General features: G+C 73.6%; 104 protein-coding genes (2 of these 104 cut by a window edge). 44 read left to right on the forward strand and 60 right to left on the reverse strand.

Going from position 1 to position 115343, the window contains the following annotated elements:
- Window positions 1-1533 carry the final stretch of a DEAD/DEAH box helicase family protein gene (locus ACOACO_RS12690; protein ID WP_420296631.1) on the forward strand. The gene continues 1755 nt to the left of window position 1, outside the view, so only the last 1533 of its 3288 coding nucleotides appear in the window; its start codon lies beyond the left edge, outside the window; the stop codon is at window positions 1531-1533.
- A 3-nt stretch (window positions 1534-1536) separates the two neighbouring features.
- Window positions 1537-2577, forward strand: a complete 1041-nt coding sequence (locus tag ACOACO_RS12695; protein ID WP_420296632.1) for an Eco57I restriction-modification methylase domain-containing protein — start codon at window positions 1537-1539, stop codon at window positions 2575-2577.
- Window positions 2578-3618: 1041 nt separating this feature from the next.
- Here ACOACO_RS12695 and ACOACO_RS12700 read toward each other — a convergent pair.
- Together ACOACO_RS12700 and ACOACO_RS12705 are read right to left on the reverse strand one after the other, a co-directional pair.
- Window positions 3619-4689: a helix-turn-helix domain-containing protein gene (locus tag ACOACO_RS12700; RefSeq protein WP_420296633.1), complete on the reverse strand. Its 1071-nt coding sequence runs from the start codon at window positions 4687-4689 to the stop codon at window positions 3619-3621.
- A 16-nt stretch (window positions 4690-4705) separates the two neighbouring features.
- Window positions 4706-5038, reverse strand: coding sequence for a plasmid maintenance system killer protein (locus tag ACOACO_RS12705; protein ID WP_420296634.1), 333 nt, complete (start codon window positions 5036-5038; stop codon window positions 4706-4708).
- Window positions 5039-5990: 952 nt separating this feature from the next.
- On the opposite strand from ACOACO_RS12705, the gene ACOACO_RS12710 reads away from it, so the two are divergent.
- Window positions 5991-6503, forward strand: coding sequence for a hypothetical protein (locus ACOACO_RS12710; RefSeq protein WP_420296635.1), 513 nt, complete (start codon window positions 5991-5993; stop codon window positions 6501-6503).
- A gap of 54 nt (window positions 6504-6557) precedes the next feature.
- Here the strand turns inward: ACOACO_RS12710 and ACOACO_RS12715 are convergent, their stop codons facing one another.
- On the reverse strand, window positions 6558-6839 hold the full coding sequence (locus ACOACO_RS12715) for a hypothetical protein (RefSeq protein WP_420296636.1): 282 nt from the start codon (window positions 6837-6839) through the stop codon (window positions 6558-6560).
- 113 nt (window positions 6840-6952) lie between these two features.
- Here ACOACO_RS12715 and ACOACO_RS12720 point away from each other — a divergent pair, with 113 nt between their 5' ends.
- Both ACOACO_RS12720 and ACOACO_RS12725 read left to right on the forward strand, forming a co-directional pair.
- Window positions 6953-7159, forward strand: a complete 207-nt coding sequence (locus ACOACO_RS12720; protein ID WP_420296637.1) for a hypothetical protein — start codon at window positions 6953-6955, stop codon at window positions 7157-7159.
- A gap of 212 nt (window positions 7160-7371) precedes the next feature.
- Window positions 7372-7911: a hypothetical protein gene (locus ACOACO_RS12725; protein ID WP_420296638.1), complete on the forward strand. Its 540-nt coding sequence runs from the start codon at window positions 7372-7374 to the stop codon at window positions 7909-7911.
- Between the two features lie 15 nt (window positions 7912-7926).
- On the opposite strand, the gene ACOACO_RS12730 is transcribed toward ACOACO_RS12725, so the two are convergent.
- The 5 genes from ACOACO_RS12730 to ACOACO_RS12750 all read right to left on the reverse strand — a co-directional run bounded on the left by ACOACO_RS12730 (window position 7927) and on the right by ACOACO_RS12750 (window position 13967).
- A complete protein-coding gene (locus ACOACO_RS12730; RefSeq protein ID WP_420296639.1) occupies window positions 7927-9972 on the reverse strand; it encodes a sensor histidine kinase in 2046 nt (681 codons plus the stop codon).
- Window positions 9973-9982: 10 nt separating this feature from the next.
- Window positions 9983-11074, reverse strand: a complete 1092-nt coding sequence (locus ACOACO_RS12735) for a potassium channel family protein (protein WP_420296640.1) — start codon at window positions 11072-11074, stop codon at window positions 9983-9985.
- A 9-nt stretch (window positions 11075-11083) separates the two neighbouring features.
- A complete protein-coding gene (locus ACOACO_RS12740) occupies window positions 11084-11455 on the reverse strand; it encodes a hypothetical protein (protein WP_420296641.1) in 372 nt (123 codons plus the stop codon).
- Window positions 11456-11460: 5 nt separating this feature from the next.
- A complete protein-coding gene (locus tag ACOACO_RS12745; RefSeq protein ID WP_420296642.1) occupies window positions 11461-12417 on the reverse strand; it encodes a YihY/virulence factor BrkB family protein in 957 nt (318 codons plus the stop codon).
- A gap of 116 nt (window positions 12418-12533) precedes the next feature.
- Window positions 12534-13967: a cation:dicarboxylate symporter family transporter gene (locus ACOACO_RS12750; RefSeq protein WP_420296643.1), complete on the reverse strand. Its 1434-nt coding sequence runs from the start codon at window positions 13965-13967 to the stop codon at window positions 12534-12536.
- 121 nt (window positions 13968-14088) lie between these two features.
- On the opposite strand from ACOACO_RS12750, the gene ACOACO_RS12755 reads away from it, so the two are divergent.
- A complete protein-coding gene (locus ACOACO_RS12755) occupies window positions 14089-15729 on the forward strand; it encodes an ATP-binding protein (RefSeq protein WP_420296644.1) in 1641 nt (546 codons plus the stop codon).
- Window positions 15726-16400, forward strand: a complete 675-nt coding sequence (locus ACOACO_RS12760; RefSeq protein ID WP_420296645.1) for a response regulator — start codon at window positions 15726-15728, stop codon at window positions 16398-16400. The genes ACOACO_RS12755 and ACOACO_RS12760 overlap by 4 nt, the downstream gene beginning before the upstream one ends.
- 90 nt (window positions 16401-16490) lie before the next feature.
- Here ACOACO_RS12760 and ACOACO_RS12765 read toward each other — a convergent pair whose 3' ends face one another.
- Complete coding sequence (locus ACOACO_RS12765) at window positions 16491-17927, reverse strand: glycine hydroxymethyltransferase (protein WP_420296646.1); 1437 nt, start codon at window positions 17925-17927, stop codon at window positions 16491-16493.
- 414 nt (window positions 17928-18341) lie between these two features.
- On the opposite strand from ACOACO_RS12765, the gene ACOACO_RS12770 reads away from it, so the two are divergent.
- The 3 genes from ACOACO_RS12770 to ACOACO_RS12780 all read left to right on the forward strand — a co-directional run bounded on the left by ACOACO_RS12770 (window position 18342) and on the right by ACOACO_RS12780 (window position 21867).
- Entirely contained in the window at window positions 18342-20066 is a 1725-nt protein-coding gene (locus ACOACO_RS12770) for a nitrite/sulfite reductase (RefSeq protein ID WP_420296647.1), read from the forward strand.
- A gap of 192 nt (window positions 20067-20258) precedes the next feature.
- Complete coding sequence (locus ACOACO_RS12775; RefSeq protein ID WP_420296648.1) at window positions 20259-20999, forward strand: phosphoadenylyl-sulfate reductase; 741 nt, start codon at window positions 20259-20261, stop codon at window positions 20997-20999.
- Between the two features lie 124 nt (window positions 21000-21123).
- Entirely contained in the window at window positions 21124-21867 is a 744-nt protein-coding gene (locus tag ACOACO_RS12780) for a sirohydrochlorin chelatase (RefSeq protein WP_420296649.1), read from the forward strand.
- A 13-nt stretch (window positions 21868-21880) separates the two neighbouring features.
- Here ACOACO_RS12780 and ACOACO_RS12785 read toward each other — a convergent pair whose 3' ends face one another.
- The 7 genes from ACOACO_RS12785 to ACOACO_RS12815 form a co-directional block, all read right to left on the reverse strand.
- Window positions 21881-22264 (reverse strand): DUF3037 domain-containing protein, encoded by a 384-nt coding sequence (locus ACOACO_RS12785; protein ID WP_420296650.1) that lies wholly within the window; start codon window positions 22262-22264, stop codon window positions 21881-21883.
- On the reverse strand, window positions 22261-23025 hold the full coding sequence (locus ACOACO_RS12790; RefSeq protein WP_420296651.1) for a HipA family kinase: 765 nt from the start codon (window positions 23023-23025) through the stop codon (window positions 22261-22263). Before ACOACO_RS12790 ends, ACOACO_RS12785 begins: the two co-directional genes overlap by 4 nt.
- Window positions 23022-23867, reverse strand: a complete 846-nt coding sequence (locus ACOACO_RS12795; RefSeq protein ID WP_420296652.1) for a PPK2 family polyphosphate kinase — start codon at window positions 23865-23867, stop codon at window positions 23022-23024. The genes ACOACO_RS12790 and ACOACO_RS12795 overlap by 4 nt, the downstream gene beginning before the upstream one ends.
- A gap of 38 nt (window positions 23868-23905) precedes the next feature.
- Window positions 23906-24490 (reverse strand): regulatory protein RecX, encoded by a 585-nt coding sequence (locus ACOACO_RS12800; RefSeq protein ID WP_420296653.1) that lies wholly within the window; start codon window positions 24488-24490, stop codon window positions 23906-23908.
- Window positions 24480-25526, reverse strand: a complete 1047-nt coding sequence (recA, locus tag ACOACO_RS12805; protein WP_420296654.1) for a recombinase RecA — start codon at window positions 25524-25526, stop codon at window positions 24480-24482. Before recA ends, ACOACO_RS12800 begins: the two co-directional genes overlap by 11 nt.
- A 254-nt stretch (window positions 25527-25780) precedes the next feature.
- Window positions 25781-25975: a DUF3046 domain-containing protein gene (locus ACOACO_RS12810; protein ID WP_420296655.1), complete on the reverse strand. Its 195-nt coding sequence runs from the start codon at window positions 25973-25975 to the stop codon at window positions 25781-25783.
- The gene (locus ACOACO_RS12815; RefSeq protein ID WP_420296656.1) at window positions 25972-26601 is read right to left on the reverse strand and encodes a DinB family protein; all 630 of its coding nucleotides are present in this window, start codon (window positions 26599-26601) and stop codon (window positions 25972-25974) included. Before ACOACO_RS12815 ends, ACOACO_RS12810 begins: the two co-directional genes overlap by 4 nt.
- A 41-nt stretch (window positions 26602-26642) precedes the next feature.
- On the opposite strand from ACOACO_RS12815, the gene ACOACO_RS12820 reads away from it, so the two are divergent.
- The 3 genes from ACOACO_RS12820 (at window position 26643) to ACOACO_RS12830 (ending at window position 32810) form a co-directional block, all read left to right on the forward strand.
- Window positions 26643-27173, forward strand: a complete 531-nt coding sequence (locus tag ACOACO_RS12820) for a GNAT family N-acetyltransferase (protein WP_420296657.1) — start codon at window positions 26643-26645, stop codon at window positions 27171-27173.
- Window positions 27174-27235: 62 nt separating this feature from the next.
- A complete protein-coding gene (locus ACOACO_RS12825) occupies window positions 27236-32017 on the forward strand; it encodes an ATP-dependent helicase (protein ID WP_420296658.1) in 4782 nt (1593 codons plus the stop codon).
- Window positions 32004-32810: a DNA-formamidopyrimidine glycosylase family protein gene (locus tag ACOACO_RS12830; protein WP_420296659.1), complete on the forward strand. Its 807-nt coding sequence runs from the start codon at window positions 32004-32006 to the stop codon at window positions 32808-32810. Before ACOACO_RS12825 ends, ACOACO_RS12830 begins: the two co-directional genes overlap by 14 nt.
- 77 nt (window positions 32811-32887) lie before the next feature.
- On the opposite strand, the gene ACOACO_RS12835 is transcribed toward ACOACO_RS12830, so the two are convergent.
- The 9 genes from ACOACO_RS12835 to ACOACO_RS12875 form a co-directional block, all read right to left on the reverse strand.
- Entirely contained in the window at window positions 32888-33202 is a 315-nt protein-coding gene (locus ACOACO_RS12835) for a helix-turn-helix domain-containing protein (RefSeq protein WP_420296660.1), read from the reverse strand.
- A 41-nt stretch (window positions 33203-33243) separates the two neighbouring features.
- A complete protein-coding gene (locus ACOACO_RS12840) occupies window positions 33244-33750 on the reverse strand; it encodes a CinA family protein (RefSeq protein ID WP_420296661.1) in 507 nt (168 codons plus the stop codon).
- 22 nt (window positions 33751-33772) lie between these two features.
- Window positions 33773-36892, reverse strand: a complete 3120-nt coding sequence (locus ACOACO_RS12845) for an ExeM/NucH family extracellular endonuclease (RefSeq protein ID WP_420296662.1) — start codon at window positions 36890-36892, stop codon at window positions 33773-33775.
- 188 nt (window positions 36893-37080) lie between these two features.
- The gene (pgsA, locus tag ACOACO_RS12850; protein ID WP_420296663.1) at window positions 37081-37695 is read right to left on the reverse strand and encodes a CDP-diacylglycerol--glycerol-3-phosphate 3-phosphatidyltransferase; all 615 of its coding nucleotides are present in this window, start codon (window positions 37693-37695) and stop codon (window positions 37081-37083) included.
- Window positions 37692-39221 carry a 30S ribosomal protein S12 methylthiotransferase RimO gene (gene rimO, locus ACOACO_RS12855; RefSeq protein WP_420296664.1) on the reverse strand — a complete coding sequence of 510 codons (1530 nt, stop codon included), beginning with the start codon at window positions 39219-39221 and terminating at the stop codon, window positions 37692-37694. The genes pgsA and rimO overlap by 4 nt, the downstream gene beginning before the upstream one ends.
- Before the next feature lie 67 nt (window positions 39222-39288).
- Window positions 39289-41298 carry a RodZ domain-containing protein gene (locus ACOACO_RS12860; RefSeq protein WP_420296665.1) on the reverse strand — a complete coding sequence of 670 codons (2010 nt, stop codon included), beginning with the start codon at window positions 41296-41298 and terminating at the stop codon, window positions 39289-39291.
- On the reverse strand, window positions 41295-44024 hold the full coding sequence (locus ACOACO_RS12865; RefSeq protein WP_420296666.1) for a DNA translocase FtsK: 2730 nt from the start codon (window positions 44022-44024) through the stop codon (window positions 41295-41297). The genes ACOACO_RS12860 and ACOACO_RS12865 overlap by 4 nt, the downstream gene beginning before the upstream one ends.
- A gap of 134 nt (window positions 44025-44158) precedes the next feature.
- The gene (locus ACOACO_RS12870; RefSeq protein ID WP_420296667.1) at window positions 44159-45058 is read right to left on the reverse strand and encodes a M56 family metallopeptidase; all 900 of its coding nucleotides are present in this window, start codon (window positions 45056-45058) and stop codon (window positions 44159-44161) included.
- Between the two features lie 5 nt (window positions 45059-45063).
- Complete coding sequence (locus tag ACOACO_RS12875) at window positions 45064-45510, reverse strand: BlaI/MecI/CopY family transcriptional regulator (protein ID WP_420296668.1); 447 nt, start codon at window positions 45508-45510, stop codon at window positions 45064-45066.
- Window positions 45511-45625: 115 nt separating this feature from the next.
- On the opposite strand from ACOACO_RS12875, the gene ACOACO_RS12880 reads away from it, so the two are divergent.
- The 5 genes from ACOACO_RS12880 to ACOACO_RS12900 are packed head-to-tail and all read left to right on the forward strand — an operon-like array spanning window position 45626 to window position 53457.
- Entirely contained in the window at window positions 45626-47143 is a 1518-nt protein-coding gene (locus ACOACO_RS12880; protein ID WP_420296669.1) for a cytochrome ubiquinol oxidase subunit I, read from the forward strand.
- A 33-nt stretch (window positions 47144-47176) separates the two neighbouring features.
- Complete coding sequence (gene cydB, locus ACOACO_RS12885) at window positions 47177-48205, forward strand: cytochrome d ubiquinol oxidase subunit II (RefSeq protein ID WP_420296670.1); 1029 nt, start codon at window positions 47177-47179, stop codon at window positions 48203-48205.
- A gap of 14 nt (window positions 48206-48219) precedes the next feature.
- Window positions 48220-51672, forward strand: coding sequence for a thiol reductant ABC exporter subunit CydD (cydD, locus tag ACOACO_RS12890; RefSeq protein WP_420296671.1), 3453 nt, complete (start codon window positions 48220-48222; stop codon window positions 51670-51672).
- Window positions 51673-51689: 17 nt separating this feature from the next.
- Entirely contained in the window at window positions 51690-52364 is a 675-nt protein-coding gene (locus ACOACO_RS12895; protein ID WP_420296672.1) for a lysoplasmalogenase, read from the forward strand.
- A 10-nt stretch (window positions 52365-52374) separates the two neighbouring features.
- Window positions 52375-53457 (forward strand): VOC family protein, encoded by a 1083-nt coding sequence (locus ACOACO_RS12900; RefSeq protein ID WP_420296673.1) that lies wholly within the window; start codon window positions 52375-52377, stop codon window positions 53455-53457.
- A gap of 96 nt (window positions 53458-53553) precedes the next feature.
- Here the strand turns inward: ACOACO_RS12900 and ACOACO_RS12905 are convergent, their stop codons facing one another.
- Together ACOACO_RS12905 and dapA are read right to left on the reverse strand one after the other, a co-directional pair.
- Window positions 53554-55245 carry a ribonuclease J gene (locus ACOACO_RS12905; protein WP_420296674.1) on the reverse strand — a complete coding sequence of 564 codons (1692 nt, stop codon included), beginning with the start codon at window positions 55243-55245 and terminating at the stop codon, window positions 53554-53556.
- Between the two features lie 8 nt (window positions 55246-55253).
- The gene (dapA, locus tag ACOACO_RS12910; RefSeq protein ID WP_420296675.1) at window positions 55254-56156 is read right to left on the reverse strand and encodes a 4-hydroxy-tetrahydrodipicolinate synthase; all 903 of its coding nucleotides are present in this window, start codon (window positions 56154-56156) and stop codon (window positions 55254-55256) included.
- Window positions 56157-56235: 79 nt separating this feature from the next.
- Here dapA and ACOACO_RS12915 point away from each other — a divergent pair, with 79 nt between their 5' ends.
- On the forward strand, window positions 56236-56757 hold the full coding sequence (locus tag ACOACO_RS12915) for a DUF6985 domain-containing protein (protein WP_420296676.1): 522 nt from the start codon (window positions 56236-56238) through the stop codon (window positions 56755-56757).
- A 4-nt stretch (window positions 56758-56761) separates the two neighbouring features.
- On the opposite strand, the gene ACOACO_RS12920 is transcribed toward ACOACO_RS12915, so the two are convergent.
- A complete protein-coding gene (locus tag ACOACO_RS12920) occupies window positions 56762-57685 on the reverse strand; it encodes an LLM class F420-dependent oxidoreductase (protein WP_420296677.1) in 924 nt (307 codons plus the stop codon).
- Between the two features lie 40 nt (window positions 57686-57725).
- Here ACOACO_RS12920 and ACOACO_RS12925 point away from each other — a divergent pair, with 40 nt between their 5' ends.
- Entirely contained in the window at window positions 57726-58580 is an 855-nt protein-coding gene (locus ACOACO_RS12925; protein WP_420296678.1) for a YwqG family protein, read from the forward strand.
- 24 nt (window positions 58581-58604) lie between these two features.
- Here ACOACO_RS12925 and ACOACO_RS12930 read toward each other — a convergent pair whose 3' ends face one another.
- The 3 genes from ACOACO_RS12930 to ACOACO_RS12940 all read right to left on the reverse strand — a co-directional run bounded on the left by ACOACO_RS12930 (window position 58605) and on the right by ACOACO_RS12940 (window position 60244).
- Window positions 58605-59099, reverse strand: a complete 495-nt coding sequence (locus tag ACOACO_RS12930) for a dihydrofolate reductase (protein WP_420296679.1) — start codon at window positions 59097-59099, stop codon at window positions 58605-58607.
- The gene (locus tag ACOACO_RS12935; protein WP_420296680.1) at window positions 59096-59908 is read right to left on the reverse strand and encodes a thymidylate synthase; all 813 of its coding nucleotides are present in this window, start codon (window positions 59906-59908) and stop codon (window positions 59096-59098) included. The genes ACOACO_RS12930 and ACOACO_RS12935 overlap by 4 nt, the downstream gene beginning before the upstream one ends.
- Before the next feature lie 78 nt (window positions 59909-59986).
- On the reverse strand, window positions 59987-60244 hold the full coding sequence (locus ACOACO_RS12940; RefSeq protein WP_420296681.1) for a hypothetical protein: 258 nt from the start codon (window positions 60242-60244) through the stop codon (window positions 59987-59989).
- A 50-nt stretch (window positions 60245-60294) separates the two neighbouring features.
- Between ACOACO_RS12940 and ACOACO_RS12945 the strand changes: the two genes are divergently transcribed.
- Complete coding sequence (locus tag ACOACO_RS12945) at window positions 60295-61671, forward strand: bifunctional adenosylcobinamide kinase/adenosylcobinamide-phosphate guanylyltransferase (protein ID WP_420296682.1); 1377 nt, start codon at window positions 60295-60297, stop codon at window positions 61669-61671.
- Complete coding sequence (locus ACOACO_RS12950) at window positions 61668-62474, forward strand: adenosylcobinamide-GDP ribazoletransferase (RefSeq protein ID WP_420296683.1); 807 nt, start codon at window positions 61668-61670, stop codon at window positions 62472-62474. The genes ACOACO_RS12945 and ACOACO_RS12950 overlap by 4 nt, the downstream gene beginning before the upstream one ends.
- A 6-nt stretch (window positions 62475-62480) precedes the next feature.
- Here ACOACO_RS12950 and gcvT read toward each other — a convergent pair whose 3' ends face one another.
- Window positions 62481-63602, reverse strand: coding sequence for a glycine cleavage system aminomethyltransferase GcvT (gene gcvT / locus ACOACO_RS12955; protein WP_420296684.1), 1122 nt, complete (start codon window positions 63600-63602; stop codon window positions 62481-62483).
- A gap of 77 nt (window positions 63603-63679) precedes the next feature.
- On the opposite strand from gcvT, the gene ACOACO_RS12960 reads away from it, so the two are divergent.
- Window positions 63680-65239, forward strand: coding sequence for a leucyl aminopeptidase (locus ACOACO_RS12960; protein ID WP_420296685.1), 1560 nt, complete (start codon window positions 63680-63682; stop codon window positions 65237-65239).
- Window position 65240: 1 nt separating this feature from the next.
- On the opposite strand, the gene ACOACO_RS12965 is transcribed toward ACOACO_RS12960, so the two are convergent.
- A complete protein-coding gene (locus ACOACO_RS12965; protein ID WP_420296686.1) occupies window positions 65241-65603 on the reverse strand; it encodes a hypothetical protein in 363 nt (120 codons plus the stop codon).
- A 456-nt stretch (window positions 65604-66059) separates the two neighbouring features.
- Here ACOACO_RS12965 and sucB point away from each other — a divergent pair, with 456 nt between their 5' ends.
- Entirely contained in the window at window positions 66060-67880 is a 1821-nt protein-coding gene (gene sucB / locus ACOACO_RS12970) for a 2-oxoglutarate dehydrogenase, E2 component, dihydrolipoamide succinyltransferase (protein ID WP_420296687.1), read from the forward strand.
- A 103-nt stretch (window positions 67881-67983) separates the two neighbouring features.
- Entirely contained in the window at window positions 67984-68889 is a 906-nt protein-coding gene (locus ACOACO_RS12975) for a TIGR01777 family oxidoreductase (protein WP_420296688.1), read from the forward strand.
- 26 nt (window positions 68890-68915) lie between these two features.
- Here the strand turns inward: ACOACO_RS12975 and ACOACO_RS12980 are convergent, their stop codons facing one another.
- Window positions 68916-69542, reverse strand: a complete 627-nt coding sequence (locus ACOACO_RS12980) for a hypothetical protein (RefSeq protein ID WP_420296689.1) — start codon at window positions 69540-69542, stop codon at window positions 68916-68918.
- A gap of 81 nt (window positions 69543-69623) precedes the next feature.
- Here ACOACO_RS12980 and lipB point away from each other — a divergent pair, with 81 nt between their 5' ends.
- Window positions 69624-70373, forward strand: coding sequence for a lipoyl(octanoyl) transferase LipB (gene lipB, locus ACOACO_RS12985; RefSeq protein ID WP_420296690.1), 750 nt, complete (start codon window positions 69624-69626; stop codon window positions 70371-70373).
- Here lipB and ACOACO_RS12990 read toward each other — a convergent pair.
- Together ACOACO_RS12990 and ACOACO_RS12995 are read right to left on the reverse strand one after the other, a co-directional pair.
- Window positions 70345-71214, reverse strand: a complete 870-nt coding sequence (locus ACOACO_RS12990) for a cytochrome c oxidase assembly protein (RefSeq protein WP_420296691.1) — start codon at window positions 71212-71214, stop codon at window positions 70345-70347. The two genes, lipB and ACOACO_RS12990, sit on opposite strands and share 29 nt — an antisense overlap.
- A gap of 5 nt (window positions 71215-71219) precedes the next feature.
- Entirely contained in the window at window positions 71220-71702 is a 483-nt protein-coding gene (locus ACOACO_RS12995) for a DUF2243 domain-containing protein (protein WP_420296692.1), read from the reverse strand.
- A 129-nt stretch (window positions 71703-71831) separates the two neighbouring features.
- Between ACOACO_RS12995 and lipA the strand changes: the two genes are divergently transcribed.
- Window positions 71832-72803 (forward strand): lipoyl synthase, encoded by a 972-nt coding sequence (gene lipA, locus ACOACO_RS13000; RefSeq protein WP_420296693.1) that lies wholly within the window; start codon window positions 71832-71834, stop codon window positions 72801-72803.
- A 73-nt stretch (window positions 72804-72876) separates the two neighbouring features.
- Complete coding sequence (locus ACOACO_RS13005; protein WP_420296694.1) at window positions 72877-73578, forward strand: DUF4191 domain-containing protein; 702 nt, start codon at window positions 72877-72879, stop codon at window positions 73576-73578.
- 99 nt (window positions 73579-73677) lie between these two features.
- Here the strand turns inward: ACOACO_RS13005 and ACOACO_RS13010 are convergent, their stop codons facing one another.
- Together ACOACO_RS13010 and ACOACO_RS13015 are read right to left on the reverse strand one after the other, a co-directional pair.
- Window positions 73678-74598, reverse strand: coding sequence for a hypothetical protein (locus tag ACOACO_RS13010; protein ID WP_420296695.1), 921 nt, complete (start codon window positions 74596-74598; stop codon window positions 73678-73680).
- A 103-nt stretch (window positions 74599-74701) separates the two neighbouring features.
- Window positions 74702-75115, reverse strand: coding sequence for an RDD family protein (locus ACOACO_RS13015; protein WP_420296696.1), 414 nt, complete (start codon window positions 75113-75115; stop codon window positions 74702-74704).
- Between the two features lie 194 nt (window positions 75116-75309).
- On the opposite strand from ACOACO_RS13015, the gene glnA reads away from it, so the two are divergent.
- The 6 genes from glnA to ACOACO_RS13045 all read left to right on the forward strand — a co-directional run bounded on the left by glnA (window position 75310) and on the right by ACOACO_RS13045 (window position 82725).
- The gene (gene glnA, locus ACOACO_RS13020) at window positions 75310-76728 is read left to right on the forward strand and encodes a type I glutamate--ammonia ligase (RefSeq protein ID WP_420296697.1); all 1419 of its coding nucleotides are present in this window, start codon (window positions 75310-75312) and stop codon (window positions 76726-76728) included.
- Window positions 76729-77033: 305 nt separating this feature from the next.
- Window positions 77034-77546 (forward strand): hypothetical protein, encoded by a 513-nt coding sequence (locus ACOACO_RS13025; protein WP_420296698.1) that lies wholly within the window; start codon window positions 77034-77036, stop codon window positions 77544-77546.
- A gap of 153 nt (window positions 77547-77699) precedes the next feature.
- Complete coding sequence (locus ACOACO_RS13030) at window positions 77700-78314, forward strand: TetR/AcrR family transcriptional regulator (RefSeq protein ID WP_420296699.1); 615 nt, start codon at window positions 77700-77702, stop codon at window positions 78312-78314.
- 326 nt (window positions 78315-78640) lie between these two features.
- Window positions 78641-80290: an MFS transporter gene (locus ACOACO_RS13035; RefSeq protein ID WP_420296700.1), complete on the forward strand. Its 1650-nt coding sequence runs from the start codon at window positions 78641-78643 to the stop codon at window positions 80288-80290.
- Window positions 80287-81639 carry an NtaA/DmoA family FMN-dependent monooxygenase gene (locus ACOACO_RS13040; RefSeq protein WP_420296701.1) on the forward strand — a complete coding sequence of 451 codons (1353 nt, stop codon included), beginning with the start codon at window positions 80287-80289 and terminating at the stop codon, window positions 81637-81639. Before ACOACO_RS13035 ends, ACOACO_RS13040 begins: the two co-directional genes overlap by 4 nt.
- Before the next feature lie 84 nt (window positions 81640-81723).
- Entirely contained in the window at window positions 81724-82725 is a 1002-nt protein-coding gene (locus ACOACO_RS13045; RefSeq protein ID WP_420296702.1) for a 5'-3' exonuclease, read from the forward strand.
- Between the two features lie 6 nt (window positions 82726-82731).
- Here the strand turns inward: ACOACO_RS13045 and ACOACO_RS13050 are convergent, their stop codons facing one another.
- Window positions 82732-83103 (reverse strand): DUF427 domain-containing protein, encoded by a 372-nt coding sequence (locus tag ACOACO_RS13050; protein ID WP_420296703.1) that lies wholly within the window; start codon window positions 83101-83103, stop codon window positions 82732-82734.
- Window positions 83104-83259: 156 nt separating this feature from the next.
- On the opposite strand from ACOACO_RS13050, the gene ACOACO_RS13055 reads away from it, so the two are divergent.
- The 6 genes from ACOACO_RS13055 to ACOACO_RS13080 all read left to right on the forward strand — a co-directional run bounded on the left by ACOACO_RS13055 (window position 83260) and on the right by ACOACO_RS13080 (window position 88184).
- Window positions 83260-84453, forward strand: coding sequence for a TRAFAC clade GTPase domain-containing protein (locus ACOACO_RS13055; protein WP_420296704.1), 1194 nt, complete (start codon window positions 83260-83262; stop codon window positions 84451-84453).
- Entirely contained in the window at window positions 84450-84854 is a 405-nt protein-coding gene (locus tag ACOACO_RS13060; protein ID WP_420296705.1) for a hypothetical protein, read from the forward strand. Before ACOACO_RS13055 ends, ACOACO_RS13060 begins: the two co-directional genes overlap by 4 nt.
- 138 nt (window positions 84855-84992) lie before the next feature.
- Complete coding sequence (locus ACOACO_RS13065) at window positions 84993-85559, forward strand: hypothetical protein (RefSeq protein ID WP_420296706.1); 567 nt, start codon at window positions 84993-84995, stop codon at window positions 85557-85559.
- Between the two features lie 75 nt (window positions 85560-85634).
- Complete coding sequence (locus ACOACO_RS13070; protein ID WP_420296707.1) at window positions 85635-87020, forward strand: MFS transporter; 1386 nt, start codon at window positions 85635-85637, stop codon at window positions 87018-87020.
- Window positions 87017-87628 carry a hypothetical protein gene (locus ACOACO_RS13075; protein WP_420296708.1) on the forward strand — a complete coding sequence of 204 codons (612 nt, stop codon included), beginning with the start codon at window positions 87017-87019 and terminating at the stop codon, window positions 87626-87628. Before ACOACO_RS13070 ends, ACOACO_RS13075 begins: the two co-directional genes overlap by 4 nt.
- Window positions 87629-87713: 85 nt before the next feature.
- Complete coding sequence (locus ACOACO_RS13080; protein ID WP_420296709.1) at window positions 87714-88184, forward strand: hypothetical protein; 471 nt, start codon at window positions 87714-87716, stop codon at window positions 88182-88184.
- A gap of 30 nt (window positions 88185-88214) precedes the next feature.
- Here the strand turns inward: ACOACO_RS13080 and ACOACO_RS13085 are convergent, their stop codons facing one another.
- The 10 genes from ACOACO_RS13085 to map form a co-directional block, all read right to left on the reverse strand.
- Window positions 88215-89435, reverse strand: a complete 1221-nt coding sequence (locus ACOACO_RS13085; protein WP_420296710.1) for an MFS transporter — start codon at window positions 89433-89435, stop codon at window positions 88215-88217.
- Between the two features lie 23 nt (window positions 89436-89458).
- Window positions 89459-90202, reverse strand: coding sequence for a respiratory nitrate reductase subunit gamma (narI, locus tag ACOACO_RS13090; protein ID WP_420296711.1), 744 nt, complete (start codon window positions 90200-90202; stop codon window positions 89459-89461).
- Window positions 90199-90843, reverse strand: coding sequence for a nitrate reductase molybdenum cofactor assembly chaperone (narJ, locus tag ACOACO_RS13095; protein ID WP_420296712.1), 645 nt, complete (start codon window positions 90841-90843; stop codon window positions 90199-90201). Before narJ ends, narI begins: the two co-directional genes overlap by 4 nt.
- Window positions 90840-92519 (reverse strand): nitrate reductase subunit beta, encoded by a 1680-nt coding sequence (gene narH, locus ACOACO_RS13100; protein WP_420296713.1) that lies wholly within the window; start codon window positions 92517-92519, stop codon window positions 90840-90842. Before narH ends, narJ begins: the two co-directional genes overlap by 4 nt.
- Window positions 92519-96304, reverse strand: a complete 3786-nt coding sequence (locus ACOACO_RS13105; protein ID WP_420296714.1) for a nitrate reductase subunit alpha — start codon at window positions 96302-96304, stop codon at window positions 92519-92521. Before ACOACO_RS13105 ends, narH begins: the two co-directional genes overlap by 1 nt.
- A gap of 135 nt (window positions 96305-96439) precedes the next feature.
- Window positions 96440-97069, reverse strand: coding sequence for a DedA family protein (locus tag ACOACO_RS13110; protein ID WP_420296715.1), 630 nt, complete (start codon window positions 97067-97069; stop codon window positions 96440-96442).
- A gap of 74 nt (window positions 97070-97143) precedes the next feature.
- Window positions 97144-98232, reverse strand: a complete 1089-nt coding sequence (locus ACOACO_RS13115) for an alpha/beta hydrolase family protein (protein ID WP_420296716.1) — start codon at window positions 98230-98232, stop codon at window positions 97144-97146.
- Window position 98233: 1 nt separating this feature from the next.
- Entirely contained in the window at window positions 98234-98926 is a 693-nt protein-coding gene (locus tag ACOACO_RS13120; protein WP_420296717.1) for a SanA/YdcF family protein, read from the reverse strand.
- Complete coding sequence (locus ACOACO_RS13125) at window positions 98923-99897, reverse strand: SDR family oxidoreductase (protein ID WP_420296718.1); 975 nt, start codon at window positions 99895-99897, stop codon at window positions 98923-98925. Before ACOACO_RS13125 ends, ACOACO_RS13120 begins: the two co-directional genes overlap by 4 nt.
- A gap of 336 nt (window positions 99898-100233) precedes the next feature.
- On the reverse strand, window positions 100234-101010 hold the full coding sequence (gene map / locus ACOACO_RS13130) for a type I methionyl aminopeptidase (RefSeq protein ID WP_420296719.1): 777 nt from the start codon (window positions 101008-101010) through the stop codon (window positions 100234-100236).
- Window positions 101011-101076: 66 nt separating this feature from the next.
- Here map and ACOACO_RS13135 point away from each other — a divergent pair, with 66 nt between their 5' ends.
- Both ACOACO_RS13135 and gdhA read left to right on the forward strand, forming a co-directional pair.
- Window positions 101077-101382, forward strand: a complete 306-nt coding sequence (locus ACOACO_RS13135) for a helix-turn-helix transcriptional regulator (protein ID WP_420296720.1) — start codon at window positions 101077-101079, stop codon at window positions 101380-101382.
- 111 nt (window positions 101383-101493) lie between these two features.
- On the forward strand, window positions 101494-102840 hold the full coding sequence (gdhA, locus tag ACOACO_RS13140; RefSeq protein WP_420296721.1) for an NADP-specific glutamate dehydrogenase: 1347 nt from the start codon (window positions 101494-101496) through the stop codon (window positions 102838-102840).
- 52 nt (window positions 102841-102892) lie between these two features.
- Here the strand turns inward: gdhA and ACOACO_RS13145 are convergent, their stop codons facing one another.
- The 3 genes from ACOACO_RS13145 to ACOACO_RS13155 form a co-directional block, all read right to left on the reverse strand.
- Window positions 102893-103558: a potassium channel family protein gene (locus ACOACO_RS13145; RefSeq protein ID WP_420296722.1), complete on the reverse strand. Its 666-nt coding sequence runs from the start codon at window positions 103556-103558 to the stop codon at window positions 102893-102895.
- Window positions 103551-104918, reverse strand: a complete 1368-nt coding sequence (locus tag ACOACO_RS13150) for a TrkH family potassium uptake protein (RefSeq protein ID WP_420296723.1) — start codon at window positions 104916-104918, stop codon at window positions 103551-103553. Before ACOACO_RS13150 ends, ACOACO_RS13145 begins: the two co-directional genes overlap by 8 nt.
- 88 nt (window positions 104919-105006) lie before the next feature.
- Window positions 105007-105918, reverse strand: coding sequence for a LysR family transcriptional regulator (locus tag ACOACO_RS13155; protein ID WP_420296724.1), 912 nt, complete (start codon window positions 105916-105918; stop codon window positions 105007-105009).
- An 80-nt stretch (window positions 105919-105998) separates the two neighbouring features.
- On the opposite strand from ACOACO_RS13155, the gene ACOACO_RS13160 reads away from it, so the two are divergent.
- Window positions 105999-106715 carry an aspartate/glutamate racemase family protein gene (locus tag ACOACO_RS13160; RefSeq protein WP_420296725.1) on the forward strand — a complete coding sequence of 239 codons (717 nt, stop codon included), beginning with the start codon at window positions 105999-106001 and terminating at the stop codon, window positions 106713-106715.
- Between the two features lie 3 nt (window positions 106716-106718).
- Here the strand turns inward: ACOACO_RS13160 and ACOACO_RS13165 are convergent, their stop codons facing one another.
- The 7 genes from ACOACO_RS13165 to ACOACO_RS13195 form a co-directional block, all read right to left on the reverse strand.
- A complete protein-coding gene (locus tag ACOACO_RS13165) occupies window positions 106719-107222 on the reverse strand; it encodes a hypothetical protein (RefSeq protein WP_420296726.1) in 504 nt (167 codons plus the stop codon).
- Between the two features lie 89 nt (window positions 107223-107311).
- Window positions 107312-107986 carry a TetR family transcriptional regulator gene (locus ACOACO_RS13170; RefSeq protein WP_420296727.1) on the reverse strand — a complete coding sequence of 225 codons (675 nt, stop codon included), beginning with the start codon at window positions 107984-107986 and terminating at the stop codon, window positions 107312-107314.
- Entirely contained in the window at window positions 107952-108419 is a 468-nt protein-coding gene (locus ACOACO_RS13175; protein WP_420296728.1) for a thiol-disulfide oxidoreductase DCC family protein, read from the reverse strand. Before ACOACO_RS13175 ends, ACOACO_RS13170 begins: the two co-directional genes overlap by 35 nt.
- A 6-nt stretch (window positions 108420-108425) precedes the next feature.
- A complete protein-coding gene (locus ACOACO_RS13180) occupies window positions 108426-108905 on the reverse strand; it encodes a hypothetical protein (protein ID WP_420296729.1) in 480 nt (159 codons plus the stop codon).
- Window positions 108906-109006: 101 nt separating this feature from the next.
- Window positions 109007-109774, reverse strand: a complete 768-nt coding sequence (locus tag ACOACO_RS13185) for a hypothetical protein (protein ID WP_420296730.1) — start codon at window positions 109772-109774, stop codon at window positions 109007-109009.
- A 91-nt stretch (window positions 109775-109865) separates the two neighbouring features.
- The gene (gene helR / locus ACOACO_RS13190) at window positions 109866-112058 is read right to left on the reverse strand and encodes an RNA polymerase recycling motor ATPase HelR (RefSeq protein ID WP_420296731.1); all 2193 of its coding nucleotides are present in this window, start codon (window positions 112056-112058) and stop codon (window positions 109866-109868) included.
- A gap of 133 nt (window positions 112059-112191) precedes the next feature.
- Window positions 112192-112764 carry a helix-turn-helix domain-containing protein gene (locus tag ACOACO_RS13195; RefSeq protein WP_420296732.1) on the reverse strand — a complete coding sequence of 191 codons (573 nt, stop codon included), beginning with the start codon at window positions 112762-112764 and terminating at the stop codon, window positions 112192-112194.
- A 122-nt stretch (window positions 112765-112886) separates the two neighbouring features.
- Between ACOACO_RS13195 and ACOACO_RS13200 the strand changes: the two genes are divergently transcribed.
- Window positions 112887-113573, forward strand: a complete 687-nt coding sequence (locus tag ACOACO_RS13200; RefSeq protein WP_420296733.1) for a class I SAM-dependent methyltransferase — start codon at window positions 112887-112889, stop codon at window positions 113571-113573.
- A gap of 105 nt (window positions 113574-113678) precedes the next feature.
- Here the strand turns inward: ACOACO_RS13200 and ACOACO_RS13205 are convergent, their stop codons facing one another.
- Window positions 113679-115343, reverse strand: the 3' portion of a protein-coding gene (locus ACOACO_RS13205) for a TerD family protein (protein WP_420296734.1). Its footprint extends 507 nt past the window's final position; only the last 1665 of its 2172 coding nucleotides appear in the window; the start codon falls outside the window, past its right edge; its stop codon occupies window positions 113679-113681.

Here is a 115343-nt window from a genome sequence, read left to right on the forward strand (position 1 = left end):
GCCGTTCGGCAGGAGAACATCCGCACGCTGCTGAACTTCTTCCCAGTCCTCGGCGAGGACGCCGAGGGGCGCATGATCGAGCTCGACGCCTCGCAGGTCCTGACGTTCCCGCAGGTGTTCAAGGCTCGCGAGGTCGTGCGCCGAGGGTTCCTGTCGAACCTGCTATTCGCCAACGTCGCAGGCATCTTCCGCTACTCCGAGCACGTCAAAGAGATCCTGGACAAGCTTCCAACCGCAAAGCAGGGCAAGGTCAGGACGGGGGATCCCATAGAGATCCCGCAGCCCCCGCCCGTCACCGACCCGGACGGCAACGTGCAGGTCGACCTCGAGACCGTCATCAACCCGAAGGTAGACGAGCTCGGCAAGCCGATCTACCGGCTCGAGGACATCCCGACACCCAACCCTGACGCGCCAGCGTCCACTGCAGCGGCGGCAATCGCGAAGGCGGTGACCGAGCAGAGTCGCGCCAAGCGCGAAGAGCTCAAGGAAGAGTACGGGCTCACCGCGGCGCAAGTGGATCGCGATCTGAAGCGCACCGAGCAGGTCGTGAAGAGCCAGGTCGAGCGCGCTTATGCCGAGCACAACATCGCCAGCAAGCACCTTGACGACGAACTCAAGAACGCAGCCACCGAGGCCGAGGCCGAGGTCATCCAGACCAACAAGGCAGAGCAGGAGCAGGCGTTCAAGGCGAACATCCTGACCATCGTCGAGAGCACGATGGACTCGATCGTCCCCGAGGTAGTCACGCGCGAGGAGACCAAGAAGGAGCAGAAGCGCGCGAACCAGACGATGGACGACGCCCGGTCGCACCTCCGAGGCTTCGCGCGAACGATCCCGATGTTTCTCATGGCCTACGGCGACCGCGGTCTCCGCCTGTCGAACTTCGACGACTACACACCGGACGACGTGTTCGAGGAAATCACCGGGATCACCGAGGAGGAGTTCCGGCTCTTGCGCGACGGCCAAGAGGTCGTGGAGAAGGACGGCACCGTCACGAAGATCCCGGGCCTGTTCGACGAAGCCGTCTTCGACCAAGCCGTGCAGGAATTCTTGGACAAGAAGGACGCACTCGCCGACTACTTCAACGATGCGCAGACCGAGAACATCTTCGCCTACATTCCGCAGCAGAAGACGTCCCTAGTCTTCACCCCCCAGTCCGTGGTCAAGCTCATGGTCGAGGCCCTCGAGGACGAGAATCCGGGGATCTTCACCGACGCGGATAAGACCTTCGCGGACCTCTTCTCGACCGCAGGGCTGTTCCTGATGGAGCTGGTGCGCCGCCTCGACACGGGCCTTGTCGACGTCTTCCCCGACCAGAACGAGCGGCTCCGGCACATCCTGACGTCACAGATCTTCGAGATGAGTCACAACGAGATCCTGCACCACATCACCCTGGAGGCAGTCTCCGGCGGCGTCGCGGAACGTAAGGCCTGGCTCAAGGAGTCCGGGCACTTCAAGATCGGAAATCTCGCACGCATGACCCCAGGGGAGCGCGTGGCAATGGTCGACCAGATGCTGAAGGAAGGCAACTGACTCATGATCAAGAAGTTCGACGTCGTCATCGGCAACCCGCCGTACCAGGACGACCTGATCGGCGACAACGAGGCGAAGTCTCCGCCGATCTACCACCTGTTCATGGACGCGGCTTTTGAGGTCTCCGAACGGACCGTGCTGGTCACCCCGGCTCGATTCCTGTCAAACGCCGGGCAGACCCCGAAGTCCTGGAATCAGAAGACGCTTGCCGACGAGCACCTGAGCGTTGCAATCTTCGAACCCTCCTCGTCCACAATCTTCCCCGGTACGGCCATTGATGGCGGGATTGTCGTGACCTATCGCGACGCGACGCGTGTTATCGGCCCCATCGGGAGCCAGTCCTACTTGTCGGACATCGCGAAGTCGCTGGTCGATGCGGTGGAGTCGCGCTCGAGCCTGTCCCTCGCCTCGACGATCACCGAGCACCCTTGCTCGTGGAACGAGCAGGTCTTCGTCGACCATCCGGAGCTGCGTGAGCGCATCCCAGTCTCCAGCGGCCTCCGCATGAAGACGAACACGTTCGAGCGCATGGACGAGGTCTGCCTGCAGTCCGACCCTATGGACGGTCACGAGCACGTTCGAATCCTGGGTCTCGCGAATCGGAAGCGTGCGGAACGATGGGTGCGCAAGGAATACGTGGTCGCTCCCGAGGTCGTCGACAACTACAAGGTCATCATCGCCAGCGCCGATGGCGCTGCCGTGAAGTCGGGCAGGGTGGTCGGCATGCCGACCGTAGCCGTGCCCGGCACCGGCTTCACTCAGACGTTCATGTCCATCGGCAAGTTCGACTCCGAGGCAGAGGCTGAGACGTGCGCCACCTACGTGAGGACGAAGTTCGCGAGGGCGATGCTCGGAATCCTTAAGACGACGCAGCACAACTCGGCCATCAAGTGGAAGCATGTCCCACTGCAGGACTTCACCTCGGGGTCAGACATCGACTGGTCGAAGCCGATCCCTCAGATCGACGAGCAGTTGTACGCCAAGTACGGGCTCGACGCCGAGGAGATCGCCTTCATCGAGAGCAACGTCAAGCCGATGGAGTAGCCGGGGTGCGAGCGCACGCGCGATGGTCGACTGCGGTCTTGATTGCCACGATGGGGCGGTTGACCATCCTCGCCACATTCCAGCCGGGACCGGTGCTAAGGCGTGCGCCCGCCAAGAGGCGACGGCGGTTGATAATTTGAGCAGGTGCCGCGACGAACGACACCGCCGACTAGTGTCTCGTGGTCGCCACCACGGAACGACTTGCGTTCCGACGCTGGGAAGGCCCCAGCCTCGGTAATGTGCGGCTATGACCGCCACGTATCTTCTCGTGATCGGCGAGCGTGAGGCACTCGCTTGGATTCTCCGAGAGGAGCGAATGGCCTTCCCGTCCTGGCGCACTCCGTAGAGCGACTTGCGATTGGTGACAGGCTCCTACTGCTCACGACACGAGGGTGCTATCACAATCCGGGGCGTGACGCGACGCTAGTCATGGGCCGGGCAGAGGTGACGTCTTCGCCCGTCACGCTCGACAACCCCGTTATGGTGGCGGGCCGCACATTCCCCGTCGGCTGCGACATCGACCTTCAGACCCTCGCGCCCATGCATGAGGGGGTCGCCTTAGCGCCACTGGTCGAACGGCTCGAAGTGTTTCCGCATAAGCACGCCTGGCCGGCGACAATTCGCCGCGCCTTGGTGCCGCTGGGGAGCGCAGACGCGACCCTTATCGACTCGCTTCTCTCAGACGTTACGAAACCGCCCGGCGTCCACCGTGCCCGATACATCCAAACCATCAAGCCGGTGGCATCCTCAGGACCAGGTTGATGTTGAGCCAGACAGGCTAATGATCCGGCAGTCGAACAGCGGTCGCCACTCCATGCTCGGATATGGACGATCACGCGGCGGAGGTGTGCCCACGGTTCGCTGCTGGGCGTTTCTTTCGTGATATGCTGGTAGCGCTGGTAGGAAATTGCTCTCGATCGTCACGCGCAAGTGCTCCACCTTCTGTCGGCGTCGAGGGGCTCTCGTACGACACGACCGACGAGGAGGGCGTAGCCCTGGCAGGCCCCGCAGCGCACTAGACCTAGACGACCTACGCAACCTTCACTCGTCGACGACGACCAGCGACTGCTTGAGACCGTTGCCACGCTCCCAGCCCCACAACTGGTCATGCTGGAGTCGTCCCACAACGATGCCGGGTGCGATGCCAAGGCTAGCTGCGAACTGATGCACGTCCTCCAGCGATTGGAGGCCGACCAGCTCGGCCTCACGGCTCGGCGGAATGAGCGTGGTCGAGGCGAACTGATCGGCCTCGATCTCCCACTTGTCTCGGTCTCCATCTCCGACTGCGATGAAGGTCTTGTTCTTGTGGTGAGGGAGGTGGTGAACGACGTGGCCGAGCTCATGAAAGAGCGTGAACCAGAACGTATCGTCGCCTCGGCGTCTTAGCGACAGCTGGACAAGCGGGTGTCCGCGGAACCAGCGCGACGCGCCGTAAGTCTTAGTACGCGGGAAGTCGGATACATAGACCAGCCTGACGCCTGCGTCCTTGAGCCGATCGACCAACGTGCTTCCAAAGTGCGACGGAGGGTGCACGCTCAGTTCCCGCAGGCCGTCCATAAGGGGAATCACGTTCTCGGGTCTGAACCGGCGACGAACCTCGATGGCCTCAGCACACACCTCGCCAATCTGAAGCCAGCTCAGCACAGCACCGCTGTCGGCGTCATCCCCCTGACGAAAGGACACGGCAGGAGCCGACTCCATCCGTTCGACCAAAGCATCGAGCGACCCGACACGGAAGAATGCCAACAGCTCCAGAATGCAGTGGCCGGGCTTCCTGCGGTCATGCTCGATGAAGCCGCGCTTACGCAACTCGGGGACGGGAAGGGCCTTGAGAATGGCCTTCGCGGATGCGCTGTCCGCTTCAAACGCCAGCCGCTCCAACTCTCGCCGGTAGTGAGCCTCAAGTTGAAGCCACCTAGCCCCCGGCACTCCCGTCACGAGCTCAAGGCGGTTCGCGACGTCAGTTCCGAGCGCACTGCCACGGATGAGCATGCTGACGTGCTTGGGCGAGTACCCCAGGCGACGCGCGAGCTCAGCTTGGCTGAGTTCGTTCTCCTCCAGCCACTCGGCGATGTACTCCCCCGGTGGCACTGCATAGTCCAGGTCAACCATTGGTTTCACCTCCCCCTCAGTGGTAATCCACGATCTCGATGACTTCGACATCGGTCGCTGCCCGTATGAGAGCCATCTGATCCTCACCCTCCAGCGCGTCGCGACAGGCGACTTCGACGATCAGCCGATCGTTCGGGCTGAGCCGACCCGAGATCTGGCCGTCTCGATCCCCGGTGAGCACTTCCCACCGTCCCGGTCCGTCCAAGACGTCGCCCATGTTGTCCGCCGACATCAGTTCGTTGACTCGTCGACCTAGGCTGCCTGCCACCGCCCGGTCGAAAGCCTTGCGCTTTTCCTTCTCTTGGGTGCACTGCTTCTCCAACCGTCGGTTGGAGTACGTGACCTTCATCGCCCCTGTCCATTACCTGCAAGGTAACGCTGTCGTCCGACAGAATGTTCCACAACACACCCCCGAAGGCAACTCAAGCACCCTGAACTCTCAACGCGGTCGCTCGCTTTGTAGCACGAGTCACACCAGCCACTGCGCCGATCTGAACGTTCAGAGGCCATCAATCGACTTGCGGAGGTGCTCCCACGGGGCACCGCCGACCGGCCGATTCACGGCAGCCCAGGCTGGGAGCGCCGGCGGGAAGTCGCCGTGAGCATCGAGCGCAAACGCTTCGCCTTCTGCGGCGATGAGTGGGCCCAAGTACGACACGACCGCCCGAGCACGAGCGCGCCAGCCGACTCCCCCCACTTCGTCTATCGCTGCCGTCCGCAGTCCGGACACACGTGACCCTCAATGCGCTCCGGTCTAGGCGTTCCGCCGAGGGACGTCCGGTCAACGAGCACTGCCCGCCACGTCGCCAGCCGGGTTGCCCCGACGCTCCCACGCCGCGACACCTCGATCGCCGACCGGGTGATTGTCGCTATCCCGCACATCAAACACGCGGTGGAGGGACAGTCGATGACCACCGGCTCCGCCCGCAGTGCGAGGCGGTCACGAAGGGCTGCACCGAAAGCGGCACGCAGAGCGGCGCGCTCGGAGAGTCCTACGTGGGCCCACGCGTAGGGCGAGCACTCGCGCCGCGCTCGTCCGGTTGAGGTGCGGAAGTCGACCTTCTGGCCAAACATGTAGAGCCGCGGGGTCTTCCTCGTTGTCGGACTTCCTCGTGCGCTCGACGTGCGACTCGTGCCCCACCAGCGCAGCGATCTCGTGCGGCGGTCGCGGCGGCGAGCACGCGCACCGCCCACCGCCCACCGCACGGAGCGCCCCCGCCCTCGTCATCCCCCACGCAGAGGTGGCGGGGCCCTTCGTCGTTCCCGGGACGCGACACTTCCCACCGTGCGATCGTGCCTCCGTGACCCCGACGCCGTCCCGCCGCACCGTCCTCCGCGCCACCACCTGGACGGCACCCGTCGTCGCCGTGGCCGTCGCCGCTCCCGCGTTCGCCGCGAGCGTGGCCGCCACCTTCGAGCCGTACACGGAATACCTGGCGGACGGGCACGCGCGCATCGGTGTCGTCAACCTGTCGTCCACCGAAGCCGTCACCGTCTCGGCGATCGTTCCGATGGACGCCCTCTCGACGACCTCGCATTGGGGCACCATCAACCTCCAGGGTTGGCAGTACGGCTCCTCCGACACGCACCACGTCTTCACCACGACGGTCGCGCCGGGCGCCCGGGGCCCCGCCATCACCGTCACGTGGGACTTCGTGTCCGAGGACGGACGGTTCGAGATGACGCTGACCGCCCCGGGGCAGCCGCCCGTCGCCGTCGTGGTCCCGTGGGCGATGCCGGCCGGGGTCGTCGCCCGGCGGGTGGCTCCCCAGCTGTCGCCGGACACCACCGTGTACGCGTCGCCCCCGGCCTGAGCCTGGTTCGACACCCCGGTCGTCGTCGCCGGTGCCGATCGGGCCCCACCCGGCTCACGGCGGCGTGATCGCCCCCTCCTGCGCCGGCCACTGGTCGAGGGTGCGCACGAGGCGGGAGTCGACCCACGCCTGCTCCATGCGGGCGTCGGGCCTCTGGTCGGTCCCCGGCTCGAGCCACACCACCCAGGCGTCCCACCCGAACCGCTTCCCCCGCCGCTGGCGCCACATCATGACGACGCCGGGCCGCGGCTGCTCCCACTGCCCCGTGATGTCCACCCACACGTGCTGGACCCGGGCGGCGTACATCGGGCCCAGGTCGACGGAGGTGACACGCATGGGTGCAGAATAGAACGTATGTTCGATCGCGTCGCACCGGTGCCGCTCCCACCCCGCCGCCCCGCCCGGTCCCCCGCCCTCCCGGCGGGCCGCCCCGCGGGGAGGTCCTGAGCGTGCGTGCGTCGCGTTGGGTCGCCACGTGGAGCGACGACGGCCGGTCGGTCACCTACCACCCCCGCGAGGCGCGGGAGCGGGAGCCGCGGCCCTTCGGGGAGTGGGCGCGCTCCCCGCACGGCGACGTCACCGACCGGCGCGCCTTCGAGGCCCACATGGACACCGTCGGCGAGGACGACCAGAGCCTCCCGGACGCCGACACCTGACCGGCCGCCCGTCGCGTCCCCACCGTCGCGCGGTCGGCGACTACGGTGGGTGACGTAGCCGACCCCGCGAGGTCGGCGCACCGAGGAACCCCGGTCTCCCTCACGCAGGGCGGCGGGGGTTCCTTGCCGCACGGGCGATCGTCCGGGACCGCCTGCACGCCGGACCCGCCCCGGTCGAGGTGGCCCCCCGGTCGGCGATAGGTTCCCCACCCATGAAGCGCATCGTTCTCGTGGCCGGCGTGCTCGCCGGGATGTCCAGCCTCACCGCCTGCAGCTCGGAGACCGGCGACGACGCGGGGCCGGAGGCCGGCCCCGACGGGGTCCCCACCCGCAGCTCCACCGAGGTCGCCGTCGGGGACGCGCTCGAGCTCGTCGACGGCGTGCTCGTCACCGTCTCGTCGCTCGAGGTCGGCGGTGACAGCGGCGGTCCCTGGGTGACGGCGTCGGTCGTGGTCGAGAACCCCACGGACCGGGAGACCGCCGTGCCCAGCTTCGGCATCGTGTGCGGCGACGAGCCGGCCGTCGGCGAGTACGTCGCGGGCTCGACGCTGCTCATCGGTGACCCGCTCGCCGCGGGCACCTCGGCCGAGGGGACGCTCAATCTGCTCCTGCCCGGCGACACCCGCACGGGCACCGTCCCGGAGTGCACCACCCCGGCGTACGTCGAGGTGTCGGCCGTCGGGTCCATCGACCCCGACGCGACCAGCGCGCGCTTCCCGCTGCCCGACGACGTGCTGGCCGAGCTCGGCTGAGCCCGACGGGCGGCGTCAGGGGGTCGTGCCGCCCGGACCGGGTCGCGGGGCGGGGCTGGTGCCGGCTGCCGGGAGCAGCACCTCGATCCGGGTGCCCCGGCCCGCGGGGTTGTCGCGCACGGTGATGGTGCCGCCGTGGCGGTCGACGATGCGGCGGCAGATGGCGAGACCCAGCCCGGTCCCGGAGTACACCGAGCCGGCGTGGGCCCGGTAGAACTGCTGGAAGACGAGGTCCTTGCTCTCGTCGGGGATCCCCACGCCGTTGTCCGTGACGCGCACGGTGACCATGCCGTCACCGGCGGCCTCTCCGTCGACCCGCACGTGGGCGGGCTCGCCGGGCACGACGTACTTCAACGCGTTGCCGACCAGGTTCTCCAGCAGCTGGCGCAACATGGCGGCGTCGCCGTGCACGTGGGGCACGGGGCCGACCTCGACGCGGTCGGAGGCGTCGCGGCCCGCGACCACCTCGGCGGCGAGCGTCGCGACGTCCACGTCGTCGAGGTCGAGCGCCGCGTCGCGGCTCGTGGCGTGCTGCAGGAGGTGGCGGATGAGGCTCTGCATCCGCCCCGAGGCGGTACGCACCTTGTCCACCGTCTGCTCGACCGTGCGGCGCGACGGCACCTCGCCGTCCTCCAGCTCGTCGCCCAGCACCTCGATCCAGCCGTCGACGACGGCGAGCGGGTTCTTCAGGTCGTGGGCGACCACGCCGGCGAACGCGGTGAGCTCGCGACGCTGCAGCTCCTGCTGCGTCACGTCACGGACCACCAGCACCGCCCGTGGGGGCAGGTCGGTCGACCGCGGGAGCGGGGTGGCAGCCACCTCGATGAAGAGGTCGGCCTCCTCGGCGGGCGGACGCAGCACGTAGCTGCCGCGCACGTCCTCGCCCTCGAGCGCCCGTCGGTAGGGCATCTGGTCGACGGGCAGCACCCGGCCGGCGGCGTCGCGGACCGAGAAGGCCTCGTCCCCGGGCCGCAGGGTGCCGGCGGCGGGGTTGCGCAGCACCACCTCGCCGTCACCCTCGACCACCAGGACGCCCTCGTGCATCGTGTCGATGATCGTGCGGAGCAGGTCGGTCTGCTCGACGGCGGCCGCCTCCGCGCGCTGCACGTCGAGCAGCAGCGTGCGGCGCTCGTCCCGCCCGACCCCCAGCGTCAGCCCCGAGACGATGACGACGCAGACGAACAGCTGCGCGAGCAGCGCGCCCGCACGCGGGTCGAGGTCGCCGGCGAACGGCCCGTGGTCGGCCAGGGTCACCAGGACCACCGCCATCCCCGCCACGACCCCGTGCGCGGCCGCGACGGCCGTGGAGAACCGCAGCGCGGCCCACGCGGTGACGACGAGGAGCGGGAACGCCAGCGGCACGCCCTCGGGCAGGAACGCGGCGACGTAGAGCAACGCCGTGGTCACCACCAGCGCGAGGAGCTCGGCCCGCCCGCCCTCGTCGGTGGCGTGCGGCGCCCGCACGGCCAGCGCCCGGCCGATGACGAGCAGCGGGGGTACGACGAAGATGCCGCCGGCGAGCCCGCGCCCGAGCAGGAGCCCGAGCCCGACGAGGTCCGGGGCGTCGCCCAGAAGCGCCAGGCCCAGGGCGGAGGTGGCGCCGCCGACGATGCCGCCGACCACCACCGCGCCGACCACGCGGGCCATCGCGGCGACCGTGCCGATCGGCGCCCTGCCGCCCGCGACCCCCCACGTGCGAGGGCTCCAGCGGCGCAGCAGCACCACGCTGAGCACGACCTGCACCACCGCCCCCGCCACGAGCGCGGCCGCCGGCGCCCAGGACAGGCCGGTCACCGTCGACACGACCCCGAGGCAGACGAGCAGCAGGACCCAGTCGGGGCTGCGCCAGCCGGCGCCCCGGGAGAGCATCCACAGCACCGCGAACCCCGTCGACGGCACGACGAGGGAGGGCGCACCGGGCTCGACGGCCGTGAGGCGACCCACCAGGGTGAGGCCGGTGACGACGGCGGCCCAGCCGAGGGCCCACGGCCACGGCAGCGGCCACGAAGGCGGCGAGCTCGGCCCCGACCGGGCGGCCGGGGTGGTCGCCCCGCCCTTCACGACTCCCCCATCAGGTGTCCGTCGACGCGGCTTCGCCATGGGTGCCGGGGCGGGGGGCCCACGGCAGCTCCTGGGCGGGCCGGACCACGATGAGGTGGTCGCCGCGCGCCAGCTGCGTCACGACGGGGTCGAAGTAGCGGTAGACGCGCTCGTCGCGGACGACCGCGAGGACCTGGTCGGGCAGCGACTGCGGCTGCTTGCCGACCTCGGTGACGAGCAGCTCGCGCTCGGCGACCTCGAGCCCGTCGCCGTACGTCAGGAGGTCCTCCATCACGCTGCCGAGGGCCGGCGAGAGGGAGGAGAGGCCCAGCAGGCGGCCCACGGCGTCGGAGGAGGTGATCACGGAGTCGGCGCCGCTCTGCTTCATGAGCGGCACGTTCTCCTGCTCGCGGACCGCGGTGACGATGAACGCCTCGGGGTTGAGCTGGCGCACGGTGAGGGTCGCGAGCACGTTGGTGTCGTCCCGGTCGGTGGTGATGACGACCTGTGAGGCCTCGGCGACCCGGGCGCGGCGCAGCACCTCGCGGCGCGTGGCGTCGCCGACGACGATCGCCAGCCCGTCGGCGTGCGCGTCGTCCATCGCCACCTGGCGCGGGTCGACGACGACCACCTGCTCGCGCGACCAGCCGTTGCGCACGAGCGTGTCCACCGCCCGACGCCCCTTCGTGCCGTAGCCGACGACCACCACGTGCTCAGCCATGCGCTTCCTCCAACGGTTGACCCGGAACATCTCGCGGCCCTGGGACGCGAGCACCTCCAGGGTGGTGCCGATGAGGAGCACCAGGAACCCGACGCGTGCCGGGGTGATGACGATGGCGTTCACCAGGCGGGCGCCCGTGCTGACCGGCGCGATGTCGCCGTAGCCGGTGGTGCTGAGCGTGACCGTCGTGTAGTAGAAGGCGTCGATGAACCCGACCCGCTTGGTCGGGTCGTTGTTGTCGACGTAGCCCTCGCGGTCCAGGTAGACGAGCAGCACCGTGCCCACGAGGATCGCCGCGGCGGCGCCGAGGCGCTTCGACAGCTCGAACCAGGGAGAACGCTGCCGGTCCGGGAGTGCGACCCGACCGCGGGAGGCGCCCTCGGGCTGCTGAGGGTCGCTCACCGCTCCAACCTAGTCGACCACGTCGCCGTAGATGAGCACGTTGGCCGCGCCGCGCTCACCCGAGGGCGGGTCGTCGGTGGCCTGCACCCAGAACCGGAACGTGGTGCCCTCGGCGGGGTCCTGCGCGTCGGGCGGCCGCATCCACTGCCCGCACAGCTCGGCGTCCTCGCCGTCGCCCTCGACGTCGTCGGCCGCCTCCGTGCCCACCAGCGCCTCGCCGCGCAGGCAGAGCTCGCTGGACGACGGGGTGAACGAGACCACCTCGGCGGTGCCGACCTCGGGGTCCTCGGCCGTCACGACGACGCCGAGGAGGTAGCCGCCGGCGACGCAGAGCACGGCGCCGAGCCAGACCACGGGCTTCGGCATGTTCACGTTGGCCACGGGCGTCAGTCTCCCACGGGGGGTCCTGGCTGCCGTCGCGGGCGCAGCACCCGGGCGAGCTCGCGGCGTGCGGCGGCCGTGGTGCTCTGCGGGACGAGGCGGTCCAGCGCCGCGTTGAGCGCGGCGCCGATCAGCACGGCGATCGCCAGCAGGTAGAGCCACAGGAGCACGTAGATCGGCGCGGCGAGCGGACCGAAGATCGAGCGCGAGTCGGCGGCGGTGACCGTGAGCCCCCAGCGCAGCAGGCCCGATCCCAGGATCCAGAAGGCGAGCGTCAGGACCGCGCCCGGGAGGTTCATCCGCCACCGGGTGCGGACGGGGACGGCGACGTGGTGCAGGGTCGCGAGGAAGCAGGTGCCGAGCACCAGCACGGTGGGCCAGTAGAACCCCAGGAGCACCTCGAGCCGGGACGGCGTCACGGACGCCAGGAACGTCGGGCCCGCCACGACCAGCGGGATCGTCACCGCCCCGATCACGAGGCCCAGCAGGTAGAGCCCGAACGACAGCGCGCGGGTCGCGACGATCCCCCGGCGCCCGCCCAGGCCGTGCATGATCGTGATGGTGTCCACGAAGACGTGGAGGGCGCGGGAGCCCGACCACAGCGCGAGCACGAAGCCCACGGACACCACGTCGAAGCGGCCACCCTCGAGCACGTCGTCGATGGTCGGCACGACGACGCGCTCGACCGCGGTGTCGGTCAGCGCCCGGGACGCCAGCTCGACGACGAAGTCGCGCACCTGGCCGACCTCGCCGGCCGAGAGGTTCTCGGAGACGTAGCCGATGGAGCCCGTGAGGGCGAACACCAGGGGCGGCACCGACAGCAGCGCGAAGAACGCCGCCTCGGCCGCGAGGCCCGTCACCCGGAACCGCAGGCAGGACGCCGCCGTCTCGCGCACCACGCGCCCCAGCAGCCGCAGGGCCCGACGGGTCACCGCCCGGAGGGAGGCGGGCGGCGGCGTCACCGCGCCACCGTAACGACCGGCGACCGCGCGGCCCCGGGGACACGCGAGGCCCGGACCGCGGGTGGGCGGTCCGGGCCTGTACGGCGACCCGCGGGGTGGGCGGGTCGTGCCGGTCGTCAGCGCGCGGCGAGCCGCTCGTCGGTGGCGGCGTCCTTCGACAGGGCGACCTGGTGGTCGGCCTTGGCGTTGGCGGCGACGGCCTCGTCGTGGTCGGCGGCCCCGTGGCCGTGGTCGTCGTCGAGCATCGTCTCCTCGTCGAACGGCAGGCGGCCGGAGACGGCGGCGTCGAACTTCTCGCGGTCGAAGCCGCCGGTCCAGTGGCCGATGAGGACGGTGGCCACGGCGTTGCCGGCGAAGTTCGTCACGGCGCGGGCCTCGGACATGAAGCGGTCGATGCCGACGATGAGGCCGACGCCGTCCACCATCTCCGGGCGGTGCGAGCTGAGGCCGCCGGCCAGGGTCGCCAGGCCGGCGCCCGTGACGCCCGCGGCGCCCTTCGAGGCGATCATCATGAAGAGCAGCAGGGAGACCTGCTCGCCGATGCTCAGCGGGTCGCCGAGCGCGGAGGCGATGAAGAGCGACGCCATCGTCAGGTAGATGGCGGTGCCGTCGAGGTTGAAGGAGTAGCCGGTCGGCACGACGACGCCCACGGTCGGCTTGTCGACGCCGGCGTGCTCCATCTTGGCGATCAGGCGGGGCAGGGCCGACTCGGACGACGAGGTCGACACGATGAGCAGGAACTCCCGGCCCAGGTACTTGAGCAGCGTGAAGATGTTGATGCCGGTGGTGACCTTGAGCAGCGTGCCCAGCACGACGAACACGAAGATGGCGCAGGTGGCGTAGAAGCCGAGCATGAGCACCGCGAGGCTCTTGAGGGCACCGGCGCCGGTGGCGCCCACGACGGCGGCGATCGCGGCGAAGGCGCCGATCGGGGCGGCCCACATGATCATGGCGAGCACGCGGAAGACGAGGCGCTGCACGTGGCCGACGCCGGTGAGGATCGGCTCGCCCGCGCGGCCCATGGCCTGCAGCGCGAAGCCCACGAGGAGGGCGACGAAGAGGGTCTGCAGCACCGAGCCCGAGGTCAGCGAGGAGACCAGCGAGGTCGGGATGATGCTGAGCAGGAAGTCGGCGGTGGTCGCGTGGCCGGCCTTCTCGGCGTACTCGGCGCCCGACGCGGCGACGGAGTCGTTGACCCGCAGGCCCTCGCCCGGGTGCACCAGGTTGCCGACGACCAGGCCGATGCCCAGCGCGAAGGTCGACATGGTGATGAAGTACGCGAGCGCGAGGCCGCCGACCTTGCCCACCTGCGCGGCGCTGCGGATGGAGCCCACGCCCAGCACGATCGTGCAGAAGATGACCGGCTGGATCATCATCTTGATGAGCGCCACGAACGCCTTGCCGATCGGCTCCAGCTCGACGGCGAAGCTCGGGGCGAGGATGCCCACCGCGATGCCGAGGGCGACCGCGATGATCACCGCGATGTAGAGGAAGTGGGTGCGCGCCTTGCGGCGCACGGGCGCCTGGCCCGCCGTCGTGCTGCTGCTCATCAACTGCTCCTAGTGCTCGGGTCCCGCTGCGCCGGGGGACGACCGTCACACTCTGGGGCGCGCTGTGAGCCGGGTCACCGTTGTGGTCGTTGTGTTCGCGACCACAGCCCGGCGGTGCGGCATGATCGTCCCCGTGGTACGACCTGGTGAGCGACGCGAGTGGTCCGTCGCGGGCCAGGTGCTGACGCTGCAGGTGGTTCTCGTGCTGGTGCTCGTCGCCACCGCGGTGACCCTGGCGCTGGTCGACGCCCGCGCCGACACCCGCGACGACGCGGCCGACCGGGCCCTGGCCGTGGCCGAGTCCCTGGCCGACTCCCCCGCGCTCTCCGCGGCGGTGGCGGGCCCCGACCCGGCGCCCGCCCTGCAGCCGTGGGCCAGCGAGGTCGAGGAGGACACCGACGTCGACTTCGTCGTCGTGATGGACACCGACCGCACCCGCTTCACCCACCCCGACCCCGAGCAGGTGGGCCGGCCCTTCGTCGGCGACATCGAGCCCGCACTGGCCGGCCGGCCCTTCACACAGGAGTACGTCGGCACGCTCGGCCCGTCGGTGCGCGCGGTCGTGCCGGTGTTCGCGGCGGGCGGCGCGGGCCCCGTCGTGGCCCTGGTCTCGGTCGGCGTGAGCATCGACCGCATCTCCGACGCCGTCCGGGCCGCCCTCGTCCGGGTGACCGTGGCGGCCGCCGTCGTGCTGCTGGTCGGGGTGGCGGGGGCCGCACTGGTGGCGCGCCGCCTGCGTCGTCAGACCCACGGGCTGGGCGAGCGCGAGATGACCCGCATGTACGAGTACTACGCCGCCGTCCTGGGCGCCGTGCGCGAGGGCCTCCTGCTGGTCGACGTCGCGGGCCGGGTCACCCTCGTCAACGACGAGGCCCGCCGCCTGCTCGACCTGCCGGCCGACGGGGTGGTCGGCACCCCGTTGCGCGACCTCGGGCTGCCGCCGGGGCTCGTCGCGGCCGTCGCCGAGGGGCGGGCGAGCAGCGACGACCTCTACGTCACCGGTGACAAGGTGCTCGTCGTGAGCTCCTCCCCCGCCTCGTGGGCCGACGCCGCCGTCGGCGCCGTCGTCACGCTGCGCGACCGCACCGACCTGCAGGCCGTCACCGGCGAGCTCGACGTCGTGCGCGCGCTGGGCGACTCCCTGCGCGCCCAGAACCACGAGGCCGCCAACCGCCTCCACACGGTCGTGTCGCTGGTCGAGATGGGGCGCGTCGAGGAGGCGGTGGACTTCGCCACCGAGGAGCTGCAGGTGGCGCAGCTGCTGACCGACCGCGTCGTGGCGGCCACCGGGGACCCCGTCCTGGCCGCGCTGCTGCTCGGCAAGACGGCGGAGGCCGCCGAGCGCGGCATCGACCTGCGCATCGAGGGCGACGTGCCGACCGACGTGCTCGTGCCGCACCGCGACATCGTCACCGTGGTCGGCAACCTCGTCGACAACGCGCTCGACGCCGTCGCGACGAGCGGGGTGCGCACGGTGCGCGTGACCTTCTCCCCCGGCCCCGGCCGCCTGCGCGTCCTCGTCGAGGACGCCGGCCCCGGCCTCGACCCCGCGGACGCCGCCCGTGCCTTCGAGCGCGGCTGGACCACGAAGGCCACCGCCGACGGCACCGGCGGGCGCGGCATCGGGCTGGCGCTGGTGGCCCAGGTGGCCCGCCGCCACGGCGGCGACGTCGTCGTCGGCTCCTCCGACCTCGGCGGCGCCGCGTTCACCGTCGACCTGCGGGCCGACGCGCGGGCCGACGCACGCGAGGTGACGCCGTGAGCGTGCGGGTGCTCGTCGTCGAGGACGAGGCCACGGCGGCGCAGGCGCACGCGTCGTACGTCGGGCGGGTACCCGGCTTCGAGGTGGTGGGTGTGGCCCGCTCGGCGGGCGAGGCGGCGCGGACGCTGTCGCGGGAGCCGGTCGACCTCGTGCTGCTCGACATGCACCTCCCCGACGGGCACGGCCTCGGGCTGGTGCGCAGCATGCGGGCCGCCGGCCACCTCTGCGACGTCATCGCGGTGACGTCGGCCCGCGACGTCGAGGTCGTGCGCCAGGCGGTGGCCCACGGCGTGGTGCTCTACCTGCTGAAGCCGTTCACGTTCCCGACCTTCCGGGCCAAGCTCGAGCAGTACGCCGCGTACCGCGCCAGCCTGCTGGACTCGGCCGAGATCGCGCAGGAGGAGGTCGACGGCCTGCTCGGCTCCCTGCGGGCCCCCACCGCCGGCAGCGTCCCGAAGGGGATGAGCGCCGAGACCCTGCGCGAGGTGACCCAGGCGGTGCGCGGCGCCGCCCGCGGCGTGTCCGCCACCGAGGTCGCCGAGGTCGTCGGTGCCTCCCGCGTCACCGTGCGCCGCTACCTCGAGCACCTCGCCGACGCGGGGCGCCTCGAGCGGGCGCCGCGGTACGGCGGCACGGGGCGCCCCGAGGTCGAGTACCGCTGGCGCGCCTGAGCGGCCGGCTCCTCCCCGTACGACGCCGCCCCCGCCCCGCGGGTGCGGGACGGGGGCGGCGGGCGGCGCGAGCGCAGCGGCGCGCGGGGCTCAGGACAGCTCGAGGCCCGGGTAGAGCGGGAACTTGTCGAGCATCTCGGCGGAGGCGGCCTTCGTGCGGTCCGCGACGCCGTCCTCGGTGACGTAGGTGGCCTTCGATGGGCCGCCGGCCTTGGTGGTGCCGGGCTGCGTGCTGCTGAGCACGTCGACGACGAGCTCGGCGACGCGGTCGAACTCGTCGTGGCCGAACCCGCGGGTGGTCAGCGCGGGCGTGCCGAACCGGATGCCGGAGGTGTACCAGGCGCCGTTGGGGTCGCCGGGCACCGAGTTGCGGTTCGTCACGACGCCGGCGTCGAGCAGCGCCGACTCGGCCTGGCGGCCGGTGAGCCCGAAGCCCGTGACGTCGAGCAGCACGAGGTGGTTGTCGGTGCCGCCCGTGACGAGCTTCGCGCCGCGGCTCAGGAAGCCCTCGGCGAGGGACTGCGCGTTGTCGGCCACCTGCTGGGCGTAGGTGGCGAACTCGGGGCGACGCGCCTCGGCCAGCGCCACGGCCTTGGCGGCCATCACGTGCGACAGCGGGCCGCCGAGCACCATCGGGCAGCCGCGGTCGACGCTCGGGGCGTACTCCTCCGTGGCCAGCACCATGCCGCCGCGGGGGCCGCGCAGCGACTTGTGGGTCGTGGTGGTCACGACGTGGGCGTGGGGCACGGGGTTCTCGTCGCCCGTGAACACCTTGCCGGCGACGAGACCGGCGAAGTGCGCCATGTCGACCATGAGGGTGGCGCCGACCTCGTCGGCGATCTCGCGCATCTTCGCGAAGTTCACGCGCCGCGGGTACGCCGAGTAGCCGGCGACGAGCACGAGCGGCTTGAACTCCTTGGCGCGGGCGCGGACCACGTCGTAGTCGAGCAGGCCCGTCTCCGGGTCGGTGCCGTACTGCTGCTGGTGGAACATCTTGCCGGAGATGTTCGGCCGGAAGCCGTGCGTGAGGTGACCACCGGCGTCCAGGCTCATGCCGAGCAGGCGCTGGTTGCCCAGCTCGTTGCGCAGGCGCTCCCAGTCGGCCTCGGTGAGGTCGTTGACGTTCTTCGCGCCGGCCTTCTCGAGCCACGGGCCCTCGACGCGGTGGGCGAGGATCGACCAGAAGGCGACGAGGTTGGCGTCGATGCCGGAGTGCGGCTGCGCGTAGGCGTACTCGGCGCCGAACAGCTCCCGGGCGTGCTCGGCCGCGAGGGACTCGACGGTGTCGACGTTCTGGCAGCCGGCGTAGAAGCGGTGACCGACCGTGCCCTCGGCGTACTTGTCGCTCAGCCAGGTGCCCATCGTGAGCAGGACGGCGGGCGACGCGTAGTTCTCGGAGGCGATGAGCTTGAGCGAGCCGCGCTGGTCGGCGAGCTCGGCGCGGGTCGCGTCCGCGATGCGGGGCTCCACCGAGGCGATGACCTCGAGAGCCTGGGAGTACGCACTGCTGATGAGGGCATCGGTCATGGACGCCAATGTAGTGAGGCCGCGCCGCAGCCGTCGATTTCGCGTCGTACGACGGACGCCCCGCTGTGACCTGCGCCTCAGGGGCGGCCGATCCGCCCTGGTGGAGCGGGGGTCTGTTCATATCGTGGACGCCGTTCTCACATCATGAGATTCGCGCTTGTGGGACGACGTCCGCCAGTTGAGACTCCTGTCCATGGTCACTGCTGCGACGCACGCGTACCTCGTGGTTCGACGCCACGTGGACCTCATGCGCACGCGCAGCATGATGTGTTGGCCGTCCTGACGTCCCCATCCGTCGGCCCCGCCGACGACGCACCGACCCGACCAACGTCGAGGTCGCAGGACATGGCGATCGACCGTCCCCCGACGGTGACCTGACCCCTGCGATCCCGCATCCCGCGAAGGATCCTGGCTGTGAGCACCCCGGCAACCCCCGCCCAGCGCCGCCCCGCCGCCCCCCGCCGCAAGCGCGGTGAGGGCCAGTGGGCGCTCGGCTACACGGAGCCGCTCAACAAGAACGAGCAGTCCAAGAAGGACGACAACCCGCTCAACGTGCGGGCGCGCATCATCAACATCTACTCCAAGCGCGGCTTCGACTCGATCGACCCGGCCGACCTGCGCGGCCGCTTCCGCTGGATGGGTCTCTACACCCAGCGCGCCCCGGGCTTCGACGGCGGCAAGACCGCCACGCTCGAGGAGGAGGAGCTCGACGACCGCTACTTCATGATGCGCGTGCGCTCCGACGGTGCGCTGCTCACCGCCGACGCCCTGCGGGCGCTCGGCCGGGTGGGCACCGAGTTCGCCCGGGACACCGCGGACATCACCGACCGCGAGAACATCCAGTACCACTGGATCCGCATCGAGGACGTCCCCACGATCTGGGAGATCCTCGACGAGGCCGGCCTCGACACGACCGAGGCGTGCGGCGACTCCCCGCGCCCCTTCCTCGGCTCCCCCGTCGCGGGCGTCGCCGCCGACGAGATCATCGACGGCACGTCGGCGCTGGAGGAGATCAAGCGGCGCTACATCGGCGACCCCGAGTTCTCGAACTTCCCCCGCAAGTTCAAGACGGCCCTGACCGGCCACCCCAGCCACGACACGTGCCCCGAGACCAACGACGTCTCGTTCGTCGGCACCGTCCACCCCGAGCACGGCCCCGGGTTCGACCTCTGGGTCGGCGGCGGGCTCTCCACCAACCCGATGTTCGCGCACAAGCTCGGTGTCTGGGTCGCGCTCGAGGACGTCCCCGACGTGTGGGCCGGCGTCGCGGGGATCTTCCGCGACTACGGCTACCGCCGGCTGCGCTCCAAGGCGCGCCTGAAGTACCTGCTCGCCGACTGGGGCCCGGAGAAGTTCCGCGAGGTGCTCGAGACGGAGTACCTGCACCGCGCGCTCGTCGACTGCCCCTCGCCCGAGGCGCCGGTGCGCCAGAGCGACCACATCGGCGTGCACGAGCAGAAGGACGGCAACTTCTACGTGGGGCTCGCCCCGACGGTCGGCCGCATCTCCGGCACGGTGCTGACGGCGCTCGGCGACGTCGTCGAGGCGCACGGCGCGTCGGGGGCCCGGCTCACGGCGTACCAGAAGGTGGTCGTGCTCGGCGTCGCGCCCGAGCAGGTCGAGTCCCTGGTCGCGGCCGCGGAGGCCATCGGGCTCAGCGCGCGGCCGTCGAACTGGCGGCGCAACACGATGGCCTGCACGGGCATCGAGTACTGCAAGCTCGCGATCGTCGACACGAAGGACCGCAGCCGCGACCTCATCGCCTCGCTCGAGCAGCGGGTGCCCGACCTCGACGTGCCGATCACGGTCAACGTCAACGGGTGCCCCAACGCCTGCGCCCGCACCCAGGTCGCCGACTTCGGCCTCAAGGGCCAGCTCGTCATGGACGAGGACGGCCGGCAGGTCGAGGGCTTCCAGGTGCACCTGGGCGGGGCCACCGGCCTCAACGCGAACTTCGGGCGCAAGCTGCGGGCCCACAAGGTCACCAGCGCCGGCCTCGACGACTACATCACGGCCGTCGTCCGGAGCTACCTCGGCGACCGCGCCGAGGGCGAGAGCTTCGCCGACTGGGTCGTGCGCGCCGACGAGGCGCTGCTGCGCGGGGAGCCGGCCCGGGAGCCGGAGGTGGCCGGTGTCTGAGCGAGCCGCGCCCTACCACTGCCCCTACTGCGCGGAGGAGGACCTCCGACCGCACGAGACGACCGACCCCGCGACCGGTGAGGTGTCCTCCCCCGCCGGCGCATGGGAATGCCGCAGCTGCCTGCGCGCCTTCTCGTTGCGGATGATCGGGCGCCTGCCGCGCCCGGCCGGGATCACGAAGGGAGCATCCGCATGATCGCCACCCAGGTCGCCCGCGCGAACCGCGGGAGCCAGACCGAGGGACGCTCGTCGGAGGAGCTCCGCGAGATCGTCCAGCACGTCGGCGCAGAGCTCGAGCTCGCCCCGGCCGAGAACATCATCGAGTGGGCGTTCGCGACGTTCGGCGAGCGCTTCTGCCTCACCTCCTCGATGGGCGACGCCGTCCTGGCCCACCTCGCGGCCAAGGTCGCGCCGGGCATCGACGTCGTGTTCCTCGACACCGGCTACCACTTCGCGGAGACCATCGGCACCCGCGACGCGGTCGCGGCGACGATGGACGTCAACGTCATCACGATCGGCCCCACGCGCACCGTCGCCGAGCAGGACGCGGAGCACGGGCCGGAGCTCTACAAGCGCGACCCCGACCTGTGCTGCGCCCTGCGCAAGGTGGAGCCCCTGCGCTCGTCGCTGGACGGGTACGACGCGTGGGCCACGGGCCTGCGTCGCGCCGAGACGAGCAACCGCGTCATCGCCCCCGTCGTGGGGTGGGACGCCAAGAAGAAGAAGGTGAAGGTCTCCCCGATCGCGCGCTGGAGCGACGACGACGTCGAGCGCTACATCGAGGAGAACGGTGTGCTGGTGAACCCGCTGGCCTACGACGGCTACCCGTCCATCGGGTGCTGGCCGTGCACCCGACGGGTGGCCCCCGGCGACGACCCCCGGAGCGGTCGCTGGGCGGGCACCAACAAGACGGAGTGCGGCATCCACATGTGATGCCGGCCCACCGGCCGAGCACCCCACCGCGACCACCACGGCGCGCCCCCGGGCACGGAGCGCGCCCCACCCCGCACCACCCCGCCCCCGGCCACCCCGGCCGGACCTCAGGAAGGAGGCCGTCATGGCCGCTCCTGCACTCATCGCCCTCGCCCACGGCAGCCGCGATCCCCGCTCCGCCGCCACCGTCCGCGCCCTCGTCGCCGAGGTGCGCGCGCAGCGCCCCGACCTCACCGTCGAGCCCGCGTTCCTGGAGCTCGCCCGTCCGGGCTTCCAGGACGTCGTCGACGACTTGGTGCGCGCGGGTCACGACGAGATCGTCGTCGTCCCCCTGCTCCTCTCCGACGCCTACCACGCGAAGGTCGACGTCCCCGCCGCGATCGCGGAGGCGTCCGCACGTCACGAGGGCCTGGGCATCCGCGCGTCGGCCATCCTCGGCCTTGAGGCCGCGTTCCTGCAGGTGCTCGACGAGCGTCTGCGCGCCGCCCTGCGCTCGGCGCGGGTGCGCGAGCTCGACGCCCTCGTGCTCGCGGCCGCCGGGTCCAGCGACGCGCTCGCCAACCAGGCGGTGGCCCGCCTGGCTCGCGTGTGGGGCGCCCGCCACAAGCTGCCGGTCAGCGCGGCGTTCGCCTCGACCGCTCCCCCGGCGACCGGCGAGGCCGTGCGGGCGTTCCGCGGCGAGGGCCGCCGCCACATCGCGGTCGCCTCGTTGTTCCTCGCGCCCGGGATGCTGCCGGACCGCGCGGCCGAGCTGGCCCTGGAGGCCGGCGCCGTCGCCGTCTCCGAGCCGCTCGGCGCCCACCCCGAGGTCGCCCGCGTCGTGCTGGCGCGCTACGCGGTCGGCGCCGTGGAGCTCGTGCCCGTCTGAGCGGTCCGAGCCCTCACACCAGGAGGTCCCGCAGCCGGGCGAGCTCGGCCGCGGGATCGGTGGTGAGGCCGCCGTGCACGGGTCCCGGCTGCACGACCGTGCTGCGCGGCGCCTTGAGGAACCCGAAGCGCACACCGATCGGGTGCGTCGCCGCCGATCCCGCCCGCTCGTCGGCCGCGCAGACCCCGTCGACGAAGTCGAGCGCCCGGCACAGGGTGGCGAGGTCGAGGGCGGGGAACGCCGCGGCGAGACGCTGCTCGTCGACGCGCCACGCCACCGCCAGGAACCGGCTGGCCTCGCAGTAGAGCACCACGCCGACGTTGAGGAACTCCTCGCGGTCCACGCGCGGCACGCAGCGGAGCACGACGTACTGGTACGGCGACCGTTCCCCGCTCACGCGCCACCTCCCGGCAGCCAGGCGCGGGAGTCCAGGCGGGCGGTGAGGAAGCGGACGTACGCCGCGCGCAGCTCCTCGGGCGTCGCGGCGCCCGGCACGGGCTCGAGCCACTCGTCCGGCACCTCGGCCACCACCTCGGTGAGGACGTCGGGGGTGAGCAGGGCGCGGCCGTCGGCGTCCACCGCGGCGAGGTCGCCGGTGCGGTCGGCGAACACGTGGTCGCTGGCGTCCCAGCGCTGGGCCGCGAAGCGCGCGGGGTCGGTGACGCCGCCGCTCCAGGCGTGGTGGAAGTAGAGCGAGGCGCCGTGGTCGATCGCCCAGGTGCGGCCGTGCCACCGCAGGAGGTTGGGGTTGCGCCACGACCGGTCGACGTTGGCCGTGAGGGCGTCGAGCCACAGGATGCGGGGGGCGACCTCCGTGTCCTCCTCGACCGAGCGGTCGAACCCGAAGGCCCCGGGCAGGAAGTCGACGCCGAGGTTGACCCCGACGCTGGCCCGCAGCAGGTCCTGCACCTCCTCGTCGGCCTCGTAGCGGGCGAGGTCGGCGTGCAGCTCGAGGGCGACGAGCCGCGGCGTCGGGATGTCGAGGCGGCGGGCCAGGCCGCTCACCACGACCTCGGCGACGAGGACCCGCAGGCCCTGGCCGGCGCCGCGGAACTTGCACACGTAGGTGCCGAGGTCGTCGGCCTCCACGAGGCCGGGCAGGCTCCCGCCCTCCCGCAGGGGCGCGACGTACCGCGTGACGTGCTGGAGGGGGATCACGACAGCGGGTCCTCCTCGACCAGCCGGCGACGCTGCTCGGCGGGGTCGAACGACGCGGTGGGCCACTGCAGGTCGAGCGCCCGCAGCTCGGCGAGCAGGAGGTGGGCGACGGCCAGGTTGCGGTACCACTTCGACTCCGCCGGTACGACGTACCACGGCGTCCCGGGCCGGTGCGTCTCGGCGATCGCCCGCTCGTAGGCCGCCTGGTAGTCGGCCCACAGGGCCCGGTCGTCGATGTCGGCGGGGCTGAACTTCCAGTGCTTGGCTGGCTCGTCGAGGCGGGCGAGCAACCGGTCGCGCTGCTCCTCGGGGGAGATGTGCAGCATGACCTTGACGATGCGGACGCCGTCGGCGACCAGGTCGGCCTCGAAGTCGCGGATGGCCGCGTAGCGCCGGTCCACCTCCTCGGCGGGCACCAGCGAGCGGACCCGGGCGATGAGCACGTCCTCGTAGTGGGACCGGTCGAACACGCCGATGCGGCCCGGCGTGGGCAGCTGCGAGTGCACCCGCCAGAGGAAGTCGTGCTCCAGCTCCTCGGGGGTCGGGGTGCCGAAGGAGGCGATGGCCACGCCCTGCGGGTCGAGCGACCCGATCACCTTGCGCACCGTGCCGCCCTTGCCGGAGGTGTCCATCCCCTGCAGCACGAGCAGCACCCGTCGGGCGTCGGGCCGGGTGCGTCCCTCCGCGAAGAGACGCTCCTGCAGGTCCGTGAGCTCGGCGACGACCGCCGACAGCTCGTCCTTGCCCGCGGCCTTGCCGCCGTCGAAGCCGGGCGTCGCGCCCGGGTCGATGTCCGCCAGGGAGAAGGCGCCGTCGGGTGCGCGCAGCAGCGAGATGTCCACCGCGCCACTATGGCACCCGCCCGGTGCGCCCGCTCGGCTCAGTCGTCGCCCAGGTCGTGGTCGAGGTCGTCGACCTCGCGGCCCTGGCGGCGCAGCTCGTCGCTGACGACCGCGTACGCCGTGCCCGGGCTGTACCCCTTCCGGGCGAGCATCCCGACGAGGCGGCGGGTGGCCACCGGAGCCTCCACGCCGGAGAGCGAGCGCAGCCGCTTGCGCACGAGCGCCCGCGCGGTCGCCGTCTCGTCGTCGGGCTCGATCTCGTCGAGGGCCTCGCGGGCCACCTCGTCGTCGACCCCCTTGCGCCGCAGCTCCTGCGCAAGTGCCCGACGCGCCAGGCCCTTGGCCGAGCGCCGGCCGTCCACCCACGTGCGTGCGAAGGCGGCGTCGTCGACGAGGCCGACCTCCTCGAACCGGTCGAGCAGGCGGCTCGCCACGTCGGCCGGCACGTCGCGTGCGGCCAGCTTGTCGGCGAGCTCCTTTCGGCTGCGCGCCCGCCCCGTCAGCTGGTCGAGCAGGATCGTGCGGGCCACCTGCTCGACGTCGGCGTCGGGACCCTCCGCCACCGGGTCGGGCGGCGGAGGGGCGTCGAGCAGCGCGCGCAGCTCGGCGGGATCAGAAGTCATCGACGCCGATCGGCTCCGCCGGCTGGTCGACCTGCGGACCCACGCCCAGCTTCTCGAGGATCTTCTTCTCCAGCTCGTCGGCCAGGTCGGGGTTGTCGCGCAGGAAGTTGCGCGCGTTCTCCTTGCCCTGGCCCAGCTGGTCGCCGTCGTACGTGTACCAGGCGCCCGCCTTGCGGACGAGGCCCGACTCGACGCCGACGTCGATGAGGCCGCCCTCGCGGCTGATGCCCTTGCCGTACATGATGTCGAACTCCGCCTGCTTGAACGGCGGGGCGACCTTGTTCTTCACGACCTTCACGCGGGTGCGGTTGCCGACCGAGTCGGTGCCGTCCTTCAGCGTCTCGATGCGCCGCACGTCGAGGCGGACCGAGGAGTAGAACTTCAGCGCCCGGCCACCCGTGGTCGTCTCGGGCGAGCCGAACATGACGCCGATCTTCTCGCGCAGCTGGTTGATGAAGATCGCCGTGGTGCCGGCACCGTTGAGCGCACCGGTCATCTTGCGGAGCGCCTGGCTCATGAGGCGGGCCTGGAGACCGACGTGGCTGTCACCCATCTCGCCCTCGATCTCGGCGCGCGGCACGAGCGCCGCGACGGAGTCGATGACGATGAGCGAGAGCGCGCCGGAGCGCACCAGCATGTCGGCGATCTCGAGCGCCTGCTCACCCGAGTCGGGCTGCGAGACGAGGAGCGCGTCGGTGTCGACGCCCAGCGCCTTCGCGTAGTCGGGGTCGAGCGCGTGCTCCGCGTCGATGAACGCCACGATGCCGCCGGCGCGCTGGGCGCTGGCGACCGCGTGGAGGGCGACGGTCGTCTTTCCGGAGGACTCCGGGCCGTAGATCTCGACGACGCGGCCGCGCGGCAGGCCGCCGAGGCCGAGCGCCACGTCGAGGGCGATCGAGCCCGTCGGGATGACCTCCAGGGGAGCCCGGGTGTCGTCGCCCAGACGCATCACCGAGCCCTTGCCGAACTGCTTCTCGATGCTCGCGAGCGCCGTGTCGAGCGCCTTGCCGCGGTCTGCACCAGCCATGGTGTCCATCCCCTCCGAGCTCGTGGCCCGAGTCCAGCGGCAGCGTGCGCTGCCTGTGTCGTTCGCGTGAGCACGACGCTAGGACGAGCCACCGACAACGACGGTCAGCCGCCGGCGCCTGGGGACATCTCGACCCGATCTTGTGCCTGTGTGGGAAAAGCGTAGACGAACAGGTGTTCGATGTCAGGCAGGACCCGTGCGCGGCGTGTCGGCGCGTCCCGCCCCGGTCCCCGCCGGGGCGCCGCGCGGTCCCGGGCCCCTGCTCAACGCTCGGAGTCGGGCAGCTCCAGCGTGCGGTGGACCACCGCCCACACGTCCCGCGGGTCCTCCCCGGCGTCGAGCGCCTCGACCACCGTGCGGTTGCCCAGCGCGGGGTGCACCTGCGTCTGGGCCCACGACCGCGCGAGGCGCGGACCCACCGCGACCTCCAGGCGCGCCCAGAACTCGGTGAGCCTCACGCGCCCTCCCCCGGGGTCGCGGCGGCCGGCGGTCCCGCGGGGGTGCGCACCGTCGTACGGGCGGGGGCGGGGAGGGCGTCGCGCACCGGGGCGCCGACGTCGTGGAGGTGGTGGACGACGTCGTGCAGGTGGTACTGCCCCAGCGTCACCAGCGAGAAGGCGGAGCCGTTGCTGCGCAGCCCCGTGCGGGCGAGGTCGTCGGGCCCCACCCGGGCGTAGCGCCGGGCCACGCGCTCGGCCGCGTCGGCCAGCTCGTCGGCCACGACCGCCGGGTCCTGCTCGTGGTAGCGCCCCTCGACGGCCGCCGCGTCCTGGTCCCAGTTCGCGAACCGCGCCGGGCCCGGGTGCGTCTCGAGCACCAGCGCCAGGCGCTCGTCGAAGACGCGGTGCACGTCGCGGACGTGCGCGCCGTACTCCAGCGGGGACCACGTGCCTGGACGGGGTCGCTCGGCGGCGCCCGGGAGGGCCAGGACGCGGTGCCACGCCTCGGTCGTGACGGCCAGCAGCGGCGGCAGGTCCTCGACGTCGAGGGCTGCACTCGCCGTGCCGCACTCCGGGCACGGGCGGTCCAGGACCCACGTCCAGTCCTTGACGTCCGGGGCCGGGGCCTCCCACGAGCTGCTCACCCCCGCATCCTCTCAAGGCCGGCCTGCGCGACAATGGGCGGATGGCCGAGTACGCGACCCGCTCCGCGAACGAGCGCGACCTGCCCCGGATCGCCGCCATCTACAACCACGCCGTCGAGCACTCGCTCGCCACGTTCGACCTCGAGCCGCCCGACGCCGAGTACTGGCGCGCCCGCCTCGACGGCGAGCACCCCGGCGACCACCTGCTCGTCGCCGTCGACGAGCACGACCACGCGGTGGGCTACGCCTACTCCTGGTCCTTCCGTCCCCGCCCCGCCTACGCGCTGACGCGGGAGACGTCGATCTACCTCGACGGCTCGGTGCGCGGCCAGGGCGTCGGCCGGATGCTCTACCCGGCCCTGCTCCAGACCATGGCGATCTCCGGCGTGCACACCGCGATCGCCGCGGTCGCCCTGCCCAACCCCGCCAGCGAGCGGTTGCACGTCGCGTGCGGCTTCACCAAGGTCGGGGAGTTCAAGGAGGTCGGCAACAAGTTCGACCACTGGGTCGACATGGCGTTCTACCAGCGGATGCTCGTCAACATCCCGACGGGCGACGCGGTCCTCGACTGACCGGTAGTGTCCCCGGGCCGCGCGCCCGCCGGGTGTCGGTGGCGCCTGTCAGGATGTCGGGCATGGTCGGACCCACCTCGGCGCTGGAGCGCTTCAGCCCGGTGACGCAGGCGTGGTTCGCCGCCGCGTTCCCCGCGCCGACGCCCGCGCAGGAGGGCGCCTGGAACGCGATCGGCACGGGCCGCCACGCGCTCGTCGTCGCCCCGACCGGCTCCGGCAAGACGCTGTCGGCGTTCCTCTCGGCCATCGACCGGCTCTTCACCACCCCGCCACCGGAGGAGGCCGCACACCGCTGCCGGGTGCTCTACGTCTCCCCGCTCAAGGCGCTCGCCGTCGACGTCGAGCGCAACCTGCGCTCGCCCCTGGTGGGCATCCGGGCGACCGGCGAGCGCCTCGGCGTCGAGGTGCCACCGGTGCAGGTCGGGGTGCGCTCGGGCGACACGTCGGCGGCCGACCGCCGGCGCCTGGGCACCCGGCCGCCCGACATCCTCATCACGACGCCCGAGTCGCTGTTCCTCATGCTCACCTCGCAGGCCCGCGAGAGCCTGCGAGGCGTCGAGACCGTCATCGTCGACGAGGTGCACGCCGTCGCCGGAAGCAAGCGCGGGGCGCACCTGGCCGTCACCCTCGAGCGCCTCGACGCGCTCCTGCCCCAGCCCGCCCAGCGCATCGGGCTCTCCGCCACCGTCCGCCCGATCGAGGAGGTGGCGCGGTTCCTCGGCGGCGGTGCCCCCGTCGACGTCGTCGCGCCGCCCTCGGAGAAGGCGTGGGAGCTCGAGGTCGCCGTCCCGGTGGAGGACATGACCGCCCCGGGCGAGTACGACGAGACCGACCCCGACAGCGGCCGGGCGGCCTCGTCCATCTGGCCCCACGTGGAGAACCGCGTGCTCGACCTCGTCGAGGCCCACCGCTCCACCATCGTGTTCGCCAACTCCCGCCGGGTCGCCGAGCGCCTCACCGCCCGGCTCAACGAGCTCGCGGCCGAGCGGCACGAGGAGCGCGCGGCGGTCGAGGCGGGCGCCACCCCCCACGACGGGCACGACGACGAGCACGACGACCGGGTCGAGCACGACGACCGGGTCGACGCGCCGCCCGCACGCACCCGCTTCCCCGCCGAGGCCATCGCCCAGTCGGGCACCACGACCGGCGCGGCCCCGCTCGTGGCCCGCGCCCACCACGGCTCGGTCTCGAAGGAGCAGCGCGCGCTCATCGAGGACGACCTGAAGAGCGGGCGCCTGCCCGCGGTGGTGGCCACGAGCAGCCTCGAGCTGGGCATCGACATGGGCGCCGTCGACCTCGTCGTGCAGATCGGCTCGCCGCCCAGCGTCGCCAGCGCGCTGCAGCGCGTCGGGCGGGCCGGCCACCAGGTCGGCGAGGTCTCCCGCGGCGTGCTGTTCCCCCAGCACCGCGCCGACCTGGCCCCCACGGCCGTCGCCGTGGCCAGCATGCGCTCGGGGGCCATCGAGGCGCTGCGGGTCCCGGCGAACCCCCTCGACGTGCTGGCGCAGCAGGTGGTCGCCACCGTGGCGCTCGAGCCGGTCGACGTCGACGCGCTCTACGCGCTGGTGCGGCGGGCCGCGCCGTACGCGACCCTGCCGCGCAGCGCGTTCGACGCGACCCTCGACCTGCTGAGCGGGCGCTACCCCTCCGACGAGTTCGCCGAGCTGCGCCCCCGGGTCGTGTGGGACCGCGTGGCCGGCACGCTGACGGCCCGGCCCGGCGCGCAGCGGCTGGCCGTGACCAGCGGCGGCACCATCCCGGACCGCGGCCTGTTCGGCGTGTTCCTCGTGACCGGCGGCGCCGACGACAAGAGCGCCCGCGGCGGTCGGCGGGTGGGCGAGCTCGACGAGGAGATGGTCTACGAGTCGCGTGTCGGCGACGTCTTCGCGCTCGGGGCGACCAGCTGGCGCATCGAGGACATCACCCACGACCGCGTGCTCGTCACGCCCGCGCCGGGCGTGCCTGGCCGCCTGCCGTTCTGGAAGGGCGACTCCCCCGGTCGTCCGGCCGAGCTCGGTGCCGCGGTCGGCGCGCTGCACCGCGAGCTCGGGGCGCTGCCCCGCGCCGAGGCCGTGGCCCTCGTCCGCGAGCGCGGCCTCGACGCCAACGCCGCGCACAACCTGGTGGAGTACGTCGCGGAGCAGCGCGAGGCGACCAACGTGCTGCCCTCGGACCGCACGCTGCTGCTCGAGCGCTTCCGCGACGAGCTGGGCGACTGGCGGCTGGTGCTGCACTCGCCGTACGGCGTGCCCGTCCACGCGCCGTGGGCCCTGGCGGTCAACGCCCGCATCCGCGAGCGGACGGGTGTCGACGGGCAGGCGACGGCCTTCGACGACGGCATCGTCGTGCGCCTGCCCGACACCGGCGAGGACCCGCCGGGCGCCGAGGTGTTCGCGTTCGAGGCCGACGAGCTCACCGACCTGGTGACCACCGAGGTGGGCGGCTCCTCGCTCTTCGCGTCGCGGTTCCGCGAGGCGGCAGCCCGTGCGCTGCTGCTCCCCCGCCGCGACCCGGGCCGGCGCTCCCCCCTGTGGCAGCAGCGCCAGCGAGCCTCGCAGCTGCTGGAGGTCGCGTCGAAGTACCCGGCGTTCCCGGTCGTGCTCGAGACGGTCCGCGAGTGCCTCCAGGACGTCTACGACCTCCCCGGGCTGCTCGGCCTCCAGGCGCAGGTCGAGCGGCGCGAGGTGCAGCTCGTCGACGTCGAGACGCCGTCGCCGTCGCCGTTCGCCCGCACCCTGCTGTTCGGGTACGTCGCCCAGTTCCTCTACGAGGGCGACTCGCCGCTCGCGGAGCGGCGGGCCGCCGCTCTGTCCCTCGACCCCACGCTGCTGGCGGAGCTGCTGGGCCGCACCGAGCTGCGCGACCTGCTGGACCCCGAGGTGCTCGCCGAGGTCGAGGCCGAGCTGCAGCGCCTCGCGCCCGACCGGCGGGCGCGCGACGCCGAGGGCGTGGCCGACCTCCTGCGGCTCGTGGGCCCGCTGACGCCCGACGAGGTCGTCGCCCGCTCCACCGCCGACGCGGCGGAGACGGCCGCGTGGGTGGCCTCGCTCGTCGAGGCGCGCCGCGTCGTCACGGTCCGCGTCGCGGGCGAGGAGCGGCGCGCGGTCGTGGAGGACGTGGCGCGGCTGCGCGACGCCCTGGGCGTCCCCGTCCCGCCGGGGGTGCCGGAGGTGTTCGGCGAGCAGGTCGAGGACCCGCTCGGCGACCTCGTCGCCCGCTACGCGCGCAGCCACGGACCCTTCACCACCGCCGACGTGGCGGACCGGTTCGGTCTCGGGCCGGCCGTCGTCACCACCACCCTGGTGCGCCTGGGCGCGCAGGGCCGCGTCGTCGACGGCGAGTTCCGGCCCGGCGGCAGCGGCGGCGAGTGGTGCGACGCCGAGGTGCTGCGCCGCGTGCGCCGCCGATCCCTCGCCCGCCTGCGCCAGGAGGTCGAGCCCGTCGACCCCGGCGCGCTCGGGCGCTTCCTGCCCGCCTGGCAGCAGGTGGCCGAGGCGGAGCAGCCGCAGCCCGACGGCTCCCGGCCGATGCCGCGGCAGCCGTCGCGCCGGGGCGGGCTCCACGGCGTCGACGGGGTCCTCACCGCCGTCGACCAGCTCGCTGGGTGCGCCGTTCCCGCCTCGGCGTGGGAGACGCTCGTGCTGCCCGCCCGCGTGCGCGACTACGTGCCGGCGTACCTCGACGAGCTCACCGCGAGCGGCGAGGTGATCTGGGCCGGTCACGGCGCGCTCCCGGGCGCCGACGGGTGGGTCTCGCTGCACCTGGCCGACAGCGCCGAGCTGACGGTGCCGCTGCCCGCGCCGTACGACGCGTCCGAGCTGCACGACCGGGTGCTCGAGGCGCTGCAGCCCGGCGGGGCGTACTTCTTCCGGCAGCTCGGCCAGGCTGCGGGCACCCTCGACGACGGCGCGCTGGCGGCCGCGCTGTGGGACCTCGTCTGGGCGGGGCGGGTCACCAACGACACCTTCTCCCCCGTGCGCGACCGCGTCGGCGGCTCCGGCGCGCACCGCTCCCGACGACCGGCGCCGCGCGCCCGCGGCGTCGGGGTGCGCGGCCGGGGGCCGCTGGGCGGCGGCACCGCCCGCCCCCACCCCACGCCCCGATCCGGTGGCGTGCCCGTGGGCACGTCGGGGCGCTGGTCGCTCGTGCCGGAGGCGGACGACGACGCCACCCGGCGCGGCCACGCCGCCGCCGAGCTCCTGCTTGCCCGTCACGGGGTCGTGACCCGCGGCGCGGCGGTGAGCGAGCGGCTGCCGGGCGGGTTCGCCGCCGTCTACAAGGTGCTGTCGGCGTTCGAGGAGTCCGGCCGGTGCCGGCGGGGCTACTTCATCGGCAGCCTCGGCGCGGCGCAGTTCGGCACGACGGGCGCCGTGGACCGGTTGCGCACGTTCGCCGAGCCCGCCGGCGGGGTCGACGGGTCCTCCACGCCACCGGCCACCCACGTGCTGGCCGCGACGGACCCGGCGAACCCCTTCGGCGCCGCGCTGGCCTGGCCCGACCGCCCGGCGAGCGAGGCCGCGACCGACGGCGAGGGCCGCGCCAGCGGACACCGGCCCGGGCGCAAGGCCGGCGCGGTCGTCGTGCTCGTCGACGGCGAGCTGGTGCTGTACGTCGAGCGCGGCGGTCGCACCCTGCTGACGTTCACCGACGACCCCGGCACCCTCACCCGCGCCGCCCACGGCCTGGCCGGCACGGTGCGCCGCGGCGGCCTCGGGCGCCTGACCGTGGAGCAGGCCGACGGCAGCCAGCTGCTCGGTGCCCCGGACACGCCGCTGCGCCAGGCGCTCGCCGCCGCCGGGTTCACGACGACGCCGAAGGGGCTGCACCTCCGTGCCCGAGGGTGACACCGTCTACCGCGCCGCCCGGGGGCTCGACCGCGCCCTGGCCGGGCGGGTGCTCGACGTCGTCGACCTGCGGGTGCCGCGCCTCGCGACGGTCGACCTCGCCGGCTCCCGGCACGTCGCCACCGTCCCGCGCGGCAAGCACCTGCTCACCCGGCTCCAGCACGAGACCGGCGACTGGACCCTCCACACCCACCTCAAGATGGAGGGCGTCTGGCACACCTACACCGCCGGGCAGCGCTGGCGGCGCCCCGCGCACGAGGCCCGCGTCGTGCTGCGCAGCGGCGACGTCAGCGCCGTCGGCTTCGCGCTCGGCGTGGTCGACCTGCTGCTGACGGCCCACGAGGACGAGGCCGTCGGGCACCTCGGCCCGGACCTGCTGGGGCCGGACTGGGACGCCGCCGAGGCGACCCGGCGGCTGCTCGCCGACCCGGGGCGTCCGGTCGTCGAGGCCCTGCTCGAGCAGCGCTCGCTCGCCGGGGTGGGCAACGTGTTCGCCAACGAGCTGTGCTTCGTGGCCGGCGTGCACCCGGCGACGCCCGTGGGGGTGGTGACCCGGCCCGAGCGGCTGGTGCAGCGGGCCCACCAGATGCTCGTGCTCAACAAGGACCGGGTGGTGCGGTGCACGACCGGGGACACGCGGCCGGGCCGCGAGCTGTGGGTGTACGGGCGCGCCCGCAAGCCGTGCCGCCGCTGCGGCACGCCGATCGTGCGCCACCTCCGCACCGACGACGAGCACCCCGACCGGGGCGAGCGCACGACGTACTGGTGCCCCCACTGCCAGCCGGAGGGGTGAACGAGGGTGGACGACACCGCCCGCCCGAGCGGGGCTCGGGCGGGCGGTGGTGGATCGGTGGCGACGGGCGCCGGGCCTCAGGCGGCGGAGGCCACCACCTCGCCGGCGGCCGGGCGCGGGTGCACCTTGAGCGGGGTCGCGGCGGCCAGCACGACGGACTCCTCGCGCGCCACCTCCATGCTGACCTCGCGGAGCACGTCGGAGAGCGGCACCTCGAGGGCGGCGCACAGGGAGGCCAGGAGCTCCGAGGACGCCTCCTTCTGTCCGCGCTCGATCTCGGAGATGTAGCCCAGGCTGACCCGGGCCCCGGCGGAGACCTCCCGCAGCGTCATGCCGCGCTGCACGCGCTCACGACGGAGGACGTCACCCAACGAGCGTCGGAAGAGCACCATGCGCCGTCCTTTCACCTCGGTCCCTCGCGTGGGTTGCAACGCTACCCGATGGCCGTTTCATCCCGCGGCCGGCTCGACGCCTCGGCCACGAGCAGCGCGAGGGCGCCCGCGACGCTCGCCTCCTGGATCGCCGCCCGGTCACCCGCGAGGTGCAGGCGCTCCGCCCGCGCCGATCCGGTCGGACCGGCCACGCCGACGAAGACCGTGCCGGGCGGGTGCCCCTCCTGCCCGTCCGGGCCGGCCACCCCCGTCGTGGAGATCCCCCACGTCGCGCCGAGCAGGCGCCGGACGCCGGCCGCCATCGCCGCAGCGCAACGGGCCGACACCACCCCGTCGGCCTCGAGCACCGCGGTCGGCACGCCGAGCACCGCGACCTTCACCTCGGTCGCGTAGGCCACGACGCCGCCGCGGAACACCCGGGAGGCGCCCGGGACGCCCGTGAGCGCGGCCGCGAGGCGGCCGCCGGTGAGGGACTCGGCGACAGCGAGCGAGGCCCCCGACGCGACCAGCGCGTCGAGGGCCTCGGCAGGGACGGTGGGGATGGTCATCCCCCCATCATGGCGGTCGGCGTCAGCGGCCGACCTTCACCCCCAGCGTGGCGAACGCCGGGTTGATCGTGGCGCTGCCCTCGAAGTAGATGCTGGCCCGCTGCCAGCCCGCGGTGCGGACCGGCGGGAGCGACACCCGGGCGAAGCCGTTGACGACCTGCACCCGCAGGGCGTGGCCGCCGTACACGACGTTGGCCCAGCCGTTGGCCGGGGCACCGGACGAGTTGCCGACCTCGATGCCGAGCGTGCCGCGCGCACCCGGGGCGATCGGCTGCGGCCAGGCGGCCGTGACGAGCACGGAGCGCGCCTTGCCGACCGTCAGCACGACGCCGCCCGTGGACGGGTACGTCGTGGAGTCGCCCGAGTAGCGGATGCCGACGCGGTACGTGTTCGGCGCCAGCTGGCGACGCGGCAGCACGATGGTCGCGCGACCGTCCACGACCTCGGCGCTTCCGAGCACGCGACCGCCCCAGATGGCCTCGACGGTGCCGGTGCCGGCGCCCTCGGTGTCGATCTCGACGGGGATGCGGATCGCGTCGCCGTACGCGCCCGTGGTGGGCGAGGTGACGACCGCGGACTCGACGGGAGCCTGGTCGGCGCTGATGCCGATGACGTGCGGCTCGTGGTCCGACGACCGGTACGGGTCGGGCGAGTAGAAGTCGGTGGCGTTGTAGTTGTACCGGCTGTACTCGTACGAGATCGGCTCGACGGCGTTGATCTCCCAGATGTCCGAGCCCGTGACCGTGGCCAGCGCGGCCTCGTTCGCGAGGACGTGGTCCAGGGAGCCCGACTGGCCGCTGAAGCTGTAGGTCCACTCGTCGTCGGAGGACAGGTTGGTGTAGCCCGCCTCCTCGAGGACCTGGATCGGGTCCTCCATCGAGTACGAGTTGAAGTCACCGGCGAGGAAGACCGCCTCGGTGCCGAGCTCCTCGGCCACCTCGTCGGCGAACGCCGTCAGGGCCTCGGCCTGGCGGACGCGGTCGCCGTTGAAGGCGCCCTGGAGGCCGTTGGCGTTGTCACCGGTGGCCGGCGGGCTCGAGTCGCCCTTGGACTTGAAGTGGTTGACCACGACCGTGAAGGCGGAGTCGTCGCTCGCGCCGCGGGCCTTGAACGCCTGGGCCAGCGGCTGGCGGGCGTTGGCGAAGGCGGTGGAGTCGAGCAGGATGCGCGAGGCGCCCACCGTCTCGACGTCGGCGCGCTGGTAGATGAACGCCGTGCGGATGACGTCCTCCGACGCGGGGACCGCGTTCGGCGACGGCACGAAGGCCCAGCGCTCGCTGCCGGCGTCGGCGTTGAGGGCCTCGACCAGCGTGGCGAGGGCGAGGTCGCGGCTGCGGCCGAAGGCGGCCGAGTTCTCGATCTCCTCGAGCGACATGACGTCGGCGTCGATCGCGTTGATCGCGGCGACGATCTTCGCCTGCTGCCGCTCCAGGTTCTCCTGGTCGGCGGCGCCACGCGGACCGTCGGGGTTGCACCGGTTGTTGGTGACCGGGGCGCCGTCGCGGTCGGTGTAGTACGAGCAGGTGCCCGCGCCGGACTCCACGAAGTCCTCACCGGTGGTGCTGAAGTAGTTGAGCACGTTGAACGTGGCGAGCTGCAGGTCGCCGCCCACGTCCTCCGGGGACGCCGTGCGGGTGTCCTCGAAGGTGGCGGGCGCGGCGCCCGTGGCCGTCAGCTGCGTGGTGGGCTGGTACTTCCACGTGTTGTTGCGGTAGTCCAGGACGACCGGGGCGGTGAACTCGGCGCCCGCGTTGACGCGGACCGAGCGCTCCGGCGTGATCCAGGGCAGCGGGATGTCCTTGTTCGCGCCGCCGTTGGAGGTGGAGAGGAAGTTCGTGCTCGCACCGTCGTCCAGCGCGATCGCGCGCGCTGCGTTGTCGGCGATGACGGCGGCCAGGGCCTCGGCGTCCTGCGGGTCCGCGACCTCGGTGGGCGTCAGCAGCGGCAGGTCGCCGAGCGCGAGCCCGATCTCGCCGAAGTTGTTGAGGTTGTAGTTGTTCGAGACCGTGTAGGACTGCGACGGCGCGACGAGCTCGCCCTCGTACATCTCCCGCTCGGCGTCGGTGCCCGGCAGCGCGAAAGCGCGCGGGGTCACGGCCGCCAGCGGCGTGGCCAGCTCGGTCCACGTGCCGGCGCTGGCGTCGACCTGCGTGAGGGTGCCGAACTCGGTGGCGGTACCGACGACCTGCACCGAGTCACCGACCTCCGGGTACGTCGCGAAGCCGGACGACCCGCCGTACACGAACACGGCGTCGGAGGCCGAGCCGGCCGCCTTGGCCGTGCCGCCGGTGCCGCCGGTCTGGACGTAGAAGCCGTTGAAGCCGCCCGTCGGGTACGCCGCCGTCACGACGCCGGTGGTGGACACCCGCTGGCCGGCGAGCGGGGTGCTCGCACCCGTGCCCTGGATCTGCGCGATGGAGACCGCGGTCGGGGTCTCCGGCTCCGGGTCCGGCTCCGGGTCGGGGTCCGGCGCGGCGCCGGAGCCCTGCGGGGTCGGGGCGCCGACGCGGAAGTCGGCGGTGTTGCTGTCGGTGTCGGTGCCCGGCGCGGTGCGCGCGACGCTCGTGGCGTTCGCGGTGCCCGCAGCCGGCGCGGTCTCGAAGCTCGTCGTGGCGGAGCCCCAGCCGAGCGCGTCGACGAGCGCGGCGTTGCCCGCGAGGTCACCGGAGCCGGTGAACGCGCTCGTGCCGTTGAGCAGGAGCACCTGCCCCGCGCTGCCCGACATGTTGAACGGGGCCGTCGCGTCGGGGGCCGGGAGGGCCGGGAGGCTCGTGTTGGAGCCGGCGGCCGCCTGCACCAGGAAGTACGAGCCGGGGGCCACCGACCCCGTGAGCGACTGCACGCCGCCGCTGCCGCCGGCGGCGGAGCGGTACTGCAGCGCCAGGCCGTCGAGGGAGATCGCCGCGCCCGTCGGGTTGTAGAGCTCGATGAAGTCGTTGCTGAAGGCGGCGCCGGAGTTGCCACCGCCGCCGTACACCTCGCTGATGACGAGACCGGTGCCGGCCGGGTTGGCCTGGGAGGGCGCGGCCACGAGGCACGTGGCGGCGACGCCGGCGCCGAGGCCGGCGGCGAGGGCGCGGCGGGCGCGGCTCCTCGTCGCGCGACGCGCGGGGGCTGGCGGGTTCTGCGGAGGTACGGACACGAGCGACCTTTCGACAGGTTCGGACGCTCGCCGAGCCGGCGTCCGGGCAGAGGAGGAACCCGGCCATCCCATCCCGGCCCGACGACCAGGTCAACGCCTCACGGTGAACGGTCGGTAACGGTTCCGGCATCGACCCGCCGCGCCCGGCGCGGAGGAGGGGTCGACGCACGCGGCGTCGCGGGGGTCCGTCAGGCGCGGGGGGCGCGGCGCAGCACGTCGCGCTGCTTGACCAGGTCGCGGTAGAACTCGTAGCCCGACCACAGGGTCATCGCGACCGCTGCGGCCAGGACGGCCTGCGCGGCGTAGAACACGACCTCGCCCGGCACGTCGAGCCAGCCGTCCACCTGCCGCAGCGGCAGGGTGAGCAGGCCGAGCGCGACGGCCTGCAGGACCGTCTTGATCTTGCCGCTGCGGGCCGCCGCGATGACGACCTGCTGGGCGACGGACAGGCGCAGGAGCGTCACGCTCCACTCGCGCAGCAGCACGACGATCGCGACCCACCACCAGATGTCCCCGACGATCGCGAGGCCGACGAAGGCCATCCCGGTGATCGCCTTGTCGGCGATGGGGTCGGCGATCTTGCCGAAGTCGGTCACCATGTTGCGGGCCCGCGCCAGGTCGCCGTCGACCTTGTCGGTCACCATCGCGACGAAGAAGATTGCCCACGCGACGGTGCGCCACAGCACCGAGTCGCCGCCGTCGACGAGCAGCGCCCAGCCGAAGAACGGCACGAGCACGATCCGCAGCGTCGTGAGGGCGTTGGGCAGGTTGAAGTTGCTGACCTTCACCGGCGCGTCCGTCATCGAGCGTCCTCACTCACCTGGGCCACGAGGTCGACGCCCTCGCTGGCCACCACCACGGCGTCGACGAGGTCGCCCACCCGCGCGTCGACCGGGTCGCCGTCGGCGTCGACGAGGGTCGTCGTGCCGTCCACCTCGGGGCCCTGGTGGGCCGCGCGGCCCTCGGTGCCCTCGTCGCCGGTGCGCTCCACGAGCACCTCGACGCGCTCGCCGATCCGCTCCTCGGCGCGCTGCGCCGTGAGCTCCTCGACCAGTGCGGTCACGTGCTCGGTGCGGGCGCGCACCTCGTCCTCGTCGTGCTTGCCGTCGAGGTCCGCCGCCTCGGTGCCGTCCTCGTCGGAGTAGCCGAAGACCCCGGTGACGTCGAGGCGGGCGGCCTCGAGGAAGTCGCACAGCACCTCGAGGTCCTCCTCGGTCTCGCCGGGGAAACCGACGATGACGTTGGAGCGGATGCCGGCCTCGGGGGCCAGCCCGCGGATGCGCTCGAGCAGGGCGAGGAAGCTCTCGGGGTCGCCGAAGCGACGCATCCGCCGCAGCACCGGGTTGCTCGCGTGCTGGAACGAGAGGTCGAAGTAGGGCACGACGCCGGGGGTCGTGGCGATGGCGCGGATCAGCCCCGGGCGGGTCTCGGCCGGCTGCAGGTACGACACCCGCACGCGGGCCACGCCCTCGATGGCGGCGAGCTCGGGCAGCACGGTCTCCAGCAGCTTCACGTCGCCGAGGTCCTTGCCGTACGACGTCGAGTTCTCGCTGACGAGGAACAGCTCGCGCACGCCCTCGCCCGCGAGCCAGCGGGCCTCGCCGAGCACGTCGGAGGGGCGTCGGCTGACGAACGAGCCGCGGAAGGTGGGGATGGCGCAGAAGGTGCAGCGGCGGTCGCAGCCGCTCGCCAGCTTCAGCGGCGCCGTCGGGCCGTTCTCGAGCCGGCGGCGGTAGACACGGGGGCCGCTCGCCGGCGCGACGTCGTCCAGCGGCTCGGCGGGGTCGATCACCAGGGCGTCGGCTCCGTGGCCCGGCACGCTCAGCCCGGAGGCGACGAGGGCGTCGCCGCGCTCGACGGGGCTGATGGGCAGCAGGCGGCGCCGGTCCGTCGGGGTGTGCGGGTGGTGGGTCTCGCCCGCGACGATCGAGCGCAGCCGCGCGGCGATGTCCGGGTAGTCGTCGAAGCCGAGCACGGCGTCGGCCTCGGGCAGCTCGTCGGCGAGCTCCGCGCCGTACCGCTCCGCGAGGCAGCCGACCGCGACGACGGCCTGGGCGCGCCCGCCGTCCTTGAGGTCGGCGGCCGCGAGCAGCGTGTCGACGGAGTCCTTCTTGGCCGACTCGACGAAGCCGCAGGTGTTGACCACGACAGTGTCGGCGGCGTCCGGGTCGTCGACGAGGCGGAAGCCGCCCGCCTCGAGGCGGCCCGCGAGCTCCTCGGAGTCGACCTCGTTGCGCGCGCACCCCAGGGTCACCATCGCCACCGAGAGCGGCTCGGCCGCCGCGGGGTCGGCGGGTCGCTCGGTCAGGGGTGTCGTCGGCGCAGTCATGACCGGGCCGAGTATGCCCCGGGGGCGGGCCGCCCGTCGAAACGGGCGGCCCCTCGCGACGGGCCGGTCAGGGCGCCAGCGTGCGCTGCACGGCGTCGCCCGGCTGGCCGAGCGGGGACGGCTCGTCGTCGCCGAGACCGGCGCGCACGGCGCCGTCGGACGAGGAGATCCGCACCGGCGGCGGGGCGTCGACCGTGCGGCTCTCCCCCGCGGCCAGCCGGCCCTGCCACACGACCTCGCCGTCGCCGTCGCGCACTGTCACCTCCGCCGGCGCCTCGGCGCCGGTGAGCACGACGGGCACGGGGGCCACCGTCGAGCCCGCGGACAGGCCCGCGGCGCCGGTCGTGGCGGTGTCGACCTCGGGGCCCCGGTCGAGCAGCAGCTGCGCCACCGACCAGAGCAGCACGACGGCCATCACCGCGGCGACGAGCACGGACCAGTTCGGGCCGCCCCGGGTCGCGCGCAGCGAGCCTCCGGGCACGGTGGCCAGCTCGGCCTCGAAGACGCGGCGGGCGTCGATGGGGGCGTCGGCGTACTCGTCGTCGTAGCGCTGCACGAGCTCGGCGGCCTCGACGCCCAGCACCCGCGCGAGGGTGCGCAGGTGACCGCGGGCGTAGAAGTCGCCCCCGCAGGGCGCGAAGTCGTCGACCTCGACGGCCTCGATCACGTGCGGGCGGATGCGCGTGCGGTCGGCGACCTGGTCGACGCTGAGGCCCAGACGACGCCGGGCGTCGGCCAGCACGGGACCGATGACGGGCTCGCGGCGCGCCTCGGGCTCCGGCTCGGGCTCCGCGGCCACGACGGCGGGCGGGAGCGGTTCCCAGGCCCGGTCGTACGCCGCGAGGCCGTCGTCCGCGGGCCGGCGCAGGTGGTCGTCCTGCTCGGGCAGCACGCGCTCGGGCACCTCGCGGTGGATCTCGGCCCGCACGGCGGAGCGCGGCTCGCGCAGCGGCGACGGCGCCGCGGAGGGCTCGACGGCCGGCCGGTCGAGCGCGGAGGCGGCGTGGGACTGCTCGTCCACGTCGTCGGCGGAGCGGGCGCGGCCGGCGTCGCGGGCGGTACGGCGCTCCCCCAGCCGCGCGATGACCGCGGCGACCCAGGGGCGCAGGCGGGGACGGGCGTCGGGGGTGGCGTCGGGGGTGGTCTTCTCGCGCTCGTCGGCGGCGGCGGCGGCGGCGTGGTCGTCCGCCCGGTCGGCGGCGGCCGCGAGCTCCGGGCGGTCGGGCACGTCCTCGACGACCCGTGGCGCGACGACCTCGACCACGCGAACGGGCGCGGTCGGCTCCGGGGTGGGCTCAGCGACCGGCTCGGCGACGGGCTCGGGGGTGGCATCGTCGGCGACGGCCTCGTCGGCGGGCGCGGCGGCGGGCGCGGGGCGCTCCGGCTCCTGCACCAGCACGGGCACCTCGGGGTCGGCGAAGTCGCGCAGCGAGGTCGCGACGTCGTCGGTGCCCACCACGCGCGTCGAGAGCCCGACGGGCAGGGCGAACGGGCCGCCGTACCAGCGGGTCGCGAGCCAGGCCTGCCAGCGGGCCCGGCGGTCGAGGCCGGCGAGCACCGCCTCGGTCTCGAAGGGCACGACCAGCACGGAGCCGTCGCGCAGCAGGCCGGCGCGCGGGACGTGGACGACGTGGTCGACGCTCTCCCACGGCAGTCCCTGCCAGGTGCGGCCCAGGCGCATGCGGACGCCGTGCTCGTCGACGACCGCGAGCGGCACCCGGGCGTCCACGAAGGAGGAGAGGTGGGCGATGGCGACGAGCGCGAGCAGCGCCGTGACGACCCAGGTGACGACGCCGCCGTCGGCCGCGGCCCGGCTCAGCCAGGCGACGGCCAGGCCGGCCGCGACCACGCCGATGGCGCCGCTGACGAGGCCGCTGCGGCGGATCTCGACGACCTGGCCCGGGGCGAGCTCCTCACCGGCGCCCGGCTCGACGGCCTCGTGGACGACGCCGAGCGCCTCCCAGTCGGGGCGCCGGGGCAGGCCGAGGCCGAACGGGTCGCGGCGCGCGGCCGAGGCGTGCGCGTCGTGGTCGGCCCGGTCGGGGCCGTTCGTGGTGCGGGCGTGGTGCGTGCTCACTGCTCCCCCTGCAAGGTCACGATGACGGAGTCCAGCTCGTCGGGCTTGACCAGCACGTCGCGGGCCTTCGACCCCTCGCTGGGGCCGACGACACCCCTGCTCTCGAGGATGTCCATCAGGCGTCCGGCCTTGGCGAACCCGACGCGCAGCTTGCGCTGCAGCATCGAGGTCGAGCCGAACTGGGTCGACACGACGAGCTCCACGGCCTGGACGACCAGGTCGAGGTCGTCGCCGATGTCGTCGTCGAGCTCCCGCTTGCTCTGAGCGGGCGCGGTCACGTCCTCGCGGTACGTCGGCTCGAGCTGCCCGCGGCAGTGCTTGACGACGTGCGCGATCTCCGCCTCGGTGACCCAGGAGCCCTGCACGCGGATGGGCTTGGAGGCACCCATCGGCAGGAAGAGGCCGTCACCCTGGCCGACGAGCTTCTCGGCACCCGGCTGGTCGAGGATGACGCGGCTGTCGGCGAGCGACGAGGTGGCGAACGCCAGCCGCGAGGGCACGTTGGCCTTGATGAGGCCGGTGACGACGTCGACCGACGGGCGCTGCGTCGCGAGCACCAGGTGGATGCCGGCGGCGCGGGCGAGCTGAGTGATGCGCACGACCGCGTCCTCGACGTCCCGCGGCGCGACCATCATCAGGTCGGCGAGCTCGTCGACGATGACGACGAGGTAGGGGTACGGCGAGAGCACCCGCTCGCTGCCCGGCGGCAGCTCGACCTTGCCGGCCCGCACCGCCTTGTTGAAGTCGTCGACGTGGCGGAACCCGAAGTTGGCCAGGTCGTCGTAGCGCATGTCCATCTCGCGCACGACCCAGGCCAGCGCCTCGGCGGCCTTCTTGGGGTCGGTGATGATCGGCGTGATGAGGTGCGGGACGCCCTCGTAGGCGTTGAGCTCCACCCGCTTGGGGTCGACCATGATCATCCGCACCTCGTCGGGCGTGGCCCGCATGAGCAGCGAGGTGATCATCGAGTTGATGAAGCTCGACTTTCCCGAGCCCGTCGCGCCGGCCACCAGCAGGTGGGGCATCTTCGCCAGGTTGGCGACGACGAACTGGCCCTCCACGTCCTTGCCGAGGCCCGCGATCATCGGGTGCGGGTCGGAGCGCGCCGTGCCGGAGCGCAGCACGTCGCCGAGGGAGACGATCTCCTTGTCGAGGTTCGGGATCTCGATGCCGATCGCGGACTTGCCGGGGATCGGCGACAGGATGCGGACGTCGGCGGAGGCCACGGCGTACGCGATGTTCTTGCTGAGGGCGGTGACCTTCTCGACCTTGACGGCGGGGCCGAGCTCGACCTCGTAGCGCGTGACCGTGGGGCCGCGGGTGTAGCCCGTGACCTGGGCGTCGATGTTGAACTCCTCGAGCACCTGGGTGAGGCGCTCCACCACGGCGTCCGAGGCCTTCGAGCGGGCCTTGTGCACGGAGCCCGGCTTGAGCACCTCGCTGCCGGGCAGCGAGTACGCGATGTCGCCCGACAGGGAGAGCTGCTCCACGCGGGGCGGCAGCTGCGCGTGCGGCGGCGGCTCGAGGTCGCCCTTCGGCTCGCCCTTCTCGGCACGGGTGGCGCCGCCTCGCGGCACCGGCGCGGCGACGACGGCCCCCGCGTTCGCCGGGACCTCCCCCGCCGGTGCGTCCCCGGCACCGTCGGTACCGTCGGTCGCGTCCGCAGGCGTCACCGGGTCGGACAGGTCGAGGCTGGCGAGGAAGTCGATCGCGTCCGGGCCGTCGTCGGCGGCCTCGGCGGCCTGGGCGGCCTCGGCCTCCTTCTCGGCCTTGCGCTGGGCGCGCTTCTCCTTGCGCGTGGTCGCCCCCACGAGCGGGGTGTCGTACGCCGGGTCCCCCGCCTCGGGGTCGATGTCGTCGTGGTGGGCGGCGCGGGCCGCGGCGTCGTGCCCGCCGGGCGTGCCCAGGAGCCGGTCGCGGGCCTCGCGCAGCCGCGCCGGGATCTGGTAGACGGGCGTCGCGGTGATGATGAGGACGCCGAAGAAGGCGAGCAGCGCCAGCAGGGGCACGACGACCCAGCCGGTGCGGAGCAGGTCGAGCAGCAGGCTGGACACGACGAAGCCGACGGCGCCGCCGGCGTCCTGCAGCTCGCTGGTGTCGCCCAGCACGGGCTCGGGGTTGCCGTTGGCGATGTGGACCAGGCCGAGCACACCGAAGGCGAGGGCGGTCCAGCCGATCACCTGGCGGCCGGCGGGGCCGTTGCGCTCGGGATCGCGCATGTTGCGCCACCCGACGTAGACCAGCGCGAGGGGGACGAAGCCGGCGAGCTTGCCCACCGAGCCGGCGACGACGGTGCGCACCGTGTCGAGCATGGCGCCGGAGAACTGCCACCAGACGGCGCCGGCGACCACGACAGCGAGCCCGAGCAGGGCGAGGCCCACGCCGTCGCGGCGGTGCTCGGGCTCGACCTCGCGGGCCGCGTTGCCGATGCCGCGGGCGGCACCGCCGACCGCGCCGGCCAGCCCCAGCCACGCGGCGACGAGGCCGCGACCGAGGAGGGCGAAGAACCGCAGCACGGGACCCGGCCCGCTGCGCACCGCCCGGGGTGCCGGGCGCGCCGGTGGGCGCCGCGCGGTCGTGCCGCGCGACGCGGTGGTCCGGCCTGACTTGCCGGTACTCCGGGAGCGGTTGCTCGAACCACCTCGGGGCGCGCCGCCTCGCGTCGCGCCGTTCTTGGACGTGCTCGAGCTCCGCGACCCCGGTGGGGAAGACGTACGGGTCGCCATGGTGGGGACCCTAGGCGATCGTCACACCCGCACCATGCTTCACAGGAGCGTGTCGCGGGGCGACCTCGTCACGCCGCCCGGACGGGACCCCCGGACCCGGGTCGCACCCGGGTCAGGCCCCCGTCACGCCCAGGTCACGCCCAGGCCAGGCGCAGCACGGTGAGCAGCCACGGGGCGACGACGAGCCACGTCGGCAGCACGAGGAGGGCGACGGCGCCGGCGAGCAGCGCCGCGCCCTGGGCGCGGCGGGGTGCGGGGTCGCCGAGCACCTCGATGCGGGCGAGGAGGTCGCCGCGGCGTCCGGAGCCGGCGCCGAGCGCGGCCGCCGGGGTGCGGGCCTCGGCGAGCTGGACGAGCGCCTGGGCCAGCGGGCGGCGTCCGGCCTCGCGGGCGGCCGCGCGGTCGGCGCACATCTCGACGAGCAGGCGGACCTCGGCGAGCGCGGACCGGCTCGAGACCCACCGCGGGAACGCGCGGTGCAGCACGTCGAAGAACTCCACGACGAGGTCGTGGCGGAAGCGCAGGTGCGCCCACTCGTGGGCGAGCACGGCGTCGACCTCGTCGCCGTCGAGGCGCTCCATGACGCCCTCGGAGACCACGACGCGGCCGCGGTGCAGGCCGGGCAGGCAGTAGGCGACGGGCAGGTCGCCGTCGAGCACGCGCACGCCGCCGGCCTGGGCGCGCCCCAGCAGGTCGACCTGGTCGGCGTGGCGGCGGCGCAGGCGCCGCAGGTCCGCGCCGGTGCGGTGCGCGCTCACGAGCAGCCGTCCGGCGACGAGGCCGGTGACGCCGAGGGCGACGACGGCCACGGCGTACTCCACGGCGTGCGGGACGCTGCGGTCGGGCGGCAGCAGGTGGGTCGTCACCAGGGCCAGGGTCGCGCCGAGGGCCGCCAGGACGGCGGCGAGCGCGACGGCCTGCCACAGCGCGAGGGCGGCGTACGGCGTGCGCCGCAGCCACGGCGCGCGCCCGAGCAGCGCCGGCACGGGTCCGGCGAGCAGCACGGCGATCACGCCCAGCAGCAGGGGGGTCATGGCGGTCAGGAGCCGCCGCCCCCACGACGGGGGCCGCCCCGGGTCTCGTCCGCCGCCTCGCCCGGGATGCGGGCGAGGGCGGTGCGCAGCGCCTCGAGCTCCTCGGCACTGGCGTCCCCGACGAACGCCACGAGGGCGCCGGTGCGGTCCTGCTGGCCGATGTCCTCGAGCGCGCCGCGCATGAGGGCGGCGGTCATCTCGCCGCGCGAGGCACGGGCGCGGTAGCGGTAGGCCCGGCCGTCGCGCTCCTGGACGACGAGATCCTTGCGCGCGAGGCGGTCCATGACGGTCATGACGGTGGTGTAGGCGACCTCACGCTGGGCCGAGACCTGGGCGTGGACGTCGCGGACGGTGAGGGTCGCGTCCTCGGCCTGGGCCCAGAGGACGTCCATCACCGCACGCTCGAGATCACCGAGCGCGGACCTTGAGGAGCTCTTGCGGGATGCGGGCACGGGATCAGTGTACCTACGGATGCCGTCGTACTACGATGTGTAGTACCTACTACGCAGCGTCGTAGGAAGCGGCCGGTCGCGACCGGCCCCACACCGACCTGGAGGAGACGCAGCAATGGAGCTCGTCGACATCGCCCGGTGGCAGTTCGGGATCACGACCGTCTACCACTTCCTCTTCGTGCCGCTGACGATCGGGCTGACGCTCGTCGTGGCGCTGTTCGAGTCGTTCTGGCTGCGGACGAGGAACCCGGACTACCTGCGGCTCACGAAGTTCTTCGGGAAGCTCTTCCTCATCAACTTCGCACTGGGCCTCGTCACCGGCATCGTGCAGGAGTTCCAGTTCGGCATGAACTGGTCCGACTACTCCCGCTTCGTCGGCGACGTCTTCGGCGCCCCGCTCGCCATCGAGGGGCTGCTCGCCTTCTTCCTCGAGTCGACCTTCCTCGGCCTGTGGATCTTCGGGTGGGACAAGCTGCCCCGCCTCGTGCACGCCGCCTGCATGTGGATCGTCCACCTCGGCGTGCTCGCCTCCTCCTGGTTCATCCTCGCCGCGAACTCCTGGATGCAGCACCCGGTCGGCTACCGCTACGACGAGGAGAGCGGCCGCGCGGAGCTCACCGACTTCGCGGCCGTCATGTTCAACAAGGTGCAGCTGGTGACGTTCCCCCACGTGGTGCTCGCGGCGTACATGACCGCGGCCGCGTTCGTCATCGGCGTCAGCGCCTGGCTCTACGTCTCCAAGCGCCACGGCGGGCGCGTCGCGACCGAGGAGGAGGTCCGGGCGGGCACCGCCGCGGCGGTCCTCGCGGAGGCGTCCGGCGAGCGGACGATGTACCGCCGCGCCATGCGCATCTCGGCCGTCCTCATGTTCGTCGCCGGCATCGGCGTCGTCGTCTCCGGCGACGTGCAGGGCAAGATCATGACCGAGGTGCAGCCGATGAAGATGGCGGCGGCCGAGGCGCTGTACGAGTCCGAGGAGTCCTGCGCCCCGTTCTCGGTCTTCACCGTCGGCACGCCCGACGGGCGTGAGGAGAAGTTCGCGCTCACCGTGCCCTGCCTGCTCTCGTTCCTCGGCACCGGTTCGTTCGACGGCGAGGTCAAGGGCATCAACGAGCTGCGCGAGACCTACGCGGAGACCTACGGCAGCGACCCCGGCGCGACGTACTACACCCCGTCCGACTACGTGCCGAACATCCCCGTCACCTACTGGACGTTCCGCTGGATGATGGGCTTCGGCGCCCTCGGCAGCGCCGGTGCGGCGCTCGTCCTGTGGCTCACCCGCCGCGGTCGCGACGACGTGGTGAACCCGGCCTGGCTCGGCCGCCTCGGCATCGCCCTGCCCGTGCTCGTCGTCGCCGCCAGCTCGATGGGCTGGATCTTCACCGAGATGGGTCGCCAGCCCTGGGTGGTCTTCGGCCTGATGACCACCGAGCGCGGCGTCTCCCCCGGCGTCAGCGTCCCCGAGGCCCTGATCTCGGTCGTCACCCTCACCACCCTGTACGGCGTGCTCGCCGTCATCGAGCTGAAGCTGCTGGCCACGACGGTCCGCAAGGGCCCCGAGCCGTTCGCCGAGCCGCCGGACCCGGGTCGTGACGACCACGACGCCGACGCGCCCCTGACCTTCGCCTACTGAGCGCGCCGACCGCGCGCACCGAGGAGACCCACCGTGCTCGGACTCGAGCTCACCACCGTCTGGTTCGTCCTGATCGCCGTCCTCTGGATCGGCTACTTCGCCCTCGAGGGCTTCGACTTCGGGGTCGGCATGCTCGTGCCGGTGCTCGCCCGGGACGAGACCGAGCGGCGCGTCATGATCAACACCGTCGGCCCCGTGTGGGACGGCAACGAGGTGTGGCTGCTGGTGGCGGGCGGGGCGACCTTCGCCGCCTTCCCCGAGTGGTACGCCACCTTGTTCAGCGGCTTCTACCTGCCGCTGCTGCTCATCCTGGTCGCGCTGATCCTGCGCAACCTGTCCTTCGAGTTCCGCCACAAGGGCGACACCGCCCAGTGGCGCGCGCGGTGGGACGCGGCGCTCATCGGCGGCTCCTTCACCGCCGCCTTCCTGTGGGGCGTGGCGTTCGCCAACATCACCGCCGGCGTGCCGATCGACGCCGACAAGGAGTTCACGGGCAACCTGTTCACCCTCCTCAACCCGTTCGGCCTCCTCGGCGGCGTCGTCATGGTGCTGCTGTTCCTCACCCACGGTGCGATGTTCGTGGCGCTGAAGACCGACGGCGACATCCGGCACCGGGCCCGCGCCCTCGCGGTGCGGATCGGCCTGGCCGCGGCCGTCGCGGCCGTCGTGTTCCTCGTCTGGACGCAGCTGCGCACCGGTGACCTCGCCTCGGCGGCCGCCTTCGTCGCCGCCGCCGCCCTGCTCGTCGCCGGCATCGGCGCGGCGCGGGCAGGACGCGAGGGGTGGGCGTTCCTCGGCACGTTCCTCACGGTCGTGCTGGCCGTGGCCGGGCTCTTCCTGGCGCTCTTCCCGGACGTCATGCCGTCCACGACGAGCCCGGCGTACTCGCTGACGACGACCAACGCGGCGGCCACGCCCTACACGCTGCAGATCATGACGTGGGTGGCGCTGGTGTTCACCCCGCTCGTCATCGGCTACCAGGCCTGGACCTACTGGGTGTTCCGCAAGCGCATCTCGACGCGCCACATCCCCGCCGCCCAGCTCGCCGACTCCGCCCACTGAGGGATCGAGGAGCCGTGAAGCCCGTCGACCCCCGGGTCCTCCCCCACCTGGCCCCCGCCCGGCGACCGCTGGCCGTCGTGCTCGCGGCCAGCACCGCCGGCGCCGTGCTCCTGGTCGTCCAGGCGCTGGCCCTCGCCGCGGTCGTCGCCGGTCTCGTCGACGACGCGGCCGGGGGCGGGTGGCACACGCCGCTCGTCGTCTTCGTCGCCGCCCTGCTCGGGCGGGCCGCGACGGCGTACGCCGGGGACGTCGCCGCCGCCCGCGCCGCCGGGATCGTGGGCGTGCGGCTGCGCGACGTCGTCCTGCGCCAGGCGCTCGCGTCGCCCGACGGGGTCGGCGGGGGCGACGGGCGGCAGCGCCTGGGCGAGCTCGGCCTGCTGGCGACGCGCGGGACGAGCGCGGTGGAGCCGTACCTCACCCGCTACCTCCCGGCGCTGGTGCTGGCGGTCGTCCTGCCCGGCGTGACCGTGCTGGCCATCGCGGCGCTCGACCGGCTCAGCGCGCTCGTCGTGGTGCTGACGCTGCCGCTCCTGCCGGTGTTCGCGATCCTCATCGGGATGACGACGCGGGACCGCGCCGACCGCCAGTGGCGGGTGCTGAGCCAGCTGGCCGGGCACTTCGTCGACGTGGTCCGCGGCCTGCCGACCCTCGTGGCCCACCGCCGGGCCCGCGCCCAGGCGCCCCGGATCCGCGAGGTCACCGACCGCTACCGCCGCGCCAACACCGACGTGCTCCGCCTGGCGTTCGCCTCGTCCGCGGCGCTCGAGCTGATCGCGACCATCTCCGTCGCGCTCGTCGCCGTGCTCGTCGGCCTGCGCCTGGCCCACGGCGGCCTCGACCTGCAGACCGCGCTCGCCGTGCTGCTCCTCGCGCCCGAGGCCTACTGGCCGCTGCGCCGCGTCGGGGCGGAGTTCCACGCCGCCGCCGAGGGCACCGCGACGTTCGAGGCGATCGACGCGCTGACGAGGGGCTCCTCGTCCTCCTCCCCCACCGACGCGCCGCGACCCATCCGCGAGCCGGACGCGGCGGCGTACCCCCTGCGGGGCGACCTGCGCCTCGAGGGCCTGACGATCATCTGGCCCGGGGCCACCGCCGCGGTGGTCGACGGCCTCGACGCGGTCGTCCCCGCGCGGGGGCTGACCGTCGTGGTCGGCCCGTCGGGCAGCGGCAAGTCGACGCTGCTGGCGGCGCTGCGCGGCGAGCTGGGGTACGCCGGCTCCCTGCGGGTCGGCGGCACCGACCTCGCCGACGTCGACCCGGACACCTGGCGTCGTCACCTCGCGACCACCAGCCAGCGCCCGTGGCTCGCGGGCACCACGATCCGCGCGAACCTGCTGGTGGGCCGGCCCGACGCCGCCGAGGCCGACGTGTGGGCGGCGCTCGAGGCCGTGCGCCTCGACGACGTCGTGCGGGCCCTGCCCGCCGGGCTCGACACCGAGCTGGGCGAGGACGGCGCGGGCCTCTCCGCCGGCCAGCGCGCCCGGCTGGCCGTGGCCCGTGTCGTGCTGAGCGACCGCCCCTACGTGCTGCTCGACGAGCCGACCGCCCACCTCGACGCCGAGACCGAGCGCGTGCTCGTCGACGTCGTGCGCGACCTGGCCCGCACCCGCTGCGTCGTCGCCGTCGCCCATCGCCCCGCGCTCGTCGCCGCCGCCGACCACCGGATCGCCCTGTCCCAGGGGCCTCGTGCGCCCCAGGATTCCCCGCCTAGCCGGGGAAACCTGGTCTCTACGACCCAGGCATTGGCCGCAGACCACAGGTTTCCCCGCCTAGGCGGGGAAACTCCCACCCCGGAGCCCACCCCGGAGCCCACCCCCGCCCCCGCGGCGGCGCGCCGGCGCTGGGTGCTGGCGGTCGTGCTCGGCGTGCTGGCCTCGGCCTGCGGCGTCGCCCTCACGGCGACGGCGGGCTGGCTCATCGTCCGGGCCTCGGAGCAGCCGCCGGTGCTGGTGCTCATGGTCGCGATCGTCGGCGTCCGCACCTTCGGCCTGGGCCGACCGGCGCTGCGCTACGCCGAGCGGCTCGTCTCCCACGACGTCGCGCTGCGCGAGCTGGCCGAGCGCCGGGCGCGGGTCTACGACGCCCTCGTCCCGCTCGTGCCCGGCCGACTGGGCGGCCGCCGCCGCGGCGACCTGCTCGCCACCGTCGTCGACGACGTCGACAGCCTGCTCGACGAGCGCCTGCGCGTGCAGGTGCCGGTCGCGACCGTCGTCGGGGTGCTCGCACTGGCGGGGGCGGTCGCCGTACCGCTGCTGCCGTCCGCGGGCGCCGCCACCGTCGGCGTCGCCGCGCTCGCCGCCCTCGCGGCGTGGTGCACGGGCCGGTACGGCGTGCGCCGCACCGCCGCGCGCACCGTCGCCGCCCGGGCCCGGGTGGCCGACCGCGTGCTCGGCACGCTCGCCGACGCCCGCGAGCTCGTGGCCTGGCAGCAGGACGACGCGGCGCGCGCCGCGGTGCGCGCCGCCGGTCGCGACCTGGCCGCCGCGACCGCCCGCGACGCCGCCTGGGTCGCCCTCGCCCGCGCGTGGGCCCCGGTCGCCGCGGCGCTCGCGGTGGTCGCCGTGGCGTTCCTGGGGGCCGACGCGCTCGCGGCCGGGAGCGTCGGGGCGCCGGTGCTCGCGCTCCTCCTGCTCCTGCCGCTCGCCCTCGCCGACGTCGTGTCGCCCCTGGCCGACGCCGGCGCGCTCCGCGTCTCCACCACCGCCGCGGCCGCCCGGGTGGCCGCGCTCGACGCCCTGCCGCCCGCCGTCGCAGACCCCGCCGACCCCGCCCCGCTGCCCACCGGCACCGACGTGCGGCTCGAGCACGTGACCGCCGGGTGGAGCGACGACACGGGCGTCGGCCCCCTCGACCTCGAACTGCCGGCCGGCACCCACGTCGGTGTCGTCGGTCCGTCGGGCTGCGGGAAGTCGACGATGGCCGCGGTGCTCGTGCGCTTCCTCGGCCCCCGCGACGGCCGGCACCTGCTGGGCGCTCCGGGCGTCGACGTCACCACGCTGGCCGCCGACGACGTGCGCCGCCGGACGGGGCTCGTCGACGACGACCCCTACCTCTTCGCCTCCACCGTCGCCGAGAACGTGCGCCTGGCCCGGCCCGGCGCCAGCGACGCCGAGGTCACCGACGCCCTGCGCCGCGCCCGGCTCGACCTGTGGCTCGCCGACCTCCCCGACGGCCTGGCGACCCGCATCGGCGACGGCGGACGGGGCGTCTCCGGCGGCGAGCGCGCCCGCCTCGGCCTGGCCCGCGCCCTGCTCGCCGACGCCCCCGTCCTCGTGCTCGACGAGCCGACCGCCCACCTCGACGCCGCCACCGCCGAGGCCGTGACCGCCGACCTCCTCGACGCCGCCGCGGGGCGCTCGGTCGTGTGGATCACCCACGGCACCGCCGGGCTCGACCGGATGGACGCCGTGGTCGACCTGGGCGCGGCGCGCGACGCGTTCCCGGAGGCGGTGCCGGCCGGCGGCTGACCTGCCATGCTGCGGCGGTGCCCGTCGTACCCGCCCTCGCCTGGGGGCTCGTCGCCGTGACCGCCCTCCTCGACTGGTGGGCCGTCGCCCGCCAGGACCGGCGCACCGAGACCGTCGTCAAGCCCGTCGTGCTCCTCGCGCTGACCGCCGCGGCGCTGGCCGGCGGCGTCCTCGACAGCACCGCCGGGCGGTGGCTCGTGGTCGCGCTGCTGCTGGGCGCCGTCGGCGACACGTTCCTGCTCGGCGACTCCCGCGAGCGCTTCCTCGCGGGCCTGACCGCCTTCCTCCTCGGCCACCTGGCGTACGTCGCCGCCTTCTGGTCGCTCGGTGCCGGCTGGTCGTGGTGGGTGGCGGTGGCGGCCGTCGTGCTGCTCGGGTCGCTGGTGTCCGCCCGCACGGTCCTGCCGCGCGTGCTGCGCGACGAGGGCGCGGCGACCGCGCTCCCCGTCGCGGTCTACATGGCCGTCATCGGCGCGATGCTCCTCACCGCGGGGGCCACCGGGGAGCCGCTCGTCGTCGTCGGGGCGGCGGTGTTCGTCGTCAGCGACACGGTCCTCGCGCTCGACCGGTTCGACCGGCCGCGGCGGTGGGTCGCGCCGTACCCGCACGTCGCGGTGATGACGACCTACCACGTCGGGCAGGTGCTCGTCGTGCTCGGCGTGCTCGTCGCCCTGGCCCGCGCCGACGGCTAGCGTCGCGCGCATGAGCATCCCCGTCGCCCTCGACGACCTCGCCGCGGCGATCACGGCGCCCGGCACCGGTGAGCGCCCCTACCTGCTGACCGCGGGCGACACCCACCCCAAGGCGGTGCACGTCGCCCCCGCGCTCGCCGCCGACGGCACGCTCCTGCTCCCCTCCCCCGGCGGCGGGTCCCTGCGCAACGCCGCGGTCCGACCGGGCGTGACGCTCGTGTGGCCGCCGTCGGCCGCTCCCGGCTTCTCGCTCGTCGTGGACGGCACCGCCCGGGCGGTCGGCGACGACCTCGTGGTCGAGCCGGTCTCCGCCGTGCTCCACAAGCCCGTCGTCACCGACGAGGCGAGCGCCACCCACCCGTTCTGGGTCAGCGCGTTCCTCGACGTCGCCCCCGCCCACTGGAGCCGGGTGCCGGCGTTCTGGGCCGCGGTGAGCGGGTCGACCCTGTCGACCCCCCGCGGTGACGCCGACGAGTTCACGACGCTCGTGCCGCCCGGCGGCCATGACCACCTCCGCGCCCAGCGCGTCGCCACCGGCCCCGACGACGCCCCCACGCGACTGCACCTCGACCTGCACGTCCCCGACCCCGGGCGGGCCGCGCGGCGGGCCGCCGAGATCGGCGCCCGCGTCGTGCACCGCAGCGAGCACGGGTACGTCGTGCTCGAGTCCCCGGGCGGGTTCCCGTTCTGCCTCGTCGCGCACCCGGCCGCGCTGCGCACCCCGCCCGTCACCTGGCCCGGCGGCGGGCGGTCGCTCGTCGACCAGGTGTGCCTCGACGCCCCGGCCGCGCTCCACGACGCCGAGGTGGCGTTCTGGTCGGGGCTGACCGGGTGGCGGCCGCGGACGAGCGACGTGCCGGGCTTCACCGCGCTCCACCGGCCCGCCGGGCAGCCCGTGCGCCTCCTGGTCCAGGCCGTCGGCGACGACCGGCCCCGCGTCACCGCCCACCTCGACGTCGCCTGCGACGACCGCGAGGCGGAGGTCGCGCGCCACGTCGCCCTCGGGGCCGAGGTCCGCGACCGGCAGCAGTGGTGGACGGTGCTCGCCGACCCGAGCGGCGCGCCGTACTGCGTCGTGGACCGCACCCCCTGAGGGCTGGGAGGTGCGCCCGGCCGGCCCCGGACGCACCGACGCCCGGCCCCCTGGGGGAGCCGGGCGCCGGTGCGCGTCGTACGAGGGTGTCGGGCCTCAGGCCTCGACGACCACCGGGACGATCATCGGACGGCGGCGCAGCTGGTTGCCGACCCACCGGCCGAGCACGCGACGCATGGTCTGCTGCAGCTGGTAGGTGTCGGTCGTGCCGTCGGCCATCGCCTGCTCGACGGCGGCCAGCAGCGGGCCGCGGACCTTGTCGAACTTCGACGCCTCCTCGGCGAACCCGCGGGCGTGGATCTCGGGCCCGCTCAGCACCTTCCCGGTCACCGTGTCGACGACGACGATGACGGAGACGAAGCCCTCCTCGCCCAGGATGCGGCGGTCCTTCAGCGACGACTCCGAGATCCCGCCGACGGTCGAGCCGTCGACGAACACGTAGCCGCACTCGACCTTGCCCGAGATCGAGGCGACGCCGTCGACGAGGTCGACCACGACGCCGTCCTCGGCGAGCAGCACGCGGTCGTGGGGCACGCCGGTCGCCCGCGCGAGGTCGCCGTTGGCCCGCATGTGCCGCACCTCGCCGTGCACGGGCAGCACGTTGCGGGGCTTCACGATGTTGTAGCAGTAGAGGAGCTCGCCGGCGCTCGCGTGGCCGGACACGTGCACCATCGCGTTGCCCTTGTGCACGACGTTCGCGCCGAGGCGCGAGAGGCCGTTGATGACGCGGTAGACCGCGTTCTCGTTGCCCGGGATGAGCGAGCTGGCCAGGATGACCGTGTCGTTCTCCTCCAGGTGCACGAAGCTGTGGCTGCGCTGCGCGATGCGGCTCAGCGCCGACAGGGGCTCGCCCTGGGAGCCGGTGGAGATGAGCACCTGCTGGTGGGGCGGCAGCTTGCCGAGCTCCTTGGCGTCCACGATCAGCCCCGGCGGCACCGTCAGGTAGCCGAGCTCGCGGGCGATGCCCATGTTGCGCACCATCGAGCGGCCCACCCAGGCGACCTTGCGGCCGTGCTTCACGGCGGCGTCGAGCACCTGCTGCACGCGGTGCACGTGGGAGGCGAAGCAGGCCACGATGACGCGCTGGCTGCTGTTGTAGAACGCCCGGTCCAGCGACGGGGTGATGTCCTTCTCGTGGGTGGTGAACCCCGGGACCTCGGCGTTGGTCGAGTCCGTCAGGAAGAGGTCCACGCCCTCCTCCCCCAGCCGCGCGAACGCGTTGAGGTCGGTGATGCGCCCGTCGAGCGGCAGCTGGTCCATCTTGAAGTCGCCGGTGTGGAGCACCAGGCCCGCGCCCGTGCGGATCGCGACGGCGAGCGCGTCGGGGATGGAGTGGTTGACGGCCACGAACTCGAGCTCGAACGGCCCGAAGGAGATGACGTCGCCCGCGGCCACGACGTGGTGGACCGTGTTCTTCAGCCGGTGCTCGCGGAACTTGCTCTCCAGCAGCGCCAGCGTCAGCCGCGAGCCGACGAGCGGGATGTCGCCGCGCTCGCGCAGCAGGTACGGCGTGGCGCCGATGTGGTCCTCGTGGCCGTGCGTGAGCACGAGCGCCTCGATGGCGTCGAGGCGGTCCCGGATGGCGGCGAAGTCCGGGAGGATCAGGTCGACGCCGGGGTGGTGGTCCTCGGGGAAGAGGACGCCGCAGTCGACGACGAGCAGACGGCCGTCGTACTCGAAGACCGTCATGTTGCGGCCGACCTCGCCGAGGCCGCCCAGCGGGATGACCCTCAGGCCACCCTTCGGCAGCGTCGGAGGAGCGGTCAGCTCGGGGTGGGGGTGGGACAAGCGATCTCCTAGGGGATGAGCCCCGACGCCTCGAGGCCGGCCCGCAGGGCGGCGACCTCCGCGTCGTCGAGGGGAACGAGCGGGCTGCGCACGTTCCGGTTGGGGAGGACGCCGAGCAGCTGCAGCGCTGCCTTGGCGGTGGTGGCTCCGTAGTTGGGGACGCCCATCATGGCGTCGAACGCGGGGAGCAGCCGCGTGAAGACCTGGTGCGCGCCGAGCGCGTCGCCGCCGAGGTGGGCGTCGACCATGGCGCGGAGCTCGTTGCCGGCCGCGTGGCCGCACACGGAGACGACGCCGACCGCGCCGTACGCGAGCCAGCCGAGGTTGAGCGCGTCGTCGCCGGAGTAGACGGCGAAGCCGAGCTGGGAGATGCGGTGGCCCCGAACGAGGTCGCCGACCGCGTCCTTGACCGCGACGAACTCCTCCCACGAGGCCATCTCCTCGTAGGAGGCCATCGCGATCTGCGAGCCGGTGCGCCCGGGGATGTCGTAGAGCATGACGGGCAGCTCGGCGGCGTCCGCGACCTGGCGGAAGTGGTGGAGGATGCCGCGCTGGGCGGGCTTGCTGTAGTACGGCGTCACGAGCAGCACGCCGTCGGCGCCGTTCGCGCGGGCCTGGCGGGCGAGCTCGACGGAGGTGCGGGTGTCGTTGGTGCCGACGCCCGCCACGAGCACGACGTCGGGGCCCACGGCGTCGCGCACGGCCGCGAGGATCTCGCCGTCCTCCGCCTGCGTCGTGGTGGGCGACTCCCCCGTCGTGCCGGAGACGACCAGACCGTCGTTGCCGTTGGCCACCAGGTGCCGCGCGATCGCCTGCGTGCCGTCGAGGTCGAGCGACCCGTCGGCGTGGAAGGCGGTCGCCATGGCGGTGAGGACGCGGCCGAGGGGCGCGGCGGGAACGGCGGTGGTCACGAGGGACAGGCTAGCGCTGTCCGGCTCCCCGCTCGTACGCCGCACCGCAGCGCCCGGCGGCACGGGCATGATCGTGCCCATGACGCAGATCGCGGGACTCGGCTCCTTCCACCTGGACGACGGCGGCACCGGATGGCTCGTCGGCGACGAGACCCACGCCGTACCGGGCCTCGGCGTGTCGGGCCGGTTCGTGCTCGACGACCCGGGGGCCGACCTCGACGTGGCCGGCGCGGTCATGCGGCGGTTCCTCGGTCTGCCCGCCGGCGTCCGTGACCGCCTGACGCCGTTCCTGTGGGCGTACTACCGCGACACCGTCGAGATGAACGGCCTCGCGGTCGAGCTGGCCGGCGCGGACCAGGTCTGGTCGCAGGTGCGGGTCGGCGACGAGTTCCTCGTCGGCCAGGACGGGGACACCTGGTACGTCGACATCGAGTCGGGCTGCGACTGGGAGCCGGAGCACGGCCTCCAGCTGGTGTTCCGCGACGGCGACACGCTGGTCAAGGTCGGACAGTACGACGGCCACCGGGGCCACCTCGGCACCGACGAGGTGTACCCCGGTGCCGGGCACGCGGACGGCAGGTCCGCGGGCCCGGCGTCGTGACGGCTCAGACCTGCGGGAGCACCTCGGCGGCGATGAGCCGCAGGTGGTCGAGGTCGGAGAGGTCCAGCACCTGGAGGTAGGCGCGCTGCGCGCCGGCCTCGCCGTACGCGCGGAGCTTCTCGACGACCTCCTCGGGGGTGCCGGCCAGGCCGTTGACCCGCAGCTCGGCCTTCTCGCGGCCGATGGCCGCCGCCCGGCGGTCGATCTCGGCCTCGGTCTCGCCCACGCAGACCACGAGCGCGTTCGACCAGGTCATCGTCGCGGGGTCGCGCTCGACGGCCTCGCAGGCGCGGGTGACGCGGGCGAACTGCGCGCGGGTGGTGTCCAGGTCGACGAAGGGCAGGTTGAACTCGTCGGCGTGGCGGGCCGCCAGGGCGGGCGTCCGCTTCTTGCCGAGACCGCCGACGAGGAGCGGGACGCGGTCCTGCACGGGCTTGGGCAGGGCCGGCGAGTCGGTCAGGCGGTAGTGCTCCCCGACGTACGAGAACAGCTCGCCGGTCGGCGTCCCCCACAGCCCGGTGACGACGTCGAGCTGCTCGGCGTAGCGGTCGAAGCGCTCGCCGGTGTCGGGGAACGGGATGCCGTACGCCGTGTGCTCGGCCTCGAACCAGCCCGCGCCGATCCCGAGCTCGACGCGGCCGCCCGACATCTGGTCGACCTGTGCGACCTGGATGGCCAGCACGCCGGGGTGGCGGAAGGTCGCGGACGTCATCAGGGTGCCGAGGCGGATCGTGCTGGTGTCGCGGGCCAGGCCGGCCAGCGTCGTCCAGGCGTCGGTCGGGCCGGGCAGGCCGTCGCCGCCCATCGTCAGGTAGTGGTCGGAGCGGAAGAAGGCGCCGAAGCCCAGCCGCTCGGCCTCCAGCGCGACGGCGAGGAGGTCGTCGTACGTCGCCCCCATCTGGGGCTCGGTGAAGATGCGCAGGTCCATGCGCACAAGAGTGTCAGACCCCCGGCGTACGTTGCCCGGCATGAGCGACCCCTGGAGCCATCCCCCGGCCGACGGCGCGGAGCTGGCCGAGCGGCTCGCCGCCGTCGGCCTCGCCGGTCGCACCGACGTCCTGGCGGCGCTCGCGCGGCCCTCGGCCCGCCTGCACACGCTGGACGGGGCGAGCGACCGCGACGGCGGCAGCCGGCTCGGCGGCGAGCCCGACCTGCGCGCTGACGACGAGTGGCCCCGCGACCACCGGGGGCGCCCGCTCAGCTTCCTCCTGCAGGTCGACCTCGCGGAGGTCCACGCCGCTCTCGGGCCGAACGACCTGCCGGACGCGGGACTCCTGTCGTTCTTCTACGACGCCGCCGGTCAACCGTGGGGGTTCGACGACGACGACCCGCGGCAGTGGCGTGTGCTGCACCTCCCGGCGGGCGTTCCGCTGGCCCGGCGGGCGCTGCCCGACGACCACCACCCCGAGAACCGCTTCACCCCGTGCCCGGTGCTCGTGGCCGCGGAGCCGGTGTTCGCGGACGTCGGCGACTTCGAGGTCACCGACGTGCTCGGCACCGACGACGCCGCGCTGGAGGCCTACGAGACGGCCGTGCCGCCGCGCCAGGACTTCGCGCACCGACTGCTCGGTCGCCCGGAGACGATCCAGAACGACCTCCGGTTCGACGCGGCGATCGCCGCGGCCGTGGCGGCGGGCGACCCCGCCGGCGAGCCCAGCGAGCAGACGGCGGGCCGCTGGCGCCTGCTCGCGCAGGTGGACAGCGACGAGGAGCGCACCCAGATGTTGTGGGGCGACTCCGGGCGCCTCTACTTCGTGATGACCGAGGAGGACCTCCGGGCGCGGGCCTGGGAGCGGGTGCGCGTCGTGCTCCAGTGCTGCTGAGCGGCGCCCGGGTCCCGGAGCGGATCAGGCGCGGCGGCGCACGACGACCGTGAAGCCCTCGTGCTCGTCGCGCTCGACGACCGGCCAGTCGGCCTCGTCGAACGCGGGGTACGTCGTGTCGCCCGCCGGCTCGAGCGGGATCTCGGTCAGCACCTGCTCGTCGACGAGCCGCGGCACGGCCAGCGCGGCGGCGTACACCTGGGCCCCGCCGGCGACGACGACGTCACCGGTCGCCCCCTCGGCGAGGGCGAGCGCGCCCGCGAGGTCGTGCGCGACGAGCACCCCGGGCGAGGTCCAGGCGGGGTCGCGGGTGAGGACGACCGTCGTGCGGCCGGGCAGCGGGCGGCCGATGGAGGCGTAGGTGGCACGCCCCATCAGCAGCACCGAGCCCAGCGTGCGGCGCTTGAACTCGGCCTGCTCCCCCGGCACCTTCCAGGGGATGTCGAGGCCGTCGCCGATGACGCCGTTGCGGGCGACGGCGGCGACGCAGCGGACGGTGCGGCCCGAGGGGGTGGTCATACGGCGATCGGGGCCTTGATGCCCGGGTGGGGGTCGTAGCCCTTGACCTCGACGTGGTGCAGGTCGAACGCGTCGATCTCGGTGACCGCGGGGTCGAGCCACAGCGTCGGCAGCGGCCGCGGCTCGCGGGTGAGCTGCAGGCGGGCCTGGTCGAGGTGGTTGAGGTAGAGGTGGGCGTCGCCGAGGGTGTGCACGAAGTCGCCGACCTCGAGGCCCGCGACCTGCGCGACCATGTGGGTCAGCAGCGCGTACGACGCGATGTTGAACGGCACGCCGAGGAAGACGTCGGCGGAGCGCTGGTAGAGCTGGCACGACAGGCGCCCGGGGCCGCCGTCGACACCGGGCGCGACGTAGAACTGGAAGAGCGTGTGGCACGGCATCAGGGCCATCTGGTCGACCTCGGCCACGTTCCAGGCGCTCACGACGTGGCGGCGGGAGTCGGGGTCGGCGCGGAGCTGGTCGATGATCTTCGCGATCTGGTCGACGCTGCCACCGTCCGGCGTGGGCCACGAGCGCCACTGCGCGCCGTACACCGGCCCGAGGTCGCCGTTCTCGTCGGCCCACTCGTCCCAGATGGTGACGCCGCGCTCCTGCAGCCAGCGCACGTTCGTGTCGCCGCGCAGGAACCACAGCAGCTCGGCGAAGACCGAGCGCGTGTGCACCTTCTTCGTGGTCACGAGGGGGAAGCCCTGGGAGAGGTCGAACCGCATCTGGTGGCCGAAGACGCTGAGCGTCCCGGTGCCTGTGCGGTCGCCCTTCTCGACACCTTCGTCGAGGATCCGGCGGACGAGGTCGAGGTAGGCCTGCACGCGCCCGAGACTACTCCGGGCGGGCGGTGGCCGCGGGCACGCCGGTGGGGGTGCGGCGGCCGCGCCGCGTCCCGGACGTCAGGGGTGCAGCGACATCGGGCCGTAGACCCGCCGCTCGCCCTCGAACAGCACCACGGCGTCGACGCCCTGCTCGGCGAGCGCGGGGAACTCCTCCCCCACCCACGACTCGGCGTCCGCCTGGGCGGCGAAGCGCTGGTCGGCGAGGGGGCCGGTCACGCTCACCTCGTCGCCCGCAGCGTTCTCGAGGCGCCACCACCACGGCAGCTCCTCGGCGCTGGGCTGGCGGAACGTCGGCGGCACGTCGGGGAGGTTCACCTGGCCGACCCTAGCGAGCCACCACCGCCCGCGTGACCCACAATGCCCGGGTGAGTCTCCGTCTGCTCGGCACCGGGGCGGCCGACGGCTGGCCGCAGGCCTTCTGCCGCTGCGCCTCCTGCGCCACCGAGCGCGGGGAGGGGCGCGTGCGCTCCCAGACCGCGGCCCTCCTCGACGGCACCGTGCTCCTCGACTGCGGCCCGACCACCCCGGAGACGGCGGTGCGCGCGGGCGTCGACCTCTCCCACGTGCGGGTCCTGCTCGTCACCCACCAGCACTCCGACCACCTCAGCCCCGCCGCCCTGCTCCACCGCGGCTGGGTCACCGACGCCCCCCTGGTCGTCGCCGGGCCCGCCGACGCCATCGAGGCGGCCCGCGCCTGGCTGGCGCCCGAGGCCGCGGTCACCTGGCTGGTGGTGGTGCCCGGCGACCACCACGAGCTCCACGGGTACGACGTGCGCGTGCTCGCCGCGAACCACCGCACCGGCCTCGGCGCCCCCGGAGCGACCGAGGCCGTGCTGTACGACGTCACCAGCCCCACCGGCTTCCGCGTCCTCCACGCCACCGACACCGGGCCCCTGCCCGAGCAGACCGTCGCGGCGGCGGAGGGCGCGGCGTACGACGTCGTGCTGCTGGAGGAGACCTTCGGCGACCGCGACGACCTGGCCGGGGAGCAGCACCTCTCGCTCGCCGGGTTCGCCGACCAGGTGCGCCGACTGCGTGCCGTCGGGGCCGTCACCGACGCCACCGACGTGGTCGCCGTCCACCTCTCCCACCACAACCCGCCCACCCGGGAGCTGGCGCGGCGACTCGCCGCCCACGGCGCGCGCGTCGTCGACGACGGCACCGAGCTCGCGGCGCACGCGGGCGTCCCCCTCCCCGGCGGGCGCACCCTCGTGCTCGGGGGCGCGCGCTCGGGCAAGTCCGCCGAGGCCGAGCGGCTGCTGCTGGCCGCCCTCGCCGTGGAGTACGTCGCGACCTCCGGCCGGCGCGACGGCGACGCCGAGTGGGCGGCCCGGGTGGCGACCCACGTGGAGCGGCGCCCGGCCCACTGGACGACGACCGAGACCCTCGACCTCGTCGCCCTCCTCGCCGACCAGCGTCCCGACGCCCCCGCGCTCCTCGTCGACTGCCTGACCCTCTGGCTCACCGGCGTCGTCGACCGCCACCAGGCGTGGGAGCCCGGCGCACCCGGTCACGCCGCCGCCTGGGCCCGGGTCGAGGCCGACGTCGACGCGCTGCTCGCCGCCTGGCGGACCACGACGCGCCGGGTGGTCGCGGTCAGCAACGAGGTCGGTCAGGGCGTCGTGCCGGCCACCGCCTCGGGGCGCCTGTTCCGCGACGCGATGGGTCGGCTCAACGCCGCCGTCGCCGCCGAGACCGAGGACGTTCGCTGGTGCGTCGCCGGCCGGGTGGTCGGGCTGTGAGCACCCTCCTCGACGCCGGGCGCCTCGCGTTCGGCACGCTCTCGGTGCTGCCGGTGCGCCCGCCCCGGCGGGTCGACGGGCCGGTGGGCGGCGCGGCCATGCTGCTCGCGCCGGTGGTCGGCGTCGTGCTCGCGGCGCTCGTCGCCGTGCCGGCCGGCCTGCTGGTGGGCGCGCTGGACCGGCCGCCCCTGCTCGTGGCCGTGCTAGCGGTCGGGGCCCTGGCGCTCCTCACCCGCGGGATGCACGCCGACGGCCTGGCCGACGTGGCCGACGGGCTCGGATCGGGCCGCACGGGCGAGGACGCCCTGGCCGTCATGAAGCGCTCCGACATCGGGCCCTTCGGCGTCGTGACCCTGCTCGTCGCCCTGCTCGCCCAGGTCGTCGCCACCGCGGTGCTCCTGGGCGCCGATGCGCAGCTCGGCGCCGCGGCCCTCGGTCTCGCCGTCGTCCTGGGGCGCACGACGCTGCCGTGGCTGTGCACCCCGGCGTACCCCGCCGCCCGCCCGGGCGGCCTCGGTGCCCTGGTCGCCGGACGGGTGGAGCGCCCGGCCGCCGCCCTCGTGGTGCTCCTCGTCGCCGCCGGGCTCGGCGCCGGCGCCTGGTTCCTCACCGACGGCGACGCCGACCGCACCCGCTGGCTCGTCGCCGCGGCCCTGGGCTTCCTCGTCGGCCAGGGGTGCGCGAGCGAGGTCGCCGCCCGCTGCCTGCGCCGCTTCGGCGGCGTCACCGGTGACGTGTACGGCGCGGCCGTCGAGACCGCGGTCACGGCCACCCTCGTCGTCACCGCCCTCGTCGCCGCCTGACGCGCGTCAGCGCACGGAGCTGGGCACGAACGGCGGGCGCACCACCGTGAACGCCTCGCTGCGCCCGCGCACGTCGACCACCACCTCGTCTCCCTCGGCGACCGCGGGGTCGAGCAGGGCGAGGGCGATGCCGGTGCGCAGGCTCGGGCTGAAGGTGCCCGAGGTGACGGTGCCGACCTCGGCGCCCGCCGCTCCCAGCACCCGCATGCCCGGGCGCGGGATGCCCCGCCGCACGGCCCGCAGCCCGCGCAGCACGCGGGTGGGCCCGGCCTCCTTCTCCGCCAGCAACGCGTCGCGCCCCCAGAACGCGGGCTTGCTCCAGCCCACGGCCCAGCCCAGCCGGGCCTGCAGCGGGCTGATCGTCGGGGACACGTCCTGGCCGTGGAGCGGGTAGCCCATCTCGGTGCGCAGCGTGTCGCGGGCCCCGAGCCCGGCGGCGACGGCGCCGTGCGGCTCCCCCGCCGCGAGCAGCCGGTCCCACACCTCGAGCGCGACCCCGACCGGGGCCACGACCTCGTAGCCGCGCTCGCCGGTGTAGCCGGTGCGGCACACCACGACGCTCGTGCCGGCGAACGGCACCTCGACGAAGGACATGTAGTCGTGGCCGGCGGCGAGCCCCGCGCCCGTCATCACGGCGTCGGAGGCGGGCCCCTGCACGGCGACGACCGCGTGGTCCCGGTGCTCGTCGCGCACCTCCACGCCGGCGGGTGCGGCGGCCGCGAGCCGCCGTACGACCTCGGCGGTGTTCGCCGCGTTGGGCACGAGCAGCACGTCGTCGTCGGCGCGCAGGTAGACGATGAGGTCGTCCACCACGCCGCCGTCCTCGGCGCAGCACAGCGTGTACTGCGCCTGCCCCGGCGCGATCCGCGACAGCGCGTTCGTCAGGGTCGCGTCGACGAACGCCGCCGCACCCGGCCCCCGCACCGTCGCCTTGCCCAGGTGCGAGACGTCGAAGACCCCCACGGCCCCGCGCACCGCGGCGTGCTCGGCTGCGGTCCCCGTCGCGTACTCCAGCGGCATCGCCCACCCGCCGAACTCCCCGAGCTTCGCGCCCAGCGCGACGTGCCGCTCGTGCAGCGGTGAGGTGAGGAGCGGGGTGCCGGCGGTCTCGACGTCATCGGGGGCCATGGCCCGAAGTGTGCCAGCGCACACCGACGGGGTGGGAGGGCCCGGACGCGGGGCCGGCGCGGGCTAGCATCGCCCGGGTGACGTCGTACACCCTGAGCAAGGCCAGCCCCGCCAAGAGCCGCTCCGACGCCGTCGTCGTCGGCGTCGTGCGCACCGACCAGGGCCCGCGCCTGGCCGCCGGGGCGGAGGACGTCACCGCCGCCTACGGCCGGCGGCTCCGGCCGTTGCTCACCGCCCTCGGCGTCACCGGCGACCCGGGCGAGACCCACGTGGTGCCGACCACGGACGCGGTCACCACCCCGCTGCTCGTGCTCGTCGGCCTCGGCGACGCCGCGGCGGAGACCGACCCCGCCGTCGTACGACGCGCCGCGGGCGCCGCGGCCCGCGCGGCCACCAACGCCGCCAGCGTCGCCCTCGCCCTGCCCGCGACCACGCCGGAGCTCGTCACCGCCGTCGTCGAGGGCCACGCCCTCGGCGGCTACCGCTTCACGACGTACCGCAAGACCACCCGCAGCGACGACACCCGCGCCAACGAGGTGGTCGTGCTCACCGACGGGCCCCGCCGCGCCGAGCTGCAGCAGGCCTGCGAGGAGGCCCAGGTCGTGGCGCGTGCCGTGGCCGCGACCCGCGACTGGGTCAACACGCCCCCCGTCGACCTCACCCCGCCGCTGTTCGCCGACGCCGTCGCGGCGGCCCACCAGGCCGCGACGAAGGGCCGCGGCGCGCCGCGGATCGACATCACCGTGCACGACGAGGCCGCCCTCGCCGAGCTCGGCTGCGGCGGCATCCTCGGGGTCGGGGCCGGCTCCAGCGCGCCCCCGCGCCTCGTCGAGCTGACCTACGAGCCGGCCGAGCCGGTCGCGCACCTCGCCCTCGTCGGCAAGGGCATCACCTTCGACTCCGGCGGGCTCTCGCTGAAGCCGGGCGGCTCCATGACGACGATGAAGTGCGACATGGCCGGCGCCGCCGCCGTCGTGCAGGCGACGCTGGCGATCGCCGAGCTGGGCCTGCCGGTGCGGGTCTCCGCGTTCGCCCCGATGGCCGAGAACATGGTGTCCGGCTCGGCGACCCGGCCCGGCGACGTCCTGCGGCTCTACGGCGGCACGACGGTGGAGGTCTCCAACACCGACGCCGAGGGCCGCCTCGTGCTGGCCGACGCCCTGGCCCGCGCGGTCGAGCTCGAGCCCGACGTCGTGCTCGACGTCGCCACCCTCACCGGCGCGATGGTCGTGGCCCTCGGTGACCGCGTCAGCGGCGTCATGGGCACCGAGGAGACCGTCGCCGACGTCGTCGCCTCCGCCACCGCCGCCGGCGAGGCCATGTGGCCGATGCCGCTGCCCGACGAGATGCGCGAGCGCGTGCGCAGCAGCAAGGTCGCGGACCTCGCCCAGCACGACTGGGTGCGCTGGGGCGGCGGGCTCTTCGCCGGCGCGTTCCTGCGCGAGTTCACCGCCGACGTACCGTGGGCCCACCTCGACATCGCCGGGCCCGCGTTCCACTCCGGCGGCCCGACCGGCCACCTGACGGCGGGCGGAACGGGGGCCGCCGTACCGACCCTCGTCGCCTACGCCCGCCACCTCGCCGCGACGCGCGGGAGCGAATCCGCGGACGCGGCGCCGGACCCGGCCGAGCGGTGACCTACAGCTCGCCCTGCAGCTTGCGGCGGCGGTTGTAGTCACGCATCCGCTGGGGCACCCCGACGACCGCGGCGTCGTACGACGGCACGCGGTGCTTGTTCGCGAACGCGTGCGCCCACTTGACCGAGGGCACGCGCCGTCGCGTCCACTCCCCGTCGTGCGCCACCAGCAGCAGCGTCACGTCGCTCACGGCGGTGCGGGGCTCGACGAAGCCCTCGACGCCGCGGCGCGAGGTCACGAACTGCAGCAGGTGCTGGGCGTCGGCGCCGTCGGAGGCGCGGACGGTGGTGGACCCGGTGCGCGCGGTGTCCCGTCCGGGACGGCTGCGGCGCGGACGGTCACGGAAGCGGTCGAACAGGCCCATGGGCGACATTCTGCCGTCCGCCCTCGGCGCCGTGGAGGCGGTTCCCGCAACGCGCCCGCACGGGCCGGGGAGGACTGGACCGGTCGGCGCCGCGCGGCCCCCGGTGGAGCCGCGCGGCCCCGCGGGCGACTGGTTGCCTCGGTGCCCCCGCAGGGGGCTGCCCGGGGGCTACCCGGGAGTAGGTCGACACGGGCGGCATCCGCCTGGGTGCGGCCACGGGCTTAGTGCAAGGATGGTCCACCGACAGCACGTGATCCGGATGCGTGGAGGCGACCCGTGAGGGACTTCGACACACCCGCCCCCGTCGTGGGGCGACCAGGGCCCGGCCGTGCTTCCGTCCTGCGCTCCGGGGCCCCACCCCGTCCCCGGGACGCGCACCCCTGACCTTGGTACGCCGACCGGCGACCACCGACACCGCCCACCGATCAGATCGACGATCAGAGGAATAGGAAGCACATGGCGACCGAAGTAACCCTGCCGGCCCTCGGCGAGTCCGTCACCGAAGGCACCGTGACCCGCTGGCTCAAGCAGGTGGGCGACACCATCGCGGTCGACGAGCCGCTGCTCGAGGTCTCCACCGACAAGGTCGACACCGAGATCCCCTCCCCCGTCGCCGGCACGCTGCTGGAGATCAAGGCCGACGAGGACGACACGGTCGAGGTCGGCGCGGTGCTGGCGATCGTGGGCGACGACGACGAGGGCAGCGGCGACTCCGGCTCGACCGACGACGCCGCCACGCCCGAGGCGCAGCCCAAGGACGAGGAGCAGGCCGAGAAGAAGGCCGAGCAGGAGGAGGAGATCGTCGAGGAGAAGGGCGAGCTGCCCGCCGGCGACGAGACCCCCGAGGCCGAGAAGTCCGAGAGCCCGGCCGCGTCCGGTGGTTCCGGCGGCGGCTCCGGCGAGGGCACGCCCGTGACCCTGCCCGCGCTGGGCGAGTCGGTCACCGAGGGCACCGTGACCCGCTGGCTCAAGCAGGTCGGTGACGAGGTCGCCGTCGACGAGCCGCTCCTCGAGGTCTCCACCGACAAGGTCGACACCGAGATCCCCTCCCCCGTCGCCGGCACGCTGCTGGAGATCAAGGCCGACGAGGACGAGACCGTCGAGGTCGGCGCCGAGCTCGCGATCATCGGCTCCGGCTCCCCCGCGCCGTCTGCGAAGTCCGAGCCCGCCCCCGAGCCCGAGCCCGAGGCCACCCCGGAGCCGGAGCCCGAGCCGGAGCCGAAGGCGCCCGAGGAGCCCGCCGCCCCGGCCGCCGCCGAGCCGGCGAAGCCCGCCGCGTCGGCGAGCACCCCCGCGCCCGAGCAGCCCGCCCCGGCCGCGTCGTCGTCGTCCTCGTCGTCCGAGGAGACCTCGACGTACGTGACGCCGCTCGTGCGCAAGCTCGCCGCCCAGCACGACGTGGACCTGTCGACCGTCACGGGCAGCGGCGTCGGTGGCCGCATCCGCAAGCAGGACGTGCTCGACGCCGCCGCGAAGGCGAAGGAGGCCGCCTCGGCCCCCGCCGCCGCCGCGCCGGCCGCCCAGCCCGCCGCCGCGTCCGCCCCCTCCGCGCCGTCGACGACCCCGTCGCCGCTGCGGGGCACGACGGAGAAGATGTCGCGCCTGCGCAAGGTCATCGCCTCGCGCATGGTCGACTCGCTCCAGGGCTCGGCGCAGCTGACGCAGGTCGTCGAGGTCGACGTCACCCGGATCGCCCGACTGCGCGACAGCGTCAAGGCCGACTTCCTCGCCCGCGAGGGCGTGAAGCTCAGCTACCTGCCGTTCTTCGCCAAGGCGGCGGTCGACGCGCTCAAGCAGCACCCCTCGCTGAACGCGTCGATCGAGGGCGACGAGGTCACCTACCACGACCGCGAGAACCTCTCGTTCGCCGTCGACACGGAGAAGGGCCTCATCACCCCCGTCGTGAAGGACGCCGGCGACCTGTCGATCTCGGGCCTGGCCAAGAAGATCGCGGACGTCGCGCAGCGCACCCGCACCAACAAGATCGGCCCCGACGACCTGTCGGGCGGCACCTTCACGATCACGAACCTCGGCAGCGTCGGCGCCCTGTGGGACACGCCGATCATCAACGCCCCGCAGGTCGCGATCCTCGGCCCGGGTGCCGTCGTCAAGCGTCCGGTCGTCATCGACGACCCGAACCTCGGCGAGACGATCGCAGTGCGCCACATGGTGTACCTGGCGCTGACCTACGACCACCGCCTGGTCGACGGCGCCGACGCCGGCCGCTTCCTGCAGGACGTGAAGCAGCGGCTCGAGGCCGGTCAGTTCGAGGTCTGAGCACCAGCGGTCCGCGGCCCCGTGCCGCGGACCGGAACGGCCCGTAGACGGCCCCGCCCTACTGTGGGCGGGGCCGTCCCCGTTCCGGCCCTCGGAGGTCCCCATGCACGTCGTCGTCGCCGGCTCGTCCGGGTTCCTGGGCCAGGCCCTCGTCCGTGCGCTGCGCGGCCGCGGGCACGACGTGACCCGGCTGGTACGGCGGGACTCGACCTCCGCGGACACCTCGCGGTGGGACCCCTACGCGGGCGTCGTCGACGCCGGCCTCGTCGGCGCGGCCGACGTCGTCGTCAACCTGGCCGGCTCCCCGACCATGGGCAACCCGCACTCGGGGAAGTGGGCCACGGAGCTGCGCCGCAGCCGCATCACGACGACCGCGCTGCTGGCCCGCACCATCGCCGCGGCCGACCGTCCGCCGGCGTTCCTGGCCGGCAACGGCATCTCCTACTACGGCGACCACCGCGACGCCGGCGACCCGGTCCTCACCGAGTCCGCCGACTCCCGCGGCGACGCCCTGCTGACCACCGTGACCCGCGAGTGGCAGGCCGCCACGACCCCCGCGGCCGAGGCCGGCGCCCGGGTCGCCGTGCTGCGCACCGCTCCCGTGCTCGACCGGGCCAGCGCGCCGCTGAACCTGCTGCTCCCCCTCTTCCGCCTGGGCGGCGCGGCGAGGCTCGGGGACGGGCGGCAGTACTTCCCGGTCATCTCGCTGCGCGACTGGGTCGACGGCGTCGTCTTCGTCGCCGAGCACGACGTCACAGGCCCCGTGAACCTCTGCTGCCCCGACGTGCCGACCAACGCGGAGTTCACCCGGGCGCTCGCCGACCTCGTGCACCGCCCGGCGTTCCTCAAGGTGCCCTCCCCGCTCATCCGCGCCGGCGCCGGCCGGATGGCGCCCGAGGTCCTGGGCTCCGTGCGGGCCCGTCCCGCAGCACTGCTCGACGCTGGCTACGCGTTCCACGACGAGGACGTCCGCGACGTCCTCGCCACCGCACTCGCACCCTCCGCCTGAGGGCCTCGGGCCAGGGCCCGACCCCGTCAGGGCGGCGCGGCGGCCGAGCCGGCCAGCAGCCAGTCGCCCCCGTGACGCTCGAAGCGCAGCACCCGGCGCGCCTCGGCGCGTGCCGGGAGGTGCGCCACCACCACCTCGCCCCGGGCGACGGCCGCCCGCGGCATCCGGTCGCGCACGGCGACGACGAGGGTGGCGGGGCGGTCCGTCGTACCGGCGTGGGCGGTGACCACGTCGACCCCCACGAGCTGGAAGCCGAGGCCGACCACGCGCAGGCCACGGGCGTCGTACGCCGCGAGCAGCGCCAGGTCCGCGGCAGCCAGCGCGTCCCCGCGCGGGCCGGGCGCGAACAGCGCCCGCAGGGCCGCCGCGTCACCGTCGGCGAGGGCGGTGGAGCGCCGCTCGTCCCAGCCGCGCACCAATGCGACCGCGACCGGCACGGCCGGCGCGGCGGGCCGGGCCGCGCCGGACGCCCCGGAGGGGCCCGTGACGTCGGCGACCACCCACGCGACCACGACGAGCGGCGCGAGCAGGGTCGCGACGGCCGCCGCCAGCAGCGCGCGGGGCACCCCCGTGGCCCCGTCCGCCGCCCGGACGCGCCGGTGCCGCGCAGCGCCGGCGCCCACCCGCGTCGCTCCCGACCGTCTCGTGCCCACCCGACCACTGTGCCGCGGACCGCGCCCGCCTGCCTGCGCCCGTCCACAGGCCCGGCGAGGGTGCGGCGTAGGCTCGTCGGCATGGCTCTGGTGGTGCGCACGCACGGGCTCGGCCCGGGTGAGGTGGGGATCGACTACCGCGAGGCGTGGGCGTTGCAGCGCGCCGTGCACGAGGAGGTCGCCTCGGCCCCCGCCGGGGAGCCGGGCGACGGCCCGGCCGGCACGGTGCTGCTGCTCCAGCACCCGCCGGTCTTCACCTGCGGCAAGCGCACCGACCCGCACGAGCGCCCGCTCGACCCCGGCGGCGCCGAGGTCATCGACGTCGACCGCGGCGGCAAGATCACCTTCCACGGCCCCGGGCAGCTGGTCGGCTACCCCGTGGTGCGCCTGCCCGACCACGTGCTGGTCGTGGACTACGTGCGCCGCGTCGAGGAGGCCCTCATCGCCGTCTGCCGCGACCTCGGCGTCGCCACCGCCCGCGTGCCGGGACGCAGCGGCGTGTGGCTGCAGGCCGACGACCGCGGCCCCGAGCGCAAGATCGCCGCCATCGGCATCCGCGTCTCCCGCGGCGTGACGATGCACGGCTTCGCGCTCAACTGCGACGTCGACCTCGACTGGTACTCCCGCTTCACCCCGTGCGGCATCACCGACGCCGGCGTCACCTCGCTGTCGGCCGAGCTGGGGCGCGACGTGCCGATCGCCGAGGTGCTCCCCCTCGTCGAGCGCCACCTGCGGCGCCTGCTGGCCTGGGAGCCGTACGACGCGACCCCCGACTACGAGGCACGCCCCGAGCCGCCCCGCATCACGCTCGTGACGCCCGGCGGGCGCTGAGCCCCCGCGCCGCCGCCGCCGACGCGCGGCGGGCGGGCGCGGCGCCGTACCACTGCGCGAGCAGCAGCACGGCGAGCGCGAGCTCCACGACGTCGCCGCCGTAGTACATGAGCACCGCGCCCGACCGGGCCTCGGCGACCTCCACGCCGGCCGGCGGGTGCGCCCACAGGTGCTTGGCGAGCACCGCGTGGCCGGCCGCGGCCAGCACGAGCACCACCAGCCGGGCTCCGGTGCCGGGGCGGTGCGGGGCCGGGTCGACGCCGACCAGCGCCGCGGTCAGCAGGTAGCCCACGACGAGGAAGTGCGCCAGCAGCAGGTGGTGCACCACCTCCTCGCGCAGCATGACCCCCGCGAGCGGCGTCGCGTAGAGCACCCACAGCGAGCCGACGTTGAGCAGCGCCGCGGTCACCGGGTGGCCGACGACGCGCACCGCCCCGCTGCCCAGCACCCGCGAGAGCCGGCGGGCCGCACCCACGGGCAGCGCCCGAAGCGCCAGCGTGACCGGCGCCGCCGCGACCAGCAGCAGGGGCGCGACCATCCCGACGAGCAGGTGCGCCGCCATGTGCCCCGTGAACCCGGCGTGCGACCAGGCCGCGAGCGGGCCCACCAGTGCCGAGGCGACGCACCCGAGGCCCAGCACCGCCAGCACGACGCGGTACGCCGGCCACCCCCGCCCGCCGCGCCGCCGTACGACGAGCGCGGCCCCGACGTACGCCGCGCCGGCCGCGAGCAGCAGCACGAGCCCGGCCCCGGCGACGAGCGGCCCCAGGACCTCGGCGGCTCCCCCGCCGTGCTCCCCGTGGCCCCCGTGCCCACCGTGCCCGTGCCCGCCGTGGTCCACCGACCTCACCCCTCGGCGCGACGGCGGCGCGCCGCCCGTGCGGTCAGCACGAGGCCGACCACCAGGACCAGCAGGCCCCCGCCGATCCACGCGGCGTCGTACGCCAGTAGGTCCACGCCGTAGCGCACCTGGTGCAGCCGCAGCACCTTGTGGTCGACCACGCCGTCCCACATCTGGAAGGCGCCGAGGCCGGTGACGAACCCGGCGACGGCGACCGCGCGCACCGCCAGGCCGCGCCGGTGCGCGTCGGCGAGCAGGAAGCCGCCCGCGACGAGGGCGACGAGCTCGGCGGCGTGCAGGAGCCCGTCGGAGAGCAGCCCGATCCGCAGCGACGCGGCGTCGTAGAAGTGGTGCCAGCCGAGCAGCTGGTGGAAGACGATCTCGTCGAGCGCGGCCATCACGGCGGCGCCGAGCAGGAACGTGGACCAGTACGTCGGGTCGCGCCCGACCGCGGGTCGTTCGACGTCGTCCGGGGCGTGCGTGACCACGGCTCCCCCTCCCGGTCGGTGCTGCTCCCGAGGCGCCTGTACCCCCGGTCGGGCGGGCCATCCGCGCGCGCCGTCCCGGCGGGGGGACGCGCCCGGGGAGGGCGGGGCGAGCAGGCGTAGAGTGACGGGGTGACCCAGACGCCATCCGCCGACGGACGCAAGCTCCTCCGCCTCGAGGTGCGCAACTCGGAGACCCCGATCGAGCGCAAGCCGGAGTGGATCAAGACCCGGGCCAAGATGGGCCCGGAGTACAAGGCGCTGCAGCACCTCGTGAAGTCCGAGGGCCTGCACACCGTGTGCCAGGAAGCCGGCTGTCCCAACATCTTCGAGTGCTGGGAGGACCGCGAGGCCACGTTCCTCATCGGCGGCGACCAGTGCACCCGCCGCTGCGACTTCTGCCAGATCGACACCGGCAAGCCGCAGGCGCTCGACCGCGACGAGCCGCGCCGCGTCGCCGAGTCCGTCCAGGCGATGCAGCTGCGCTACGCGACGATCACCGGCGTCGCCCGCGACGACCTGCCCGACGGCGGCGCGTGGCTGTACGCCGAGACCGTGCGCGTCATCCACGAGCTCAACCCCGGCACCGGTGTCGAGAACCTCATCCCCGACTTCAACGGCCAGCCCGACCTGCTGGCCGAGGTGTTCGAGTCCCGCCCCGAGGTCCTCGCGCACAACGTCGAGACGGTGCCGCGCATCTTCAAGCGCATCCGCCCCGCGTTCCGCTACGAGCGCTCCCTCGACGTGCTGACCCAGGCCCGTGCGTTCGGGCTGGTCACGAAGTCGAACCTCATCCTCGGCATGGGCGAGACCCGCGAGGAGGTGAGCCAGGCGCTGCGCGACCTCCACGAGGCCGGGTGCGACCTCATCACCATCACGCAGTACCTGCGGCCCTCGCTGCGCCACCACCCCGTGGAGCGCTGGGTCAAGCCCGAGGAGTTCGTCGAGCTGCAGGCCGAGGCCATGGAGATCGGCTTCGCCGGCGCCCTGTCCGGCCCGCTGGTTCGTTCGTCGTACCGCGCCGGTCGCCTGTACCGTCAGGCCGTCGAGGCGCGCGGGGGCGAGGTCACGATCGACGTCGGCGCCGCCCCGGCCGCCGTCTGACGCACCGACGCCCACCGCAGCCCCGCCCGACCCGGACCACCCGGCCGAACGAGACGAAGAAGGCACCACCGAGATGTCGACCAAGATGCCGACCCCGCCGAAGAAGAAGCGCCGGGCGCAGATCGCCGAGACCTACCGGATGGCCAAGAAGGGCGATCCGCGGCTGGGCCTCATCCTGCTGGGCGTCTTCGTCGTCGCGGCGGCGATCGGCTTCGCGCTCTTCTGGTTCCTCCCGGGCCCCGACCTGATCTTCGCGATCCCGGGTGCCCTGCTCTTCGGCTCGCTCGCGACCCTCATCGTCTTCGGCCGCCGGGCCCAGACCTCGATGTACACGCAGATCGAGGACCAGAAGGGCGCCGCGGCCGCCGCGCTGCAGATGCTGCGCCGTGGCTGGGTCTCCGCCCCGGTCATCGCGTTCAACAAGCAGCAGGACGTCGTGCACCGCGCCGTCGGCCGCCAGGGCATCGTGCTCATCGGCGAGGGCAACCCCAACCGCCTGCGCCCCCTCATGACCTCGGAGCGCCGCAAGCACGAGCGCGTCGCCGGCGGCGCCCCGATCACCGAGGTGATCGTCGGTCGCGGCGAGGGCCAGGTGCCGCTGCCCAAGCTGGTCAAGCACCTGCAGAAGCTGCCCAAGGCGATCCGCCCCGCGGAGATGACCGACGTGGTCAACCGGCTCAAGGCCTTCGACGCGACGCGCTCCGCCGTGCCGCTGCCGAAGGGCCCGGTGCCGACCAACATGAAGGGCATGCGCCAGAACATGCGCGGCCGCTGAGCCTGCCCCTGCACGCGACGAGGGCCCCGACCGGAGCGATCCGGTCGGGGCCCTCGTGCGTGGTGCGGGTGTGCTGCAGGTGGAGCGGTACGGCGGGACTCAGCCGCCGAGCCCGCCCGAACCGCCGGCGCCCGACCCGGTGCCGCCGCCGAACATCTCGGTGCTGTCCGTCACCGTGCTCGGGTCCGGGGCCTCGACGTCGACCTCGATGCCGAAGTCCGAGTAGGTCATCGACTGGGTCGTCTCCGGCTGCCCGGCGATCGACGGGATCGTCTGGTCGTAGCGCACGACGTTGCCGTCCTCGTCGAAGCCGACGACGTAGGTGAACTCCTCGGGCATGTCCGCCCCGCCCGCCGCGGCGAGGTCGCCCATCCCGAGGGCCTCGAGCGAGGCCATCGCGTCGATGGTCACCTCGTAGGTGTCGACCGTGGCGCCGTCGACCTCCTCCTCGCCCAGGCTCACGACGCCGGTCGCGGCCGTCTCGAACATCTGCTGGGCCGACTCGCCGTCGTACGCCGCCTTGAAGGACTGGCCGAGCGGGTTGCCCCCGGCGCCGAGGTCGATCGAGAGGTACTGGCTGCCGGTGGCGTCGGCGGGGACGTACATGACGTTGTCGACCATGATCATGGTGCCGCTCATGCCGGGGGCGAACTCGCCCTCCATCTCCATCTCCGGGCTCTCGGCGTCGAACGCGACGACGCCCTCGAGCACGCTGGTGGTGCCCCCGGAGGTGGTCTCCATGGTCACCGCCGCCGTGTCCATCTGGTCGATGGCCTCGCCGTAGGCCTCGGCGAACTCGTCGACCGGGACCTCCTCGCCCTCGGCGACACCGAAGCGCGAGTCGTCGACGGCGTCGCCGTCACCCGAGTCCTCGGAGTCCCCGGAGTCGTCGGACTGGCTGCTGTCGTTGCCGTTGTCGGCGTTGTCGGAGTCGTCGGAGCCGCAGGCGGCCAGGCCGCTGACGGCGAGGACGCTCAGGGACGTGGCGGCGACGGCGCGTCGTACGTTGAAGCGCGACATGGGTTCCTCTCGGGTGGGTGCAGGTACGGACGGCCCGAGCCGACCGGACCCCACCCTGCCCGGGTGCCGCGCCTCCAAAACGGTGGGACGCGGATCGCTCTCGTCAGCGTCGCGGCGCGAGCGGCACGACGGCCGAGCCGACCGCCAGGTCGTGCAGCCCGCGCCCGTCGGGCCGGAACACGAGCGGCGGGATCACGAGCACCACCAGCACGGCGCGCGCCAGCGACCGGAAAGGGTCGAGCGTGCCGGGGCGTCCGTCGTACCGGACCACGCGCAGGCGGGTGGCGAGCTGGCCGAAGGAGCCGCCGGCGAGGCACACGAGGATCGTCGTCTCGGCGACGAAGAGCAGCAGGGTCAGCACCGACGGGTTGATGCCGGTGACGACGTCACCCTCGGAGGGGAAGTAGCGCGCCGGCCCCACGAACGCGATGACCACGAACATGCAGGCGAACCAGTCGACGACCAGCGCCCCGACTCGGCGGGCCCACGACGCGGTCTCCTGCTGGGTGTTCGGCACGGTGGGAAAGGTTATCGGAGCGCCGCGCGAGCCCCCTCGGGCGCCACACTGTTACACGCGTGAAACAATCGGGTGACCGTTGCGAAACCGCTCCTGCATACGTTGCAGAGCACTCGCCCGGCCCATCGGTTGCGCCGGGCGGATCACCCGTACCACGAGCGAGGCGCCCCGGTGCGTCCCGCCAAGGAGGACGAATGTTCGCCAACAGCGAAGAGCTGCTGAAGTACATCAAGGACGAGGGCGTCGAGATGATCGACGTCCGGTTCTGCGACCTGCCCGGCATCATGCAGCACTTCACGGTCCCCGTGTCGTCGTTCGACCAGTCGGTCTTCGACGACGGGCTCGGGTTCGACGGTTCGTCGATCCGCGGCTTCCAGGCCATCAACGAGTCGGACATGTCGCTGTTCCCGGACCCGTCCACGGCGTACATCGACCCGTTCCGCACCGCGAAGACGCTGGTCATCAACTTCTTCATCCACGACCCGATCACGGGCGAGCCCTACTCCCGCGACCCGCGCAACATCGCGAAGAAGGCGCTGGCCTACCTCGAGACCACGGGCATCGCGGACACCGCGTTCTTCGCCCCTGAGGCCGAGTTCTACATCTTCGACAACGTGCGCTACTCCACGGGTGTCAACGAGAGCTACTACCACATCGACTCCGTCGAGGGCTGGTGGAACTCGGGCAAGGAGGGCGACAACCTCGGCTACAAGACCCGCCTCAAGGGTGGCTACTTCCCCGTCGCGCCGTACGACCACTACACGGACCTGCGCGACGACATGGTGAAGAACCTCGAGGGCGTCGGCCTGCAGGTCGAGCGCGCGCACCACGAGGTCGGCACCGCGGGTCAGGCGGAGATCAACTACCGCTTCGACACGCTGCTCAAGGCCGCGGACGACGTGATGAAGTTCAAGTACATCATCAAGAACACCGCGTGGGCCCAGGGCAAGTCGGTCACCTTCATGCCGAAGCCGATCTTCGGTGACAACGGCTCGGGCATGCACGTGCACCAGTCGCTGTGGAAGGACGGCTCGCCGCTCTTCTACGACGAGTCCGGGTACGGCGGTCTCTCCGACCTCGCCCGCTGGTACATCGGCGGCATCCTGAAGCACGCCCCGTCGCTGCTCGCCTTCACGAACCCGACGGTGAACTCGTTCCACCGCCTGGTGCCGGGCTTCGAGGCGCCGATCTCGCTGGTCTACTCCTCGCGCAACCGCTCCGCCTCGGTCCGCATCCCGATCACGGGCAGCAACCCCAAGGCGAAGCGCATCGAGACGCGCTTCCCCGACCCGTCGGCGAACCCGTACCTCGCGTTCTCGGCCCTGATGCTCGCCGGCATCGACGGCATCAAGAACAAGATCGAGCCCGCCGCGCCGATCGACAAGGACATCTACGAGCTGCCGCCGGACGAGATGGCCGAGATCGACCAGGTGCCCACGTCGCTCGGTGCCGTGCTCGACGCGCTCGAGGCGGACAACGAGTACCTGAGCCAGGGCAACGTCTTCACGCCCGACCTCATCGAGACCTGGGTCGACTACAAGCGCACCCAGGAGATCGCCCCCGTGCAGCTGCGCCCGCACCCGCACGAGTTCGAGCTCTACTACGACATCTGAGCCCCCGGCTCGACGTCCTCCACGAGCGCCCCCGGTCACCGTTCGGTGACCGGGGGCGCTCGTCGTGCAGGAGGGTCGGCGTCGGCGAAGTCCGGTCGCAGGTGGCGGGAGGTGTTCGTCGTCGTCGCGCAGATGTGCCGCGGGTGGTGGTAGCCGAACGACTCGGGCAGTCCCGTCGAGCTCGGGCCGCGCGGCACGGATCGTGCGTCGGGTCGTCCACGGCGCGGGCCGGCCGCCCCAGGGGGTGGCGGGGGCCCTCCGTCGTTCCCGGGACGCGACACTTCCCACCGTGCGATCGTGCCTCCGTGACCCCGACGCCGTCCCGCCGCACCGTCCTCCGCGCCACCGCATGGACGGCACCCGCCGTCGCCGTGGCCGTCGCCGCTCCCGCGTACGCCGCGAGCGTGGCCGCCACCTTCGAGCCGTACACGGAGCACCTGGCGAACGGGCAGGCGCGCATCGGTGCCGTCAACCTGTCGCCCACCGACGCAGTCACCGTCTCGGCGATCGTGCCCATGTCGAGCGTCACCGCGACCTCGAGGTGGACCTCGATCAACTACGCGGGCTGGGAGTACGCCGGCTCCGGCACGAGCCACGTCTTCACCGCGACCGTCGCGCCCGGCGCCCGGGGGCCCGCCCTCACCGTCTCGTGGGAGGCCGTGTCCGAGGACGGGCGGTTCGAGATGACGCTGACCGCACCCGGACAGCCGGCCGTCGCCGTCGTGGTCCCGTGGGCGATGCCGGCCGGGGTCGTCGCGCGACGGGTGGCTCCGCGGCTGTGGCCGGACACCACCCTCTACGCGTCGCCCCCAGCCTGAGCTCGTTCGACACCTCGGTCATCGTCGCCGGTGCCGATCGGCTCCACCCAGCCATCACCGGGTCTCACACACTCGGCCCGGGGGGCGAGCTTGCGCGAGCTCGTGGCCTCGTGATCATGTGGATGCGTTCTCCGCTTTCGACGAGGAGGTTCGATGGTGGCCCACCAAGAGGCGACGCCGCGGAAGTCACGCGCTGACGCGGAGCGCAACCGGTTGCGCATCCTCGACATCGCGGAGGGGTTCTTCGCCGAGCAGGGCGTGAGCGGCGCGATGCAGGACATCGCCCGACGCGCGGGCCTCGGGCCGGGCACCCTCTACCGCCACTTCCCGACGCGGGAGTCCCTCCTCGCCGCACTCCTGCAGGCCCGTTGGGAGGAGCTCGACGCCCGCCGCGCGGAGATCGAGGCCGAGGAGGGCGACGCGCTCGCAGCACTGGAGCTGTGGCTGACCGCGCTGGGTGACTACGTGACGGTCTTCGACGGCCTGCCCGGCCCTCTCCGGGAGGCCCTCAGCGAGACCACCTCGCCGCTGGCCATCACCTGTGAGCTGCTCGTCGAGATCACCGGCCGGTTCCTCGCTGCTGCCCAGGCGGCCGGCCGCGCCCGTCCGTGGGTCCGTGATCGGGACCTGGTCCTCACCGTGCTGGCATCGGAGTGGGTCAGTGCCGCACGACTGGCGGACGAGGGGTCCGGAGACTCCCTCCGAGCCATCGCGCGCGAGGGCTGGCGCGTGCCGGCCGCTCCCCCGCGCTCCACGCCGGCGTCCTGACCGGGTCCCCCGTGCGGGAGTGAGACGGCCCGTCGGCACGCCGCCGCACCGGGGAGCTGAACCGCGCCGTACGCCGGCCGAACCGCGCCGTACGCCGGCCGCCGTACCAGGGCACCCTCGTGTCGTCCGCCACTTCCTGACCCCGTTCGTTGACAACCGGACACTGCCTCCGTAACGTTCCAATTGAACGGACACTGCATCCGTTTTCATCCGGTCCATCGAAGCACCGGCGCTCGAGTGGCCCTCGAGGACCGTCGACGCCGCATCGCCGGCCGACCCTCCCCGTCGACGCCTCGTGCCGCCCTGCCCGCTGGCTGGACCCGACCGTGGCCGCCGACGAGCCGGGCACGTCGCAGCGACCAACCTGTTCCGCACCACACGAGATGGCGAGCACGCACATGACCACCCCACCGACCCCTGACCTCGCGGCGGCGCCGACGGCCCACTCCGACGACCGGCTCCCACCGGGCGTCGCTCTGGTCATCGGGATCCTGATCGTCTCCACGTTCATCGTCTTCCTCAACGAGCTGCTCCTGGGAGTCGCGCTCCCGACGCTGATCGAGGACTTCGGGGTCACCCCGAGCACCGGTCAGTGGGTCACGACGGGCTTCCTGCTGACCATGGCCGTGCTGATCCCTGCCAGCAGCTTCGTGATGCGACGGTTCCACCTGCGCACGATCTTCCTGGTTGCGATGTCGCTGTTCGTCGTCGGGACGGCGCTCGCCGCGACCGCGCCGACGTTCGGCGTCCTGGTTGCCGGGCGAGTCGTCCAGGCTTCCGGTACCGCCGTGTTCCTGCCCCTGTTGATGACGACGACCATGCGCCTGGTGCCGGCCGCTCGTCGCGGCCAGATGATGGCGATCACCACGGCCGTCCCGGCCGTGGCGCCGGCGGTCGGCCCGGCCCTCTCGGGCCTCGTGCTGTCGACGCTGAACTGGCGTTGGTTGTTCATCCTGATGCTGCCGTTCGCGGGCGCTGCCCTAGCCCTGGGCGCCTGGAAGCTGCGCAACACCACCACGCCGGAGCCGGTGGCCCTCGACGTGCCGTCGTTGCTGTTGTCCGCGCTCGGGTTCGGCGGCCTGGTCTACGGACTCTCGCTGATCGGCGAGGCGTCCTCGGGGCACACCCCGATCTCGCCCTACCTGCCGATCGCGGTGGGTGTCGTGGCTCTGGTGGGGTTCGTCCTGCGGCAGATCCCGCTGCAGCGTCGCGACAGGGCGTTCCTGGACATGCGGATCTTCCTCCGGAGGTCGTTCACCGCGCCCCTGCTGGTGATGCTCCTGGTCGCGGGCAACGCGATCGGCCTGCTGGTCGTGCTCCCGCTGGTGCTGACCAACGTCACCGGTCTGAGCATCCTCCAGCTCGGTCTCTTCCTGGTCCCGGGCGGAGTGGCGATCCCCATCTTCGCGGCAGCGAGCGGCCGGATGTACGACCGCCTCGGTCCACGCCCGTTGATGATCCCCGCGGCCGTCGTCTGGCTGGCCGTCCTCTGGTTCCTGAGCGGGGTGGACGAGGGCACGAGCGTGGCCACGCTGATCGTCGCGTGGCTCGTGTTCACCAGCGCTCAGGCCGCGATGTGGGCGGTGCTCACCACGAGCGCGATGGGCGGGTTGCGCCCCGATCTCTATCCCCACGGCGCCTCGGCCTTCGCCACCGCGCAACAGCTCGCCGGCGCCGCCTTCGGTGCGGTGTTCATCTCGGCCTACACGATCGGATCCGGCGCCCGCGACGCCGGCGTGCTCGACACGGCCCAGGCGACGTCGGCCGCGAACGCCGCCTTCCTGACCGCCTTCGCCATCGGGGTGGTCGTCCTGGTCGGCGCGTTCTTCGTCGGCCGGGCGTCGGGTCCGGCAGACGGCGGGGTCTCCACCGACGAGGCCGGCACCGCCGCCACGGGCGCCACGGGCGGCACGGCCTCGGCCGCTGCGCCCGCGGCCGAGGCCGGAACGCTCGTCGACGGGGCGGTGGCCCGATGACCGCGACGGACAAGAAGCTCATCCTCGCGATGGGGATGATCGACGGCTACGGGGGTTTGCACGGCGCCTGGCGGGCCCCGCACGTCGACCCCGGGACGTACGCGGATGTCGACGCCACCGTCCGCCATGCCAAGGCGGCAGAGCGCGGCAAGTTCGCCTTCCTCTTCACCCCGGACTTCCCCGCCGTGCGCGGCGATGTCGAGCACTCCACGATCAGCAACCTCATGGACCCGCTGATCCAGCTGACCGCGGTCGCACGAGAGACGACGAACATCGGCTTCGTCGCGACCGGGTCGACGACGTTCCAGGAACCGTTCAACACCGCCCGCCAGTTCAAGGCGCTGGACGTGTTGAGCCACGGCCGTGCAGGCTGGAATGCCGTCACGACGAGCGACCCCGCCGTCGCCGCCAACTACGGGCGGCCCGTCGCCGACCGCGCTGAGCGCTACCAGCGCGCGCACGAGACGATCCAGATCGTCCAGGCGCTCTGGGGCAGCTGGCAGGAGGACGCCTGGATCAAGGACCAGGCGGCGAACCGCTTCATCGACCCGACGAAGCTGCAGCCGGTCAACCTGCAGGGCGAGCACGTCGCGTCCCGCGGCCCACTCGCGATCCCCCCGTCGGAGCAGGGCCAGCCCGTCGTCTTCACGTCGGGCGGCCCCAGCCCGCACCTGCTCTCGATCGCGGGCCGCTACGCCAGCGGCTTCATCGCCGAGGTGTGGACCATCGAGGAGGCGCGCGCGCAGCGCGAGCTCGTGCGGGAGGCGGCACGCGAGGCCGGCCGTGACCCTGACGAGGTCAAGTACATCCCCGGCGTCATGACCACCGTCGCTCCCACCGTGCGCGAGGGCCTCGACCGGCGCCTGACCTACGCCGGCGACGTCATCGAGGCCCGTCTGCCCCACCTCGGGGCGGTGCTCGGCATCCACATCGACCCGGCTCGGTTCGACGAGCCGCTCACGGCGGAGCAGCTGGCCTCCGCCCACGCCTCACCGATGGACCCCCGGTCGTCGATCGCGCTCGACGTGGCACGCAGGGGGTGGTCCCCGCGCGACGTCCTCGCCCACGGCGTGATCGACTTCCACCCCACCGTGGTCGGCCCGGGCGAGCTCCACGCCGACCACCTGCAGGAGTGGTTCGAGGCGGGAGCGGCCGACGGCTTCTGGATCACCCCGGACATCTACGAGGACGGTGTCGACGCCTTCGTCGACGAGGTGGTGCCGATCCTGCAGCAGCGCGGCGTCTATCCCACGGAGTACCCGGGCACGACCCTGCGCGCGAACCTCGGCGTACCGCGCCAGTACGGCCTGGACCCACGCACCACCGGAGGTCAGCACCCGTCACGGTGAGTGCCACCGCCGGTCGTCCCACGACGCCGCCGAGACGCCGTGGCCTCCACGCAGGACGGGCCCCTACGATGGCTCCGATCCCCGATGACCCACCCCGACGACGACACCCGCAAGCTGCTGCTCGTCGTCGACGCGCCATCGCTGCTGCACCGCAACCACCACGCCCGCGCCCACACCCGGGCTCTCGACCGCGCCGGCCGGCCGGTCTGGGCGCTGCACGGGATGCTGCGGCAGATCATCGAGTCCATCGACCGGTTCGCGCCCGACGCCGTGCTCTTCGGCCTCGACGACCGGACGGCGTCGGTACGCCGCGACGCCTACCCGGCGTACAAGGCCGGCCGCGCCGAGAAGCACCCCGAGCTGATCAGGCAGCTCGAGCGGGCGGGAGCGCTGCTCGACGCGCTCGGTCTGGCGACGCTCACCCCGCCCGGTCTCGAGGCCGACGACGTCAGCGCCTCGGGCGCCGCCTGGGCGGGCCGGCACGGCTGGGACTGCGTCATCATCACCTCCGACCGCGACACCTTCGCCCACATCAGCGACCACACGAAGGTGCTGCGGCTGATCGACGGCGGCATCAACGGCTCGCCGCTGCTCGACCCCCGGCGGCTGCACACGATGTACGGCGTCGCTGCGGAGAACTACCTCGCGTACGCCGCGCTGCGCGGCGACGCCAGCGACAACCTCCCCGGCGTACCGGGGATCGGGGAGAAGACGGCCGCCATCCTCCTCAAGGCGGCCGGCTCGATGCAGGCGGTGTGGGCCGACGTCGAGCACGGCGACGGGAGCACCGTCGCCGCCGCCCTCGACTCGTGGGCGGTGGACAACGGCAGCCCCCGCCTCGGCGCGCGCGTCGTACGCCACCTCACCGCGCCCGGGGCGCGGGAGCGCTACGACTTCAACGTCTCGATGATGCGCGGCCACGACGACCTCGAGCTGGGGCTGACCCCCGATGTGCCCGGCACACCCGGCCTGCTGCCGCTCGACGTCGACCGGGTCAGCCGCGTCGTGGGGTTCCTCAACGTCGAGGCGACGACGTCGCTGGCCGTGCGGGTCCTGACGGGTGCCCCCGCCTCGGCCGGTCGGTGACGTCGGTCAGCCGACGCTGATCTCGACCTGGTCGGGGTAGAACGCCACGTGACCCGCGATGGGGGCGACGGCGTCGTACGGCGCGTCGTACCCCCACACCGCGTTCTCCGCTCGCTCGTCACCGTCGACGAGCGAGAAGTAGCCCGCCTCGCCCTTGTAGGGGCAGTACGTCGCGTGGCTCGTCCGTTCGAGGACCGACGCGTCGACGTCGGCGAGCGGGACGTACTGCGCCGGCGGGTAGTCGGCCTCCTGCAGCGTCAGTGCGCGCTCGGTCTCGGCGATGACCCGGCCGTGGCGCGTCACCACCACCCGGCCCTCCGTGGGCGTGACGGTGATGGGGTGGGTCTCGTCGGGGATGAGATGCGGTCGCTCGGTCATGACGTGGGTAACACCACCCGGTGGCAGCGTCATCCCGACCACTGATCGACCGCTCTTGAGCCCGACGCGATTCCTGCAGCTTGTGCGGGCCTGGCACATCCGACCGGAAGCCAGGAACACATGCCAGCCGTCGGCCCGCCGCGCTAGGTTCCCCTCATGGCGAAGTACCCCCGGATCCGGGAACAGCATGTCGCAGTGTTCGGTGAGAGCGGATCGGGCAAGACAGTGCTCGTCTCTTCCTTCTTCGGCCCGACCCAGGAGGGGTCCTACAAGAACGATCTTTGGGACCTCGTCGCAGATGACACCGGCCAGGGCAACCGGCTGTACCAGAACTACCTGGGCATGCGGGACAACGCGACGGCACCGATGGCCACCCGCTTTGCCAACACCACCTACTACTTCTCCCTGAAGCTTCGAGGCGCGGACCTGGACGCCGCCAAGAAGCGGCCCTTCGACGTTCTCCGGCTCGCCTGGCACGACTACCCAGGTGATTGGTTCCAGGACGAGCCCTCCAGCGACGAGGAGCGGAACCGGCGCACGGACACGTTCCGATCGCTGCTCAAGTCCGACGTCGCCCTGTTGCTCGTGGACGGGCAGAAGCTCCTCGACTACGAGGGGCAGGAGGAGCGCTACCTCAAGTCGGTGCTGGGCAACTTCCGACAGAACCTGCTGCGTCTCAAGGACGACCTCCTGTCCGGCGAGGGGCGACTGGTCGAGTTCCCGCGCATCTGGATCCTCTCCCTGTCCAAGGCTGACCTGCTGCCGGACATGGACGTCCACGCCTTCCGCGACCTGGTCATCCTCAAGGCAGCTGAGGAGATCGAGAGTCTGCGGACCACGCTTCAGCAGTTGATCGACACCCCCGACGCGCTCGCGATCGGCGAGGACTTCATGCTGCTGTCCTCCGCGAAGTTCCAGCTCGCGTCCAACGCCGGTGCGCCCGTGGAGATCGACCTCACCCGACGCGTCGGTGTCGATCTCGTCCTTCCCGTTGCTTCGTTGTTGCCGCTCGAGCGCCGCGTTCAGTGGCAGTCGAGGCTGACCATCCCCATGAAGGTCCTCGACTCTCTCGCCGATGGCGCCGAACTACTGGCAGCGGGACTCACCGGTGGAAAGTTCGTGCTGTTGGAGAAGGCGTTGGCGAGACTGCCGAAGACCGGAAAGGCCTCGAAGGTTGCCGCCAGGGTCGTCCCGATCCTTGCCGAAGCCGTGGAACTGGCTGGTCCCAAGCTCCGGGAGATGAACGAGCAGGCACGCGCTCAGCACGACTACCTGCGCGCCACCCTCACACAACTCAAGCTCGACCTCGAGCAGGGGGTCGCGGACAACGTGATGCGGAAGGCCAAGTGAGCGTCGGGCCCGCTCAGGTCACACGGCTCATCTGGGCGACGCGGGGACGTTCTTGGGTCTTCCGATTCCTGCTCGACGCCGGTCTGCACGACCCACTCCCCCTCTACGAACGCGCATTCGGCGCTCTCCGCGACCAGCCGGAGGCGTGGCGTCGCGAGGGGTCCGACGTGGCGCTTCGGTTCCCCGACCCCCAAGGTCGGACCGACACGGCCGGCCGGATCATCCCTCACGAGTTCGTCGTGATCGGCGCCCTCGCCCCACGGATCGAGTCGATCCAGGACGGGCAGGACCAGGTGTGGCCTCTCGTCAGCGAGGCGTACGCCGCCATCTGGGACTCCCCCTCCCCGCCACCAACCCTCGAACTCGAGCACGACGAAGGCTTGCAGGTTCGCTTTCGCTGACATCTCGTCAGACGTTCTTATCCGACCTGGTCCGGGTACCACAGCTCCGCTGGGACCGTTCGCAGCGGAGCGATGCACCGTGGTTTCGACCAGACAAACGGGCGGCGTCGCGCCGGCCGGTCGTCCACACTCGGGCCCATGAAGCAGACCAAGATCCTCCGCCGGCTCGAGAGCTCGCTGACCGACGGACGGATCGTCACGGTGGTCCGGGACCAATTCGAGGCCGACCAGATCGACGGGTTCGTCATCGCCCTGACCGACGACTGGGTCGTCCTGCACGCGCTGGCGGACGGTGTCCACCTTGACGACATCGCGATGCTGCGGCTCCGCGACGTCTCGCGCATCTGGTTCCGCGACGACGACCCCTACCACCACCGGGCCATCACAGCCCTCAACGGGCCCGTGGCGTCGTTCGACTGCGCGCCGGACGTAGGCACCGTCGAGCTGCTCACCGCAGCGGCCGCCACCGCCGACATCTTCGCTATCCACCTGGAGGTGCTCGAGGGCGAACCGCTCGCGATCGGACGCCTGCTCGACCACGGGAAGAAGCGCTTCACGCTGCACTACGTCGGTCGCGACGGAGAGTGGGCCCGCGCGAGCGAGCGCTGGCGGTACCGCGACGTCACGCGCATCGAGGTCGGCGGGCGGTACCTGGACGCGCTCAACCAGTTCGCAGACCCCTATCCCGACGCCGACGCGAGCTGAAGGTCCCCGACGACCCGGCGGAGCACGCGGCGACGCGCCCGCGCTCCCCCACCACCCCTTTGCGACGATGACCCGGTGCACCGACTCGTGGGCCTGCTGCTGACCGTCACGGTCGGTCTCGTGCTGGCCGACTCGGCGATCGTCACGCTCGCGCTGCCCGAGATGCTCGAGCAGCTCGACGCGTCGGTCACCGAGGTCGCGTGGGTGCTCATCTCCTACAACCTCGTGCTGGGGGTGCTCGCCGTACCGGCCGCCCTGCGACCGCTCCGCGTCCGCCCGCGCATCCTCGCCGCGGCCGGCATCGCCGTCTTCGCCGGCGCGTCGGCGTGGTGCGCGGCCGCCCCCACGATCGAGATGCTCATCGCGGCCCGCTGCCTGCAGGCGGTCGGCGGGGCGTTCGCGCTCGTCGGTGCGCTCGAGCTGCTCGTCGCCCGCTCCGGCGAGCGGCGGGGCGTCGCGGCGTGGGTGACGGCCGGTGTGGTCGGTACGGCGGCGGGCCCGGTCGCCGGCGGCCTGCTGACCGAGGCCATCTCGTGGCAGGCGATCTTCATCGCCCAGGTGCCGTTCGCGGCGCTCGCGGTGCCGGCGGCGCTCGCCGTACGCACCCGGCGAGAAGGGCACCCCGCCGCCCCGGAGCCGCCGGTCGCGCACCGCCCCGTCATCGGCCACAACGTCACCCTCGCCCTGCTCTCGGCCGCGCTGACCGCGGCGCTCTTCCTGCTGGTGCTGCTGCTCGTCGAGGGGTGGCGCCACTCCCCCGCCACCGCCGCCCTCACCGTGTCCGTCATCCCCGTCGCGGCGCTCGCCGCCCAGCCCCTGGCGCGGCTGCTGCGGACCACGCCCGACCTCGAGCTCGCCGCGGGCTGCGTGCTCGTCGCCGGCGGTCTCGTCGGTCTCGCGCTCCCGCCGTCGGCCGACCTGTGGTGGACCGTCGCACCGCAGGCGCTCGTCGGTCTCGGCCTGGGGCTCAGCGTCGACCAGCTCACGCACCTCGCGATGAAGGACCGGCTCCCCCGGGCCCGGCACGCGGCCTGGACCATCAGCGCGCGCCACCTCGGCGTCGTGCTGGGGCTGGCGGTGCTCACGCCGGTCTTCACCGCCGACCTCCTCGACGCCGAGGAGCCCGCGACCGAGGCGATCGCGGCGCTGGTGCTCGACGCGCCGCTGCGGCCCGACGACAAGATCGCCGTCGCCCGGGCGCTGGGCTCCCACCTCACCGACCAGCGCGGCCAGGTGCCCGAGCTGGACGGGGCGTTCGCGGAGCTCGACGTACGGGCCGAGGACGAGGCCGTCGTGGCCGACCTCGAGCGCGGCCTCGACGACCAGCTCGACCGGTCGGTGTCGCGGGCGTTCCGCGACTCCTACCTCCTCGGCGCCGGCCTCGCCGGGCTGGCGCTGCTCTCCGTCGTGCTGACGGCCGCTGTGGGCGCAGCGTCGCGGTCCCGCAGGAGCACGGCGTGAGCGCCGGACTGCGGGCCGGTGCGCTCCCCGGGCTGGCGCTGGCCCTCGTGGCCGGCGTCGTCGGCGCGCAGGTCGCGGCCGGCGGTGGCGACTTCGCGCCGCTGCGTCCGGCCGACGCCTGCGCCGACCGCTCGGTGGCCTCGCAGGCCGACGGCATCGAGGGCCTCACCGAGCAGCTCGTGCTGCGCGGGATCGACGACGCCGCGTGCACCCTCGACGTCAGCCGCGAGGCCCTCACCCTCGAGCTCGCGCAGCAGGACGAACCCACCGACGCGCAGGTCGACGCGGTCCGCGACGGGCTGCGTGCGGCGGTGGGCGAGCTCGCCGACGAGGACGCGCTCCCCCCGTCCTCCTCGCTCGTCGACGAGGCCCTCGAGGGCGCCGACCTCAACCGCTTCGTGGAGGGCGCCATCCGGCTGGTCCCCGACTCCGTGGTCGACGACGCGCTGCCCACCGAGGACGTCCTGACCCGCGCGGTCGACGAGCTCGACGTACGGGCAGTCCTGTCCGACCTCGACGACGCCGAGGCGCTCAACGAGGCGGTGCAGGACGCGGTCACCCAGGCCGTGCGGGACGAGCTGACCGACCGGGTCCGCAACCTCGTCTGAGAGCCGGAGTCACCCCGCCGCTGCCGCCCGGGCACCGGCTTCTGCGTTCCCCTGCGTCCCGGGCCCATCGGTGACACCCTGCAGCGTGCCCTCCCCCTCCCGCCGCACCGTCCTGCGCGCCACCGCCTGGTCGGTCCCCGTGGTCAGCGTCGTCGCCACCGCTCCTGCGTTCGCCGCCAGCGCGCCCGGATCCCCGGTGCTGGCGCTCGCGCTGTCCGAGGGTCCGGCACCCGACCCCGCCATGCGGCGGGTGACCGTCAGCGCGACGAACCCCAGCACGTCGCCGCTGGAGCTCACGGTCGTCATGCCCTGGCACGCTGCCGGCGGGTCACAGCTGTTCGAGGTCGACTACGGCAGCGGGTGGGCGTTCGTCGGGGACGGCACGATCGTCACCGGCTGGCTCACCGTCGCCCCGTCGACGACGGCCCCGTCGTTCTGGGTGGACTACGTGGTCCCGGCAGGGGTGAGCGAGGACATCACGCTCACGTTGTCGGCGCCGGGCTTCGACAGCGTGGCTGCCGTGGTCACGCTGCGGTCCACGGCCCCACCGGCGTGAGTCGACGAGGACACGGGGAGACGCAGCCCGTCAGGCCCGCCCGGCCTCTCCGCGCCCGGCCGGCTGCCGGGCCGTGAACAGCAGCGCGCCCAGCGCCACGACGACGAGCAGGGCGAGGCCGAGGCCGTAGTCGTCCAGCACGACGCCGTACGTCGCGCCCATCACCAGTGGCGGGAAGAAGCCGCCGAGACCGCCCGCAGCACCGACGAGGCCCGTCACGGTGCCCACCTTCTCCGGCGGCGACTGCACGGCCACCCAGGCGAAGACACCACCGGTGCCCAGGCCGAGGAACAGTGCGAGCAGCACGAACGCGATGCCCGCGGGCACCTCCGCCGGCGGCTCGAGCGCCACGACCACCGCGAGGACCGCGGTGCCCGCCAGCGACGCCATCACCACGGTCCGCGGGCCCACCTTGTCGGCCAGGACGCCGCCGAGCGGACGGGCCAGCACCGCGGCGATCGCGAAGCCCGCCGTGCGCGTGCCCGCCCCCGTCAGGTCGAACGCGTAGACGTCGGTCAGGTAGGTGGGCAGGTACGTCGAGAACGCCACGAACCCGCCGAACGTGACGGCGTAGAGGAACGACATCCGCCAGGTCACCGGCAGGCGCAGGCCGAGCGCGAGCTTCGGCAGCACCGGGTTGTGGTTCGGCGTCCATCGCGGGGAGTCCCGCAGGAACGCCCAGCAGAGCACCGCGGTGAGGACGAGGGCGACCGCGACGAGCACGTGGGTCGTGGTGTACCCGAACGACTCGACGAGGCGAGGCGTGAAGAAGGACGACAGCGCCGTGCCGCCCATGCCGGCGCCGAACACGCCGGTCGCGAACCCGCGGCGGGGCGCGTCGTACCAGGCGTTGACGAAGGGGACGCCCACGGCGAACGTCGTGCCGGCCACGCCCAGGAAGAAGCCGAACACCAGCAGCAGGGGGTAGGACCCCCGCTCCCCGGCGAACGCGACGAGGAGGACGAACGGGGCGGACGCGGCGAGCAGCAGCGGGAACATGACCCGGCCGCCGTACCGGTCCGTCATCGCCCCGGCGATGATCCGCCCCAGCGAGCCGACCAGCACGGGGATCGCCACCAGCAGCGACTTCTCCGAGCCGGTGAGGTCGAGGTCCTGCGCGTAGCGGACGCCCAGCGGGCCGACGAGGTTCCACGCCCAGAAGCTGACGACGAACGCGAAGGTGGCCAGGGCCAGGTTGCGACCCTGGCCGGTCAGGTCCGCCGCGGTGCCGGCGGGGCTCGTGGTCGTCATGGGCTCTCCTGGGTCGGGCCGGCTCACGGCCGGTCGCGGTCGGACGTCCCCACCGCGCTCCAGCCGCGGCGGGCGGGGCGGGCGGCGGCGACGTCGTCGCGGCTGCGGTAGACGATGTAGGGGCGGAACAGGTAGTGCACCGGCGCCGTGAAGGCGTGCACGAGCCGCGTGAACGGCCAGATCGCGAAGAGGGCCATCGCCACGAGCACGTGGGCGTGGAACTGCGTCGGGGCGGCGGCCATCGCCTCCACGTCCGGCTGCAGCGTGAACAGCGAGCGGAACCAGGGCGAGACCGTCTGGCGGTAGTCGTGCGCCTCGTGGCCGGCCCCGACCGCCTTGAGGGTGGTCCACAGCCCGAGCGCGATGGTGGCGACGAGCACGACGTACATGAGCTTGTCGTTGCGGGTGGTGGCCATGAAGACCGGCCCGGTCGTGCGGCGGCGGTACAGCAGGATGAGCAGACCGCCGAGCGTCATCACGCCCGCCAGGCCGCCCAGCACGAGCGCGTTCACGTGGTAGAGCTCCTGGCTCACACCCACGGCCCTCGTCCACGACTCCGGGATCACCAGCCCGATCACGTGGCCGACGAGCACCACGAGGATGCCGGCGTGGAACAGCGGCGACCCGATGCGCAGCAGCCGCGACTCGTAGAGCTGCGACGAGCGGGTGGTCCAGCCGAACTTGTCGTAGCGGTAGCGCCAGGCCGTCCCGGCCACGAGGACGACGAGCACGAGGTACGGCAGGACGCCCCACAGCACGGTGCTCACGCGCCCGCCCCCTGGCCGATCACCGGCAGCAGCCGCGGGTCGTAGGGCTCGAGCCCGACCGCCTCCGGCGCCGGCGGGCCGGCCATCGCCATGGCGGCCCGCCGGTCCGCCGGGGACTCCCCCGGCAGCGTGGCGCAGACCGCGGCGACCGCACCGGCGTACGGCGTGCCCCGCTCGAGCAGCGCGAACCGCAGCAGCTCCAGCCCCGGCCGGAAGTCGAGCAGCAGCGCGCTGCCGGCCTCGAGGTCGGCGAGCGCCGCGAACTCCAGCACCATCGACAGGTGGTCGGGCAGCTCCCCGCCGGTGTCGACGAGCCAGCCGCTGGCCCGGTACGCGCTCTTGAACCGCCCCAGCACCTCGCCGCGGCGCCGGGTGTCGCCGTCGGTCCAGTACGACAGGTGCAGCGCGTGCTTGCGGTCCAGGTCGAACAGCTCGACGTACTCGCTCTGGAGCGTCGCGAGCGGGGTCCGGGCCAGGTGGTCGACCAGCACGCCCAGGGCCGGGTCGACGCCCGGGTGCTCCTCCAGCGCGGCGCGCAACGCCGGCAGGCGGCCCACCAGGTCCTCGTCGGGGTAGGACAGCATCCACGCGGCGACCTGGTAGGTCACGCGGGTCGTCATCTCGTCGCGGCGGCGCCTCACCGCGGGTCCTCCCCGCTCGCGGGCCGCTGCGCGGGGAACAGCCCCTCCGGGCGCCCGTTGCCGTCCCAGTTCAGCAGGTTGACCCGGCCCCGCATCGACTCCTCGGACGTGGCCCGGTCGGTGGTCTGCCGGTCGCGGAGCGCGTGGAACGTCTCCACCGCGACGGGCACCGGCGCCCCGCTCGCCTCGCCGAACGGGCCGGAGTCGTACATGCCGGGCCCCTCGTCGTAGTCGAGCGAGCAGCCCATCTCCTCCAGCCGGTGGGCGTCCTCGACGTGGGCGGTGGGGATGACGTAGCGCTCCTCGTACTTCGCGATCGCCATGAGCCGGTACATCTCGTACAGCTCCTGCTCCCCCATCCCGACGGCCGCCGGGATGGACGCGTCGGGCTCCCGGCCGAGCGTGACGCCCCGCATGTAGGCGCGCATCGCGGCGAGCTTCTGCAGGACGCCGGTGACGACGTCGGTGTCGCCGGCCGTGAACAGCTCGGCGAGGTACTCCACCGGGATGCGCAGCGCCTCGATGGCGCCGAACAGGGTGCCGGCGTCCTCCGCGTCGTGGCCCTGGGAGGACAGCAGGTCGACCACCGGCGAGAGCGGCGGGACGTACCAGACCATCGGCATCGTGCGGTACTCCGGGTGCAGGGGCAGCGCCACCCGGTAGGTCTTCGCCAGCGCGTAGACCGGCGAGCGCCGGGCCGCGTCGAGCCAGTCGGCGGGGATGCCGCTCTCCTGCGCCGCGGCGACGACCTCGGGGTCGTGCGGGTCGAGCATCAGGTCGAGCTGCGCCTCGTACAGCTCCTGCGGGTCCTCGACGGAGGCCGCCGCGGTGACGGCGTCCGCGTCGTACAGGAACAGGCCGAGGTAGCGCAGGCGCCCGACGCAGGTCTCCGAGCACACGGTCGGCAGCCCGACCTCGACCCGCGGGTAGCAGAACGTGCACTTCTCGGCCTTGCCCGAGCGGTGGTTGAAGTAGATCTTCTTGTACGGGCACCCCGTGATGCACTGCCGCCAGCCGCGGCAGCGGTCCTGGTCGACGAGCACGATGCCGTCCTCGCTGCGCTTGTAGATCGCGCCGGACGGGCACGACGCCATGCACGACGGGTTGAGGCAGTGCTCGCAGATGCGGGGCAGGTAGAACATGAAGGTCTGCTCGAGCTCGAGGCGCACCTTGTCCTCGGACTCGCGGCGCAGCTTCTCCACGACCGGGTCGAGGTGGCCCATCTCGCTGGAGCCGCCGAGGTTGTCGTCCCAGTTGGCCGACCACGTGATCCGGGTGTCCTCGCCGGTGATGAGCGACTTGGGCCGGGCGACCGGGAAGTCGTCGCCGAGCGGCGCCTCCACGAGGTTCTGGTAGTCGTAGGTCCACGGCTCGTAGTAGTCGCCGAGCTCGGGCTGCACCGGGCTGGCGAACAGGCCGAACAGCTTCTTGAGCCGCCCGCCCGCCTTGAGCCGCAGGTTCCCGCGGGGGCCGAGCTCCCAGCCGCCGCGCCAGCGCTCCTGGTCCTCGTAGCGGCGCGGGTATCCCTGGCCGGGCCGGGTCTCGACGTTGTTGAACCAGACGTACTCGGTGCCGGCGCGGTTGGTCCACGCCTGCTTGCAGGTCACCGAGCAGGTGTGGCACCCGATGCACTTGTCGAGGTTCATGACCATGCCCATCTGGGCCATCACGCGCATCAGTACCGCACCTCCTGGGAGCGCTTGCGCACCGTCGTCACCATGTCGCGCTGGTTCCCGGTCGGGCCGAGGTAGTTGAACGTGTACGACAGCTGCGCGTAGCCGCCGATGAGGTGCGTCGGCTTCACCAGCAGCCGCGTGACGGAGTTGTGGATGCCGCCGCGGCGCCCCGTGGCCTCGGACCTCGGCACGTCGATCGTGCGCTCCTGGGCGTGGTAGACGTACACGACCCCGGCCGGCATCCGGTGGCTCACGATGGCGCGCGCCACGAGCACGCCGTTGGCGTTGACGCACTCGACCCACTCGTTGTCGTGGACGTCGATGCTGCCCGCGTCCTGCGGGCTCATCCACACGGTCGGCCCGCCCCGCGAGAGCGACAGCATGAGCAGGTTGTCCTGGTACTCCGAGTGGATCGACCACTTCGAGTGCGGCGTCAGGTAGCGCACGGTGACCGTCGCCCCGTCGGGCCCGAGCCGGGGTTCCCCGAACAGGCGGTGCATGTCGAGCGGCGGCCGGTACGTCGGGAGGGACTCGCCGAGGTCGGACATCCAGTCGTGGTCGAGGTAGAAGTGCATCCGCCCGGTCAGGGTGTGGAACGGCTTGAGCCGTTCGATGTTCACCGTGAACGGCGCGTAGCGGCGCCCGCCGGTCTCCGAGCCCGACCACTCCGGGCTCGTGATGACCGGGACGGGCTGGCGCTGGGTGTCGGCGAACGTGATGCGCCGCTCCTCGGACCCCTCGGCCAGGTCGGCCAGCGGCCGGCCCACCCGCTCCTCGAGCGTCCGGAAGCCCTGCAGGGCGAGCCGCCCGTTCGTCGTGCCCGACAACGACAGGATCGCCTCGGCCATCTTCACGTCGGTGTCGAGCGCAGGACGCCCGTCGCCGGCGCCGCCGAGCATGACGCCGTTGGTCCGCGCCAGCCGCTCGACCTCCTCGCCCAGGCGGTAGGTGACGTTCTTGACCGTGAAGCCCAGCTCGTCGGCGAGCGGCCCGATCGTCGCCAGCTTGTCGGCGATGGCCGTGTAGTCGCGCTCCACGACGGTGAACACCGGCAGGTCGCGGCCCGGGCGACCCGGTCGGTCGGCGTCGCGCCAGTCGGCGACCCGGCCGCCGGGGTTGGCGACCTCACCCGGCGTGTCGTGCTGCAGCGGGACGCTCACCAGGTCCTTGCGGACCCCCAGGTGGGTGCGGGCCATCTCCGAGAACCGGCGCGCCAGCAGGTGGAAGGTGTCGAAGTCGCTCTTCGCCTGCCACGGCGGGTCGATCGCCGGGGTGAACGCGTGGACGAAGGGGTGCATGTCGGTCGAGGACAGGTCGTGCTTCTCGTACCAGGTGGCGGCGGGCAGGACGACGTCGGAGAGCAGGGTCGTCGACGTCATCCGGAAGTCGGCCGAGACGAGCAGGTCGAGCTTGCCCTCCGGCGCCTCGTCGTGCCAGGCCACCTCGCTCGGGCGCGGGACGTCCGGCGCCTCGCCGCCCTCCCCGTCGACGCCGCGGACGTTCGAGTGCGTCCCCAGCAGGTGCTTGAGGAAGTACTCGTTGCCCTTCGCCGACGAGCCCAGCAGGTTGGAGCGCCACAGCACGAGGGTCCGCGGCCAGTTCTCGGGCGCGTCCACGTCCTCGATGGCCGGGGTGAGCTCGCGCCGGTGCAGGGCGTCGGCCACGTACGACGCGGCGTCCGCGGCGCGGCCCTCGGCGACGGCGGCCTCCGCGTCGTCCGCGACCTGCAGCGGGTTAATGCCGAACTGCGGGTAGAACGGCATCCAGCCGAGGCGGGCGGACTGGGCGATCGCGTCGGCGGTGTGCTTGCCCGCGAGGTGCCCCTCGGCCAGCGGCGAGGCCAGCGAGTCCGCCGAGTACCCGTCCTGGCGCCACTGCCCGGTGTGCATGTACCAGTACGACGTGCCCGTCATCGTGCGCGGCGGACGCGACCAGTCCAGCGCGTTCGCCAGCGAGATCCACCCGGTGACGGGGCGGCACTTCTCCTGCCCGACGTAGTGCGCCCAGCCGCCGCCGTTGCGCCCCATGCACCCGGTGAGGATGAGCAGCGCCAGCATGGCCCGGTAGGTGGCGTCGCCGTGGAACCACTGGCAGACGCCCGCGCCCATGATGATCATCGAGCGCCCGCCGGACTCCTCCGCGTTGCGGGCGAACTCCCGGGCCACCCGCAGGCACTGCTCGGCGGGGACGCTGGTGATCTCCGCCTGCCACGCCGGCGTGTACGGCGTGGCCGCGTCGTCGTACCCGGTGGGCCACTCGCCGGGCAGCGGCGCGCCGTCGAGGTCCCGCACGACGCCGTACTGGGCGAGCATGAGGTCCAGCGAGGTGGTGACGAGGTGGCCGCCGACGCGCGTGACGGGCACGCCGCGGCGCAGCACCGAGCCCTCGCCGTCCGCCGCCACGAACGCCGGGAGCAGCACCTCGGCGGCGTCGACCTCCACCGTGCCGACCCCGTCGGCCACCGACAACAGGGGGTCGACGCCCTCGAGGTCGAGGTTCCAGCGGCCCTTGCCGGACTCGGCGTACCGGAAGCCCAGGGAGCCGTTCGGCACCACCGGCTCGCCCGTGGCGGCGTCGAGCACGACGGTCTTCCAGGCGTCCTCCGCCGCGCCCTCCTCCGCGCCCTCCCCCGCACCCGCCCCCGCATCCGCCCCGAGGTCGGCGGCGGTGAGGAACTTGCCGGGCACGAGCCCGCCGTCGGCGTGCTCCTCGAGCCGCACGAGGAAGGGCAGGTCGGTGTAGCGACCGACGTAGTCGGCGAAGAACGGCGTGCGCCGCGTCGCGAAGTGCTCGGTGAGGATCACGTGGCCCATGGCCATGGCCAGCGCCCCGTCGGTGCCCGCCTGCGCGGGCATCCACTCGTCGGCGAACTTCGTGTTGTCGGCGTAGTCGGGGCTGACCGTGACGACCTTCGTGCCCCGGTAGCGGACCTCCGCCATCCAGTGCGCGTCCGGGGTGCGGGTCACGGGGACGTTCGAGCCCCACATCATCAGGTACGTCGCGTCCCACCAGTCGCCGGACTCCGGCACGTCCGTCTGGTCGCCGAACACCTGCGGACTGGCCACCGGCAGGTCGGCGTACCAGTCGTAGAACGACGTCATGACGCCGCCGATCAGCTGCATGAACCGGGTGCCGACGCAGTGCGACACCATCGACATCGCCGGGATGGGCGAGAAGCCGGCGCAACGGTCGGGACCGTAGGTCCGGATGGTGTGCACGTGGGCGGCGGCGGCGATCTCGATCGCCTCGTCCCAGCTCGCCCGCACGAGGCCGCCCTTGCCCCGGGCCTGCTGGTAGCGGCGACGTCGCTCCGGGTCGCCGGTGATCTCCGCCCAGGCCAGCACCGGGTCCCCGAGCCGGCCCCGGGCCTCGCGGTACATCTCCAGCAGGACGCCCCGCACGTACGGGTAGCGCACGCGCGTCGGCGAGTAGGTGTACCAGGAGAACGCGGCGCCGCGGGGGCACCCGCGGGGCTCGTACTCAGGACGGTCCGGGCCGACCGACGGGTAGTCCGTCTGCTGGGTCTCCCACGTGATGATGCCGTCCTTGACGTACACCTTCCACGAGCACGACCCGGTGCAGTTCACCCCGTGCGTGGACCGCACCACCTTGTCGTGGCTCCACCGGTCCCGGTAGAAGACGTCGCCCGCGCGCCCGCCCTCGCGGAAGACGGCGCGGCCGTCGTCCGTCTCGTCCCACCGGGTGAAGAACCTCCCGGTCGACAGCAGGGCCCGGCTCGCCGGACCGTCCACACCCCGCGCACGCTGGCGCCCCCGAGCCCCCATGGCGCGACGCTAGGACGGCGCCGGGAGGCCCGCAAGGGGCCTGCGGGTGACCGGCCGGTGACGTCACGGTCGGCCTCGCACGACCCATCCGGGGTGCCCGCCCCGAGCGGAGGGGGAACGGGGCGCGGGCCGGCCTCAGGGGCCGGGCACGACCGCAGGTGCGGCATCCTCCGGGCTGCGTCGCCGCTCCCGCGCCGAGGCGACCTTGTCGATCACGACCCCCGCGCAGAGGCCCAGCACCATCCCGACGCCCATCGCCAGCCAGGGCTGGTCGCTGAGGCCGAACCCCGCGACGGCGCCGACGCCGACCGTGAAGCTCCCCCACAGCAGGCAGGCGCACAGGGCGAGGGGCAGCCACACGCGGTAGCGCAACGCTCCGCCGGCGACGAGGTTCACGCCGATCCGGATCACCGGCAGGAAGCGGGCCGTCACCACGATGCGCGCGCCACGGCGGGCGAACTGCCGGTCCGCGGCCTCGATGAACTTCGCGAACCGCCGATGCTCCCGCAGGCGCTCGCGGGGCAGCCTGCCCCCGATGGCGAAGCCGATGCTGTCGCCGATCAACGCGCCGACGACCGCCACCGCCAGCAGCACCAGGAGGGTCCACGGGTCGCCGGACGCGACGGTCAGCGCCGCGACGGCGATGATCACCTCGTCGCTCGGCACGGCGGGCAGGAAGCAGTCGACCACGACGAGCAGGAGCACGACTGCGTAGAGCCAGGGCGACCCGAGCGACGACCGGGCCAGGTCGAGGACTGCGTCCACCGCGGAACCTCCTCGCTCGGGCGACGCCCCAGCCTAGGTGGCCCGCCCGACGGCCTCGTACGGCGGCCACCCCCTCAGACGCCCTGCTCCCGGAGGAACGCCACCGTGTCGTCCATCGCGGCGCCGAACGACGGCCCGAAGGCGTGGGCGTCGTCGTACCACCGCAGGCGGGAGTCGACGCCGGCGGCGACCAGCGCGTCCTGCGTCGCGTCCGCCCACCGGGGCGGGCACGACTCGTCTCGCCGGCCGTGGACCACCAGGACCGGCTCGGTGATCCGGTCGAGGTAGGGGCGCGACGAGTTCTGCTCCCACCACGCCGGGTCGTCCCCGGGGAGCGCCCCGCGGCGGGCGAGCTCCGCCACCTCGGCGTCGTCGGCGGATGCGTCTCCCCGGAACTGCTCGAAGTTCTCCGCCTCGAGCGACGACACCGACGCCCAGAGCGCCGCCGCCCGCACCAGCCCGGGCTCGGCGACCAGCGACTTCAGCACCACGCCCCCGCCCATCGAGCGGCCGAGCAGCGCGATGCGGTCGTCGGCCACCGGCACCTCGTCGGTGGCCTGCAGCGCGCGGACCGCGTTGACCACGTCGGCGCTGTAGCCCAGGAGCAGCTCGCGACGGTGGTCCGGGTCGTCGTCGGACCCGGCGTGGCTGCGGTAGTCGACGTGCAGCGCGACGTACCCGCGCGACGCCAGGTGGGTCCGCTCCCGGGTCATCCCCTGCCCGCTCACGTAGACGTCGGGATCGATGTAGCCGTGCGCCAGCACCACCGCCGGGAACGGCCCGTCACCCCGGGGCACGTCGAGCACCCCCGAGATCGTGTAGGACTCGACGCCGCCGTCCCCGGTCGTGCTGCTGCTGCGGTAGGTCACGTCGTACGACGTGGACCACGCCGTCCGCTCCCGCACGGCACCCAGGCGCAGCTGGTCGCCCCGGTGGGTCTGCTCGGCCAGGCCGAGGACCGACACCGCCGGGGCCGGCGCCGCGGCGGCGGCGGCGGTCGACGTCGTCGGGGCGGGTGGTGCGGACGCCTCGGGCTCGGAGGTGGCGGCCCCCGAGCACCCGGTGAGCACGAGGGAGGCCGCGACACCGGCGACCAGGGCGCGGCGCCGCCCGCCCGACCCGAGGGGGCGGTCCAGGGCGGCCGGCAGAGGCAGGGCGGCCACGTCAGGCGCCGTCCGGTCCGGTGGCGGACCACGAGGTGCGTCCGTCGCCGTCGATCGGGATGGTGGGACCGCCGGTGACCCGTGGGCGCCACGTCGCCTCGCCCAGGCCGCGGACCCGGGCCAGCGCCTCCCGGACGTGGCGCCCGGCGTCGCCCGCGACGTACCCCTGGACCTCGATCCCCGCCGCGGTGCCGAGGTCGACGGCGCGCACCACGTAGGTGTCCTGGGTGACGACGACGGCGCTCTCGACGCCGAAGACGTCGTGGGCGCGCCGCATGGTGTGCCACGTGCTGAACCCGGCGTAGTCGACGAACACGTCCTCGGCGGGCACGCCCGCGGCCAGTACGGCGTCCCGCATCGCGTCGGGCTCGTTGTAGGCCGGCGTGCCGTTGTCGCCCGAGACCAGCACCTTGTCGACCGTGCCCGCCTCGTGCAGCGCGACCGCCGAGGCGACGCGCTCCCCCACGACCCGGCCCAGCGAGCCGTCGGGGTGCACGAACGACCCCGGCACGATCGCCACCTGGGCCGGCTCGACGGCGCCGAGCTCCCTGGTCACGTGGTCACCGGCGCGGGTCGCCACGACGACGTTGGCGCTGGCCACGACGACGGTGCACGCCGCCGCGCCGACCAGGCCGACGCGGAGCAGGCGCCGGGCCCACCGGTCCGTCCCGTGCGCGGGGGGAGCCGTGCTCACGCGGCGCCCTCGACGCGGACCGGGCCGACCGCGAGCACGTCGGGGAAGGCCACGTCGGCGAGCCGCTGCGACAGCTCCCAGACGCGTCGGCCGTCCTCCAGGCTGCGCAGGGGCCGGTACAGGGCCTGCTCGGCCGGCGGGCCCGCGAGGTGCTGGAACCCGGCCGGACCGTAGAGGCGACCGCCTCCCGCGTCGGGTGACGTGGCGGCGAGGAGCGCGGGGAGGGCGGCGGTCGCGGGGGTCCCGGCGACGCCCACGGCCGACAGCCGCCGGATCATCCGGATCGCGGTGCTCTCGCCCGTGCGGCCGATCTCCGGGCGCGCGCCGAGCAGGCTGGTGGGCGCCACGCCCGGGTGGCTGAGGTTGCTCGTGATGCCCCAGCCCCCGGCCCTGCTGCGCCGGTCCAGCTCGAGCCCGAAGAGACCGAACGCGATCTTCGAGGAGCTGTAGGCGCGCATGGGGTGGTAGGAGCGCTCCCAGTCGGGGTCGTCCCAGCTGACGGTGCCGCTCCGGGCGGCGACGCTGATCTGGGAGGTCACCCGGGCCCGTCCCGAGCGGAGCAGCGGGAGCAGGTGCGCGACGAGCGCGACGTGGCCGAGGTGGTTGGTGGCGAGCTGCAGCTCGTGGCCGTCGACCGTGGTCCGCCGCTCGGGCGGGGTCATCACGCCGGCGTTGTTGACCAGGGCGTGGATCGGCCGACCCTCGCGGTGCAGCCGCGCCGCGAACGCTGCGACCGACGCGAGCGAGGACAGGTCGAGGGAGCCGAGGGTGACGCTGGCCCCGGGGGTGCTCGCGCAGATCGCGGCGGCCGCCGCCTCACCCTTCGCCCGGTCGCGGACGGGGAGGACGAGATCGGCGCCGGCGGCGGCGAGACGGCGGGCGAGGGCGAGGCCGATGCCGTCGCTGCCGCCGGTGAGGACGACGCGCCTGCCGGTCATGTCGGGGACGGTGATGTCGTGCGTGCGGGCCATGTTGCGCTCCTGGTGGTCGACGTGGTGCCCGGGGTGGGCGGGTCGTGCTGTGCCACCACCGTCCGGCAATCCCGCCGCGCGAGGCAGGGCCTGTCGATCCCCCTCTCGCAGACTGGCCCCTCCTCGTCCCGCACCGGGCGCAGAGGGGGATCGGCGGGCCTGTCTGCGGCCCGCCGGGGCCGGTAGAAGCGACCCCGAGCCCACCGAGGAGGAGACGACCAGGGCCTGCACCTGACCCTGGACGAGCGGACCACCTCTTCCGGCTCGTCAGGCCGCCAGCCGCCGCCGAGCGGGGCCAGCAGCGAGCACGTCAGCCCCCGCCCCCGTGCGCGCTCGTCAGGCCGGCGGCGCGGCAGTCAGCACCTCGGCCCCGTCGATGGTGATCGCGACGGTGTGCTCGGAGTGCGCCGTGCGGCAGCCGGTGGCGCTGCGCAGCGTCCACCCGTCGGCGTCGGTGACGAGCCGGTCGGTGTCCGCCATGACCCACGGCTCCAGCGCGAGCATCAGCCCGGGGCGCAGGACGTAGCCGCGGCCGGGCCGCCCGATGTTCGCGACGTGGGGGTCCTGGTGCATCGTCGAGCCGATGCCGTGGCCGCCGAACTCGGTGTTGACCGGGTAGCCCGCCTCGGTCAGCACGGTGCCGATCGCGTGGGAGATGTCGCCGATGCGGGCGCCGGGGCGGGCCACGGCGATGGCCGCGGCCAGGGCCCGCTCGGTGACCTCGACCAGCGCGACGCTCTCCGCGGGCCGCGCCTGCCCCACGACGAAGCTGATCGCGGCGTCCGCCGCGACGCCGCCGGTGAGCAGGGCGAGGTCGAGGGTGAGGAGGTCCCCGTCGGCGAGCGTCCGGTCGTGCGGGCGGCCGTGCAGCACGGCGTCGTTGACCGCGGTGCAGATGTGGTGGCCGAACGGGCCCCGGCCGAAGGACGGCGCGTAGTCGACGTAGCAGGACTCCGCCCCGGCGTCGGCGATCATCTCGGCCGCCCACCGGTCGATCTCGAGCAGGTTCGTGCCGACCGTCGCACGCTGTCGCAGGGTCTGCAAGATGTGACCGACCAGGGCGCCGGACACCCGGGCCTGGGCCAGCTTCGCGGGGCTGAGGATCTCGATCACGAGCAGGACTCCGTCCAGGGTCGGATAACTATCCCGGCAATGTTATCCCGGTACTACTATCGGCCCATGGTCCGGCTCCCACTCTCCCCCGCCGAGGTCGAGCGCGGTCGACGCCTCGGCGCCCTCATCCGCCGCGCCCGCGGCGAGCGCCCGATGCTCGAGACCGCGCTGAGCGCCGGCGTGTCCCCCGAGACGCTGCGCAAGATCGAGTCCGGCCGGGTCGCGACCCCCGCCTTCCCCACCGTCGCGGCCATCGCGGACGTCCTCGGCCTCTCCCTCGACGAGGTGTGGGCCGAGATCAGCGGCCCGACGGGCGGCCGGCAGCGCGCCGCTGTCCCGGCCCACGACCCCCGCGCCCGCCTGAGCTCCTAGCGCCGGGCGCACCCGCGGCTGCCGCCGGGGCGAAAGACTCCTATTGTTACGGGCGTGTAACACGTCCTGACCACGACGAGCGCCCGTGCGCCGTCCCACGGAGGAGCCCCCATGTCGATGCTCGACGAGAAGCTGCAGCCCATGTTCGAGGAGGTGCTGCGCCGCAACCCCGGTGAGGACGAGTTCCACCAGGCCGTGCACGAGGTGCTGGACTCCCTCGGGCCGGTCGTCGCCAAGCACCCGGAGTACGCCGACGCCGCGATCATCCCGCGGCTGTGCGAGCCCGAGCGGCAGATCATCTTCCGCGTCCCGTGGGTCGACGACAGCGGCCAGGTGCAGATCAACCGCGGCTTCCGCGTCGAGTTCAACTCGGCCCTCGGTCCCTACAAGGGCGGCCTGCGCTTCCACCCGACGGTCTACCTGGGCATCGTGAAGTTCCTCGGCTTCGAGCAGATCTTCAAGAACGCGCTGACCGGCCTGCCCATCGGCGGCGGCAAGGGCGGTTCGGACTTCGACCCCAAGGGTCGCTCCGACGCCGAGGTCATGCGCTTCTGCCAGTCGTTCATGACGGAGCTCTACCGCCACATCGGGGAGTACACCGACGTCCCCGCCGGCGACATCGGCGTCGGCGGCCGCGAGATCGGCTACCTCTTCGGGCAGTACAAGCGGATCACCAACCGCTACGAGTCGGGCGTGCTGACCGGCAAGGGCATCGGCTGGGGCGGCTCGCTGGTCCGGACCGAGGCCACCGGCTACGGCACCGTGTTCTTCGTCGACGAGATCCTCCGCAGCCGCGGCGACAGCCTCGACGGCAAGAAGGTGGTCGTCTCCGGCTCGGGCAACGTCGCCATCTACGCGATCGAGAAGCTGCAGCAGCTCGGCGCCGTCGTGGTCGCCTGCTCCGACTCCGGCGGGTACGTCGTGGACCCCGACGGCGTCGACCTCGCGCTGGTCAAGGACATCAAGGAGCGGCGCCGCTCCCGCATCGCCGTGTACGCCGACGAGCGGCCGCGCGCGTCGTACGTCGAGGGCGGCTCGGTGTGGCAGGTGCCGTGCGACGTGGCGCTGCCGTGCGCGACGCAGAACGAGCTGAACGGCAACGACGCCGCGGCACTCGTCCGCAACGGCTGCCAGGTGGTGGCCGAGGGCGCGAACATGCCGTGCACCCCGGAGGCCGTGCGCACCTTCAGCGAGGCCGGCGTCTCCTTCGCGCCCGGCAAGGCCGCCAACGCGGGCGGCGTCGCCACCAGCGCGCTGGAGATGCAGCAGAACGCCTCGCGCGACTCCTGGTCCTTCGAGCACACCGAGGAGCGGCTCGCCGAGATCATGCGCAACATCCACCACCGCTGCCTGACGACGGCCGACGAGTACGGCCAGCCCGGCAACTACTCCGCGGGGGCCAACATCGCCGGCTTCACGCAGGTCGCCGACGCGGTGCTCGCCCTCGGCGTCATCTGACGCGGCGCCGGCCCGGGTCCGCCCGGGCCGGCGCGCCGGTGGCACGCCCGGCTCAGCTCAGCCGCGTGAACGCCTCGACCTTCGCCCGCGGGCCCGAGACGACGATGTGGTCGCCGGGCCGCAGGACGGTCTCGGGGGTCGCGTAGGTGAACTCCCCCTCGTGCTTCTTCACCCCGACCACCGTGACGCCGTACTGCGAGCGCACGCCGTACCCCGCGAGGCTGCGGTTGAGCAGCGCCTGCGGCGGGGTGGACTTGGCGAAGGCGTAGCCGTCGTCGAACTCGATGTACTCGACCATGCCGCCGCCGCGCACCAGGTGCGCGACGCGGCGCCCCATGTCGTGCTCGGGGCGCACGACGTGGTGCACGCCGATCTGCGTGAGGATCCGCGCGTGGGCCGAGCTGATCGCCTTGGCCCACACGTTGCGCGACCCGATCCCGAGCGCGACCGACGCGGTGAGGATGCTCGACTCGAGGTCGTTGCCGACGCCGACCACCACCACGTCCAGCTCGCCGATGCCGAGCTGGCGCATCGCGTCCTCGTCGGTCGTGTCCGCCTCGACCACGTGGGTGAGGCGACCGGCCAGGGACTGCACGATGCGGGGGTCGCTGTCGACGCCGAGGACCTCGACGCGGTCGCTGGCGAGCTCGAGCGCGAGGGACCGGCCGAAGCGGCCCAGTCCCAGCACGGCGACGCCGCTGACGGTCTTCCTAGCCAATGATCGGTCGTCCTTCCGGGAGGCGGTGCAGCGTGCCGCGCTCGCGCAGCGCGAGGGCGGAGACCAGTGTGACGGGCCCGAGGCGGCCCACGAACATCAGGACGACGAGCACGAGCTGGGCGGACCCGGGCAGGTCGGCGGTGATGCCCGTCGAGAGGCCCACGGTGGCGAACGCGGAGACGGCCTCGAACAGGACGTCCTCCGTCTCGTGGTCGGTCACGGCCAGCAGGACGAGGGTGGCGAGGACGACGGCGGCCACGCCGAGCAGCGCGACCGTGAGGGCCTGACGCACGGCGCGCTCGCCGATCCGCCGGTCGAAGGCCTCGACGTCGCGCTCGCCGCGGGCCTCGGCCCAGATGACGAACAGGAGGAGCACGAAGGTGGTGACCTTGATGCCGCCGGCGGTGCCGGCCGCGCCACCGCCGATGAACATGAGGATCTCGGTGCCCAGGAGGGTGCCGTCGTTCATCTGGCCGTAGTCGAGGCTGTTGAAGCCCGCCGTGCGCGGCATGACGCCCTGGAAGAACCCGGCGAGCAGGCGCCCGGGGGTGTCGAGCGCCCCCAGCGTCGCCGGGTTGTCCCACTCGCTGACGGTCACGAACACCGAGCCGAGGACGAGGAGGACGACCGTGGCCCACAGCGTCATCTTCGTGTGCATGCTCCAGCGCCCGGGCTCGCGCAGGTGGCGGCGCAGCTCGAGCCAGACCGGGAAGCCGAGCCCGCCGGCGATCACGGCGAACGCGATCGGCAGGCAGATGAACGGGTCCGTGGCGAACCGGGTGAGGCTGTCCGACCACAGGGCGAAGCCGGCGTTGTTGAACGCCGAGACGGCGTGGAACACCCCGAGGTACACCGCGCGCGGCCACGGCTCGTCGTAGCCGAGCGCGAAGCGCAGCGTCAGCAGCGTCGCCGTCACGACCTCGAACAGCAGGCTGGTCACCACCACGCCCCGCACCACCGAGCGCACCTCGCCCAGGCCGACCGCCTTGGTCTCCGCGGCCGCCGTCAGGCGGGAGCGCAGGCCCAGCCGCCGCCACACCAGGATGCCGAGGAGCGAGGCGAACGTCATGATGCCGAGGCCCCCGAGCTGGATGAGGGCCAGGATCACGCCCTCGCCGAAGGCCGACCAGTGCGTCGGCGTGTCCACGACCGCGAGTCCGGTGACGCACACGGCCGACGTCGCGGTGAAGAGGGCAGTCAGGACCGAGGTGCCGCCCTCCCCCTCGCTCGCGACCGGGAGGCACAGCAGGACGGTGCCGAGCAGCACGGCCCCGGCGAAGCCGAGCACCACCAGCTGCGCGGGGTGCAGGCCACCCGGGCCGATCCCGGACGCTGCCGCGCGTCGCCGACCGAGCTGCATCCGACCTCGTCCCCTCACCGTGGCGGGCTCACCGCCCGTGCAGGGGCGGCGATCCGGCCGCCCGACCGGAGGAGGATAGCGACCGCGCTCAGCGGCGGCGGGGCAGCACGGCGCCGGCGTCGCGTGCGAGCCGCTCCATCACCGCCCGCACCGCGGGCACGTCCTCGGCGCCGGGGCGGTGCACCACCCCCACGTGCCGCTCGCCGAAGGCGGGCGCACGCCGCACCTCGACCTCGGGATGGCGGAACGCCGTCAGCGCGAGCTGCGGCAGCACCGTCACCCCGAGGCCGTGGGCCACGAGGTTCTGCACCACCACGTAGTCGTCGCTCTCGTGCACCAGCCGCGGCTCGAACCCGGCGGCCCGGCACCGCTCGAGCAGGTGGCCGCGGCAGCGCTCGCACCCGGCCACCCAGTCCTGCTGGGCCAGCCACTCCCCCGGTACGGCGGAACCCTCGCCGCCGGGCGCGCCGGCGCCGGGTGGGACCACGAGGTGGAGCGGCTCCACACCGAGGGGCACCCAGGCGAGCGCGCCGTCGTCGGCGGGCGGTCCGTCGTACCCGAACACGAGGGCGGCGTCGGCGTCCCCGGCGAGCACCGCGGCCCACGCCTCCGGCGGCTCGGCCTCGACCAGGGTCACCCGCAGGCCCGGGTGGTCGTCCTGCAGCGCCCGCACGACCGCGGGCACCAGGGTGGCCGCCGCCGACGGGAACGCGGCGAGGCGCACGGTCCCGGCGCGGAGGTCGGCGAGCGCGCCGAGCTCCTCCTGCGCCTGGTGCAGCGCGGTGTGCACCGCGTCCGCGCGGGCCAGGAGCGCTGCGCCGGCCTCGGTCGGCGTGGTGCCGCGCGCCGTGCGCACGAGCAGCGCCCCGCCGGCCTCGCGCTCGAGGGCCCGCAGCTGCTGGCTGACGGCGGACTGGGTCGTGCCGAGCTCGCGCGCGGCCGCGCTCAGCGAGCCGGCCCGGGCGACGGTGCGGAAGAGCAGGACGCGACGGGGATCCACCGGGCCATTAGATCCGCTACGAGCAGGTGGCGGGAAGTCCCGTCTACCTGGGAGGCGGACGGGACCCGACGATGGTGCGCATGGAGACCATCGGACTGATCGGCGGCATGAGCTGGCACTCGACCGCCACCTACTACCGGATCGTGAACGAGGCGGTGGCCGCCGCGCGCGGCGGGCACGCGTCGGCCCGCATCGCGCTGCAGTCCCTCGACTTCGCCGAGGTGCGGGCGCTGCAGCAGGCCGGGGACTGGGACGGGGCCGTGGCCCTCCTCGTCGAGGCGGGCCGGCGGTGCGTCGCGGCCGGCGCCACGACCGTCGCGATCTGCACGAACCTCATGCACAAGGTCGCACCGCAGGTGGAGGCCGCCCTCGACGTGCCGCTGCTCCACATCGGGGACGCGGTCGCGGCCGAGGCGACGCGGCACGGCTGGGGGACGCTCGGCGTGCTCGGCACCCGCTGGGTGATGGAGGAGCCCTTCTACGCCGAGCGGCTGGCCGGCCACGGCGTCGCCACGGTCGTGCCCGGCGCGGCCGACCGGGCGCTCGTGGACGGCGTGATCTTCGACGAGCTCACGCAGGGCGTCGTTCGCCCCGCGTCGCGGGAGCGGTACGTCGAGGTGGTCGCCCGGCTCGCGGAGCGCGGCGCCGAGGCGGTCGTGCTGGCCTGCACCGAGATCGGCCTGCTCGTCGGCCCGGGCGACAGCCCGGTCCCGCTCATCGACAGCGCCGACGTGCACGCCCGGGAGCTGGGGCGGGTCGCGGCGGGCCCGGCGGCCCGGGTCGTCGCGGAGGCGTGAGGCTCAGCGGCCCCGCGCGGGGAACGGGTCGTAGCCGTCGTCGATGCGGCCGCGGTCGGTGACCGGCCGCTCGGCGACCCGGTCGGCCACCGCCTGGTCCACCGCCTCCTCGACGGCGGAGCCGGCGCGCCACGGGGCGGCCTCGGCGCGCCGTACCCGCTCCTCGTTGCGGCGCTTGCGGATCGAGTTGAAGGTGTGGACGTTCGCGAGGTGCACCACCCCGAGCACGAGGAGCACCACGCCCAGCTTGCCGCTGAGGGTCTCGAGCATGTCGGCGAACCCCCGCACCTCGCCGCCCACCCGCACGAGGAGCAGCACGAACCCGATGTTCAGCAGGTAGAACCCGACCACCATGAGGCGGTTGACCGACCCCGCCAGCTGCGCGCGTCCCTCGTAGACGTCGGTGAGGAACGCCGTGCCGTTCACCAGCAGCGTCCGCGCCACCCACACCGTCACGGGGAGCGCGACGGCCAGGTAGACGAGGTGGGTCGTGGCGGTCCAGTCCATGGGTCCTCCGGGGGATCGGCGGCGGGCGGCGAGCGGGCCTGCGGGGACGCACTCCCCGCCCCGGTGCCCAATCGGCGCCGCGTTGACCGTCAGTCGCGCAGGGAGCGCACCAGCGCCGCGACGTCGCCCGCGATCCCCCGCACCACGGGCAGCCGGGTCAGGCGCGCCAGCCGGTCGACGAGCGGTACGACGCCCCGCACCAGCGCGCGCGTGCGCTGCTGGTCCTCGGAGGAGTCGTAGACCCAGAACAGCACGACCCCCATCTGCAGCAGCCAGAGCAGCTCGGGCATCTCCTCGCGCAGCGCGGCCGGCAGCCTCAGGTCCGACCCGGCGAGCACCTCGCGCTGGATCCCCACCGACGTCTCGCGCGCCGCCTGCGACTCGGGCGAGAAGGGCGAGAGCGGGCTGCGGGGGTCCGCGGCGTTCTTGAAGAAGGTGGCCGCGAACTCGTGGTACGGCGCCGCCAGGTCGATCCAGCGCAGCAGCACGCCGGAGCAGCGCTCGACGAACCCCGTCTCGGAGGCGAGGACCTCGGCGACGGCCTCCTGGTGCTCGGCCGACAGCTGGTCGTAGAAGCCCTGAACCAGGTGCTCCTTGGAGGCGAAGTAGTAGTAGGCGCTGCCCAGCGACATGCCGGCCTCGTCGGCGACCGCGCGCATGGTCGTCGCGTCGTACCCGCCCTCGCGGAACAGGCGCATCGCGGCGGCGACGATCGTGGCGCGCGTCGCCTCAGCCTTGGCGGTTCGGGGAGCAGGCGTCGGCACAGCGGCCAGCGTAGTCATCGTCCCGACCCCAGCCTGCTCCCCCGCCCGCGCCCGCGCCGGCAGCCGGGGCCCCGCCCGAGCCCGTCCCCGGGCCGAGCAGGTGGCGCAGGCCGGCGGCCGAGTACGCCGCGCCCCGCGCCAGCCTCCGCCCGGCGGCCGACCCGCTCAGCCGGTGGGCGAGCACCCGGTGGCGCCGGGTGGCCCAGAGCACGACCACCCAGGCGGCGTCGTGGGTCCATACCTCTCCCCCGTCCCCGACCACCGTCACCGTCGCCCGGGTCGCGGCGTGGTCGAGGCCGGGGAAGCGGGCCCGGGCCTCCGCCGACCCGCACGGCACCAGCTCGAGCGGGACCAGCAGGTCCTGCCGCGCCACCCAGCCGGCGAACGGGACGCACAACCGGCAGTCCGCGTCGTACAGCAGCGTCAGCCGCACGATCCGTCACCGGCCCGGCGCCGGGAACGGCCGGAGCGCACCGGGGTCGGCGGGGCCGGCGGGGCCGGCAGGGGCGGCGGGGCCGCGGGGGCCGGCACCGAGGACACCCTGCGGCGCCACCGGCGGGCGCTGCCCCTGCTCGTAGTGGTGACGACGGCGGATCGAGTTGAAGACCAGCACGTTGGCCAGGTGGACGCCGCCGAGCACCAGCATCACGACGCCGAGCTTCACGCTCAGCACCTCGAGCATCCCGCTCGCGTCGAGCACCGGGTCGCCCACCCGCAGGAAGAGGAGGACGAACCCGACGTTCAGCAGGTAGAAGCCGACGACGAGCAGCCGGTTCACCGCCGCGGCGAGCTCGTGGCGCCCCTCGAAGACGTCGGTGAGGAAGACGGTGCCGTTGGTGAAGAGCGTGCGGGCGACCCACACGGTCAGCGGGATGGCGATGGCCAGGTAGCCGAGGTAGGTGGTGACGGTCCAGTCCACGATGGTCCTCCAGAGTGAGTGTTGAACGTGTTCAACTTCGTGGTCTCGACGGTACACCAGTTCTGAACGTGTTCAATACTGCGTCGGTGCGGCGACCCCGGTCACGACGCGAACGCCCGCCAGCCGAACCCGTCGTCGCCGAGCAGCCGCACCGCCTCGCTGCGCGGGAGGTCGACGAGGGCGAGCTCGGGCGACGCGGGTTGCGCGACCTCCTCGGCGCGGATCCCCTGCGGGGTCCAGGCGTCGCCGTCGGCCGCCATCATGCCCACGATCCGCACCCACCGGACGCGTCCGTCGCCGTCCGTGACCTGGGCGACCGACTGCAGCATCACCATGTCCGGCGCCTCCGCGCTCCCGCTGTGGCCGTAGAGCCGGTAGGCGCCGCCGCGGAAGTCCACACGCAGGGCGTCGTCGCCGCTGGCGGCGAGGTGCCCGAGGTCGCTCGGCAGCAGCAGGGGGAACGCGGCCCGCGCGACCGACGGGTCGTCGCGGACGTCCTGCGAGGACAGCAGCCAGCCCGCGCACTCCACGAAGCGCCCGACCGCGTCGTCCACCCTGACCCCGGGGAGGGGCCGCACCACCGGCGAGCGGCCGGGCTCGAAGAGGCCCCCGCGCACCGTGCTCGGCGCGAGGTCCAGCCGGACCCCGCGGCGCGGCGGTTCCGGCACGGGGAGGTCGGCGGTGGGCGAGGCGGGGGAAGGAGCGGCGGACGAGGCGGCGGACGAGGCGGCGGGGTCCACCGCGACGTCGGCGTCCCCCCGGCCCGGCTCCTCCCCGCCCACGAGGAGCACCACCAGCACCACCACCACGAGCACCACGAGGGCGGCCAGCACGGCCACCACCCCGACGGATCCCTGCGGACGCGACATCTCCCCCACCCCCCGGGGCCGTTCGGTCGACGGCCCCCTCGCGCAGTCTCGGCGGGGCGGGGCTCCCGGCGCGTGAGTGCGCCGACTCAGCTCACGCGAGGACGACGAGCCGCTGCGTCGCCCGGGTCATCGCGACGTAGCGGTCGACAGCCGCCGCCACCGGGTCACCGGGGTCCCCCAGCTCGTCGGGCCGCAGGAGCACGACGAGGTCGAACTCCAGCCCCTTCGCGAGCACCGGGGTGAGCACCCGCACACGGGGCGACGCGGGGACGGCGTCTCGGTCGACCGCGCCCGCGGTGACGACGCACGCGGTGCCCTCGACGTGCTCGGCGAGCCACCCGTCGAGCAGCGGCCGCAGCTCGTCGAGCCCGCCGTGGTGCACCGGTACGCCGGTGCGGCGCACCGAGGTCGGCACGTTGGCGTCCGGGAGCACCGACCGGATGACCGGCTCGGCCTCGGCCATCACCTCCGCCGGGGTGCGGTAGTTGACGGTCAGCGACGCCACCGTGACCTGGTCGAACCCCACGCGGGCGAGCCGCTCCTCCCACGTGCCGGTGAACCCGTGCCGCGCCTGCGCCCGGTCCCCGACGACCGTGAGGCTGCGGGTCGGGCACCGGCGCAGCACCACCTGCCACTCGGCGTCGGTCAGCTCCTGCGCCTCGTCCACCACGACGTGGGCGAACGGCCCGGCGAGCCGGTCGGGCGTCTCCGTGGCGGGACCGGTGCCCGGATCGGCACCGGGCACCAGCGCGCCCTGGAGGTCGTCACCTCGCAGCATCGACATGACCGCCATCTCGGTGTCGTCGGTCGCCACGAGGTGGTCGACGACGTCGGCCATCCGCGCGCGCTCGGCGGCTGCGGCGGCCGACGCCCGGCGCCGCCGCCGCGATGCCTCGGGGTCGCCGAGCCGCAGGCGGGCCGCGTCCAGCAGCGGCAGGTCGGCGACCGTCCACGCCTCGGGGTCGCGGCGCTGCAGGACGCGGACCTCCTCGGGGGTGAGCCAGGGGGCGCACCGCCGCAGGTAGGCCGGCACCGTCCAAAGGTCGCCGACGACGTCCGTCGCCTCGAGCAGCGGCCACGCCCGGTCGAACGCCTCGCGGAGGGCGCCGTTCGCGGCCAGCGCGCGCCGTACCTGCTCCGGCTCCACCCCCTCGGCGTCGTGGTCGGTGTCGTGCTTGTCGACGAGGATCGCCAGCAGCGCCTCCCAGACCTGGTCGCGGGCGTCGTTGTGCGGCGTGCCGGGGTCGGGCGAGGAGAACGCCTCGGCCCACTCGGCGGCGCTCAGCCAGGTGTCCGCCCACGGCGTCTCGACGTCCATGCCGGTGGTCGGGGGTTCCTCGTAGAGCGCCACGGCGGGCTCGATCGCGTCGACCATCGCAGCGTCGGACTTGAGCCGGGCCACCTGCGGGTCGCGCTCCTCGGCCGCATGGGCCCCCTCGGGCACGAGGTCGCGGAGCGTGCAGGTGCGCACGCCCTCCTCCCCCAGGCTCGGGAGGACGTCGGCGACGTAGGCCAGGTAGGGCTGGTGCGGTCCGACGAACAGCACGCCGCCCCGGCGGTGGTCCAGGCGCGGGTCGGCATGGAGGAGGTACGCCGTGCGGTGCAGCGCCACGACCGTCTTGCCCGTGCCCGGGCCGCCGTCGACGACGAGCACGCCGCGCGACCCCGCGCGGACGATGGCGTCCTGGTCGGCCTGGAGGGTCGCGAGCACGTCGCGCATGCGCGCCGAGCGGCTGCTGCCGAGGCTGGCGACGAACGCGGACTGGTCGTCGAGGGCGGCGTGCCCGTCGTACGCCGCGGGGTCGAAGACCTCGTCCCAGTAGTCGGTGACGCGCCCGTCCGTCCAGCGGTAGCGGCGTCGGCTGACGAGGCCCCGGGGGTCGGCGTGGGTGGCGCCGAAGAACGGCTCGGCCGCCGGCGAGCGCCAGTCGACGAGCAGGCGCTCGCCGGCGCCGTCGCTGACCCCGACCCTCCCGACGTACGTCGGGGCGGACCCGTCCGCGGGCACCGCGCGGCCCAGGCAGAGGTCGAGGCCGTAGCGGCGCAGGGTGCGCAGCCGGCTCGAGAGCCGGTGCACCTCGAGGTCGCGGTCCATCGCCTCCTGGCCGGTGCCGCCGGCCTCGGCCAGGGTCGCGTCGAGCCGGACGGAGACGTCGTCGACGGAGCGCTGCAGGGCGTCGGCGAGGCGGGCGAGGAAGCGCTCGTCGTCGTCGACGAGGGCGGGCGCGGCCTTGGCCGCGAGGTGGTCCGGCAGGGCGAAGGCGGAGGGTCGTGTGCTCGTCACGGCGGGCGACTCTGGACCACCACGGGGGTCTTGCGGCAAGCCCCCTGGTGCTCTATACCTTGGAGAAGGAGAGGGGCACGCCCCTCTCCTTCGTCGTTCCCGGGCCCTTCCTGCCCCCGCACCGCCGGGCCCGTCAGCCGCCGCGGCGCACGTGCATCCGCTCGCCCTGCGGCCCGAACAGCGCCAGCACCTCGACCGGCTCACGCCCGCGGTTCGCCACGACGTGCGGAGTGCGGGTGTCGAACTCGACGACCTCTCCCGGCCCCAGGTCGATCTCGCGCTCCCCCAGCACGAGGTGCAGCCGGCCCGACAGCACGTAGATCCACTCGTAGCCCTCATGCACCCGCGGCTCGTACGGCGGGGGCGGGTCGTTCGGCGGCACGATCATCTTGAAGGCCTGGAGCCCGCCCGGGCGCCGGGTCAGGGGCACGAAGGTGCGGCCGTGGCGGATGATCGGCTTGGCCCGCACGCGGGGGTCGCCCGTCTCCGGCGCGTCGACCAGGTCGTCGAGGGACTGCCCGTGGGCGCGCGCGAGGGGCAGCAGCAGCTCGAGCGTGGGGCGGCGCTGGCCCGACTCGAGGCGCGAGAGCGTGCTCACCGAGATGCCCGTCTGCTCGGCCAGCTCGGTCAGGGTCGTGCCCCTCGTCAGCCGGAGCGCCCGCAGGCGCGGCCCGACCCCGTCCAGCACCTCTGCGTACTCCTCCACCCGGCCAGTTTGCCGTTCCGGCAACAGAACTTGTCAATCCGGTGTGGTGCGCGGAGCCTGGAGGCACACGCAGTCGTGCGTCGTGACCGCAGGTCCGACGCGCGCGAGGAGGAAGGCACCGCATGAGCGACCACGACCACCAGCACGACCACCGGGACGGTCAGGAACACGGCCACCAGCACGACGAGCGCGAGGACCAGTGGTTCGAGCCCGAGGGCTGGGAGGAGCGCTACACCGGCGAGGAGAAGATCTGGAGCGGCAAGCCCAACGCCCAGCTCGTCGCCGAGGCCTCGAAGCTCCCGCCCGGCACGGCGCTCGACGTCGGCTGCGGCGAGGGCGGCGACGTCATCTGGCTCGCCGAGCAGGGGTGGACCGTCACCGGCGCGGACTTCTCCGCGAACGGCCTGGCCCGCGCCGCCCGGCACACCGAGCAGGCCGGTGTCGCCGAGCGCACCGACTGGTGGCAGGTCGACGCCCGCGAGTTCGAGGCCGGCGGGCGCCAGTTCGACCTCGTCACGACCCACTTCCTGCACCCGCCGGACGGGCGCATCGTCGAGATCGTCGGCCGGCTCGCCGAGGCCGTCGCTCCCGGCGGCCACCTCCTCGTCGTCGGCCACGCGCCCTCGCCGCTCTTCACGCAGCTGAGCGAGACGCGTCGCCGCGCCATGTGGGAGGCCGAGGAGCTCGTGCCCGCCCTCCCCGACGGCTTCGACGTGGTCGTCGTCGAGCAGCGCCCGCGCACCGTGGAGCGCGAGGGCGTCAGCCACGACGTGCACGACTCGACGTTCGTGGCGCGCCGGCGCGCCTGAGGCCCCGAGATCCCCGGGTCGCGGTGGGAGCGGTAGTCGTCCGCTACCGCTCCCACCGCGACCGGGTACGCCGGAGCGTGACGCCGCGTTAGGCGCCGACCGGCGCTAGCCCTTCGGCACCCAGGGACGCAGGTGCTGGACCACGTCGGCGTAGAACGTCGTCGTGACGCCCTTGACCGACCCGATGAGGGTGCCGGTGCCGGCCGCGCGCTTGCTCCCGAGAGCGAGGTCGAGGGAGACGGTGAACGCCTTGATCTCCCGCTGCTCCTGCGGCACCAGGCACGCCGGGTCCTGACGCGCCCCGCCCAGCAGGGCGGCGGTCGACGCACCTCGCGGGCCCGCCAGGTGCGCCTCGACGCGGATGGTGTCCTTCGCGTGGTCCGGCAGCTGGCGCAGCAGCCACTGGACCCGGGTCAGGGGCCGGGTGTCGCCGCGCGGCGCGGGCACCGTGATGGAGGCCGTCGCCTTGTCGGAGCGCAGGTCGGCACCGACGACCAGCACGTCGACCGCCCCGGGCACCTTGAGTCGCCCGAACAGCAGGCCTGAGTCCGCCAGCTGCTGGCGGCGGCTCGCGTGGTCCGGCGTCTCCCGCGGCGGGAGCGACTGCACCTCGACCCCGAGGAGTCCGCTCATGTGGTGGCCGAGGTGCTGCACCAGCTCGTCGAAACGAGCGCTGACCTCACCGGTCGCCTTGTCGGAAGCGCGAGCCGTCTTGGCCTTGACCGCCTCGCGGACCTTGACCCAGCTCGGTCCCATGTCACCGAGCCCGCCCATCCCCGAGCGGGCGTGGTTCATGTAGCGGATGAACTCCTCCAGCACCTTGGCCTGGGTCGCGTCCGCGACGCCGCGGTGCCGTGCGGCGAGGACGGCCTCCGCCCGGATCTGGTCCCACGAGAGGTGGTGGAGGGAGACCTTCCGCAGCTTGCGACGGTCGATGGCGACCGGGTGCTCGGCGTCACCGCCGGCCAGCTCGTTGCTGATCGTGATGACCGCGTCGTACCCCCGGGCACGGGCGATCTCGACGTACTTGTCGATCTGCTCGACGTTGAGGCGCCCCGTCGACGTCTTGACCTCGACGAGCGCGGTCCACTCCTTCTGGCCGCGCCGCACCTGGATGACCCCGTCAGGCCGGTAGGCCTCCTCGTCCTGACCGAAGGGGACCTCGATGAAGGTGCTGACGGTGCCCCGAGGTGCGCCGCAGCGGACCGTGAGCGCGGTGCCGAACTCTCGCACCGTGCTCATGACCGCCAGCAGGGCCGACGTGGCGCGCCGCTCCTGCTCCTCCCCGCTGCCGATGCCCGCCACGGGGAACAGCCGCGCCGGCTGCCAGTCGTTGCCGTCCTCCGCCGGGATCGATGCGTCCCAGTCGGCGGGCAGACGCGGCGCACGGGTGGGCCGCCGGACCGAGACGGACCGCTTCACCGGGGCCGGCGGTGCTGCGGGGTCATCGTCGGCTGCCGCGGCCGACTCCTCGGCGAGTGTCGGCGGCGCTCCGGCGTCGTCCTCCGCCGCGACGACGGCGGCTGGGTCGAGAGGAGGAGCGGCGGTCTCGACGGTGAAGGTCGGCGAGGCGTAGCCGGCCGTGTCCGACCCCTCGGCTGCCCCTCCGGTCACCGCCGGGGCGCCGGGGTCCGCTGCTACCGACGGGCCCGCGGCGGCGTCGTCGGTGTCCGGCTCCTCGGACACGTCCACGCCGTGCTCGGTCACCAGCGATGCCAGCCCCTCGACGTACCCCCGGCCCACCGCCCGGATCTTCCAGCTGTCCTCGCG

This window comes from Nocardioides sp. CPCC 205120 (genome assembly GCF_048654585.1).
Taxonomy (GTDB): domain Bacteria; phylum Actinomycetota; class Actinomycetes; order Propionibacteriales; family Nocardioidaceae; genus Nocardioides.

Bases quoted from the DNA above. Each gene is read 5' to 3' on its own strand.
- ACOACO_RS12915 (WP_420296676.1), top strand. From the start codon at position 56,236: ATGACGCAGATCGCGGGACTCGGCTCCTTCCACCTGGACGACGGCGGC.
- ACOACO_RS12870 (WP_420296667.1), bottom strand. From the start codon at position 45,058: ATGACCCCCCTGCTGCTGGGCGTGATCGCCGTGCTGCTCGCCGGACCC.
- ACOACO_RS13050 (WP_420296703.1), bottom strand. From the start codon at position 83,103: ATGACCGAGCGACCGCATCTCATCCCCGACGAGACCCACCCCATCACC.
- ACOACO_RS12965 (WP_420296686.1), bottom strand. From the start codon at position 65,603: ATGGGCCTGTTCGACCGCTTCCGTGACCGTCCGCGCCGCAGCCGTCCC.
- ACOACO_RS12765 (WP_420296646.1), bottom strand. From the start codon at position 17,927: ATGACCGATGCCCTCATCAGCAGTGCGTACTCCCAGGCTCTCGAGGTC.
- ACOACO_RS12700 (WP_420296633.1), bottom strand. From the start codon at position 4,689: ATGGTTGACCTGGACTATGCAGTGCCACCGGGGGAGTACATCGCCGAG.
- ACOACO_RS13010 (WP_420296695.1), bottom strand. From the start codon at position 74,598: ATGTCGCGCTTCAACGTACGACGCGCCGTCGCCGCCACGTCCCTGAGC.
- ACOACO_RS13105 (WP_420296714.1), bottom strand. From the start codon at position 96,304: ATGGGGGCTCGGGGGCGCCAGCGTGCGCGGGGTGTGGACGGTCCGGCG.
- ACOACO_RS13165 (WP_420296726.1), bottom strand. From the start codon at position 107,222: ATGGACTGGACCGCCACGACCCACCTCGTCTACCTGGCCGTCGCGCTC.
- ACOACO_RS12820 (WP_420296657.1), top strand. From the start codon at position 26,643: ATGGCCGAGTACGCGACCCGCTCCGCGAACGAGCGCGACCTGCCCCGG.
- ACOACO_RS13085 (WP_420296710.1), bottom strand. From the start codon at position 89,435: ATGACGACCACGAGCCCCGCCGGCACCGCGGCGGACCTGACCGGCCAG.
- ACOACO_RS12920 (WP_420296677.1), bottom strand. From the start codon at position 57,685: ATGGACCTGCGCATCTTCACCGAGCCCCAGATGGGGGCGACGTACGAC.
- ACOACO_RS12835 (WP_420296660.1), bottom strand. From the start codon at position 33,202: ATGGTGCTCTTCCGACGCTCGTTGGGTGACGTCCTCCGTCGTGAGCGC.
- ACOACO_RS13045 (WP_420296702.1), top strand. From the start codon at position 81,724: ATGACCCACCCCGACGACGACACCCGCAAGCTGCTGCTCGTCGTCGAC.
- ACOACO_RS12840 (WP_420296661.1), bottom strand. From the start codon at position 33,750: ATGACCATCCCCACCGTCCCTGCCGAGGCCCTCGACGCGCTGGTCGCG.
- ACOACO_RS13005 (WP_420296694.1), top strand. From the start codon at position 72,877: ATGTCGACCAAGATGCCGACCCCGCCGAAGAAGAAGCGCCGGGCGCAG.
- pgsA (WP_420296663.1), bottom strand. From the start codon at position 37,695: ATGACGGACGCGCCGGTGAAGGTCAGCAACTTCAACCTGCCCAACGCC.
- ACOACO_RS12705 (WP_420296634.1), bottom strand. From the start codon at position 5,038: ATGAAGGTCACGTACTCCAACCGACGGTTGGAGAAGCAGTGCACCCAA.
- ACOACO_RS13185 (WP_420296730.1), bottom strand. From the start codon at position 109,774: ATGTCGCGTCCGCAGGGATCCGTCGGGGTGGTGGCCGTGCTGGCCGCC.
- narH (WP_420296713.1), bottom strand. From the start codon at position 92,519: ATGCGCGTGATGGCCCAGATGGGCATGGTCATGAACCTCGACAAGTGC.
- ACOACO_RS12925 (WP_420296678.1), top strand. From the start codon at position 57,726: ATGAGCGACCCCTGGAGCCATCCCCCGGCCGACGGCGCGGAGCTGGCC.
- ACOACO_RS12900 (WP_420296673.1), top strand. From the start codon at position 52,375: ATGAGCATCCCCGTCGCCCTCGACGACCTCGCCGCGGCGATCACGGCG.
- ACOACO_RS13125 (WP_420296718.1), bottom strand. From the start codon at position 99,897: ATGGCCCGCACGCACGACATCACCGTCCCCGACATGACCGGCAGGCGC.
- ACOACO_RS12880 (WP_420296669.1), top strand. From the start codon at position 45,626: ATGGAGCTCGTCGACATCGCCCGGTGGCAGTTCGGGATCACGACCGTC.
- ACOACO_RS12780 (WP_420296649.1), top strand. From the start codon at position 21,124: ATGGCCGCTCCTGCACTCATCGCCCTCGCCCACGGCAGCCGCGATCCC.
- ACOACO_RS12825 (WP_420296658.1), top strand. From the start codon at position 27,236: ATGGTCGGACCCACCTCGGCGCTGGAGCGCTTCAGCCCGGTGACGCAG.
- ACOACO_RS12800 (WP_420296653.1), bottom strand. From the start codon at position 24,490: ATGACTTCTGATCCCGCCGAGCTGCGCGCGCTGCTCGACGCCCCTCCG.
- ACOACO_RS12750 (WP_420296643.1), bottom strand. From the start codon at position 13,967: ATGAGCAGCAGCACGACGGCGGGCCAGGCGCCCGTGCGCCGCAAGGCG.
- ACOACO_RS12865 (WP_420296666.1), bottom strand. From the start codon at position 44,024: ATGGCGACCCGTACGTCTTCCCCACCGGGGTCGCGGAGCTCGAGCACG.
- ACOACO_RS13040 (WP_420296701.1), top strand. From the start codon at position 80,287: ATGACCGCGACGGACAAGAAGCTCATCCTCGCGATGGGGATGATCGAC.
- recA (WP_420296654.1), bottom strand. From the start codon at position 25,526: ATGGACACCATGGCTGGTGCAGACCGCGGCAAGGCGCTCGACACGGCG.
- gcvT (WP_420296684.1), bottom strand. From the start codon at position 63,602: ATGGCCCCCGATGACGTCGAGACCGCCGGCACCCCGCTCCTCACCTCA.
- lipB (WP_420296690.1), top strand. From the start codon at position 69,624: ATGGCTCTGGTGGTGCGCACGCACGGGCTCGGCCCGGGTGAGGTGGGG.
- ACOACO_RS13055 (WP_420296704.1), top strand. From the start codon at position 83,260: ATGGCGAAGTACCCCCGGATCCGGGAACAGCATGTCGCAGTGTTCGGT.
- ACOACO_RS13150 (WP_420296723.1), bottom strand. From the start codon at position 104,918: ATGCAGCTCGGTCGGCGACGCGCGGCAGCGTCCGGGATCGGCCCGGGT.
- ACOACO_RS12975 (WP_420296688.1), top strand. From the start codon at position 67,984: ATGCACGTCGTCGTCGCCGGCTCGTCCGGGTTCCTGGGCCAGGCCCTC.
- gdhA (WP_420296721.1), top strand. From the start codon at position 101,494: ATGTCGATGCTCGACGAGAAGCTGCAGCCCATGTTCGAGGAGGTGCTG.
- glnA (WP_420296697.1), top strand. From the start codon at position 75,310: ATGTTCGCCAACAGCGAAGAGCTGCTGAAGTACATCAAGGACGAGGGC.
- sucB (WP_420296687.1), top strand. From the start codon at position 66,060: ATGGCGACCGAAGTAACCCTGCCGGCCCTCGGCGAGTCCGTCACCGAA.
- ACOACO_RS12755 (WP_420296644.1), top strand. From the start codon at position 14,089: ATGATCGTCCCCGTGGTACGACCTGGTGAGCGACGCGAGTGGTCCGTC.
- ACOACO_RS13030 (WP_420296699.1), top strand. From the start codon at position 77,700: ATGGTGGCCCACCAAGAGGCGACGCCGCGGAAGTCACGCGCTGACGCG.
- ACOACO_RS13065 (WP_420296706.1), top strand. From the start codon at position 84,993: ATGAAGCAGACCAAGATCCTCCGCCGGCTCGAGAGCTCGCTGACCGAC.
- ACOACO_RS12930 (WP_420296679.1), bottom strand. From the start codon at position 59,099: ATGACCACCCCCTCGGGCCGCACCGTCCGCTGCGTCGCCGCCGTCGCC.
- ACOACO_RS13200 (WP_420296733.1), top strand. From the start codon at position 112,887: ATGAGCGACCACGACCACCAGCACGACCACCGGGACGGTCAGGAACAC.
- ACOACO_RS13160 (WP_420296725.1), top strand. From the start codon at position 105,999: ATGGAGACCATCGGACTGATCGGCGGCATGAGCTGGCACTCGACCGCC.
- ACOACO_RS12775 (WP_420296648.1), top strand. From the start codon at position 20,259: ATGATCGCCACCCAGGTCGCCCGCGCGAACCGCGGGAGCCAGACCGAG.
- rimO (WP_420296664.1), bottom strand. From the start codon at position 39,221: ATGACTGCGCCGACGACACCCCTGACCGAGCGACCCGCCGACCCCGCG.
- ACOACO_RS12725 (WP_420296638.1), top strand. From the start codon at position 7,372: ATGAAGCGCATCGTTCTCGTGGCCGGCGTGCTCGCCGGGATGTCCAGC.
- ACOACO_RS12715 (WP_420296636.1), bottom strand. From the start codon at position 6,839: ATGCGTGTCACCTCCGTCGACCTGGGCCCGATGTACGCCGCCCGGGTC.
- ACOACO_RS13135 (WP_420296720.1), top strand. From the start codon at position 101,077: ATGGTCCGGCTCCCACTCTCCCCCGCCGAGGTCGAGCGCGGTCGACGC.
- ACOACO_RS12695 (WP_420296632.1), top strand. From the start codon at position 1,537: ATGATCAAGAAGTTCGACGTCGTCATCGGCAACCCGCCGTACCAGGAC.